This is a genomic window from Streptomyces sp. NPDC002754 (assembly GCF_053592315.1).
On the sequence record NZ_JBSFVM010000026.1, the window covers coordinates 1 to 97,797 of the forward strand.

Genomic DNA, 97,797 nt, shown 5'->3' on the forward strand with positions numbered 1-97,797 from the left:
TCCCCCTTCCCCACCCCCCCCCGGCGGCGGGGGGGGGGGGGGGCCGGCCCCCCCCCCCCCCCCGCGCCCCCGCCGGCCCCCCCCCCCCCCGGGGCGCCCCCGCCCCTTCTCGTGTGTCCCGTGTCCTACCGGCAGCCCGCGCCGGAGGCGCTCGGCTTCGGCTTCGGGTGGCTCAGCGCCGAGAGCGCCTTGTCCGCGGCCGGCTTCTTCGCGAGCTTCTTGAAGCCGGAGCCGATGATCAGGTCGACCTCGGTCGGCTTCGCGCGCTTGTCCGCCTTCAGCTCGGCGCCGGTCAGCTGCGTGCCGAGGACCGGGAGCGCCGCTTCCGTGGCCGCCGAGGCGCCGAGCAGGAGGCCGGGGCCCTTGACCTTCTTGTCGTACGCCTTCGTGGCGTTGCCGACGTCGCCGATCTTGAAGCCGCGCTTCTTCAGCTCGTCCGCGGTCTCCTTGGCCAGGCCGCCGCGGGCCGTGGCGTTCAGGACGTTCACGGTGATCTGGGAGGGGGCAGGCAGCTTCGCGTCCGCTTTGCCGGGGGAGGGCGACGCGCTCGGCTTCTTCTCGCAGGCGCCGGACTTCGCCCCCGCGGCGCTGGCCTTGTCGCCCCCCGTGAAGACGTCGACCAGCTGGAACGAGCCCCAGCCGATCAGCCCGATCGCGGCGACGGACGCGACGACCGCGAGCACGATCCTGTTGCGCGGGCGCCCGCGCCGCATGCGGGGGTATTTGTCCCCTGTGATGCGGTACTTGCCGCCCATGCCGGGTGGAGTGAGCATGCTCATGAGCGCAGCGTAATCCTGTGCGGCGACGATGCCTATTAAATGATCACGGTCAGTCGCTCAGTCCAACCCAAAAGGGCCAATGCGGCCCTGAGGTGCCGTCAGTCCCGAGGCGCGGTCAGCCGAGCTCGAGCACGCGTGCGTGCAGCACCTGGCGCTGCTGGAGCGCGGCGCGCACGGCGCGGTGCAGGCCGTCCTCCAGGTAGAGATCGCCCTGCCACTTCACGACGTGCGCGAAGAGGTCGCCGTAGAACGTCGAGTCCTCGGCGAGCAGGGTCTCCAGGTCGAGCTGGCCCTTGGTCGTCACCAACTGATCGAGGCGGACCGGGCGCGGCGCGACGTCCGCCCACTGCCGGGTGCTTTCCCGGCCGTGGTCGGGGTACGGCCGGCCGTTTCCGATGCGCTTGAAGATCACACGGAAAGCCTACCGGGCGAGGCTTGCCGGGCGCAGCCATGGGGACGGGGTGCACAGCCGGTAAAAACCGTCCTTAACCGGCTTCAACCGGGTCCAGTCGCGTCCCGCACCGGGGCCTGAAATGAGTGGCGCCGTGGGTGAGTTGATGAAAGCGGGCGTGTTCGTGGCCCTTCCGGGGTAACCACGCGCGCTTCGTTGACGGGCGCTACTTGCCGGCCTTCGCCGCCTTCTCCGCCTTGGCGGCCGCCTTCATCTCCTGCTTGTGCGCACGCACCTTCGTGAGGGACTCGGGCCCGGTGATGTCGGCGACCGAGCGGTACGCCTTCGGCTCGCCGTACGCGCCCGCCGCCTCGCGCCAGCCCGTCGGCCGCACGCCGAGCTGCTTGCCGAGCAGGGCCAGGAAGATCTGGGCCTTCTGCTTGCCGAAGCCGGGCAGCTCGTTCAGCCGCCGCAGCACCTCCTTGCCGGTGTCGGCGCCCTCCCACACGGCGGCCGCGTCCCCGTCGTAGTGGTCGACGAGGTACTGGCACAGCTGCTGCACGCGCTTGGCCATGGAGCCGGGATAGCGGTGCACGGCCGGCTTCTCGGAGAGCAGCGCGGCGAAGGCCTCGGGGTCCCGGGCGGCGATCTCGTAGGCGTCGAGGTCGTCGGCGCCCAGCCGGTCGGCGATGGTGCGCGGGCCCGCGAACGCCCACTCCATGGGCACCTGCTGGTCGAGCAGCATCCCGACGAGCGCGGCGAGCGGACTGCGCCCGAGGAGTTCGTCGGCGGCGGGCTCCTGGGCGAGGTGGAGGGTGACGTCCATACGGCTCATACGTCGATGATCGCGCCGCGCCGTCCGCGTCGCCACGCCGGGGTCCCGCCCCGGCGTGGCGAGGCACGGCCACGATCGGTCCCCATCGCGTCGCATGGCGGCGCCGTCCGGGGTAACCCTGACGTCATGACTTCCACGACGCCCGCCCCGTACGATCTCGCGGCCCTCGCCGACGACCATCTGACCGCGGCCCGCAAGGCCGAGCACGGCCGCAGCGCCGAACTCCTGATCAAGGAGGACCCGCTGCTGCGCCAGTCCGTGATCGCCCTGACCGAGGGGAGCAACCTGGAGGAGCACAACGCCCCGCCGGCCGCCACCCTCCAGGTGCTGCGCGGCCGCGTCCGCCTCACCGCGGTCTCCGGCGACGTCACGCTCACGCAGGGCCAGCTGCACGCCATCCCCCAGGAGAAGCACGGCCTCGTCGCGCTCACGGACGCGGCTGTGCTGTTGACGGCGGTCACCGCCTGACCTGATCGTGTTCCCGTCGCTACGGGAGCCTGGTTGCCGGGGTTCCGCGGGTTCGGGTTCTGCGCAAAGGAGTGCGGGCATGCCGTCGTACGAAGATATCTTCCGAGCGAGCACCGAGGACCCGGAGGGCTTCTGGCTCACGGCGGCCCGCGCGATCGACTGGGACACGCCCCCGACCAGGGCCCTGGACTCCTCGCGGGCCCCCTTCCACCGCTGGTTCCCGGACGGCGAGCTGAACGTCTGCCACAACGCGCTGGACCGCCATGTCGCGGCGGGCCGCGGAGCGCAGCCCGCACTCGTGTACGACTCCCCGGTGACGGACACCAAGCGCACGTACACCTACGCGGAGTTGACCGACCAGGTCGCCCGCTTCGCGGGAGTGCTGGCCGGCCTCGGAGTGACCCGCGGCGACCGGGTCGTCCTCTATATGCCGATGGTCCCGGAGGCCGTCGTCGCGATGCTCGCCTGCGCGCGGATCGGGGCCGTGCACTCGGTCGTCTTCGGCGGCTTCGCGGCGAACGAGCTGGCGGTGCGGATCGACGACGCGGCGCCGAAGGTCGTCGTGTCGGCGTCCTGCGGGGTCGAGGGGGCGCGGGTCGTCCCGTACAAGCCGCTCCTCGACCAGGCGGTGGACCTGTCGACGCACAAGCCGGACGCCTGCGTGATATTGCAACGCCCGCAGGGACCGGGTGAGTTGAGCCCGGGAAGGGATGTCGACTGGGCGGAGGCGATGAGCGGCGCACACCCCGCGCCCTGCGTCCCGATGGCGGCGACGGACCCGCTCTACATCCTCTACACGTCCGGAACGACCGGGAAACCCAAGGGAGTTGTGCGGGACTGCGGCGGGTACGCGGTGGCGCTGCGCTGGTCCATGGAGGCCGTGTACGACGTGGGTCCCGGCGAGACCATGTTCACCGCGTCCGACGTGGGCTGGGTCGTCGGCCACTCGTACATCGTGTACGCCCCGCTGCTCGCCGGCGCCACGACCGTCCTCTACGAAGGGAAGCCGGTCGGCACCCCGGACGCGGGCCAGTTCTGGCGGGTGGCGCAGGAGTACGGCGTGAAGACCCTGTTCACCGCGCCCACCGCTTTCCGGGCGATCAAGAAGGTGGACCCGGAAGGGGAGTTCACGCGCGCGTACGATCTCAGTGCGCTGAAGTACCTGTTCCTGGCCGGGGAGCGGCTCGACCCGGAGACGTACCACTGGGCGAGCGAGCTGCTCGGCATCCCGGTGATCGACCACTGGTGGCAGACCGAGACGGGCTGGCCGATCGTCGCGAACCCGGTGGGCATCGAGGCCGCGCCGGTCAAGGCGGGCTCCCCGACGTTCCCGCTGCCGGGCTGGGACGTGCGGGTCGTCGACGGGAACGGCAAGCCGATGGCTCCCGGCGAGGACGGCGCCATCGTCGTCCGCCTCCCGATGCCGCCGGGCTCCCTGCCCACCCTCTGGAACGACGACGAGCGCTTCGTCTCCTCGTACCTCTCGGCCTTCGACGGCTACTACCTGACCGGCGACGGCGGGCACGTGGACGAGGACGGCTACGTGTTCGTGATGGGGCGGACCGACGACGTCATCAACGTGGCCGGGCACCGCCTCTCCACGGGCGGCATGGAGGAGGTCCTCGCCGCGCACCCGGATGTGGCGGAGTGCGCGGTCATCGGGGTGGCGGACTCCCTCAAGGGCCAGGTCCCGCGCGGTTTCGTGGTCCTGAAGGCGGGCGTCTCGTCCGACCCCGCGGTGGTCGAGGCGGAACTCGTCCAGCTCGTACGGGACCGGATCGGCGCCGTCGCGTCCCTGAAGGCGGTCGCCGTGGTGGCGGCCCTGCCCAAGACCCGCTCCGGCAAGATCCTGCGCAGGACCATGCGCGGCATCGCCGACGGCCTGGACGAACCAGTGCCGTCGACGGTGGATGACGTGACGGTCCTGGACGCGCTGCGCCCGGTCCTCACGCGGGGGTCAGCGGGTCCGGCCGCCGAGCAGTGAGCGGATGGCGACGCGGTCGAGGTTCGTCAGGCCGCGCACCACCTTCGGCGTCAGGAACACGAACACGAACCCGATGGCCGAGACCGCGGCGATCTGGGCGGGCGACTCCACGTAGTACGCGTGGTGCACACCGGCGTCGGTCGTGAAGTCGAAGATCCGGTAGCCGGGCCAGTCCAGGTAGCGGTGGAAGACCCAGGAGTACGTGGGGAAGAGCGCGACCGCCCAGCCCGTGACCAGGAACGTCACGGAGACGACGAAGCTCATCACCCGCCACGGGAACATCACCGTGTGGAAGAGCAGCGCCTTCCACCCGGCGGCGTCGACGAGCCGCCCTCGCAGTCCGGGCGCGGCGGGCGCCGGGGCCGGAACGTCCAGGTCGAGGAACGCATGTGCCCTGCCCCGCTCGGCCGCCCCGAGACCACGCGCGCCGCCCAGCGCCGCCGCGAGGACCGGCAGGCCGATCCACACGACGAGCGTGCTCACCCCCAGGGCGAACATCGTCACGGCGAAGACGAACCCGGCGATCGCGACGGGGAGCGACGTGAGCGTGTGCCCGATCTCGCGGTAGGTGGCACCGGCGAACGGAGCGCGCCAGAACCCCGGACGGGCCGTGGACCGCGGTGCGGTGGGGTTCGTGCTCGCGTAGGACAGCGTGGTCGAGGTCATGCCACCCATCGTCGCGATTCGACGGCGCGGGGGACATGGAGCTGAGGGGTGTCTTGGAGGTGGGGTTATCCCCCGCTCAGGGCCGGTCGCGTGCATCACCCACGACGCGGGATTCAGCTGACCACGCGACTCGACGTGGGCAGCGCGGCCTCGATCCGGAAGCCGCCGTCGCCGGTGGCTCCTGACTCGATGGTGCCTCCGGCCAGGCGGACCCGCTCCGTCAGACCGATCAGCCCGTGTCCCCCGCTGGGCAGCAGCGGCTCACCGTCGGCGGTCGGTGCGGCGGGCTTCCCGGGCGGGCCGTTGACGACACGTACCCGCACGGTCCGTGGGTCGAAGGCGAGTTGAACCCGCGTCGTGGCGCCCGGGGCGTGCTTGTGCACGTTGGTCAGAGCCTCCTGCACGACCCGGTGCGCGGCCCGCTCGACCGGCTCGGCCAGCGGTTGCGGCGCACCTTCGACGTGCACGGTGACGGGCAGCCCGGCGGTCCGGGAGCCGTCGGCCAGCTCGGTGATTCTGTCGACGGCTCCCGGGCCGGGCAGGGGCCGCCGCTCGGCCGTCGCGGCTTCGGTGTCCGGGGCATCGGTGTCCGGGGCAGCTGCGGCGGGACCGGCCGGCGCGTCGGAGGGGCCGCTCGGGCTGCTCCTCAACACCCCCAGCATCTCGCGGAGTTCGGTGAGCGCGCGCCGTCCGGCTGTCCGGATGATCTGCGCGGTTTCGTCCGTCACCGCCGGGTCGTGGCTGACGGTGCTGAGCACGTTGGCGTGCACGACGATCAGGCTCACCTGGTGGGAGACCACGTCGTGCATCTCGCCGGCGATGCGCCGCCGCTCCTCTTCCCGGGCGGCCTCGGCGACGAGCCGCTGCTCCCGCTCGGCGCGCTCCGCCCGTTCGACGAGGCCCGCGACGACGGCGCGCCGTTGGCCGATGTAGAGCCCCAGCAGCAGCGGCACCAGGCAGGAGAAGACGAAGTTGACCGAGAACCAGAGCACCACGGTCCGGAAGCTGGACCAACCCTCCGCGTCCCAGGGCGCGACGACCACGAACCCGATCCCGGCCGAGACCCAGACGGCCCGCCGGCTGTGCGGCCCGCGATAGGCGCCTTCCGCGTAATAGGCGAGCGGCATCGCGAAGGCCGAGACCTGGAGGACCTTGGCGAGCAGCGCGACGCCGAGAACCAGCTCGGGAGCCCGACGCCGTACGAGCAGCGGCAGCCCGCTCACCACGGCGATCACCAGGTTCGCCCAGGGAGCGGCCGGCCCCTGGGCGGGATTCTGGAGGCTGTTCCACACCGCAAGTAGCAGCGCGACGGCCGCCAGCACCACGTCCGTGGCGCGCGCCGTGCCCCCGGCACCGGCATCGGCATCGGAGGGCAGGATCGTCCAACTGCGCAAGGTGTTCCCGACGTGACGGGTGCGGCCGGTGGTACTCACCCGACGAGGGTAGAAGGCGACCCGGGACCAGAACTGCGCAGGGCCCCACCGCCGAAGCGGTGGGGCCCTGCGTGTGCCTGTTCAGGCAGTGCGGAGGATACGAGATTCGAACTCGTGAGGGGTTGCCCCCAACACGCTTTCCAAGCGTGCGCCCTAGGCCACTAGGCGAATCCTCCGCCGCAAACAATACAAGACGCCGAGCGGTGCTCGCGACCACGTTGACGATCAAGATCGACGGCGGATCGGAGACGGATCGGGGGGCCGGACCTCCGGGTTCTTTCCACCGTGGGGGATCGGGTACTGTGGGCGTCAGCCCCTCACGTGGCGCTATCTGACTGAACTCCCCCAGGGCCGGAAGGCAGCAAGGGTAAGTCGGCTCTGGCGGGTGCGTGGGGGGCGTTTACGTTTCCGGGGGGTCGCGATACCCGTGGGCGGGTCCGGTTGTCAGTGGGCGCCTATAACCTCGTATGCGTGTCGTCTCTCGCGCTCTACCGCCGTTACCGCCCGGAGTCGTTCGCCGAGGTCATCGGGCAGGAACATGTAACCGACCCGCTGCAGCAGGCGCTGCGGAACAACCGGGTCAATCACGCGTACCTGTTCTCGGGCCCGCGCGGCTGCGGCAAGACGACCAGCGCGCGCATCCTGGCCCGCTGTCTCAACTGCGAGCAGGGTCCCACCCCGAATCCGTGCGGGGAGTGCCAGTCGTGCCAGGACCTCGCGCGGAACGGGCCGGGGTCGATCGACGTCATCGAGATCGACGCCGCTTCGCACGGTGGCGTGGACGACGCCCGTGACCTGCGGGAGAAGGCCTTCTTCGGCCCGGCGGGCAGCCGGTACAAGATCTACATCATCGACGAGGCCCACATGGTCACGTCGGCGGGTTTCAACGCGCTGCTGAAGGTGGTCGAGGAGCCGCCGGAGCACCTCAAGTTCATCTTCGCGACCACCGAGCCCGAGAAGGTCATCGGGACGATCCGGTCCAGGACGCACCACTATCCGTTCCGGCTCGTGCCGCCGGGGACGCTGCGCGACTACCTGGGCGAGGTGTGCGGCAAGGAGGCCATGGCGGTCGAGGAGGGCGTGCTGCCGCTCGTCGTCCGGGCCGGCGCGGGGTCCGTGCGTGACTCCATGTCCGTCATGGACCAGCTGCTCGCCGGCGCGGGCGAAGACGGTGTGACGTATGCCATGGCGACCGGGCTGCTCGGATATACGGACGGTTCGTTGCTCGACTCCGTCGTCGAAGCCTTCGCCACCGGTGACGGCGCCGCCGCTTTCGAGGTCGTGGACCGGGTCATCGAGGGGGGCAACGATCCGCGGCGCTTCGTGGCCGATCTGCTGGAGCGGCTGCGGGACCTCGTGATCCTGGCCGCCGTTCCCGACGCCGCGGAGAAGGGGCTCATCGACGCCCCGGCCGATGTGGTGGAGCGGATGCAGGCGCAGGCGAGCACGTTCGGCGCCGCCGAGCTCAGCCGGGCCGCCGATCTCGTCAACGAGGGACTGACCGAGTTGCGCGGCGCCAACGCTCCGCGGCTCCAGCTCGAGCTGATCTGCGCGCGCGTGCTGCTGCCCGCCGCGTACAACGACGAGCGTTCGCTCCTGGCCCGTCTCGACCGCATCGAGCGCGGCGGAGTCTTCACGCCTGGCGGGCAGGGTCCCGCGCCTTCCATGGCGTACGTTCCCGGGCCCGATGCCCATGCGCAGGCCGCTGCCCCGGCGCAGGCGCCTGTGCCGCCCGTCGAGCCGGGTGGTGGGCCCGCGGCGGCTCGGGCCGCGGTGCGAGGCGGCGGGCCGGGGGGCGGCCCCGGCGCGGCTCAGGCTCCGGCTCCGGCGGCGCCGGTGGCTCCGCAGGTTCAGGAACCCGCACCCGCACCCGCTCCGGCCCCCACCCCGGCTCCCGCCCCGCCCGCGGAGGTACCGCCCGCCCAGCCCGCCCCCGGTTCCTGGCCCACCGCCGCCCCGGCAGGCGGTGCCGGAGCCGGTGGAGGTCGCAGGCCCGGCGGGTGGCCCACGGCCGCGGCCGCGGGCTCCGGCCAGCCGCCCGCTCCGCCCGCTCCGCCCGCTCCGCCCGCTCCGGCAGCCCCGGCCGCACCGCAGGCGGCGGCCCCGACCCCGGCCCCGCAGCAATCGGCCCCGGCCCCGGCGGCCCCCGCACCGGTCCCGGCACCGGCCCCGGTCGGCGGACCGGACCCCCGTATGCTCTGGCCGAACATCCTGGAGGCGGTCAAGAACAAGCGCCGCTTCACGTGGATCCTGCTCAGTCAGAACGCGCAGGTCACAGGCTTCGACGGCACCACACTCCAGCTCGGCTTCGTGAACGCGGGCGCCCGTGACAACTTCGTGAGCAGCGGCAGCGAGGACGTACTGAAGGCGGCCCTGTCCGAGCAGTTCGGGGCGAACTGGAAGATCGACGCCGTCGTCGACACCTCGGGCGGAGGCGGCGCACCCCCGCCGCCCGGCCCCGGCGGCGGATACGGCGGTGGCGGTGGCTACGGCGGAGGCGGCTACGCCCCCGCTCCCGCTCCCGCCCCGGCACCGGCTCCCGCCCCGGCCCCCGCGCCCCCGGCCCCGTCCCAGCCGTCAGCCGACCGGCCCGCTCCGCCCAGTGCGGAGCCCGCCCCGGCCCCCGCTCCTCAGGAGCCGCCCCGCCGCTCGGTGTCGGTGGAGGACGACATCCCGGAGGACGACGACCCGGACCTGGACGAGAAGTCCCTGTCGGGCCACGACCTGATCGTCCGCGAACTGGGCGCGACGGTGGTCGAGGAGTTCACGAACGAGTAGCGCGTGGCGGGCCCGCCCCCGCCGCGGAGCCTGGAGGAAACCACAAACCCCTGCCCGGCCTGCCTTGGGCGGCCCGTACAAGACCACCCCGGTCGTACGGATAGGCTGACCGGCGTGAAGGTCCTCGTCATCGGCAGCGGCGCCCGCGAACACGCCCTGTGCCGCTCAATGTCCCTCGATCCCGACGTCACCGCCCTGCACTGTGCCCCCGGCAACGCAGGCATCGCCGAGGTCGCCGAGCTGCACGCGGTCGACGCCCTCGACGGCGCGGCGGTCACCGCCCTCGCCCAGGAGCTGGAGGCCGGCCTCGTCGTCGTCGGACCCGAGGCGCCCCTGGTCGCCGGTGTCGCCGACGCGGTCCGCGCCGCCGGCATCCCCGTCTTCGGCCCGTCCGGCGAGGCCGCCCAGCTGGAGGGCTCCAAGGCGTTCGCCAAGGACGTCATGGCCGGCGCGGGCGTCCCCACCGCACGCTCGTACGTGTGCACCAACGCGGCCGAGATCGACGAGGCGCTCGACGCGTTCGGCGCCCCGTACGTCGTGAAGGACGACGGTCTCGCCGCGGGCAAGGGCGTCGTCGTGACCGACGACATCGAGGAGGCCCGCGCCCACGCGAAGGCCTGCGAGCGCGTCGTCATCGAGGAGTTCCTCGACGGCCCCGAGGTCTCGCTCTTCGCGATCACCGACGGCACCACCGTCGTCCCGCTGCAGCCCGCCCAGGACTTCAAGCGCGCGCTCGACAACGACGAGGGCCCCAACACCGGTGGAATGGGCGCCTATTCGCCGCTTCCGTGGGCCGACCCGAAGCTGGTCGGGGAGGTCCTCGACACGGTGCTGCAGCCAACGGTCGACGAGATGGCGCGGCGCGGCACCCCGTTCTCGGGCCTGCTCTACGCCGGTCTCGCGATCACCGGCCGCGGCGTCCGCGTCATCGAGTTCAACGCCCGCTTCGGCGACCCCGAGACCCAGGTCGTGCTGGCCCGCCTCAGGACCCCGCTCGCCGGTGTCCTGCTGGCGTCGGCCAACGGCACGCTCGCGGACCTCGAGCCGCTGCGCTGGAGCGAGGACGCGGCCGTCACCGTCGTCCTCGCCTCGCACAACTACCCCGACACCCCGCGCACCGGCGACCCGATCACCGGGCTCGACGCGGTGGCCGCGCAGGACGCCCCGAACGCGTACGTGCTGCACGCCGGCACCAAGCGCGACGGCGGGAGCGGCGCGGTCGTCAGCGCGGGCGGCCGCGTGCTGTCCGTCACCGCGGTCGGCGGCGACCTGACGCAGGCCCGCGAGCGCGCGTACGCCGCCGTGGACCGCATCGGCCTCGACGGCTCGCAGCACCGCACGGACATCGCCGCGAAGGCGGCTTCCGGCCGCTGACAGCGACCGCTTCCGGGCGGGGTCCCGGGCGGGCCACACCCTCGCCTGCCCGGCCCCCGATGTCACCCACCTCTACCCAAAGCCATTCCATCGAGTGACCGCTGGCCCAACCGGCTGACGAGGCCGAAACCCCCAACTAGGGTGCGGCGCACGGAGTTACGGCACCCGTGCGAGCCGCTCAGAACCAGACGGACCACCGGCATTGCGATGTCAGTGGCGGGTGCCATTGTGGGGGAGTGAGCAACGCCACCAGAGCTCTGCTGTGGGCCTCGGCCCCTGGCTGGGCTACAGGCAAGGGCAGCAGGGGGTGACATCGGTCGTGTCCGGTACGGGTGTGGAGATGGGTGCGCAGAGTGCGCGCTCCCGAGCCCTCGCCGTGCTGCGCATCCGCAGCAGGGCGACGGCGATCGCGCTGCTTCCCGCAGCCGCTTCCGTGGTGCTGCTCGCGGGTGGCACCACGGGTCATCTGGAGGGCGGGGGCTGGGATGTCGCGCGCGTGGTCGTGAGCGCGGTCGCCGTCGTCGTCCTGCTCGCGGCCGCCGCCGTCGCGCTCGTCGTGGCGCGCGCCCGCCCGGCCGTCAGTCCGACGATTCCGATCGCCGAGAAGACCGCTCCCGACCTGTACCGGATGGTGCGTGATCTGGCCGACCGGCTCGACGTTCCGGCGCCCTCGGCGATAGCGCTCACCCCGGACTGCGACAGCTGGCTCGAGGACCGTACGCATCCGGCCCACGGGCCGCCCGCGCGCCAAGGTCAGAGCCAGGACGGGGGCGGGGACGGTGGTGACGGCGGTGACCCCAAGGCGCCCGCCGCGCCCGTTCTCGTCATCGGGTCCCCCTTCCTGTGGTGGATGCGGGTGGGCGAGCTGCGTGCGGTCCTGGCCCCGGTCGTCGCAGGTACGGGACCTTCGGCGCACCCCGACATAGCGGCGGCCCGGCGCTTCATCCGTGGCCTCGACGCCGCGGTGGCGGTCTCCGCCGACGGCGGCCGTGGGCCGGTGGCCCGTGCAGTGCTCGGCGGCGTCGGCCGGGTCGCGCGGCTGCTGCTGACCGGCTGCCGGGTGCACGCCGCCGAGATGGAGCGCGGCGTCGCCGCGGCCGCGGCCGAGCGCGCGCAGGCGGTGGACTACGGCCTGCGGATCGTCGCGCAGGAGCAGGTCGGGCTCGCGTACGCGGGCTGGGACCGGCTGCTCACGCGGGTCGCGCTGCCGGCCTGGCGGATGGGCCGCTGGCCCGCCCGGCTCGACGCGGGCGTGGTCGCGGCGCTGACCGAGCTGTCCCGGCGCGATCGCCTCGCGGCGCAGAACGGGACCTTTGCCTCGCGGCTCGGGGAGCGGCCCGCGTGCGACCTGCTCGATGAGCCGGGCACGGTCGACGAGGCGGCGTCGCTGCTTGCCGCCCGGCTCTTCCACGGTGGGCCCGCCGAGCGTGGGCCCGACTGGGCGCCGGTGGACTGGCAGGAGTATCCGGACGAGGTCGTGGACCGGAAGTGGCGGATGGATGCGGCGCGGCTCCACCGGGTGATGGACGGGCTGGGCGTCCGGGTTCCCTCCGGGGGTGCGGAGGGGCCGACGTTGGCCCGGGTCCTGGATCACCTTTCGGTGGTGCCGGGCGGATCGTCCGCGCACACGCCTCGGGGCTCCGCCCCGGACCCCGCTGCTCAATCGCCGCAGGGGCTTGACTTGGCCGCGCCCAGCGCCGACGGGCTTGATGTGCCCGCGCCCAGCGGCGAGCAGGACGTGACCCCCCTCGACGTCCTCTCCGCCACGCTCGCCGCCGAGGTCGCCCGGGAGGAGAGTGAGCGGCCGGTGTCGGTGGCTCCGCCGGTGGGGCAGGGGAGTCCGGACGGGGCGTTGTGGGACGAGGGGGCGCTGCCGCTGTTTCCCTTGCAACCGCCGCGCAGCGGACGGGAGTTGCTGGCCGACCACGTCACCGCGATGGTCTGCTGCGCCGCCGTGGACACGGCGGGCGCGGCGCCGGGCCTGGACTGGCTGGACGGCCCGTCGCTCCTGGTCGACGGGGAGCGTACGGCCGACCTGACGCCCCGCGTGCTGAGCCTGGTGGAGGACGGTGACGTGGAGCCGCTCAAGGACTGGCTGACCCGTCGGGGCATCCGCGCGGAGAAGCCGGTGCGCCTGGTGTGAGGCGCCGCCCCGAAACCCGGAGGGAACCGTTCCACTCTCGTCAATTCACGACGAACGGTGACGGAGTGCGTGCGTAATGTGATGTGCTGGGACCGGTCGCGGACACGCGGCAGCGGGTGTGGGCTCGGGGGAGCGAGGGAGGGGAGCGCGCATGGGGCCGGACAGGGAGGGGCACCCGAAGGACCTGGCGAGCGAGGACATGCCCCCGCCCCGCGCGCGTACCACCCGCTGGGAATCGGGCGCGCTGGCGCACGCGGTCACGGACCCGTTCGGACAGGGACCGCTCCCCTGGCTGCGCGGAAGTGAGCACTATTTCGACGACACCGGACATGTCGTCCCTTGGTACGCCGACCATGTGCCGCGTCCCGGCGCGCGTGACATCCCGGCGCCCCGCACCAGCGGCCCCCGCACCGCCGACGACGTGCACCGCCAGATCAAGGGCTTCGCCTCGACCGGCGCCGCGGCCCCCGGCGAGGCGATCGACTTCCACGTCACGGTGGACCCGCCCCAGCAGTTCACCGTGGACGTCTACCGCATCGGCCACTACGGCGGCGACGGCGCCCGCAAGATCACCACGAGCCCGCGGCTCTCCGGCATCGTCCAGCCGGCCCCGCTGACCGCGGACCGCACGGTCTCCTGCCACCACTGGTGGCTTTCGTGGCGGCTGCAGATCCCGTCGTACTGGAACGCGGGCGCGTACGTCGCCGTCCTCACGACGCTCGACGGGTACCGCTCGCACGTCCCCTTCACGGTCCGCGACTCCGAGCCCGCCGACCTGCTGCTCCTGCTCCCGGACATCACCTGGCAGGCGTACAACCTCTACCCGGAGGACGGGCGCACGGGCGCGAGTCTGTACCACGCGTGGGACGAGGAAGGGCGGCTGCTCGGCGAGAGCGAGGCCGCGATCACAGTCTCCTTCGACCGCCCGTACGCGGGCGCGGGCCTGCCCTTGCACGTGGGGCACGCCTACGACTTCATCCGCTGGGCCGAGCGGTACGGATACGACCTCGCGTACGCCGACGCCCGCGACCTGCACGCGGGCCGCATCGACCCGACCCGCTACCGGGGCCTGGTCTTCCCCGGGCATGACGAGTACTGGTCGGCGAACATGCGCCGCACGACCGAGCTGGCCCGGGAGAACGGGACATCGCTCGTCTTCCTCTCCGCCAACACCATGTACTGGCAGGTGGAGTTGGGCGCGGCCCCGTCCGGCGTACCGGACCGGCTGCTCACCTGCCGCAAGCGCAGAGGCCCCGGAAGGCCGACGCTGTGGCGGGAGATCGACAAGCCGGAGCAGCAGCTGATGGGCATCCAGTACGCGGGCCGGGTCCCCGACCCGCACCCCCTGATCGTGCGGAACGCGGACCACTGGCTGTGGGAGGCGACCGGGGCGCACGAGGGGGACGAGATAGCCGACCTGGTGGCCGGCGAGGCCGACCGCTACTTCCCGCGTACGTCCCTGCCCGAGCACCAGGACCGCATCCTGCTCGCGCACTCCCCGTACCGCGACAGCGACAAGGCCCGCAGGCACCAGGAGACATCGTTGTACCGGTCGCCGTCCGGAGCGCTGGTCTTCGCATCCGGGACGTTCGCCTGGTCCCCGGCCCTGGACCGCCCCGGCCACGTGGACCCGCGGATCCAGCGGGCGACGGCGAATCTCCTCGACCGCATCTGCAAACGAGACTGAGCACACGCCCCCGTACGAGGCCCGTGGCCAAAACCCGCCCCCGCATACGGGAGAATCGGGGTACTCGCCCGCCCGTCTCCCACCACCGCCCTACTCGAGCCCTGCGGGCGCCCTTTGTCTTCAACCTCGGGGAGGAACCATGTCCGGATTCGTCGAAAAGCCCGAACCAGTGCAGGTGCCGGGCCTGGTGCATCTCCACACCGGCAAGGTGCGGGACCTGTACCGGAACGAGGCGGGCGACCTCGTGATGGTCGCCACCGACCGCATGTCGGCCTACGACTGGGTGCTGCCCAGCCCGATCCCGGACAAGGGAAAGGTCCTCACGCAGCTGTCCCTGTGGTGGTTCGACCAGCTCCAGGACCTGATCCCGAACCACGTCATCTCGCAGGAGCTGCCCGAGGGCGCCCCCGCCGACTGGGTGGGCCGCACTCTCGTCTGCAAGAGCCTCGACATGGTTCCGGTCGAGGCCGTGGCCCGCGGCTACCTCACCGGCTCCGGCCTGGTCGAGTACAACGCGTCGCGTACGGTCTGCGGCCTCGCCCTCCCCGAGGGCCTGGAGGACGGCTCCGAGCTGCCCGCCCCGATCTTCACGCCCGCCACGAAGGCCGAGGTCGGCGAGCACGACGAGAACGTGAGCTACGAAGAGGTGGCCCGCCAGGTCGGCGCCGAGACGGCCGCTCAGCTCCGCCAGTCCACCCTCGCCGTCTACAGCCGGGCCCGGGACATCGCGCGCGAGCGTGGCATCATCCTGGCGGACACGAAGTTCGAGTTCGGCTTCGACAAGGACGGCGCGCTGATCCTCGCCGACGAGGTGCTGACCCCGGACTCCTCGCGCTTCTGGCCCGCCGACCAGTGGCAGCCGGGCCGCGCCCAGCCGTCCTACGACAAGCAGTTCGTGCGGGACTGGCTGACCTCGCCGGCCTCCGGCTGGGACCGCAAGAGCGAGCAGCCGCCGCCCGCGCTCCCGGACGAGGTTGTCACGGCGACCCGCGCCAAGTACATCGAGGCGTACGAGCTGCTGACGGGCACGCCCTGGAACGCGTAGCAAGACGCAGCAACGAGAAAGGCCCCCGGTCAGAGGACCGGGGGCCTTTCTCTATGTGGAGCGAACGACGAGGTTCGAACTCGCGACCTCAACCTTGGCAAGGTTGCGCTCTACCAACTGAGCTACGTTCGCAAGCGCCGCTTGCGCGGTGCCGCTGCGCCGAAGCGCGACGCCAACTATACCCAACCCCGTTCGCGCGCGAGACGCACCGCCGCGTGACGGTTCTCGGCGCCGAGCTTCGAGACGGCCGACGACAGATAGTTCCGGACGGTCCCCTGGGACAGCGCGGCCCGCTCGGCGATCTCCGCGACGGGTGCGCCGTCGGCCGCGAGTTCGAGCACCTCGGCCTCGCGGGCGGTCAGCGGCGAGTCCCCTGCGGAGATCGCGTCGGCCGCCAACTCCGGGTCCACGTAACGGTTTCCGGCGTGCACGGTCCGAATGATCTCGGCGAGCCGCTGGGCGCTCACGGTCTTCGGTACGAAGCCGCGCACACCAGCGGCGAGGGCCCGCTTCAGGTGCCCCGGCCGCCCGTGGCTGGTCACGATCATGGTGCGGCAGCCGGGCAGTTCGTCCCGGATCGATGTGGCCACGCTCACACCGTCCGCGCCCGGCATCTGCAGATCGAGCACGGCGACGTCCGGCTTGTGGGCCCGCGCCATGGCGAGCGCCTCGGGCCCGGTCGCGGCCTCGGCGACGACGACCAGATCCTCCTCGAGCGCGAGCAGCGCGGCGAGCGCGCCCCGGATCAGGTGCTCGTCGTCGGCGAGCAGAACGCGCAGCGTCATCGGCGGGCCTCCTGTTCCTGCTCCCGCTGTGCGTCGGGCACGGCGGAAGCGGCGGGTGCGGCCTCCGGTGCCGCATGTGGTGCGGCCTCCGGTGCCGCATGTGGTGCGGGGGGCGTCAGCGGCACGGTGGCCTTCACGCGGAACACCTCGCCGCGCAACGTCGTGTTCCGCACCACTCCCGCCTCCAGCTCCCCGCCCACCGCGGCCAGCCGCTCCCGCAGTCCCGCGAGCCCCGACCCGGTACCGGAAGTCGATGGCGCGCCGCCGACCCCGTCGTTCTCCACGCTCAACACCACACCACTCGCAGCCACCTCCAGCTCCACACGGCAGGCCTTCGCATCCCCGTGCCGCAGCACGTTCGTCGTCGCCTCCCGCACCACCCAGCCGAGCGCGGACTGCACCTCGCTCGGCAGTCCCGCGGCGGACCCGGTCACCGTGCAGTCGATCCCGGCCGCGTCCAACACGCCTTGCGCACCGGCGAGTTCGGCCCCGAGGTCGGCCTCGCGGTAGCCCCGTACGACATCGCGTACCTCCTTCTGCGACTCGCGCGCGATGCGCTGCACCTCGATCATCTGCGCCACCGCGTCCTCGGTCCGCCCGCGCCGTGCGAGCTGCACCGCGAGCTCGCTCTTCAGCGCGACGACGGACAGGTTGCGGCCCATGACGTCGTGCAGATCCCGCCCGAACCGCAGCCGCTCCTCGGCGACGGCGAGCAGGGCCTTGGTCTCGCGGGAGCGCTCGGAGTCCCACATCACGGAGAGGGACCAGGCGGAGCACCGGAAGGTCAACAGGGCGAGAGCGGCTGTCAGGATCATCAACAGGGCCACGACCACGAGGCCGCCGGGCGAGGTACCGATGACCGCCGCGCCCGCGACACAGACCACGACGGCGACGGCGGCCCGTCGCACAAAGGACCGCACCGGCACCGTCAGCGCGTAGGCGCAGGTGAACGGCATGGGGGCGAACACCAGCGGCATGGTGATCAAGCCGTCCCGCACGCTGTCCGTGACGGTCAGCGCGACGATGAACCCGAACGCGATGACGGCCAGCGCGGCGCTGACCCCCGTCAGGGCCCGGGGCACGCGGCCCCGCCCCAGATACTGGTCGAGGGCGGTCAGCGCGTGCCGGTCGCCGACCACGCACTGCACCAGGTTCACGACGGCGAGCGCGCCACCGAGGGCGTACGGGACGGTGTCGTGCACCAGGCTGCCCGCAAGGCCGGACATCGACCAGGCCGCGAAGAACAACCAGTTGACCGTGCGCAGCGTGATCCGCGTCTGCCACTCGACCCGCTCGATCTTGCTCCGGTCCCGCCACCGCACCCGCACGTCGGCCCCTCTCAATGCCGCGGTTCCCACCGGAACCACCGTCGTACAGCAAACACCGCGAAGACCAGCCAGGCCACCGCCGTGACCAGCGCCTGCACCGTGTCGCCGCCCGACATCTCGCCGCTCCAGCCGCCCCGGACCAGCGAGAGCACGGGCGTCAGCGGCAACAGCTCGCACACGGACGCCAGGGTGTCCGGCATGACCTCCAGCGGGACGATGGTGCCCGAACCGAGCATCGTGACGAGGAGCAGCGGCATCGCCGCGACCTGCGCGCTCTCCACGCTGCGGCTGAAGACGGTGGTGAGCGCGGCCAGCGCGACACACAGCGGAACGGCCAACAGCAGGCCGAGTACGGCCAGTTGGGGCGCCTCGGGTGCGCCCGCGTCGAGCAGCACCGTGCAGGCCACCACCAGGACGACGACCTGCGCCAGGCCAAGGACGACGGCGGGCATCGCGGCGCCCGCGAGGATCTCGGTGTCCCGGAGTTCCCCGGTGCGCAGCCGCTTGAGGACGAGTTCCTCGCGCCGGGAGGCGTACACGCTGACCAGCGAGCTGTAGACCGCGAACAGCAGGGAGAAGCCGATCGCGGAGGACAGCACCATGGTGCCGGGGTTCAGTCCGGTGCCCTTCAGCCGCTCATCGGTCGCGGACGCGCTGATGCTGAACGGCAGCACCAGCGGCACGAACATGGCGGTGAACAGCACCCCCTTGCTCCGCCCGATGAGCGTCAACTCGGCCCGTGCCAGGGAGCCGAGCCGCCCCACGGTCGTGGTGGTCATCGTCGCCGTACTCATACCGCCATCTCCTTCGCGCGCCGCGGGCCCGCACTCTTCGCGTCCTGCGCGATCCGCAGGAACGCCTCCTCCAGCGAGGCGCCCCGCACATCGAGCCGCCGCAGTTCGACGCCCGCGTCCCTGGCCCACACGAGGAGTCCCGTGGCGGCCCGCTGCAGGTCATCGGTGCGCAGCCGGATCAGCCGGCCCTCTAGGTCGTGTGTGTCGACGCCGAGCGACCCCAGCGGCGGCAGATCGCCCACGAAGTACCCGTCGGGCAGCTCGAAGGAGATGTGGGAGGGCTGCGCGGCGACGACCTCGTCGACGCGGCCCTCGGCGGCGATCCGCCCCTCGTGCAGGATCGCGAGCCGGTCGGCGAGCTCCTCGGCCTCTTCGAGGTAGTGCGTGGTCAGCAGCACGGTGGTGCCCTCGGCGCGCAGCCGGCGCACCAACTCCCAGGTGTCGCGGCGCCCTTCGGCGTCGAGGCCGGTGGTCGGTTCGTCGAGGAAGAGCACCTCGGGCCGCCCGAGCAGCGCGAGCGCGAGGTCGAGCCGCCGCTTCTCGCCGCCGGACAGCTGCTTGACCCGGACCGACCCGCGCTTGCCGAGTCCCACCGCCTCCAGCGCCTCGTCGATCGGCCGGGCCCCGCTCGTGCAGCCGGCCCACATCCGTACGGTCTCGGTGACGGTCAGCTCGCTGGGGAATCCGCCGTCCTGCAGCATCACCCCGATCCGCGGCCGCACCCGGTCCCGCTCGCCGTACGGGTCGTGCCCGAGCACCCGCACCCGGCCACCGGCCGGGGCCGCGAGTCCTTCGATGAGCTCGACGGTGGAGGTCTTTCCGGCGCCGTTCGTGCCGAGGAGTGCGAAGAGCTCGCCGCGGCCCACGGAGAAGCTGACTCCGCGCACCGCCTCGAAGGAACTCTTTGTGCCGTCCCCGTACACGCGGCGCAGATCAGTGACTTCGATCACGCGCTCGTTGGTGGTCATGTCTCAAGCCTGTCGCCCGGCGGGGGCGGTCGGCAGTGCGCGCTGTCATCGGCCCGCATGACAAATGTCAGAAGGCCGCCGGACACGACGAACCGACACGACGAAGGCCCGGTCCATGAGGACCGGGCCTTCGTTCTCTGAGCGAACGACCGGGTTCGAACCGGCGACCTCAACCTTGGCAAGGTTGCGCTCTACCAACTGAGCTACGTTCGCACTGCTTGCATCAGCCTACCGTACCCACCGAAGTGTTCGGTACGCGATGCAGAGCGGGTGACAGGAATTGCACACTGCGCCTTCCCCCTGGAAGGGGGATGTTCTACTACTGAACTACACCCGCACGACTCCTTGGGGTTCGGCCCTGCGGCCTCGCCCCTCGGCGTGCTCCAGACTTTAGCCGACCCTCGGGGGTGCAGCGCAAGTCCGGTCGCCGAGAGGTTCCGGTCGGCGGGTGCGCGCGCTCAGTTGGCCGCGGCGAAGGCCTCGTAGACCCGCTTCGGGATGCGGCCGCGCGGCGGCACGTCGAAGCGGTTCGAGCGGGCCCAGGCGCGGACGGCGGCCGGGTCCGGGCTCAGATCGGTGCGCTTGTACGCCTTGCCGGTCTTCCCCGACCGCTTGCGGCCCGCCTCCAGGTAGGGGGCGAGGGCCTCGCGGAGCTGATGGGCGTTGGCCTTATTGAGGTCGATCTCGTACGACGAGCCGTCGAGACCGAATGCGACCGTTTCCGCCGCTTCTCCGCCGTCGATGTCGTCAGAGAGGGTGACCACGACACGCTGCGCCACGAATATCGGTCCCTTCGTCCAGCACCCCGCTTTGACGTGCGGTGATGCAGACTGTCCAGCTGTTGTCAGGCAATGCCCGGGCAATGCGGTGCCCCGAGTTCAGGCCGAGTGCCTGTATCTGCCAATTCCTTTTTACCCTGTCCGGCAATGCAGTGGGAAGACCAGTTAAAAGTCTCGGTGTGTCTCGCGAGGCTGTTATCCGGAGTCTTTCCCTTAATTTTCCGTGGCGATCTCATGTCGTTGCCATAACGTGATCCGCATCTCGTAGCTTCCTACTGTCTACGCGAGTAGAAAATTTGGGCAGGTACGCTGAACGGACCAGCTCAACCCACACACCGGGAGTGCCAGTGGCACGCGTCGTAGTCGACGTCATGCTCAAGCCGGAGATCCTCGACCCCCAGGGCCAGGCGGTGCAGCGTGCGCTGCCGCGCCTCGGTTTCGACGGCATCTCCGACGTACGTCAGGGAAAGCGTTTCGAGCTCGAAGTGGACGGGCCGGTGGATGACGCCGCTCTCGCCCGTATCCATGAGCTGGCGGAAACCTTCCTCGCCAACACCGTGATCGAAAACTTCACCGTCAAGGTGGAAGAGCCCGCGGTGGGGGCCGAAAAGTGACCGCTCGTATTGGCGTCGTCACCTTTCCCGGTTCCCTCGATGATCGCGACACCCAGCGCGCGATCCGGCTCGCCGGTGCGGAGCCGGTCGCGCTCTGGCACAAGGACAAGGACCTGAAGCAGGTCGACGCGGTCGTCCTGCCCGGTGGTTTCTCCTACGGCGATTACCTGCGCGCGGGCGCCATTTCGCGTTTCTCGCCCGTCATGGAGACGCTGATCGAGCAGGCGAAGGCGGGCCTTCCGGTCCTCGGGATCTGCAACGGATTCCAGGTCCTCACCGAGGCCCACCTGCTCCCCGGCGCCATGCTCGGCAACGACCACCTGCACTTCATCTGCCGCGATCAGAAGCTGCGGGTGGAGAACGCGGACACCGCCTGGACCGCCGACTACGACGCCGGGCAGGAGATCCACATCCCGCTGAAGAACATGGACGGCCGCTACGTGGCCGACGAGCGCACGCTCGACATGTTGGAGGCGGAGGGGCGGGTGGCCTTCCGGTACCTCGACATGAACCCCAACGGTTCGCTCCGTGACATCGCCGGCATCACGAACGCGGCGGGCAACGTCGTCGGTCTGATGCCGCACCCGGAGCACGCCGTGGAGCCCCTCATCGGGAGCGGCCGCACCGACGGCCTCCCGTTCTTCACCTCGATCCTCAAGAAGCTGGTCGCCGCCTCATGAGCCTCGACACCACAGAGAACGCCGCGAAGACTCCCGACGTCGAGCTGCCCTGGGCCGAACTCGGCCTGAAGAAGGACGAGTACGAGCGGGTCGTGGAGATCCTCGGCCGCCGGCCCACCGGCGCCGAGCTCGCCATGTACTCGGTCATGTGGTCCGAGCACTGCTCGTACAAGTCCTCCAAGGTGCACCTGCGCCAGTTCGGCGAGAAGGCGCCGCAGTCCGACGCGCTGCTCGTCGGCATCGGCGAGAACGCCGGCGTCGTCGACGTGGGCAACGGGTACGCGGTCACCTTCAAGGTCGAGTCGCACAACCACCCGTCGTACGTCGAGCCCTACCAGGGCGCGGCCACCGGTGTCGGCGGCATCGTCCGCGACATCATCGCGATGGGCGCACGCCCGATCGCCGTGGTCGACCCGCTGCGGATGGGCGCCGCCGACCACCCCGACACGAAGCGTGTGCTGCCCGGCGTCGTCGCCGGTATCGGTGGCTACGGCAACTGCCTGGGCCTGCCGAACATCGGCGGTGAGCTCGTCTTCGACGCCTGCTACCAGGGCAACCCGCTGGTCAACGCCGGTGCCATCGGCGTCATGCGGCACGAGGACATCCACCTCGCGAAGGCGTCCGGCAGCGGCAACAAGGTCATCATGTACGGCGCCCGCACGGGCGGCGACGGCATCGGTGGCGCCTCGATCCTGGCGAGCGAGACCTTCGACGACGCGAAGCCGTCGAAGCGCCCGGCCGTCCAGGTCGGCGACCCCTTCCAGGAGAAGCTCCTCATCGAGTGCACCCTGGAGGCCTTCGCCGAGAAGCTCGTCGTCGGCATCCAGGACCTCGGCGCCGCCGGCATCTCCTGCGCCACCTCCGAGCTGGCGTCCAACGGCTCGGGCGGTATGCGCGTCGAGCTGGACGACGTACCGCTGCGCGACTCCACGCTCTCTCCTGAGGAGATCCTCATGAGCGAGTCGCAGGAGCGCATGTGCGCCGTGGTCGAGCCGGGCAAGGTCGACCGCTTCCTGGAGATCTGCGAGAAGTGGGACGTCATCGCCACCGTCATCGGTGAGGTGACCGACGGCGACCGCCTGGAGATCTTCTGGCACGGCGAGAAGATCGTCGACGTCGACCCGCGCACGGTCGCGCACGACGGCCCGGTCTACGAGCGCCCGCTCGCCCGCCCCGACTGGCAGGACGCGCTGCAGGCCGACGACGCGGGCAAGCTGCCGCGCCCGGCGAACGGCGCGGAGCTGAAGGACCAGGTCCTCAAGCTCGTCTCCTCGCCCAACCAGGCGTCCAAGAAGTGGGTCACCCAGCAGTACGACCACTTCGTGCAGGGCAACACCGTGCTCGCGCAGCCCGAGGACTCGGGCATGATCCGCATCGACGAGGAGACCGGCCTCGGCGTCGCCATCGCGACCGACGGCAACGGCCGCTTCGCGAAGCTCGACCCGTACACGGGTGCGCAGCTCGCGCTCGCGGAGGCGTACCGGAACGTCGCGACGACCGGCGCCAAGCCCCTCGCGGTCTCCGACTGCCTGAACTTCGGTTCGCCCGAGGACCCGGCCGTCATGTGGCAGTTCGCCGAGGCCATCCGCGGCCTCGCCGACGGCTGCCAGCAGCTCGGCACGCCGGTGACCGGCGGCAACGTCTCGCTCTACAACCAGACGGGCGAGGCGGCGATCCACCCGACGCCGGTCGTCGCCGTCCTGGGTGTCATCGACGATGTCGCCCGCCGCACCCCCGTCGCCTTCCAGGAAGAGGGCCAGCTCCTCTACCTGCTCGGCGACACCAAGGAGGAGTTCGGCGGTTCGGCCTGGGCGCAGGTCGTCCACGAGCACCTCGGCGGTCTGCCACCGCAGGTCGACCTGGAGCGCGAGCGCCTCCTCGGCGAGATCCTCATCTCGGCCTCCCGCGACGGCATGATCGACGCGGCGCACGACCTGTCCGACGGCGGCCTCGTCCAGGCCGTGGCCGAGTCGGCGCTGCTCGGGGGCAAGGGTGCGCGCCTGATCGTCCCCGAGGGCCTGGACGCGTTCACGTTCCTCTTCTCGGAGTCGGCGGGCCGCGCGGTCGTGTCGATCCCGCGCAGCGAAGAGCTTCGCTTCAACGACATGTGCGGGGCGCGGGGTCTGCCCGTCACCCGCATCGGTGTCGTGGACGGTGACTCCGTCGACGTCCAGGGCGAGTTCGTGCTCACCCTGGACGAGCTGCGCGAGGCGCACGAGGGCACGATTCCGGCGCTGCTGGCGTAGCGCTTCCGCGTGTGACCTGGGCCCTGCCTGCCGGTACCGGTGGGCAGGGCCCCCGCCACGGGGCGCTGCCCCGGACCCCGCGCCTCAAGCGCCGGCGGGGCTGGAAAGGCCGGGGCTCCGCCCCGCACCCCGCTGCTCAAACGCCGCAGGGGCTTGAAATGCCCACCGCCGCCGGGGGCCCGGCTTTCCGTGGGTGATGGCCGTCTCCCCGCCCATCTCCCCCCCGCCCCCTCCGGGGGCGTCGGCACCACGGTGCCGCGTGCCGGTTACGGTGGCCTGGGCCATGGCGCCGACCCCGGTCGTAAGCTCGGGCCATGCCAACGGCCAAGAGGAAGCCCCGCGTTTACAACGTCGACAAGACCCGCACCGCCGTTCTGGCCCAGTTCGGCAACGTACGGAAGGCGGTCGAGACGCTCACGCCCGAGCACCTCGACGGTCCGACGCGGCTCGGGGACTGGACCGTGCGGGAGCTCGCCGCGCACATCACGATGGCGACGAGCGCTGTCGCCCGCGGGCTCGCCGCGGCCGGGCCGGGCAAGGCCGAACTCCTGCCGCAGGACTGGCCGATGACCTCGGCACCGCACGCGCAGGACATCGCCGAGTACGTGACCGGGCTCGCGGCGGACCACGACCTCGCCACGCTCTACGCCAACGCCGAGCAGAGCCTCGAACAGGCCCTCGCGGAGCACGAAGGCGACGCACTCGTCGCCAACCGCACCGGCCACATGACGCTCTCCGACTACCTGGCCACCCGCACCGTCGAGCTGATCGTCCACACCGACGACCTGAACGACGCCGTGCCGGGCCTCGACGTCCCGTACGACCGGCAGGCCCTGGCCGCTTGCACCCGGATCCTCGCCGACGCCCTCGCCACCAAGGCCCCCGGCGCCTCCACCGAGGTCCGGATCCCGCCGTACGCCGTCGTCCAGTGCGTCGAGGGCCCCCGGCACACCCGCGGCACCCCGCCGAACGTCGTGGAGACCGACCCGCTCACCTGGATCCGGCTGGCCACGGGCCGTACGAGCTGGTCGGCGGCGGTCGAGGACGCGCTGGTGAGCGCGAGCGGCGAGCGGGCCGACCTGGCCGGACTGCTGCCGATCATGGCGTGATGCGCACGGGACGCGCGGTCGGCCGGAACCGGAACGCGGACCGCCACGTCCCATTGCCATGCTCACGCTACGTACATCCCGTACACGTGCCCTGATCACCACCGCCGCCCTGCCGCTCGCCGCGCTGGCCACCGTGACCGCGTGCGGCGACCAGCAGGCGCCCGGCGCCAAGACGGCCGGGGCGGCCCCGATAACCGGCGTCCACTGGAGCGTCCAGAGCGTGACGGTGGGCGGGAAGACGACGAAGGCCCCGGGCAGCGCGTACCTCGAATTCGTCTCGGACGAGCGGGTGCGCGGCAACTACGGCTGCAACCACTTCGACGCCGAGGCGCAGGTCACCGGGGACAGCGTCGACCTCGGCAAGGCGAAGCGGACCATGATGCTCTGCGAGGGCGACGACGTCCGCGCCTTCGAGAAGACCCTGGCCGGCGCCCTCGCCACCAAGAACACGATCAAGTCCGCCGGCGACAAGAACGACCGGCTGACCCTCACACGGGCCAACGGCGACACCGTCACCCTCGCCGAACAGCGCGACGCCCAGCTGGTCGGCACCAAGTGGAACGTCACCAGCCTCAGCGCCGACGACACCACCCGCTCCCTGCCGAAGGCCGCGCAGGGCAGGGCCCGGCTCGTCTTCGACAAGGACGGCCACGTCAGCGCCCGCCTCGGCTGCAACAGCGGCCGCGCCAAGGCCACCGTCACCAACGGACACGTCACCTTCGGACCGCTGGCCGGCACCCGTATGGGCTGCATCGGAGCGGCCGCCGAGGTCGAGAAGACGATGCTCGACGTCCTGAAGAACAAGGCGTCGTACGACATCCAGGGTGACGCCCTCACGCTGAAGAAGCCGAACGGCTCCGGCATCGGGCTCACCGCCGCCGGCGGGTGACCGGACCTCAACACATCAGGACGGATACGGGAGCAGCTCTCCGTCCGTCTTCTCCCACACCGCCTTCAACTCGGCCAGCAGCTTCGGCTCGTCGGCCGACCGGTCCGCCTGCTCGCGCCGGTCGGCCGCGAGGTTGAACAACTGGTCGGTGCCGCCGGTGCCCCGGTAGTACTTCCAGTCGCCGCGCCGCACGGCCCGCTCCCCGCGCACCCGCCAGAACAGGTCGCGTTCCGCCAACTCCGCGCCGCGCAACAGATATCCGGCAAGGCTGGTGCCGTCCAGGGGGTACGACCTGTCGGCGCGGGCCCCACCGATCTCCAGCAACGTCGCCGTCCAGTCGGGGGTGAACACCGGCTCGTGGCTGACCTGCCCGCCGTCGATACGGGCCGGCCAGCGCACGATCGTCGGCACGCGGATGCCGCCCTCCTGGAGGGACGACTTGTTGCCGGACAGCGGCCAGTTGTAGGAGAAGCGCTCACCGCCGTTGTCCGAGGCGAAGAAGACGAGCGTGTCCTGCTCCTGTCCGGACTCCTTCAGGGCCGCCAGGACCTGTCCGATCGAGCGGTCCAGGTCCTGCACCATCTCCGTGTACTTCTCGACCGATCCGCCGTCGTCGTGGAAGAGGGCCCGCTGGTCGCCCGCCTTGATCTTCCGTACGACCTCGGCGCTCGCCTCCTCGTCCCCGTCGGCTATCCACGGCCAGTGCGGGGTCGTGAAGTTGAGGTCGAGCAGCCACGGCTGGTCACCGTGGTCACGGCGGACGTACTCGCTCGCCCGCTCGGTCAGGATCCGTGTGTAGTACCGCAGGTCCTTGTACTCGGCGTCGCCCTCCTTCACCTCGCCCTCGTAGAGGTCGTACTCGCCGCCGAGGCCCAGCTTCGAGTAGTACTCAAGGGCCCCGCCGAAGTTCCCGAAGAACTCGTCCCAGCCGGACTTGGTCGGCGAGTGGTCCGGCAGGTAGCCGCAGTGCCACTTGCCGATCAGCGCGGTCGCGTAGCCGGCGCCGCGCAGCAGCGAGGCGAGCGTGGGGTGGTTCGGGTCGAGCCCCACGGACCGGTCGGCGATCGGCTCCGCGAGCCCGCCCTTCGTACGGCCCGGATAGCGGCCGGTGTAGAGGCTGAACCGGGTCGGCGAGCAGGTCGCGGAACCGCTGTACGCGTCGGTGAACCGGACGCCCTGGCGTGCCAGGCGGTCGAGGTTCGGAGTCTTGATGTGCGGGGCGCCGTACGAGGAGAGGTCCGCCCAGCCGAGGTCGTCGCCCAGGATGAACAGGATGTTGGGCCGCCGTGACGCGCGTCCGGCGGCGGCCCTGAAGGGCGCCTCACGGGGCTCGGCCGCCTGTGCGGTGCGGCTCGTGGATCCGACTCCGGCGGCGGCGACGGTGGCGACGGCCGCCCCGCCGAGGGCGCGACGGGACAGGCGAGAGGCATGCGAAGGCATGGGGTCTCCGGGGTGATGGGGCCGCCGGGGCGGCATGCGAAGTACGCGCCTCAGCAGGGCGCGGATGCATGGAGGAGCGGCCCCGGCGCAGGGTGCGGGAGCCGCGGCCGACGTCGGACGGACGTCAGCGGCGGAGGAGGATCACACGCAGAGACAGATCGCGCTCGCGACACGGACCAGGTCGACGTGGCGGCGCTCCACAAGGGTGACCGCACGGTCACGGAGTGGCTGCATGGGCCAGGACTCTGCCGAGACTGACGTACACCTGTCAACCACGCGTCCCGCAGTGCGGACGAGGCGATGAGTTGAGTCACATCCGCCCCGGTCAACCCGCGTAGCCCCAGTCCCCAATTCGGACCACCGGGGGATCACGACTACACTCAAAGACGTGCCACGTGGTGACGGTCGACTCAATCACGACCTGCTCCCCGGCGAGAAAGGCCCCCAGGACGCTTGTGGCGTCTTCGGTGTCTGGGCTCCGGGTGAAGAGGTCGCAAAGCTCACTTACTTCGGGCTCTACGCCCTCCAACACCGGGGTCAGGAATCCGCGGGAATCGCGGTCAGTAACGGCTCCCAGATCCTCGTCTTCAAGGACATGGGGCTCGTTTCCCAGGTCTTCGACGAGACCTCTCTAGGCTCGCTCCAAGGTCATATCGCGGTCGGTCACGCCCGCTACTCGACCACCGGGGCCTCCGTATGGGAGAACGCCCAGCCGACGTTCCGTGCCACCGCGCACGGTTCGATCGCCCTCGGGCACAACGGCAACCTGGTCAACACGGCGCAGCTCGCCGAGATGGTCGCCGAACTCCCCAAGGAGAAGGGCCGCGCGAGTCAGGTCGCGGCCACCAACGACACCGACCTGGTGACGGCCCTGCTCGCGGGGCAGGTCGACGAGGACGGCAAGCCGCTGACCGTGGAAGAGGCGGCCGACAAGGTGCTGCCTCAGGTCAAGGGCGCCTTCTCGCTCGTCTTCATGGACGAGAACACGCTGTACGCCGGCCGTGACCCGCAGGGCATCCGCCCGCTGGTCCTCGGCCGTCTGGAGCGCGGCTGGGTCGTCGCGTCGGAGAGCGCCGCTCTCGACATCTGCGGCGCCAGTTACGTCCGCGAGATCGAGCCGGGCGAGTTCGTCGCCATCGACGAGAACGGCCTGCGAACGTCCCGATTCGCCGAGGCAAAGCCCAAGGGCTGTGTCTTCGAGTACGTGTACCTGGCCCGTCCGGACACGGACATCGCGGGCCGGAACGTGTACCTCTCCCGGGTGGAGATGGGCCGCAAGCTCGCCAAGGAAGCCCCCGCCGACGCCGACCTCGTCATAGCCACACCGGAATCCGGGACTCCGGCCGCGGTCGGCTACGCCGAGGCCTCCGGCATCCCGTTCGGCAACGGTCTGGTGAAGAACGCCTATGTCGGGCGCACGTTCATCCAGCCCTCCCAGACGATCCGCCAGCTCGGCATCCGTCTGAAGCTGAACCCGCTCAAGGAAGTCATCAAGGGCAAGCGTCTTGTCGTCGTCGACGACTCGATCGTGCGCGGCAACACCCAGCGCGCCCTGGTCCGCATGCTCCGCGAGGCCGGCGCGGCCGAGATCCACGTGCGGATCTCCTCGCCGCCCATCAAGTGGCCCTGCTTCTTCGGCATCGACTTCGCGACCCGCGCGGAGCTGATCGCCAACGGCATGACGGTCGAGGAGATCGGCACCTCGCTCGGGGTCGACTCGCTTTCCTACATCTCCATCGACGGCATGATCGAGGCGACCACCATCGCCAAGCCGAACCTCTGCCGTGCCTGCTTCGACGGCGAGTACCCGATGGACCTCCCCGACCCGGAGCTCCTCGGCAAGCAGCTCCTGGAGACGGAACTGGCCGCGGGTCCCGCGTCCACGGCCGCGTCCGACGCGATCCGTCGCCCGTAGGCCTCCTCGTTCTCGTATTCACCAAGCGAAAGATCCCAGGCAATGTCTGAGACCCAGTCCTCCGGTGCCTCCTACGCGTCCGCGGGCGTCGACATCGAAGCCGGCGACCGCGCCGTGGAGCTCATGAAGGAGTGGGTGAAGAAGACGCAGCGCCCCGAGGTCCTCGGCGGCCTCGGCGGCTTCGCCGGCCTCTTCGACGCCTCCGCCCTCAAGAAGTACGAGCGACCGCTGCTGGCCTCGGCCACCGACGGCGTCGGCACGAAGGTCGACATCGCCCGACAGCTGGGCGTCTACGACACGATCGGCCATGACCTCGTCGCGATGGTCATGGACGACATCGTGGTGTGCGGCGCCGAGCCGCTCTTCATGACCGACTACATCTGCGTCGGCAAGGTCCACCCCGAGCGGGTCGCCGGCATCGTGAAGGGCATCGCCGAGGGCTGTGTCCTCGCGGGCTGCGCCCTCGTCGGCGGCGAGACCGCGGAGCACCCCGGGCTGCTCGGCGCGGACGACTTCGATGTCGCGGGCGCGGGCACGGGCGTGGTGGAGCGCGACAACCTGCTGGGCCCGGATCGCATCCGTACGGGTGACGCGGTGATCGCCATGGCGTCCTCCGGTCTTCACTCGAACGGGTACTCGCTGGTCCGCCACGTCCTCCTGGAGCGCGCGGGGATGGACCTGGGCGAGCACGTCGAGGAACTCGGCCGCACGCTCGGCGAGGAGCTCCTGGAGCCGACGAAGATCTACTCCCTGGACTGCCTCTCGCTCATCAGCACCGCCAGGGTGCACGCCTTCAGCCACATCACGGGCGGCGGCCTCGCGGCGAACCTGGCCCGCGTGATCCCGGACGGCCTGCACGCCACGGTCGACCGCTCCACGTGGACCCCGGACCCGATCTTCGACCTGGTCGGAAAGAAGGGTCAGGTCGAGCGCCTGGAGCTGGAGAAGACGCTGAACATGGGCGTCGGCATGATGGCGATCGTGCCGCAGGAGTCCGTTGAGGTCGCCCTGGCGACCCTGGCGGACCGCGGCGTGGACTCGTGGGTGGCCGGAGAGATCGTCGAGCGCGGCGAGCACACCACCGGCGCCGAGCTCACCGGGGACTACGCCAAGTAGTCCCCGCGGGGGCGCCCTCGCCCCTTGCACGGACAGCTGTACGGACAGCACAAAACCCGGTCCGGCGTGGTGACCACCCCGGACCGGGTGAAGTGCAGCGACTGCGACGCCGCTGACGCGTTACGAGGTCAAGCGCCGCGGCGCTGTGACGAAGGACCGGACTCGCCGTCCTCGTCCTCATTCTCGTCGTACGTATCCGCGTAGCGGGCGTACGGGTCGTCTTCCTCGTCGTCATCCTCGAAAGGCTCGCCGTTCGGCGGCTGATTCGATACTGGATCCGACGTGGATGCGCCTAGCTCGTTGGCCAGACGCGACAGGTCTGTCCCGCCGCTGTTGTACTTCAGCTGGCGGGCGACCTTCGTCTGCTTGGCCTTGGCCCGGCCGCGCCCCATGGCTCGACCCCCTCGGTGATGGGGCTTCATGGCCCCAGAGTCTTGACACGCGTACATGATCTGGAACGGACTCCCCGCAGGGAGACCGGTCCGTAGGGCTTCCACGGTACCTGAGCCCACGCCCATACGGTACGTCGCCCGCAGGACGCGCCTGCGCGCAGGACCAGCCAGGAGCCCTTTCCTCGCTGGTCAGCTGCGATTTTAACCTCTTCCTGACGAGCGACCCGCCGAGGGGCGTGATGCTCGTTACGCACCGGACCTCATCAGCCCCGCCCGCGTGCCTCGGCCATCCGCTGCTCGGCGATCCGGTCGGCCGCCGCGGCCGGCGGAATGCCGTCGGTCTTCGCGCGAGCAAAGATGGAAAGTGTCGTGTCGAAGATCTTCGCGGCCTTCGCCCTGCACCGGTCGAAGTCGAAGCCGTGCAGCTCGTCGGCGACCTGGATGACGCCGCCCGCGTTCACCACGTAGTCCGGCGCGTAGAGGATCCCGCGGTCCGAGAGGTCCTTCTCGACGCCCGGGTGCGCGAGCTGGTTGTTGGCCGCGCCGCACACCACCTTCGCGGTCAGTACCGGCACGGAGCCGTCGTTGAGCGCGCCGCCCAGGGCGCAGGGCGCGTAGATGTCGAGCCCCTCCACGCGGATCAGGGCCCCGGTGTCGGCGGCGACCGCGACCTCGGGGTGCCGGTCGGTGATCTGCCGCACGGACTCCGCGCGGACATCGGTCACCACGACCTCGGCGCCGTCCTCCAGGAGGTGCTCGACGAGGTGGTGCCCCACCTTGCCCACACCGGCGACGCCGACCCTGCGGCCGCGCAGCGTGGGGTCGCCCCACAGGTGCTGGGCGCTGGCCCGCATGCCCTGGAAGACGCCGAAGGCGGTGAGTACGGAGGAGTCGCCCGCGCCGCCGTTCTCGGGCGAGCGCCCGGTGGTCCAGCGGCACTCGCGCGCCACGACGTCCATGTCGGCCACGTACGTACCGACGTCGCACGCGGTCACGTACCGGCCGCCGAGCGAGGCGACGAAGCGGCCGTAGGCGAGCAGCAGCTGTTCGCTCTTCACCGTGTGCGGGTCGCCGATGATCACGGCCTTGCCGCCGCCGTGGTCGAGCCCGGCCATGGCGTTCTTGTAGGACATGCCGCGCGCGAGGTTCAGCGCGTCGGCGACCGCTTCCTGCTCGGAGGCGTACGGATAGAAGCGCGTGCCGCCGAGGGCCGGGCCCAGGGCGGTGCTGTGGAGGGCGATGACGGCCTTGAGGCCGCTCGCGCGGTCCTGGCAGAGCACGACCTGCTCGTGGCCGCCCTGTTCGGAGTGGAAGAGGGTGTGCAGGACATCGCCGGTCGGATCGGTCACTGTGGTGACTCCCAAGTACATAGCGGCGGTTGAGCGGATTCCCGTGCGGGTGGCGGGCGTCCGACATGGTGTGTGAGCAAGAGATTAGAGCGTGGCGGTGCCCGGCATCGGCGCAGTGCGGAGGATCACCCTCTCGCGCCGCGTCACCGCCCTGTGACCGAGTGGGACGATGGGCAGTGTTTTCCAGTCGGTGGGTGGGGGAGGGAGCAGCCGTGCCCAAGATGTCCTCGGTGTCCGTCCCGTACGCGGCGTATCTGCGCGTGTACGAGCCCCTCGCAGCGTTCCCGCAGCCCGAGCGCGGTCATTGGGAGCGCTACGCGAAACGCGAGAGCCTCCCCTCCTATCAGGATGAATTGCGCCGTTCTTTGGCTGATCTGTTGCCCACGCCGCCGGTGCCCGTGCCGGTGCACGAGAGCGACGACGCGTTCGTGATCGTGATCGACGGGGTGGTGTGCGTCTGCCCCTGGCGCACCCGGCTGCGCGGCTGGCAGGCCATGGACGAGCTGCCCGGCGAGCTGCCGGCCCCGGTCCTGGACGCGGCGATCCCCCTGGTGGTGCGCCGGCAGTCGGCCGCCGATTACGACCGCTGGCTGGAGCGGAACCCCGACGCCAGGCCCTGGATCCGTACGTCCACGTGGCAGGTGCCGATCAACTGGTTCGTGCTGGTGTCGGACGGCGAGCGCGAGTACGAGCAGAAGAGCGACGAGGACGAGGCGGAGGGCGTCGGCGTCCCGCGGCTGCGCTACCGCACGCCGATGGTGCAGGCGAGGCGCCGGGTCGCGCGGAGTCTGAAGGCGCTGAAGGACTCGATCGAGGAAGGGCCGCTGATCGACGGCCTGGTAGATGTGGGGCGCTGGCTCGAGGAGTTCCACCCCCGTTCGTACGTCGAGCTCGACTACGGCGGGCTCGTGCACGCCCTGTCGCGGGAATTCCTCGAGGAGGACCACTCGGCGGCGGATGTGGCCGAGGGCATCGCGGCGCTGCGCGTCGGTGACGAGGACGGTGCGGGAGAGGCGTACGCGAGGCTTGTGGAACGCTGGCGGTCGGCGCGGGACAGGGAGTTCGCGAACTGAACCCCCAAGTGAGGCCGCTCACACAGACCTTCGGGACCTACGTCCCGATCCGGGCTTTTGCCTCAAGCGTGATGGACAGCACTTACGGGGACCTTGCGCCCATCACCCCTCCTCGTGCCAAAATAGGACAAGGAGTCCGGGGAGGGCTCCTTCCGTCCAACTAAGTCCAACCATGGACGGATTACTCGGTATTGCACTGCCGTTGGGGGGTCTGATGGCTCCTGATCGCTCTGTGACTGATCGTCACTGTGGCGTGACTGTCCGCTATGGCATGGTCCATCGGCTTCCGTCGCTGATGAACACCTGGGAGGGCAATTCCATCGGTTTGGCCGACGTGGCTGGACGGATGGTGTAGTTGTAGTGCCGAGGACAAGCCGTTCGTCCTATAACCGACTCGACTCGCGTCCGCCATTTCGGGCAACGCGGGTCAAGGTGCAGAATTTAGAGGAATGAACCGAGAAGGTTCGGTTCTCCGAGGAGGCCGCTCATGACCGCTCGCACCCCTGATGCCGAGCCGCTGCTGACCCCGGCTGAGGTCGCCACTATGTTCCGCGTCGACCCCAAGACGGTCACGCGCTGGGCGAAGGCTGGCAAGCTCACGTCGATCCGCACGCTCGGCGGACATCGCCGCTACCGCGAGGCCGAGGTCCGCGCACTGCTTGCGGGTATCCCGCAGCAGCGCAGCGAGGCCTGAGGCGCCGCATAGCGCAGCAATACGGGCGTTTCCGGGTCCCCCAACCTGCCGACGCCCACCCATAGCTCCACCCGACGCGGGTCCTGCCCCAACAGGACTCCTTCTTATGAAGAGCGCCGAGGCGTCATCTCAACTGCCTCATGCAAGCGTCGTTCGATCGCGCTGGACTCCGCCGGGTCCAGCGCGATCTTTTTTGTGCGCGCGGGCCGGCCCCTGGTGGGGGTTCGTGTGTGCCCCTGTGGCTCCCTGTCGGGGATGGTGCAATTGCACATATTAAATTGAGCCGTTGTAGGGAGGGGGTAAGAAACGGTGTTTCCAAAACAAGTTCGGTGACACCCGTCACAGGCCCTGTCGCTTGTTGCAGGTGACGCCCTTGCGCTAATGGGCTCCGGCCCCGGTGTGCACTTCCGCCCGCGACGTCGACTCTCCCCAGGCTGCCACCAGTTGAGGGCCCACAGGGCCGCCTTTGGTCACCCCTTCGAAGGACTTTCGCCCCCACCACCCTCGCAGGCCCTCCTGTGGCGCTACAGGGGCCTTCCTGGGGGCTCCCTGTGCGTACTCAAGCCCCGCCGCACCCATCAAGCCCCGCCGGCGATTGACGCGCGGGGTCCGGGGCAGCGCCCCGCAACCGCAACGAAAGAGGCCCGCACCGTTACGGTGCGGGCCTCATCTACTGCGGTCCTGACGGGATTTGAACCCGCGGCCTCCACCTTGACAGGGTGGCGAGCACTCCAAACTGCTCCACAGGACCTCGTTTCGCTGCGCTGTTACTGCGTTGCGCTGCGAGACAGGACTCTACAGCAGCCCAGGCCGTGCGGTCGAACTCACCGTGTGCGGTCGGCCGGTTACGGCACCTGAGCGTCGATCGCCTTCACGATCCGCTTGTCCGAGACGGGGTACGCCGTGCCCAGCGCGTGGGCGAAATAGCTGACCCGCAGCTCCTCGATCATCCAGCGGATGTCGAGCACCTCCTGCGGCACGGGCCGCCCCTGCGGCATCTGCTCGAGCAGCCACAGGTACTCGTCCCGCATCTCGTGGACCTTCTCCATGCGGCTGGTGTCCCGCTGGACGTTGGTCGGCATCTGCTGGAGCCGCCGGTCGGCCGCGACGAGATAGCGCATCAGGTCGGACAGCCGCCGCAGTCCCGTGGCCGTGACGAAGCCCGGCTTCACCAGGGCGTCCAACTGGGCGCGCACGTCCTGGAGGTTGGGCAGCAGCACCACGCTCTTCGTGGACTTCAGGCGCCGCTCACAGGCCTGCCAGGCCGCCAGCACCTGCTGCACCTGGCCAACCGCCTTCACCGTGGTGTCGACGATCTCCGCGCGCACCTTGTCGTAGAGCTTGCGGTACGACTCCTCGTCCCAGGCGGGACCGCCGAAGTCGCCGATGAGCTTGTCCGCCGCCGCCATCGCGCAGTCGTCGAAGAGCGCCTGCACGGAGCCGTGCGGGTTCGCGGACAGGGCGAGCTTCTGCGCGTTGCTCAGCTTGTCCGAGGCGAACTTGCCCGGGTTCACCGGGATGTTGCGGAGGATGAGCCGGCGCGTGCCCTTCCACATCGCCCGCGCCTGCTCGGCCTCGCTGTCGAAGAGCCGTACGGACACGGTGTCGCCGTCATCGACCAGCGCCGGGAACGCCTTCACGGGCTGGCCCGCGCGCCGGGTCTCGAAGACCTTCGCCAGCGTGCCGACGCTCCAGTCGGTGAGACCCCCCTGCTCCACGGACGGGCCGCCGGAGCGCTCGGCGGTGGACTTGGCCGCCTGCGAGATCGCCTGCCGCGCCTTCGGCTTCAGCTTGAGCTTCAGCGCCTCCAGGTCCTTGTCCTCGGCGAGCTTGCGGCGCCGCTCGTCGACGATCCGGAACGTGATCTTCAGGTGGTCCGGTACGCGGGTCAGGTCGAAGTCGTCCGCAGAGACCGGGACGCCGACCATCCGCTGGAGTTCGCGGGCGAGCGTCGTCGGCAGCGGCTCCTGGAGGGGCACCGCCCGGTTCAGGAACTCCTTCGCGAAGTTCGGCGCCGGAACGTAGTTCCGGCGGATCGGCTTCGGCAGCGAGCGGATCAGCTCGACGACCACGTCCTGGCGCAGACCGGGGATCTGCCAGTCGAAGCCCTCGTCGGTGACCTGGTTGAGCACCTGGAGCGGAATGTGGACGGTCACGCCGTCCGCGTCCGCCCCCGGCTCGAACTGGTACGTCACCCGGAACTTGAGCCCGCCCTGGCGCCAGCTGTCCGGGTAGTCGTCCTTGGTGACCGCCTCCGCCGACTCGCGGATCAGCATCGAGCGCTCGAAGTCGAGGAGTTCGGGCTCCTCACGCTGCTTCTGCTTCCACCAGGAGTCGAAGTGGGCGCCCGATACGACGTGTTCCGGGACCCGCTGCTCGTAGAAGTCGAAGAGAGTGTCGTCGTCCACCACGATGTCGCGGCGGCGCGCCCGGTGCTCCAACTCCTCGACCTCGGTGAGGAGTCGGCGGTTGTCGGCGAAGAACTTGTGGTGCGTGCGCCAGTCGCCCTCGACCAGCGCGTTGCGGATGAACAGCTCGCGGCTGACCTCGGCGTCGATCCGCCCGTAGTTCACCTTGCGCTGGGCGACGAGCGGGACGCCGTACAGCGTGACCTTCTCGTATGCCATCACGGCCGCCTGGTCCTTCTCCCAGTGCGGCTCGCTGTAGGTGCGCTTGAGGAGGTGCTCGGCGAGCGGCTCGACCCACTCGGGTTCGATCCTCGCGTTGACCCGCGCCCAGAGCCGGCTGGTCTCGACGAGCTCCGCCGACATCACGAACCGCGGGGGCTTCTTGAAGAGGGCCGAACCGGGGAAGATCGCGAACTTCGCGTTGCGGGCGCCGATGTACTCGTTGCGCCCGCGGTCGCGGCCCGCCTGCTTGGGGTCCTTCTGCGCGGACTCCTTGGTCTCCTTCACATCTTTCATGCCGATGTGCGAGAGCAAACCGGACAGGAGGGAGAGGTGGATGGAGTCGTCCGCCGCGGGGGTGTCGGCGTCGCCCAGATGGATGCCCATCTGCTTCGCGACCGTACGCAGCTGTGTGTAGATGTCCTGCCACTCGCGGATGCGCAGGAAGTTCAGGTACTCGCGCTTGCACATCCGGCGGAAGGCGGAGGAGCCGAGCTCCTTCTGCTGTTCCCGTACGTGACGCCAGAGGTTGAGGAAGGCGAGGAAGTCGCTCGTCTCGTCCTTGAAGCGGGCGTGCTGCTGGTCGGCCTGCGCCTGCTTGTCGGAGGGGCGCTCGCGCGGGTCCTGGATGGAGAGCGCCGCGGCGATCACCATGACCTCGCGCACGCAGCCGTTCTTGTCGGCCTCCAGGACCATGCGGGCCAGGCGCGGGTCGACGGGGAGCTGGGCGAGCTTGCGGCCCTGGTCGGTGAGCCGCTTGCGTACGTCCTTCTCCGCCGCGTTCAACGCGCCCAGTTCCTGGAGGAGTTGGACGCCGTCGCGGATGTTGCGGTGGTCCGGCGGGTCGATGAACGGGAACTTCTCGATGTCGCCGAGCCCCGCCGCCGTCATCTGGAGGATGACCGAGGCCAGGTTCGTACGGAGGATCTCCGCATCCGTGAACTCGGGGCGGGAGAGGAAGTCGTCCTCGGAGTAGAGCCGGATGCAGATGCCGTCGGACGTACGGCCGCAGCGGCCCTTGCGCTGGTTGGCGCTGGCCTGGCTGACCGGCTCGATGGGCAGCCGCTGCACCTTCGTACGGTGCGAATAGCGCGAGATGCGGGCCGTGCCCGGGTCGATCACGTACTTGATGCCGGGGACCGTCAGCGAGGTCTCCGCGACGTTCGTGGCGAGGACGATGCGGCGGCCCGAATGGCGCTGGAAGACGCGGTTCTGCTCCGCGTGCGAGAGCCGCGCGTACAGCGGCAGCACCTCGGTGTTGTGGACGACGGCGCCTTTGGAGCGGGCGTACTTCTTCTCCAGGGCGTCCGCCGTGTCACGGATCTCGCGCTCTCCGGAGAGGAAGACCAGGACGTCGCCGGGGCCTTCCTTCTGCAGCTCGTCGACGGCGTCCGTGATCGCGGTGATCTGGTCGCGGTCGGAATCGTCGCCGGCCTCTTCGAGGAGCGGGCGGTACCGCACCTCCACCGGGTACGTACGGCCGCTGACCTCGACGATCGGGGCGTCCCCGAAGTGCCGCGAGAAGCGCTCGGGGTCGATGGTCGCGGACGTGATGACGACCTTGAGGTCCGGGCGCTTCGGCAGCAGCTGCGCCAGGTAACCAAGGAGGAAGTCGATGTTCAGGGACCGCTCGTGCGCCTCGTCGATGATGATCGTGTCGTACGCGCGCAGCTCGCGGTCCGTCTGGATCTCCGCGAGGAGGATGCCGTCCGTCATCAGCTTCACGAACGTCGCGTCCTGGTTCACCTGGTCGGTGAACCGGACCTTCCAGCCGACCGCCTCGCCCAGCGGCGTGTGCAGCTCGTCGGCGACGCGCTCGGCGACCGTGCGGGCGGCGATGCGGCGCGGCTGGGTGTGCCCGATCATGCCGCGCACACCGCGGCCGAGTTCGAGACAGATCTTCGGGATCTGGGTGGTCTTTCCCGATCCGGTCTCACCGGCGACGATCACGACCTGGTGGTCGCGGATCGCCTCGGCGATCTCGTCCTTCTTCTGGCTGACCGGGAGCTGCTCGGGATACGTGACGTCGAGGGCCGCGCGGCGCTCGCGGCGGGTGTCCGTGCGGACGGCGGCCTTCTCGGCCTCCGCGTCGATCTCCGCGACGACGGTGGCGCGGGCCTCCGGCTTACGGATCTTGCGGGCGCCTTCGAGCCTGCGCCCGAGACGGTGCGCATCGCGCAGGGACAGCTCGGAGATCCGCCGCGCTACGGCGGCGAACTGATCGGCGGCGGGGGCAGGCTGGTTAGACATACGACCCCAAGGATCTCACCTCGGGGAAATGCGCGGCGACCGGTTTTGCGGCCGGTGCGCCGGGGCTGCCGCGGGCCGCGTCCGGATGTAGAGCGCCGACGCGTGGCTTAACGTGCGGATATGTCGCACTTGCCCGAAGGGCCGGAACCGGAGAAGGTACACCCGCCGCACGGCGAGCACGGGCGACCGCTGAGCGGGTCCGAGCGCTGGACCGGGTTCAAGGGCTCGCCGTTCTTCCCGGCATGCGTACTCGTCCTCATCCTGTCCGCGGCGGCCGCCCTGTTCGCCGGCTCGTACACGTACTCCATGGCGAACCCGACCCCGCACAACATCCCGACCGGGGTCACCGGCGCGTACGACCAGGCCAAGGGCCAGCGCTTCCTCGGCGCGATGGAGAAGGCGCTCGACGCACAGCTGGACCTGAAGCCCTACGCCTCCCGGACAGCGGCCCGCGACGCACTCGACGCCCAGAAGATCTACGCGGTCCTCGACGTACGGGGCGGCGGCTCGCGCGTCCACCTCGACGTCTCCGGCGCCTCCGGGGTCACCGTCGCCCAGGTCTTCGCCGAGGCGGCGCCCCCGGTCGGCAAGGCGACCGGCATCCCGGTGACGGTGAAGGACGTGAACCCGTTGCAGGGCGGCGACCCGCGCGGCCTCACGATCTTCTACATCACGCTCGCCGCGGTGATCATCGGCTTCGTCGGCGCGATCCAGCTCAGCGTGCACGCGCGCGGACTCAACCCGGCCGAGCGGATCGCCTTCACGATCGCCTACGCGCTGCTCGGCGGGTTTGCGGTGGCGGCGGTCGCGGACTGGGGGCTCGGCGCCGTCGACCTGCCCTTCGCCGAGTCCTGGCTGATCCTCGCGCTGACGATGTTCACCTGCGGCATGGTCTTCACGATGTTCAACACGTTCTTCCACCGCTGGGCGATGATCCCGACCTGGGGCCTGCTGGTCCTGCTCGGCAACCCGGCGTCCGGCGGCGCGGTCGCGCCCCCGCTGCTCCCCACGGTCATCGGCCGCCTCGGCCAGTGGCTGCCACCGGGGGCCTCGTACAACGCCCAGCACACGGCGGTCTACTTCCAGGGCAACCAGCACGTCTTCCCGATCCTGGTGCTGGTCGGCTGGTCCCTGGTCTCCTGCGCCCTCTTCTGGTTCTGGCGCCATCGCCACCCGGGCGGCCGGGGGACGGGGCCGCTGCACGCGGCACCGGTCTGACCTGTGAGGACACGGGAAACGCAATAGGCCCCGTCCGAAGACGGGGCCTAGTTCCTGTGGCTGGGGCCGGGATCGAACCGGCGACCTATCGCTTTTCAGGCGATCGCTCGTACCAACTGAGCTACCCAGCCACGAAGTTCACGAGGAACTTCAGCGGTCCTGACGGGATTTGAACCCGCGGCCTCCACCTTGACAGGGTGGCGAGCACTCCAAACTGCTCCACAGGACCATGCTGTTGCGTGCAACAGTGTTGCACACGGACTTACGTGCCCCCAACGGGATTCGAACCCGTGCTACCGCCTTGAAAGGGCGGCGTCCTAGGCCGCTAGACGATGAGGGCTATCGGCCCGCCTGCGCGCTTTGCAGCGCGTCGGGGACGTGAGAAGCATATGGGATGCAGGGAGCTATCGCCAAAACGGTTTACGGGGAGCTCTCGCCGGGGCTCGGCGAGGGGGTCGCCCCGGGTTGGTTCTCCTGTGGCAGATGGCGGCTGACCTCGGCCTTCGTCAGGCCCAGACCGCCGAGCCTGATCTCGTCCCAGGCCTGTAGACGCTTGCTCGTGCGGTCCAGATAGAGGACGGACGCCTCCACCGGATCGGGGTGCCCGTTCTTGTTGTCGATCGCGCGCAGGCCGCTGCCGCCGGTCGAGCCCTCGACGCGCAGCCGGGTGCCGAGCGGGAGCAGCTCCATCTCCTGGTGATGGATGTGGCCCGCCAGGACGAGCGGCACCTCGCCGTCCACCTCACGGGCCGCCGCCGGCTCATGGGCGAGCGCGATGTCGACCGGGGTGCCCGCCGCCCGCTGGTCGCGCAGCGCTGACGCGAGCCGGATGCCCGACAGACGCTCGGCCGGATCGCCCTGCGCCTTCGTCGCACGGTCCGGGGTGTACTGCGGGTCGCCCATACCGGCGAAGCGCAGGCCCGCGACCGTCGCAGCCTTCCCGTCGTCGAGGACGCGGACGTTCTTGAAGCGCTTCCGGTCGGCGAGGTACTTCTGCGTCGCGTTCTTCGAGTCGTGGTTGCCGCGGATCCAGACGTAGGGCACCTTCAGGTCCTTGATCGGGTCCAGGAACGCGTTCTCCGCCTTCGAACCGTGGTCCATGGTGTCGCCGGTGTCGACGATCGCGGAGATCTTGTACTGCTCCACGAGCGAGGCGATGATCTTCCACGACGCCGGGTTGAGGTGGATGTCCGACACGTGCAGGACCCGGATCGTCGAGGGGTCCGGCTGGTACGTGGGGAGCGTGGACGTCGCGTCGTAGAGCTTGGTGACGTTCGTGACGAGAAGGGCCAACTCCTTTTGGTACGCGTCGAATTCGGTCACGATCGAGCGGGCGCTGCCGACCACGGAGGGCGCCGAGGAGAGCAGTCCCGAGAACTTCGGCTCCAGGACGGACTCCGGGTTCCACGTCGCGTACGCCGTGCCGCCCGAGGCCGCGAGCAGGGTGAGCGCCAAGCCGCCGGCGGCCAGGGCGCGGCGCGGGCGGCGGTAGACCACGAGGCCGAGCGTCGTGGCGCCCGCGACCACCGCCACACAGGAGCGCAGGGCCAGGTCGACCGTGCCGTGCTCGACGTCCCGCGCCACCTCGTCCTGGAGCCCGGAGAACCGCTCGGGGTGGTCGACGAGGGCCTGGGCGCGGGCCGGGTCGAGGCGGTCCACGTCGACGTCGAGGCGGATGGGGGCCGTGTGCGAGTGCAGTTCCAGGGCGCCGAGCGGCGACACGTTGATCTTCGTACCGCCCGCGAAGGAGGGGCGCAGCGTCATCTTCGTGTCCATCGGCCCCACCGGCGTGCGCACGCTGCCGACGATCAGGAGGCCGAGCCAGGCACCGAGCAGTACGACGGCGACGAGACCCAGCGCGCGTACGTACGGATGCGGCGGGTGGACCAGCTCGATGACCGGGTGCGGGTGCCGGCCGCGGTAGTGGCGCAGGAGGGCCGAGGGCGCTCCGCGAACGCCCCGCGTGCGGCGGCGGACTCCACGTATGGCGGCGGCTGGCGAGCGGGCCATTGCTCCCGTATGCCCAAGTGCACGGGTGGATATGCGGGTTGTACCGGACAATGGCCGTGTGCTGGAGATGACGCGCGAGACGTTCGAGGAACTGGTCGCCGAGGCGCTCGACCGGATCCCGCCCGAGCTGACCCGACTCATGGACAACGTGGCCGTGTTCGTGGAGGACGAGCCGCCCGCCGAGGACCCCGGGCTGCTCGGGCTCTACGAGGGGACCCCGCTGACCGAGCGGGGTGAGTGGTACGCGGGGGTGCTGCCGGACCGGATCACGATCTACCGGGGGCCGACGCTGCGGATGTGCGAATCGACGGAGGACGTGATCGCGGAGACCGAGGTGACCGTGGTGCACGAGATCGCGCACCACTTCGGGATCGACGACGCGCGGCTGCACGCGCTGGGATACGGGTGAGCCCAGGTTCTGGGTGACGGGTGAGGCCCCCGCGCTGATTGTGGGGGCTTTGTGCGGTGCTGGCGCGGCGCGTGTCCTCGTACGGGGGACAGGAGTTGGGAACGGTACCCCCCCCATGGTGATCCCGTTGGTGACCCCGTCTCGTGCACCGGAGGTGCCCGCCCGTGCGCCAGCTGTCCGTATCGCAACGCGCCCTGTCGCTCAGTGTGCTCCGCCTGGGCCGGTTGGCCGCCACCACGGTGGCCGTCGCCGCGGCCGCCGGCTGCATGAGTGTGGGCGCCGACGGCGGCGGCGCGCCCACCCACTCCCCGCCGCAGCGCGGCTCCGGCGCCGTGCCCGACGGTGGCGGAGCAGCGGTCCCGGACGGCGGGGCGGACGTGGGCGCGCGGGGCGAGAAGGCCGCGGAGGTGCCCTCGGGGCGACCGGCCTCGTCCAAGGGCAGGGGCAAGGGCCCGGCCACGCCCTCGTCCGCGGCACCGAAGCCCACGAGGACGTCCGTCCCGCCCTCCGCGCCCACCTCGCCGTCCCGCAGCGCGTCGCATCGGCCCACGCAGCGGCCGAGCCCGCCCAGCGCGACGAGCACTCCCTCGCCCACGAAGTCGTCGCCCGCGCCCTCGTCGTCACCGCCGACCGCGGAGCCCTCGTCGTCGGCGCACGAGGAGACCGCGTCGGAGCGGGCCAGTGAACCGCGTCCGCAGGCCGGGTCGCCTGCCTGACCCGGAACCCGGGCCCCGGTGGCGTGTGATCGGCGTCTCAGGGAGCGGGTTTGCCTCCGGGGGTGGGGGGTGCGTATGGTGGTAGATCGTTTGATCCCATTTGCCCGGCGCCGTTAAAGAGAGCGCCGCGTGGCGCGTACTCTCCCTTGCCGTGGCTGGACCGCATTGAGGCGGTCGATTTGCTGAACTGCGAATACACGGAGTTGCGGGCGCGTGCCGAGACTCCGGAAGGTTTCGCATTTCGCATGTCAATTTCCACTGAGAACACTGTCGACCAGGCCGTCGAGAACGACATCGACACCACCGTCGAGACGGACGTCGACACCATCGTCGAGACGGATGTCGACGCGGTCGACATCATCGAGAACGACGAGCCCACCCTCACCTTCGCCGACCTCGGTCTCCCCGAGCCGGTCGTCCGCAAGCTCGCGCAGAACGGTGTGACCACCCCGTTCCCGATCCAGGCCGCGACCATCCCGGACGCCCTGGCCGGCAAGGACATCCTCGGCCGAGGCCGCACCGGCTCCGGCAAGACCCTCTCCTTCGGTCTGCCGACGATGGCCCGCCTGGCCGGCGCCCGCAGCGAGAAGCACAAGCCGCGCGCCGTCATCCTCACCCCGACCCGTGAGCTCGCGATGCAGGTCGCGGACGCGCTGCAGCCGTACGGCGACCAGGTCGGCCTGAAGATGAAGGTCGTCTGCGGCGGTACGTCGATGGGCAACCAGATCTACGCCCTGGAGCGCGGCGTCGACATCCTCGTCGCCACCCCGGGCCGACTGCGCGACATCATCAACCGTGGCGCCTGCTCCCTGGCGAACGTCGAGGTCGCCGTCCTCGACGAGGCCGACCAGATGTCCGACCTGGGCTTCATGCCCGAGGTCACCGAGCTGCTCGACCAGGTCCCGGCCGGCGGCCAGCGGATGCTGTTCTCCGCCACCATGGAGAACGAGATCAAGACCCTGGTCAAGCGCTACCTGAGCGACCCGGTCTCGCACGAGGTCGACAGCGCCCAGGGCAACGTCACGACGATGTCGCACCACATCCTCGTCGTGAAGCCCAAGGACAAGGCGCCGGTCACCGCGGCCATCGCCTCCCGCAAGGGCCGCACGATCATCTTCGTCCGCACCCAGCTCGGCGCCGACCGCATCGCCGAGCAGCTCCGCGAAGCCGGTGTGAAGTCCGACGCGCTGCACGGCGGCATGACGCAGGGCTCCCGTACCCGCGTCCTCGAAGACTTCAAGAAGGGCTACGTCAACGCCCTCGTCGCCACCGACGTCGCCGCGCGCGGCATCCACGTCGACGACATCGACCTGGTCCTGAACGTGGACCCGGCCGGTGACCACAAGGACTACCTGCACCGCGCGGGCCGCACGGCGCGTGCCGGCCGCACCGGCACGGTCGTCTCCCTGTCGCTGCCGCACCAGCGCCGCCAGATCTTCCGCCTCATGGAGGACGCGGGCGTCGACGCCGGGCGTCACATCATCCAGGGCGGCGCCGCGTTCGACCCGGAGGTCGCCGAGATCACCGGCGCCCGGTCCATGACCGAGGTCGAGGCCGAGTCCGCGGGCAACGCCGCGCAGCAGGCCGAGCGCGAGGTCACCGACCTGACGAAGCAGCTGGAGCGCGCCACCCGTCGCGCCGCCGAGCTGCGTGAGCAGGCCGACCGCCTCACCGCCCGCGCCGCCCGTGACCGCGGCGAGGACGAGGAGGGCGTGGCCGCCGCGGTCACCGCCGCGCAGGAGGCTGCCGCCGAGCAGGTCGCCAAGGCGGCTGCCGCCGCCGAGGAGGCGCAGCGCGCCGAGCGTGAGCGTTCGTACTCGGACCAGCCGCGTCAGCGCCGCGACGACCGGGGCAACTTCGAGCGTCGTGACAACCGTGGCGGCGACAAGGGCGGCTTCCGTCGCGACGACCGTGGCGGCGACAAGGGCGGCTTCCGCCGTGACGACCGCGGCGGTGACAAGGGTGGCTTCCGCCGGGACAACGACCGCGGCGGCCGCTCCTTCGAGCGTCGCGACAACGACCGTGGTGGCCGTTCTTTCGAGCGTCGTGACGACAACCGTGGCGGTGGCTTCCGCCGCGACGACCGTCCGTCCGGTGGCGACAAGGGTGGCTTCCGCCGCGACGACCGTCGTGACGGAGACCGCGGTGGCGACCGTGGTGGCCGTTCTTTCGAGCGTCGTGACGACCGGGGCGGCGACCGCGGCGGAGACCGTGGCGGCTTCCGCCGTGACGACCGTGGCGGCGACAAGGGCGGCTTCAACCGCGACGACCGTGGCGGCCGTTCCTTCGAGCGCCGTGACGACAACCGTGGCGGTGGCTTCCGCCGCGACGACCGTCCCTCCGGTGGCCACCGGGGCAGCGACCGTCCGTTCAACCGCGACCGCCAGGGCGACCGTCCGGCCACCGGCGGCCACCGCCCCTACGGCCGCCGTGACGACCGCGCGGGTTCCGGCTCGGGCTCGTCCTTCGGCCGCCGCGACGACAAGCCGCGCTGGAAGCGCAACGGCTGACCGTTCTTGACGTGACAGGGCCGCGGCCCCACTCCCTTACGGGGGTGGGGCCGCGGCCTTTCGCTGTTCCGGGCACGGGAGTTGGGCCTTGATCACCCGCATGCGGCGCCTCCGGCGAGGGAATCGCTGGGGGCATGACAAGTGATGCCAGCAGAGTCACTGACGGAGAGCAGCCGGCCGTGGCCGCGGGCTCCGACGAGGAGCGCCTCGCCCAGCTCGGCTACACGCAGGTCCTCGCCCGCCGCATGTCGGGCTTCTCGAACTACGCCGTCTCCTTCACGATCATCTCGGTCCTCTCGGGCTGCCTGACGCTGTACCTGTTCGGCATGAACACGGGCGGCCCCGTGCTCATCACCTGGGGCTGGGTCGGCGTCGGCCTGATGACCCTCTTCGTCGGCCTGGCGATGGCCGAGATCTGCTCGGCGTATCCGACGTCGGCGGGGCTGTACTTCTGGGCGTACCGGCTCGCGCCGGAGCGCAGCGCGGCGGCGTGGGCGTGGTTCACGGGCTGGTTCAACGTGCTGGGGCAGGTGGCCGTGACCGCCGGCATCGACTTCGGTGCGGCGTCCTTCCTCGGCGCGTACCTGAACCTCCAGTTCGACTTCGAGGTGACACCGGGCCGCACGATCCTCCTCTTCGCGGGCATCCTGCTGCTGCACGGACTGCTGAACACCTTCGGCGTACGCATCGTCGCCTTCCTCAACAGCGTCAGCGTGTGGTGGCACGTGCTGGGCGTCGCGCTGATCGTCGGCGTGCTCGCCTTCGTGCCGGACAGCCACCAGTCGGCGTCCTTCGTCTTCGGCGAGTTCGTGAACAACACGGGCTGGGGCAGCAGCGTGTACGTCGTCCTGATCGGCCTGCTGATGGCGCAGTACACCTTCACCGGCTACGACGCGTCGGCGCACATGACGGAGGAGACGCACGACGCGTCGACGGCGGGCCCGAAGGGCATCGTCCGCTCGATCTGGACGTCCTGGATCGCCGGCTTCGTGCTCCTCCTCGGCTTCACCTTCGCGATCCAGTCGTACGAGGGCGCGCTCAACTCGCCCACGGGCGCACCACCGGCCCAGATCCTGCTCGACGCGTTGGGCGCGACGACCGGAAAGCTGCTGCTCCTGGTGGTCGTCGGCGCCCAGCTGTTCTGCGGGATGGCGTCGGTGACGGCCAACTCCCGCATGATCTACGCCTTCTCGCGCGACGGAGCGCTCCCCTTCTCCCGCGTGTGGCACACGGTGAGCCCGCGCACCCGCACCCCGGTCGCGGCGGTCTGGCTCGCGGCGGCGGGCGCCCTCGTCCTCGGCCTGCCCTACCTGATCAACGTCACCGCGTACGCGGCCGTGACCTCGATCGCCGTCATCGGCCTCTACATCGCGTACGTCATCCCGACGTTCCTGCGGCTGCGCAAGGGCGACGCGTTCGAGCGGGGGCCGTGGCACCTGGGCCGCTGGTCCGGGTTCGTGGGCGTGGTGGCGGTGACCTGGGTCGTCGTCATCACGATCCTCTTCATGCTGCCGCAGGTCTCCCCGGTCACCTGGGAGACCTTCAACTACGCCCCGATCGCCGTCCTCGCGGTCCTCGGATTCGCGGGCACGTGGTGGGGCATCTCGGCCCGCCACTGGTTCCTGCGCTGACGCGCGGCCCCGGGAACCCGATACCCGATCGGCCTCCCGGTCCGGGCGGGCTATGCTCGGGGGTGCGTCGGCTCAGGTCGGCGTGTGGACCCTTAGCTCAATTGGCAGAGCAGTGGACTTTTAATCCATTGGTTGTGGGTTCGAGTCCCACAGGGTCTACGTGTGCGGGGGAGGGGATGGCCCCTCCGTCCTGCTGGGCAGCGCCCGGGTCGGCTTCGGTCGGCGCGGGCGCTGTTTTGTTTGTGGCGCACGGTGTGGGAGGACGGGGCGGCTGGGGGCAGGGAGCCGTGCAGCCACGCTCTCCGGCCCGCGGGACGCCATGGCCCACAGGGCGCTGATGCGCTGCCCCGAGGCCCACATCCCGGTGGCGGAGAGCCGATCACACAGACCGCGGTGCGGGAGCTGTATGAGGAGACGGGCCTGGTCGTGAAGCCGGAGGCGCTGAAGGTCGCCCACGTCATCCACGGGGCGTGGGGAGTTGAGGCCCCGAACGGATTCCTCACCGTCGTGTTCGCGGCGCACGAGTGGTCCGGCGAACCGGAGAACCGGGAGCCGCGGAAGCACGCGCAGGTGCGGTGGGTCGATGCCGACGTCATCCCCGAGGAGTTCGTCGATACGACCGACAGTGCGCTGCACCGCTACCTCGAGGGCGGTTCGGAAGTTTCCCTCGAAGGCTGGCACCAGTGACGGTGAGCGAGAGGGCCGTGTCCTGGCGGGGAATAGGGGATCGCTCCAGGTACTGAATTCGGCGCCGAGACCTTGCTCGGCGTCGTCTCGATTGCCGGACGCTCCGGAGTGGACCGGTCCAAGCCCACACCGGCAAGGAGGCCGGCGACCGGGTTGAAGCCGGCGATCGCCGTGTATGCCATGCCCTCCGGGATCGAGAAGAGGCCCGTGCCCAGGCCGGAGCCGACGTCGGCGGGCGTCGGCTCCGGCCTGCCGAGGCTTGGCTTTCGCCTGCGCCATGAGCGGGGGAGGTTCACGAGGCGAGTCCGCTGATCGCGTCTCCCAAGTACTTGGCTCCGAGCACGGTGAGGACCACCGTCATGATCGCGCTGTTGTGCTCGCCCATCCACGTCTTCCAGCCGCCGAGCACCGCGGCCGACCGGCTGCCGCCGAAGACGTACACGAGCAGGGGCAGCAGGACGCAGGTCGAGCCGATCAGGACGAACAGGACGCCGGCGACGGCCTTGCCGCCGCTGTTCGCCGGGCTGCTCGCGATGGAGGCAGCGCCGCCGACCGCGAGGACGAGGTTCTTCGGGTTGGCACCGGACAGCAAGGCCGCGAGGCCGGCCGCCTTGCCCGGGGTGAAGCGGTCGATCGCCCGCATCCAGCCCGGCAGCGTGTGCTCCTGTCCCTCCCTGGGGCGGTCCTTCCACTGCTTGGCGCCCATGAGCAGGAAGAGCACGCCGAGGGCGAGCTTGAGCCAGTACGTCCAGTCGGCGGGTGTACCCGCGTCGTCGGCGCCGGCGCCCGAGCCGGCGAGAACGACCACGGCGGTGATCACTCCGAGCGTGACCATCCACCCCAGCGTGAACGCCGTGCCGTTGATCTTGCCGCGCGGAGTGGCCAGCATCAGCACCACCGCGATCAGCGGAAGGGGGCTGATGGCGATGCCCACCGCCGACGCCAGCATCTGTCCGACGGCGTCACCCATCGCTGCCTCCTCCGTACCGGCCCCGTTCCACCCCCGCCACGGAAGGCGGTGTGCCCGAGCCTTTCCGCCGGCTCAGGGGGCCGCAACGGAGGCGGGGCCGAACGGATGACACCCTCCCGGCCACCGCACGATCGCGAGGCGCGGTTGCGGACCCACCGGAACGCGATGACCGTTATAGGGCTTATGCCCTCCTCTTGGTGTACCGGATCGGAGCCCGCATGGACGCGCAGACGTTGAAGCAGCAGATCGCCGCAGCTCACGAGAAGGCACGGGCCGACGAGGGGTACTGGCTCGGCATGGCGGCCTTCCGCTACGGCTTCCCGCTCCTGGAGATGCACCGCAGCCTGTGGGAGTGGCACGTCGACACCACGGCTCCGACGCACCTCGGCGCGATCAACGAGATCCACCACACCCCGCGCCGCGCGGAGCCGAAGGACACCTACTTCGTCACGCCGATCGTCGACGCCCCGTACTCGCGCACCTTCGTGGACCTGACCGGCGGCGCGGTGATCCTCACCGTCCCGCCCGTCACCGACCGCTACTTCACCGTCCAGCTCCTGGACATGTACACCAACAGCTTCGGCTACGTCGGTACGCGCATGGGCGACACCACCGGCGGCGACTACCTGCTGGCCGGGCCCGGCTGGCGCGGCACCGTCCCCGACGGCATCACCCGGGTCATCGCCGCCCCCACCCCCCTGGTCTGCCTCCTGGCCCGCGTCACGATCCTCGACGACGACGTCCCCGCCGCCGTGGCCCTGCAGAAGCGGATCGCCCTGCGCCCCGCCGACCCGGCCGCCCCCAAGCCCGACCCCTCGGCCAACCCGCCCGCCCGCGACTGGCGGGGCGAGGGCGGCGACCCGCTGGACTTCTACCGGATGCTCGCCGACTGCCTGAGCGCGAGCCCGCCGCCGGCCGCCGACGCCGGCGTCCTCGGCCTGCTCGCCCGCATCGGCATCACCCCGCACCACACCTTCGATCCCTCCCGGCTGCACCCCGCGGCCGTCGACGGCCTGCGGCGAGCCATCGCGGACGGACTGCGCGACCTGTACGCGGACATGCCGTTCGCCGGTCCGTCCCGCAACAGCTGGGTGATGGTCGACGTCGACACCATCGGCGACTGGGGCACCGACTACTTCTCCCGCCTGGAGATCGCCCAGATCGGCCTGCTCGCCAACAGCGCGAAGGAGGCGTACTACATCGGCGCCATCCTCGACGGCGACGGCGACCCGCTCTCCGGCGAGCACCGCTACGAACTGCGCTTCGGACCCCAAGACTTCCCGCCCGTGGACGCCTTCTGGTCGGTGACCATGTACCTCAACCCGCAGGGCTTCCTCGTCGAGAACCCGATCGGCCGCTACCACCTCGGCAGCCTCACCAAGGACCTCGCCTACGGCCCCGACGGCTCCCTCACCCTGTACCTCCAGCGCGAGAACCCCGGCCCGGACAAGGAGTCCAACTGGCTCCCCACCACCGAGCCCGGCGTCCTGTTCCGCCTCATCCTGCGCCAGTACCTGCCCACCCCCGACATCCTCACCGGCCGCTACGCACCCCCGGCCGTCATCCGCGTCGACCGCTGACCCTCCACCGCCCTCCCCTCCCGTGGCCCGGGCCGAGGGAACCAGAGCACGCGCATGTGCGAGCCGCCGCCCGTCTACCGGCGCAAGCAGGCGAACTCTCGGACGCCGCTTCGAAACGCGCTCACCCGGCGCAAGTGCTCCGCTCGGCCAGGCCGGCTCGGGCCGGTGGGTCCGCCGCTGGACGACACGGATCGGCCGAAGACGTGCCTTGGAGCCGACATCGATGACGACTGGGCAGCCGGCGCATGCGCTGCAGCCGACTCAAAGATCTTTAGGGACAGCCCTTAGCAGCCATTCAGGGCTGCGCGGCAGCCCCTGCAGTACATGGGGGTGTACCGCCCGTACCGGTGCATGAGCTGGCCACATCCGGCACACGGTCCCAGCTCCCACGGCTGGCATCCCAGCGCGGCTGCGGCGGCGGCCCGTTCCACCGGTGTTATCCGCGTCGCACCACGGGCGCGCCGCACCGGCATGCGCGGGAGCGTGATGCCACCGGTCGGCTGGTCGAGATCGCGAAGTGGGCGAGCGTCGCTGACGAACCACCCGTCTTCCCCTGCGTGACAGCTGCGATCGATCTCCTGCTCGGCGAACGTGATCACGTCGTCGTCCTCTTGGACCGGAGCAGTGGGCAGCGGCTCCTTCTCGCCGACCAGTTCCTCCCACCGTGCACAGTCGCCCGCCGAGACCCACATGTGCCGTCCAGCGCGACCGTTTCCTCGGCTGGGTACGTAGACGGGGACGCTCTCCCCTGTGGCACTCTGCACAACCAGGTCCTCGATGTGGACGGGATTCCTCTCCGGTAGGCAGAGCGCGGGCACGAACCAGTCCGCATGAATCTCGCCACAGTGGCTTGCCCCATCGCTCACGAGGCAGTGCCGCTCACTGCTCGGAACGCACTTCCAGACCTCAAGGTGGCGGTATCCACCTCGAATCAGCATCTCCTTGCCGTCGGCTATGTCCTTCCACGGCATGTCGTCGACACGGGCCCAAGGTGCGCGGTCTATCAGAGCAGCTGTCCTGTCCTTCGCCACCCACAGAGGTGTGATGCCGTGATCGACGGCATTGGCGGAACGCCGGAACACGGTGCTGGGGCTGAGTTGGTGGTACTGGATTTCCCAGCCGATTTGTTTGCCGCCAGGCCCCGTGACGACGGCGTCCGAGATGGTGCGTCGATTGGCCACGGGAACCTCGGACTCGGCCCCCAGCCCGTATCGCGCGGCGGTCTCGACGACCCGTTCCTTCGTCGCCTTGTGCTGCGCGCCTTCTGTTGGTGTCGCCTTGTGCGTGATGGGCAGGTGCGAGGCCACCAGTGGCCGTCGACCCCCGACACGACCTCGGCGCACGAACATCCACGGGGACTTTCCGCCTGTCTCCGCGAGGCACTCCCGGCCGTCGTGGTGGGCCAGGCACTCGAGCAGCTGGGGGTCTCGTTCGGAAATGCTCGCCGTGATCTCCCGCAGGAGATCGGGACGGTTCGGGTAGCCGAGGTCGGGTAACGACAGGTTGATCTCTATGCCATATCCGGTGTGCCACACGCCGTTAGCCATTCCTCCACGATAGGAACGCCCACTGACATTCAACAGGGCGCATATCAAGGAGAGATGGGTCTGGACAGCATGAAGGCCCGGTGGCGGAGGTCCGCCGCCGGGCCGAGGTCATTCTCGAACTCCCAGGCCACCATGGTGGCGAGTGCGATTTCTGTGGGGAGCGTCTCGCCCAGCGTGTAGACGCACAACTCTCCCGCGGGAAAGACCACTTCGGCTTCCTCGTCGTGCGACCACGGCCCCTCGCCGGGCGGGTTTCCCTTCCACGGTTCCACGCGCACCCGGGCATCGATCACGTTCGATGGAACAGTGCGCGTGAACCAGCCCTTCGGCAGGGCGCAACCAGTGCCCGGCCGGCGCATCCGGACAGTGGATGTCGCTCTCTCGCGAGGTCGTGGGTCGTGGTCACCCGGACAGCCCGTTCCCGGTCGCTCGCCCGCCCTCCAGGGCTCACGCTCGGAATCTCTGCCTCGGCGGAGAACCTGAGCGAGTAGAGGAGGAGCGGTCATGGCGAACGCGTCCCACAGTGCAGGGCGTCCTACGCGGACCCGCGACGACAAAGCCGGTGCCTGGGCTTCTGGCGGCACGATGTTCGCCGGCGTCCTGATGCTGGTGGAAGGCATCTTCGGGGTGCTCGGTGGTATCGCCGCCCTCGCCGAGAACGACGTCTACGCGCGCGTCGGCGACTACGTCTACAAGTTCAACCTGACCACCTGGGGCTGGATCCACCTGATCCTCGGCATCGTCGTGGCGCTCACCGGCTGCGGTGTGCTCAAGGGCCTCGACTGGGCCCGCGGCATCGGCGTGGGGCTGGCCGCCCTGATGATCGTCGTCCAGTTCATGTGGCTGCCCTACCAGCCGGTCTGGGCGATCGTGTCCATCGCTCTCGCCGTCTTCGTCGTCTGGGCGCTGTGCACCGACCACGGCCGGACGTCCACGTCCTCGTCCACGTCCTCGTCGTCCTGACTCGAACTGGGCGTCGGAACATCGGCCTTGATGACTGACCCGCGCCCTCCGCCGCGTGTCACCCGTCCGGCGCTCCCACGTGGCCCGACCTTCGGCCGAAAGCTTGGCTGAGCGCAGGCCGAGGGAAGGGGGAGGGAGCACATGACCGGGTGGCAGCGCCCTTCCGTGCGAACGTGGCTGAGAGGGCTCGGTCGGCCGAGTGGCGCGGATGCCACCTCCGGTGCGGTGACCGGTCTTTTCTCCATTCCCGAGGGCATGGCGTACGCGGCGATCGCCGGGTTCAATCCGGTGGCCGGGCTCTACGCGGGGGTGGTGCCCGCGATCGTGGGCTCGCTGACCTCCCGTACGGTCCTGATGGTCACCACCCTCACCAGCGCCATCGCGCTGACCTCGCAGAGCGTGCTGTCGGACGCCGGGCTCGATCCGAAGGACGCGGGCAACGTCGCCATGCTGACCGTGATGGTCGGCGTGGTCATGCTGCTCATGGGGGTGCTGCGGCTCGGCGCCGTCATGAGTTTCGTGTCGAACGCCGTGATGACCGGCTTCGCCACCGGCATCGCCCTGCAGATCGTCATCGGCGTACTGAAGGACGCCACCGGCTACAAGCCGCAGGGTCACAACAAGCTGTACCAACTGGGCGACTGGCTCGCGCACATCGGCGACTGGAAGGGCGCGGCGACCGTCGTCGCCGTCGTCACCATCGCCGTGTGGGCGGCGGCCCGCACCGTCAAGCGGCTCGAGGCCGTCGCTCTGTTGATCGCCATGGTCGTGGTGAGCGTCGGGGTGGCCGTCTTCTCCGTGGATGTGGAGTTGGTGCGCTCGATCGCCGGGATCCCGGGTGCGCTGCCCTCGTTCAGCGCGCCCGACTGGTCCGCGGTCCCGCAGCTGATCGCGGGCGCGTTCTCGGTGGCGCTCGTCGCGCTCGCGCAGGCGGCGGGCATCGCGCCGTCGATGCCGAACCCGGACGGCTCGCGCTCCGACGTCAACGGTGACTTCCGCTCCCAGGGCTACGCCAACCTGCTCGGCGGCCTCTTCCAGGCGCTGCCCTCCGGCGGCTCGCTGTCGCGCACCGGGGTCGCGGTGAGCGCGGGCGCGCGCACCCGCTGGGCCGGGATCATCTCGGGCGTCTTCCTCGCGCTGGTGGTGCTGGTGTGCGGCTCGCTCGCCGAGCGCATCCCCATGCCGGTGATCGGCGGTCTGATCCTGGTGGTGGGCGGCGAGCTGATCTGGGGCAAGCGCCGCGACATCCGGCTCGTCCTGCGGACGTCCCCGCTCTCCTCGGTGGCGATGATCCTCACCTTCCTCGCCACCACCCAGCTCCCGTTGCAGCAGGCCATCGTCATCGGCGCCGTCCTGTCCCTGCTGCTGTACTGCGCCCAGGCCGCCCGGCAGGCCAAGCTCGTCGCGCTGCGGCGGCAGGCGGACGGGCACTGGGCCACCGCCGAGCCGCCGCAGCGGCTCCCGGCCGGTGAGGTCACCGTCCTCGACTACGCGGGCACCTCGTTCTTCGCCGAACTCCCGCGTATCGAGAGCCAGTTGCCGGATATGACGGGGGCTCGCGGCGCCGTGCTGATCCTCGTCGTACGCACCCTGCCCGACGTGCCGTCGTCCGCCGTCATCAAACTCCTGGACCGGTACGCGACCAAGCTCGCCGACGCGGGAGGGCGTCTTGTCCTCGCCGGGGTCCAGCCCTCCCTGCTGCGGATCCTTCAGGCGTCCGGGCTGTACGAACGGCTCGGCGAGCGGGGTGTCGTCCCGGCGGGGCCGGAGCTGTTCGGGCCGCTGGAGACGGCCGTGGAGGACAGCCGCGCATGGATCGCCGACCGGTCGGCGACCGGCCCACCACCCACGGAGGAGTCATGAGCGAGCAGCACGTATCCGGCGAGCCGGCGGGTTTCTGGCCGCGTCAGGCCCGCGCCCTGTTCCCGCTCGTCCTGCCCGCGCTGCTCATCGGCATCGGCTCCAGCCTGGTCCTGCTGGCCATCAGCTGGGCCGCCGAGCGGCTCCAGGACTGGTTGTGGGACGCGCTGCCCGACGGGCTCGGCATCTCCGCCACCTCGGCCGGCTGGACCCTCGCCGTACTGACCGCGGCCGGTGTCGCCGTGGGCCTGATCGTGTGGAAGTTCCCCGGCCGCACCGGCCCCGACCCCGCCACCCGCGGCCTGGTCGATCCGCCGCTGCCCGCGTGGATCCTGCCCGGTGTCGTCCTGGCCGTCGTGATCGGCCTCGCGGGCGGGGTGAGCCTCGGCCCGGAGAACCCGATCACCACGGTCAACATCGCCCTCGCGTACGCCCTCGGCATGAAGGCGATGCCCCGTACGCCGGGCGCCGTCTGGGTCTCGCTTGCCGCCGCCGGGACCATCGGCGCCCTGTTCGGCACGCCGGTCGCCGCCGCCCTGATCCTCTCCGAGACCTCTGGCACACCCGACCCGCGCCCGCTGTGGGACCGGCTGTTCGCGCCGCTGGTCGCCGCGGGTGCCGGAGCCCTGACGACCGTACTGGCCGCGGACCCGGTCCTGTCCGTGGACGTCGCCCCCTACCCGGGCGCGCGGCTGATCGACGCCGTGTCCGCCATGGTCATCTCGGCGGCCGCGGCGATCGTGGGCCTGGTCGCCGTCTACGCCTTCCCGTACGTCCACCGTGTCTTCCACCTCCTCAAGCACCCTCTCGTCATGCTCACCGCGGGTGGTCTCGTGCTCGGCGCGCTGGGTGTGCTCGGCGGCCAACTGACCCTGTTCAAGGGGCTGGACGAGATGAAGGAGCTGACCTCGCATCCGGAGGCGCACGGCGCGGCGAACCTGCTGCTGATCGCGGCGGTGAAGCTGGTGGCGCTCGTCGTCGCGGCCTCCTGCGGCTTCCAGGGCGGCCGGATCTTCCCCGCGGTCTTCGTCGGCGTCGCGCTCGGCATGCTCGCGCACGCGCTCGTCGACGCCGTGCCCATCGCGCTCGCGGTCACCACCGCGACCCTCGGCGTGCTGCTCGCCACCACCCGGCAGGGCTGGCTGAGCCTGTTCATGGCCGCGACGCTCGTCACCGACATCCGGCTGCTGCCGCTGTTGTGCGTGGCGGCGCTGCCCGCGTGGCTGATCGTCACCGGACGGCCCGAGATGCTGATTCACACCCCAGCCGAAAAATCACCCCAAAGTGCACATGGCACCGCCTGATGCCGAGATGCATCCGACCGGCCGGCGAGCGGAGCAGGATATGGGCGCGAACCTCCCCTTCGAGGACACCACCGACTTCGACAACGCCGACCGGGGCTTCCTCGGCGCGCTGTCCCCGGGCGCGGTCCACGCACCCGACGGCCGTGTCGTCTACGACGCCGACGCCTACGCCTTCCTCAAGGGCGAGTGCCCCGACACCGCCAACCCGAGCCTGTGGCGCCAGGCCCAACTCGCCTCAATGCAGGGCCTGTACGAGGTCACTGAGGGCATCTACCAGGTCCGCGGCCTCGACCTGTCCAACATGACGCTGGTGGAGGGCGAGCGCGGCGTCATGGTCATCGACCCGCTGATCTCCGCCGAGTGCGCCGAGGCCGCCCGGTCCTGCGTGACCGGGCCTCAGGGCGTCGGGGGCCGGCTCGTCGTCGTGTCCTCCAGGCGGAGGTGGTCCAGGTGCACCACGCCGGTGAGGGCGCACCCGGTCAGGTCCACGTCCGTGAGGGTCAGGTGGGCGGCGTCGACGCCGTCGAGGGACTTCAGCCGCACCGTCGCGTCGCGGCCCGTGAGCGCCGCCTCGGACAGGGTGTCGCCCAGCGGGTCGGTGAAGGGCACCGGGTAGGTCACCACGGTGACCGGCTGTTCCAGGACTGCCCCCGCGAGGTGCACCGCGGCGCGGCGGATGCGCAGCGCCGCCGCGGACTCCCACCGCGTACGCCGGAACGACGCCTCGGCGGCCGCGATCTCCACGGTCACCGGCGCACCGAACACCGCGTTGTCGAGACGTACGGTGCCGCCGCACGCCAGCGGCCCGAGTCGCCGCACCGTGTGCAGCCGGGACCGTTCGAAACCGGCGTCGCCGACGAAAGTGGCCCCGCCGAAGTGGACGTCGCCGTCGAAGACCACATCGACGAACTCGGCGTCGCCGCCGAAACGCACCCCGCCGAACCGGGCGTCGCGGGCGAACGACGCCTCCCCGAACGACGCTTCGCCGGTGAACGCCGCCCCGCCGAACCACGCGTGGCCCGCGAAGACCGCCGAGCTGAACTCGACGCCGCCGCTGAAGGTCGCCCCGTCGAACCGGGCGTCACCGGTGAAGGTCACGCCTAGGTGTGTTTCGCCGTTGAAGGTGGCCCCGCCGAAGTCGGCGACGTGGGCGAACGAGGCGTCGCAGAAGTCGGCGCCGGCGTTGAACGTCGTCCCGTGAAGGTCGGCGCGACCCGTGAACGTCACATCGTTGAAGTCGACGTCCCCGTCGAAGGCCGCGCAGTGGAAGTCGACATCACCGACGAACGAGGCCTCTCTGAACACGGCGCCACCTACGTACGGGCCCTGCTGAGCCGGGTAGTGGAGGGCGGCGAGCAACTGGTCCAGCAGGTCACGGGTGAAGGGTGTGCCTCGGTGGTCGAGGTCGTCGCCGGGAGACACCGTGGCCAGATACGCGGCGCGCTCGGCGTCGTCCAGGTGGGCAAGACACACGGAGTGCCCGGCGACCTGTCTGCCCCGGCAGCCGACGGTCTCCTGGGCGATGGCACCCCGGCCGCAGTGCGGCCAGTCGGGCCGGGCGAGGGGCGATGTTTCCGGAACTGCGTCTGCCATGTTCTTCAGGACGGCGTGTGGGGCGGGAGGGTTGCCTCTGGGAGTGGGGGCCGGGGTTGCCCCGCCGGTACCGGGCCCCGGCACGGGAGGGGCTTCAGGCCAGGTCGTGGATGCTGTGCACGGTCAGGTCGGACGTGTCCAGCTAACAGATCACTGGCCGAGCTTCTCCGTCTGGTGCAGGCGCTCGGCATCCTCAACGGCACCCCACGCGCGTGCCCGTTCGAAGTGACGGCCTATACGCGCCGCACGTTCCTGCTGCTCGGCGTAGAAGCGCAGGGCAAGGTTGACCGCTTCCTTCTTGGTCCTGACCTTGGACAGGGCCATCGCCCGTTCCAGCGCATCATCGTCGATGTCGATCTGGATCACTGACACAACGCACCTCCCTGGCATCTTGGTGATGTGCTCCGACATGGCACGCGGCTTGAGAAGTGCGCACCTGAAACTGGGTGTTGCGGCGATCGCTGGAACTCAAGTCGCCGGGTGGGGCGCTGCTTCGTCCTCGGCCGATCAGGCCGCCTCGTGTGCCGAGAGCGTCAGGCTCGCGTGCTCTTCGTCTATGGCGATGTTGAGCGAGGCGTCGAGCCCCTTGGCCAGCTTGGCGAGGAGCGGCAGTGTGGGAACGGTGTCGGAGCCCTCGATACGGGAGACCTTCCCCTGGGTCAGGCCGCAGCGCCGGGCGAGTTCCTCCTGGGAGAGCCCCAGGGCCTTGCGCCGGTCGTGGACGACTTGGGCGAGAGCCATGGACAGGCTGATCTCCCGGTCGAGTTCCTTGAGCTCTTCGGACCGGTGATCGGGTTCCGCGAGCCGCTTTTCCCGAGCGAGCTTCCAGCGGCTGTGGCTCATTCCCACTCCTCCTTGTCGATGTCACGCTCGAAGACCTCGTGGGCGGGCCCGTGCTCGGACGCACAGGTCTTCTTGACCTGCTTGGCCCGATCCACCTCCGCATCCTCCCGCATCCTGGTCTTGCGGAACATCGTGAGCAGGACGACGCTCCGGCGGGGACTCAGCCAGTACGTGATGCGGTATGCCGTGCCGTCGATGGTTGGCCGTAGCTCCCGTACCCCCTCGCCCAGGTGACGGGCGTGGGGTTCGCCGAGCTCGGTCGGGTTGGCCGCCAGGAGTATCACCAGGCGCTCGACCTTCCTGTAGTGCCGGGCAGGCAGAGCCTCCAGCCAGGCGCGCACCTCGGGCTCGATCTCGACGTCGAACAGGTCGGTCATGTCGTTCACAGTATATGTTGTTGAAGGTATAAGTCGCGTGAGTGGCGTTCCTCGGCGAGGTGGAGAGGGGTTTCGGCTCGGTCACGGAGCCTGCGACCCGACGCTCAGCCGGTGGGGGTGGAGGCTGCGGTGAGGCCGGTGACCAGGGCCCGGAGGCCGGGCAGGTAGGTGTCCTGGGCGGTCAAGTCCGCCCAGCGGTCGGCGACTTCGGCCAGGCGGGGGACCTCACCCGGGTCGAGGTCGGCGAAGACCGTCTCCCGGTAGGTGGGGCGGTCGTCGGCCGAGCGGCGGCGCGTCGATGCCGCGCGGATCATGATTTCGCCGGCCGTGTAGTGCCAGATCGCGCGGTAGCCGTGCACGGCCTGATCGAGGGGCAGCCCGCAGGCGACGAGCCCGTCCACGATCTGCTCGACGAACCACAGCGCGCTTCGGGACAGCAGGTCGTCGGCGGTCAGGACGTCCACGATCCAGGGGCAGGCCGCCAGCACCGTATGGATCGCCTCCGCCGCCAGGACGATCCGCTCGCGCGGGTCATCGGGCAGGTCGGGGCGGACCAGGGTGCGCGTCGCGTGGTCGTCCAGAAGCAGCAGGAGCAACTCGTCCTTGTTGCGGACATGGTGGTAGAGGGCCATGGGCGTACTGCCGAGCTCCGTGGCCAGCCGCCGCATCGTCAGCCGCTCCACTCCCTCCTCGTCGAGGATCCGAAGAGCGTTCTCGACGATCGCGACGCGGGAGATCCGAGGCGGCCGGCCGGGGGTGCCGGGCTTCTTGCGGGGGGCGGAGGGGGGCGGCATGGGTCCCATCCTCTCCCCGGTATCGACAGCAGGGGGCACGCGGGTCTAGTTTTTATACATGTATAGAAACCGGCGAGGGCGTCCGGGGGCCGTACTGGCGGCCGCCGCTGTCGCTCAGTTCGTCTTCGCCCTGGACATGTCCGTGGTCAACATCGCGCTGCCCGCGGTCCGGATCGCGCTGGGATTCGCGCAGCTCGATCTGTCCTGGGTCGTGCACGTGTACGCGCTGACGTTCGGCGGGCTCCTGCTGCTCGGCGGCCGGGCCTGCGATCTGTACGGGCGACGGCGGCTCTTCGTGCTCGGCCTGGCGCTCTTCGGGGCGTGTTCGCTTGCCGGTGGTCTGGCTCAGGCGCCCTGGCAGCTGATCGCGGCGCGGGCGGGCCAGGGGGTGGGCGCCGCGGCGGCGGCACCGGCCGCGTTGGCCCTGCTGACCACCACGTTCCCGGAAGGCCCTCGGCGTACCCGCGCGCTCGCGGTGTGGAGCGCGGTGAACGCCGCAGGCGGGGCGCTGGGGGTGCTGGCGGGCGGGCTGCTCACCCAGTACGTGGGGTGGCGGTGGGTCATGCTGATCAACCTGCCCATCGTTCTGCTGGCCCTCCTGCTGGTCCCCGGGGGTGTGCCGGCAGGGGCGCCGTCCGGCGTGCGTGCGAGGCTGGACGGGCTCGGCGCGCTCCTGGCGACCGGCGGTGTCGGGGCGCTGGTGTTCGGCGTGGTCCGTACGGACTCGCACGGCTGGGCCTCCACGGACACGGTGCTTCCGCTCGCTGCCGCGGTCGTGCTGCTGGCCGCCTTCGTGGCGGTCGAGTCCAGGGCCGAGGCGCCTCTGCTGCGCCTGGGGTTGCTACGCAGCCGTTGGATCGTCGGCGCCAACGTGCTGGTTTTCCTTGCCGCTGCCGGGCAGTTCGCCGCTTTCTACTTCGTCTCCCTGTACATGCAGCAGGTGCTTGGCATGACGGCGGCCGCGACCGGCGCCGCTTTCCTGCCCTTCTCCTTCGGACTTGTCCTGGGGACCCTCGCCGCGACGCGCATCACCTCTTCACGTACGCCGCGTGCGGCGCTGGTGCCCGGCGCCCTGCTGGCGGCGGCAGGGCTTGCCTGGTTCGCCGCGATCCGACCCGACGGCTCCTTCGTCGTCGACGTTCTCGGCCCGTCCGTCCTGACCAGCATTGGCACCGGCCTCGTACTGGCCCCGGTCGCCGCCGCCGCGACCACCGGTATCGCCAGGGAGGAGGCGGGGATGGCTTCGGGCTTCTTCAACAGTTCCCGCCAACTCGGTGGCTGCGTCGGTCTGGCCGTCCTCGCCACGGTGGCGGCTCATCACACCGGATCCGCCACCGGCGCTGCCGCAGTGAACAGCAGTTACGCCGTGGGTCTCGCGATAGCCGCAGCGCTCTTCCTGCTCGCGGCGGTTGTGGCGACGTTTGTACTGCCAGGTCGACGGGGCGGGCCGCTGCAAGCCCACGCGTACGAGCAGCTCGAGCAGCCCGAGCAATCCGCACTAGCCGAGCAAGAGAAGCGATTGAAGGGAACTCTGTGATGACGATGAGTAGTACGCCTGCCCTGGACCTGTTTGCCTCCGCTCTGCTCTTCCATCCCGACGGAGACGTCCGTGCCGCCGAGCGTCAGATGGCCGGGAGCGACTCCGACGCGTGGCAGATCGCGACCTTCCACGTGGAGACGGACGCTGAAGTGCACGCCGACCACTGGGAGATGCACCCGGAGGCGGAGGAGGCGGTGTGCTGTCTGGCGGGCGGCGTGCGCCTCTACTTCCGCGCGCCCGCCGGGTCCGGTGAGCCGGAGGAGATGGTCCAACTGCCCTCCGGTAACGCCGCGATCGTGCCCCGGGGGCGCTGGCACCGGTTGGAGCTGGACGGCCTGAGCGACCTCATGTCGATCACGCTCAGGCGCGGCACGCGGCTTGAGAAGCGCGCCGATGCCGGTTGAGGGGAGTGTGGGTCAGGGGCCGGTGCGCTGCTCACCGCGCCGCCACCCCCGCCCGGTCCTCGGCGCAGCTCGGGCAGCGGCCCGCCTCCGGCCCCCGGTACGCCCGGTCGTAGGTGTCGCAGTTTTGGAGGGGGTGGATCACCGGTGGCGTGGTGTGTGGTGGGCGGAAGGGTGGCAGGGGTGGGAGCTGGGTCACCAGGCGGTGGGCCAGGAAGGCCGCCGGGTGGTGGATCGGGTCCGGTGGGAGGTCGCGGGTCAGGGCGTGGCGGGCCGCGTCGGCGGGGGCTTCACGTTCGAGCCAGGCCGCGACGCCCGGGGCCAGGTGGGCGGTGTCCTTCGCCGAGAGGAGGAGGCGGGGGTCGGCGCGGTGGAGGGTGGTGAGGAGGGCCGTGGCGCGGTCGATGAGGGCGGGGGCCGACGTCGACGGGTGCGGTACGTGGAGGGGTTTCGGCGGGCGCTTCGGGCGGCTGGGGGCCGGGGCCGCAGCGGGAGTCGGGCGGGCGCCCGGGTGGTTGCAGGAGATCGTGCGGGTCGTGACCCGGCCCTCGGGGGTGCGGCGGCGTTCGCGGCGCAGGTAGCCGTGGGCCTCAAGTTCCCGCAGGGCGGCGGAGATTCGCGTCGTTCCCTCGGGGAAGAGGGCCGCGAGGGTACGGATGTCGACGCGGGCGCCCGTCGGCAGTGACTGGATGTGGACCGAGAGGCCGATCGCCGTGAGCGAGAGTTTGCGGTGCTGGGCGAGGTGGTTGCCGATGACCGTGAAGCGGGCGGCGATCCGGGTGTTGTCGTGAAGGACCCCGGCAACGGGAGACTGCGCGCATGCGGGCGCGTTAGGGTGCTGCGTATCCATCGGGAAGGTTCTCTCTTCCTTGGTGGTCAGGCCCTCGCAGTGGGATGCCAGTCCCGGCGGGGGCCGTCTCATGTCTTCGGTTGTGTTGGGCGTGAGCGTATGGGGCGCAACCCGGCTTTGCGCAAGCTGAGTTGGGTTCGTTCACCCGACCGGGTGGCGGGAGGAAAGGTGGGGATTGGGTTGGGTCCTTTTCCCCCCGTCGTTCTTTGTTGGTTGATCGGCCGCGACACCGTGGTGCGGGTTATTGGTCGCCGGTCGCGGCTCATCCGCGTAGCCGAATCTCCGCCCAGACCGTCTTGCGCGGCGCCGGGCCCGTTGCCACTCCCCACCTGTCCGACAGCGCCTGTACGAGGAGCAGGCCTCGGCCCGAATCGCTGACCGCTGGCAGGAGGTCGGCGCGGGTGTCCGTGATCTCCGTGCGCAACGTGAACTCCGTTACGTAGAGCGCCACGCGGAAGTCGCGGCCGGGTACGCGACCGTGTGTTGTGGCGTTCGTCGCCAACTCCGCCACGATGTGCGCTGCCGCGTCCAGGTCCAACGGGAGGTCCCACGAGCGGAGTTGTTCCGTCACCAGGAGGCGCGCGAGACGGGCTCCGCGTGGTGTGGGGGACAGTTGGACGTTGAAGTGGTGGGTGATGCGCGGAAGTTCGGCCGCTTCTTGGGTCATGTCACTCAGCGTGGTCGCTTCCGCTTACAGTTCGGAGTGACTTGGCGGTTGCGTACGGTGACTGTCCAGGGGTTGTCCAGGGCTGTACGGGCTGTCCAAGGGGCGTGGGGCGATGAGCGGGATCACCGGGAGTGAGTGCGGGTCCGAGTCGGAGGACCCGGGGTGGGACGTCGACCCGGACGATGCCGAGGGGGTGGCCCTTGTCGCCACGGCCGGGCGGCAGTTGCGCAAGTGGCGGGAGGCCGCCGGGCTGCGGGTCGGCGAGTTCGCCGAGGCGATCGGGTACGGCGAGGGGATCGTCTACAAGGTTGAGGCGGGCAAGCGGATTCCTCGGCCCGAGTATTTGGACAAGGCGGACGAGGCGCTTGGGGCGCGCGGCATTGTGGCTGGGCTGAAGGACGACCTGCGGGAGGTCCGGTACCCGAAGAAGGTGCGGGACATCGCGGGGATGGAGGCGAAGGCCGTCGAGCTGTCGGTGTACGAGAACCACAACCTGAACGGTCTGCTGCAGACCCCGGAGTACGCGCGTGCGCTGTTCGAGATGCGGCTGCCCGCCTACGAGCCCGATGCCGTCGAACGGGCAGTGGCCGCCCGCCTCGCCAGGAAGTCCGTCTTCGAGAGATGCCCTGCACCAGCGCTCAGCTTCGTCCAGGAAGAGGTGACGCTCCGGCGGCCCCTCGGGGGCAGAATGGTCATGCGCCAGCAGCTCGAACACCTCATGGAGCTGGGGCGGTTGCGCACCGTTTCGATCCAGGTGATGCCGACGAATCGCGAGGAACACGCCGGAATGCAGGGCGAGTTGCAGGTGCTGAAGTTCAGTGACGGCACGGCCGTGGGGCGCTCGGAAGGGGCGTTCAGCGGGCGGCCGGTCAGGGAGCCGAAACAGCTCCGCATCCTCGAACTGAGGTATGGCATGATCCGGGCCCAGGCTCTCACGCCAGGGGAGTCGCTGGCCTTCGTCGAGAAAGTGCTGGGAGAGACATGACTCGCAAGATCTCCGCCGGGACCTCGTCCGAACTGGCCTGGTTCAAGAGCAGCTACAGCAGTAGCAGCAGCGAGGCTGATTGCGTCGAGGTCGCCCACGCCCCCGGCGCCGTCCACGTGCGCGATTCCAAGAACGCCGGGAACTCCTACCTCACCGTCGGCGGAGCCGCCTGGGTGGACTTCCTGCAAACGCTGGCCGAGTCGTGAACCTGGCCTGGTTCAAGAGCAGCTACAGCAGCGGAAGCGACGACCCCAACTGCGTCGAGGTCGCCCACGCCCCCGGCGTGACCCACATCCGCGACTCCAAGCACCCCCGGTCCCCCCACTGCACCGTCAGCGGCGCAGCCTGGACCGCGTTCCTCAGGGGCCGCGCCGAGGGCTGACCCTCCGTACCCCCCACACCGCCAAGCCCGCCGCGGCGACCGGCGCCAGTCTCCGCGTGACGAAACCCGTGCCGTCCTTGCCCAGGCCGTGGCCGGGCAACAGGCCTACGCGCATGGTGAGTTCGCGGTTGGAGATGTCGCGGAGGAGGGCGCGGAGCTGGTCGACCGTCGAGTTGCCGGCGACGATCAGTTCCAGGGCGCGGCGGGCCGTCTGCTCGCGGGAGAGGACGTCGCGGGCGAGTTCGACCATGACGTCGGTGAGGGCGTCCTGGAAGACGTCGAGGGCGGAGAGCTCGGGGGCGATCCGGCGGACCGAGCCCTCGATGTTCGTAATGGACTTGCCGAGCATGCCGATCATGGGGCTGGTGCGGATGCCCCGCTGGGCCGCGCAGCGCAGGACGTCGGTGAGGGCGATGCCGAAGTCGAGGTCTTCGAGGGCCGCGGAGGTGATCAGGGGGACCAGGCGTGTCATGTCCTCCTGGAAGCCGAGGAGGTCGGCGAAGGGGGTCGCCCGGCCCATCTCCGTCCAGGCCGACGCGAGGCCGCGGGCGTCGTTCTGGGCGAGGCTCGTGAGGACCATGATGCCGAGGGAGCTGAGGTTGCGGTCGATGCGGCCGACCATGCCCCAGTCGATGAGCGTGGCCCCGTGCTCGGGGTGGACGAAGACGTTGCCGGGGTGCGGGTCGGCATGGAACATCCGGTCGACGAAGTAGCCGCGGTACATGAAGGCCAGCAGGTCGCGGCCGATTCGGAGGCGTTGGGTGGACGAGAAGGTGGAGAGGTCCGCATTGTTGAGTGAGGCGCCCGGGGCCATGCTCTGCAAGAGGACCCGGGGTGTCGCCAGATGGACGTCGGGGACGTGGATGCGCTTGAAGTCGCGGGCCATGCGCCGCGCCTGCACCATGTGCTTCGCCTCGGCCGTGAAGTCCAGCTCCGGCCGCATGCAGTCGAAGATCGCCTGAAGGGTCGCCTCGACGTCGAGGACCGTGTCGATACGGGGGACGGCGCGGCCCGCGATCCTGGCCGCCCGCCGCAGATGGGTCATGTCGGCGTACACGCGGTCCCGGGTGCCGGGCCGCTGCACCTTGAGCACGGCGGTCCGGCCGTCGGCGAGGACCACCCGATAGACCTGCGCGAGGGAGGCGGAGCCGAGCGGGGTGTCCGTGTCGATCTCGCGGAAGCGGTCCCGCCACCGCCGGCCGAGCTCCTGGCACAGGACCGGCTCGAAGACGTGGAACGGTTCGCTGTGCACGGAGTCCTGGAGGCCCCCGAGTTCGGTGAGCACCGCGTCGGAGACGACGTCGGAGCGGGTGGCCAGGATCTGGCCGACCTTCACCCAGAACGGGCCCAGCTTCTCGATCGACTCCCGGATCCGCCGGGCCCGGCGGCGCTGCCCGGCCAGTTCCGTCCGCTCCACGTCGATACGTTCACGGGAGGTGAGGACGTCCGTCACGAGCAGGGCCATCAGACGGGCCATCGCACGGTTGCGGCCCGCGCTCACCGCAGCAGACCCTTTGGCAGGGCCTCACGCGGCAGGCACGCCGCCAGCAGGTCGAAGATCGTGTCCAGCGTGCAGTCCGTGTCGGTCGTCTCGTGCCGCACCCGCAGCCGTTCACCGGCCTGCAAACGCGCGCGCAGCTCCGGAAAGGACACCGTGGTGCCGTCGGCGGCGTCCGTCAGTACACCTTCCGCCGTTCGGATCAACTCCCGTACGGGGGACGGGGGTTGCTCGTCCGCCGTCACGGGTTGTACCTGCCGAACAGCTGCGCCCCCGCCTCGACCTCGTCCCGAACGGTGAAGTACAGGGCCAGCGCGTCGAGGAACTCCGCCCTGGTGATCCGGCCGTCGCCGTCCACGTCGATCTGCTTGAAGCCCCGGTTGAGGTCGGCCGGGTGCAGCTTGGGCCCGAAGACCGTGCGGTACTCGGTCATGTCCAGGTGGCCGCTGTGGTCGCTGTCCACCGCGTCGAAGACGGCGCCCATCGCGTCGAGCAGCCCGCTCCACAGGCCGAGCGCCGTTCCGTCGGCCCCGGCGAGCGGCGCCGCAAGGAACTCGGCCCGGGAGACGCGGCCGTCGCCGTCCGTGTCCAGTTCCGCCGCCAACTGTTCCCACCAGGCGTAGAAGGCGTCGTAGACCACCTGTTCCGATGCCTCGGTGAGTTCCAGGGGCCAGCAGACGCCGCGTGCCATCGCCCCGAGGTCCTCACGGGTGAGGTGGCCGTCCCCGGTCTGGTCGAGGACGTCGTCGAAGAAGCGGCCCACGCGCACCGGGCGCGGTTCCCCGGCGCCCCGGCGCCGCCCGGCCGGTGCGCTGCGCCGGGTCTGGCCCGGGATCAGCGGGCCGCCCCGCATCGCGGCCGTCGCGAGCGGCAGGTATTTGCGGTCCGCCCGCTGTGTGCCGAGCACCCTGCGGGCGGTGCCGTGCAGCAGCCGGGACAGGGCGCGGTCGCGGCGGCGGGCGGTCACACCGAGGGTGCGGCGGTACGGCTCCGGCAGGTCCGCGCGCAGGACGCAGCCCATCACGGCGCCCGCGAAGACCCGGACGACGTGCCACAGCGGCGCCGGGCAGCGGGCGAGGAAGGACGGCGGGGGCACGGTCGCGTACAGGGCGCCCATGAGGTGGCGCGCCTCCGTGTTGTCCTCCAGGACGCTGCTGAGCATGGCGTCGACGTGGCCGCGGCAGGCCACGAGGTCGCGCGGGACGGCGCTCTCGTCGATGCCGAACGCGAGGATCACCGGCCGCCACTCGTCGTACAACCGGGCCTCGTCCGCGGGGGACAGCGGGTGGCCGGCGAGCCGTTCCATCGCGACCATGGCGTCGAACAGCGTGAGCATGATCCAGGTGCGGCTGGGGTCGTGGAGACCGTCGTAGCGGCGGCCCTGGTCGTCGGTGCCGTTGATGTGCCGGTGTACGCGCCCGATGCGGGCCACCTCGCATTCGCGGGTGTTGGCGTCGCCGTAGACGAGGCGCATCAGGCTGTCCAGCGTGAGTTCGAGCCGGTGCAGTGGGCGGGTCCGGTACGTGGAGTGCTGGGCGAGGGCGGCGCCGCCGGCGGGGAGCGCGGCTTCGAGGATCAGGGCCCGGCCGGTGACGAGCAGCATTCTGCGCTGGCCGAACAGCTGCCAGCACAGTGAACCGGGGCCGGGGAGCTGGCGGTTGGTCACGTGGAACCTCCTGCGGTGCGGCCTGCGGCGCCTGGTGGCACCGCCGACACACTCCCTGCGGAGAGCCTTCTGTAAACACCGGCCTTTTGCCTTCGCTTACGTTCCCGAGCGCGTCGGAGGTCGTCGGAAGCCGCCGCTCCGGCATGGGGCAAAAGGTGTGTGAACTCTTAAACCACCAATATTTAACGGGAGTTCGGGAGGCGATGACTACTCGTTCGAGGGACGCTGTGCGGTGCGGATTTTCATCTGCACATAGCTGAGAGGCCGTGGGGGTAGGACGGCTCTGCCCATCGAGTGCAGCCGATACAGCGAGTACAGCGAGGCGGATGTGCATGATCGACACGCAAGTCATCGAAACCCTGAAGACCACGAGCAGGACGTTCTTCCTGCCCATCATGCGGCTGGACGGAGACCTGCGGGACACCGTCGCCGCCTACTACCTCGCCAACCGGGCCCTCGACGAGATCGAGGACCATCCCGCGCTGACCCCCGACGCCAAGATCGAACTGCTCGGCGGCATCAGCCGACTGCTTCAGCGCGAGAGCCTCTCGGCCGCGGATGCCGACGCGCTGATGCGACCGTATGAGGACCAACTCCCACCCGTTACACGGCAGTTCCACGACTGGGCGGTCCGCCTCCCGGCGCCCGAGGTCGCGCCGCGCCTGTGGGACTCCCTCGCCACGCTCGCCGACCGCATGGCCGACTGGGTGCGGGCCGACTTCCGGGTCCGGAACGTCGCGGACCTCGACCGGTACACCTTCGCCGTGGCGAGTTCCATCGGCATCACGCTGTCCGACCTGTGGGCCCGGTACGCCGGGATCGTCACGTCGCAGTCCGGCGCGGTGGCCTTCGGCCGCGCCGTGCAGGCCGCCAACATCACCTGGAACCACGCGGACGACCTGGAACGCGGTGTCGACTTCTTCCCGGTCGGCTGGACACGGTCCGACATGTGCGCGTACGCACACCGCCACCTGTCCGCGGCGGACGCGTACACGGACTCCGTGCCCCCGGGCCCCGTCAAGGACTTCTGCTCTCTGACACTGGACATCTGCCGCACCACCCTGGACGCGATCCAGCAGGGCACCACCGTGGACAGAACCACGATCTCCGCCCTCGCCGACCGGTACACGATCCCCACCCAGTACCTGCCCCACCCGACGGAAAGCCCGTGAACCCCGACGAGGGGCTTGGCAAGCCTGGTCGCGATTCACGTATCTGAACGTCGAGCAGGTGCGCCCAACCGACACCCGCCTCGTGAGTGGGCTCGACGCCGGCTCCGTCTGATCGTCGATCTGAGCGCGGTGACCTTCGCGGACGGCAGCATCCTTGAACCGCTGTGCGAGGCACGGGCCGACAGCCGGGCGCGGCACGGTTGGACCCGGGTCGTCCACACCAGCTCGGCGCCGCGGGGAGGAAACCGCTCACGGATCGAGGAGCAGGACACTCCGCGGCGGCCACAGCGGGTTCCCGTACGAGCCCTGCGGGGCGTCCCGCCACCCCCAGGACCGCAGTGCCGCATGGGTCCGTACGTCGTCCCGGTCGACCAGCGTGATGCCCCTGGAGTGACCGTGGTCGACGAGGAGCCGGCGCTGCAGACGCCGGGCCAGATTCCAGCCCTGATGCGGGGACTGCACCCGCGTCCGACGCGGGACCACGATTTCGCGGACTTCGAAAAGCCCCGTGCGCAGCGGGAAGCCGTAGGCGCACGCCGTCATGCTCGGGTTCTCCGCGACCAGGAGGCCGAAGCCGGGACGCCGGATGTCGATCACCAGGCGACGTAGGAAGGCGCGCGTCGGCCGGTCACATTGGCCCGCCTCCGCACAGTAGTTGGCCGCGTACAACGCGCCCAGTTCCTGGAGCCGATCGGCGATCTGTCCCCGGGGCAACGGATGAATCCGCTCCGCCTCCAAGGGAGAGGGGTCCTGCTCCCTGTGCCGCGGGGGCGCCGGGTCGGCGGACGGCCGCACCGCACGCCTGCTCATGAGACCAACTCGCGCCCTGCGTACGGCAGCGGCCGCGGAAAAGCCCCTGACGGAAATCCGCAGAACATCGTCAGGGGCCACTCCGGCGAGAGAACGCGCTCCCCCCTCGGCGTCTCCTCGCTTGCCTCGTCCCCTGCGACTCCTGAACGCGGGAGTGCACCGGTGGTGGCTGTCCGGAGGGGCGCGGCGCCGAAGCCGCGCGTGTGGAGATCGCGGGTCCGGCCGTTTTCGGGACCGCACCCGGGGGCGCGGGGCACGTAAAGGGTGAACCTACCCGTCATCAGGCTCGACTTGCGGCTGCTGTTCTTCTGGATCGAGTTGTTGGGGGCGAGTTGGGACCCGGCCCGGCGCGGGGGCCCGCACGGCCCCGTCGATGGTTCGGTGCGAGGGGGCATGGATGCGGCTCCTGCCGACTGCCGTGCGTGGACCTGGCCCGACGGTACGGAGAGAGTCACCCACCGTACTCCTGCCCGACCGGAAGCGGACGGGACGTACGCTGGCGCCACCGGGTGCTCCTCGTACGCCGACCCCGTCGGTGTCGCTTCCGGCGCGCCACGACACCGGGCTCGCCGTCACGTCGGCCCGTAGAAGGGTGTGCGTCATGAACGCACCCGCCGCCCACCGCAGTTCGACAACCTCCGGTCGGCCCGACGCGTACCCGCCCGCCCGACTGGCCCTGCGCCCGCCGACCTTCCCGCCGGGGCCGGTGTGCGGAGCCTGGTGGCCCCGCACCGACGACCTGGCCACCGAACTGGCCGCCCTCACCGATGTGTTCGACGCGTCACGTGGACTCGTGACCCGGATCGCGTCCAGCCGGGGAAGCTGGCGGAAGGAGCCGCGCATCCTGCCCGTGACGGGCCACACGGTCACGGCCACCTGGTGGTGCGCGTCCGGCTTCGACCCGTACACGATCCGGCTCTTCTCCCACGGTGCCGGTCGCTGGGACCTGCTCGTCGTGCCACCGCACACCGGGGCCGACGCGGCCGCCCGGCTGATGCTCGCGGCGGCCGACCCGGCGCTGCGTCTCACGGGGACCGCGTTGCTGGCGGCCGAGGGCGCCTCCACCGGTTGACGGACCGCCGTGGACAGGCGCGGCCGTACTCCGCACCGGCCCCGGCCGCAGGAGTACTGTTGACGTACCAAGGGCATTTCGTACTCCGGCACCCACGCAGGTCTCGTCCTCGGTGAGCAGTGACCTCGGGGACGCTTGCCGCGTCGCTCCGAAGACGGGTTCGCATGATGACCGCGACCACCACGTCCATTCACACCGCCCTTCCGCCTCCGAGTTCCGCCGCGCGTGTGGCGCTCAAGTCCCCGACAGGCCGAGGCCTGCTCGACGGCGCGTGGTGGCCTCGTTCACGCGACCTGGCCGCCGAACTGCCCGGCCTGGCGGATGCACTCGATCCGCTGTGGGGCCGGATCACACGCGTCGCCGTCAACCCGATGCTCTGGCCCGTCGTCCCGCGCAAGGTGACCGTCCACAACCGCGTCATGAGGATCGGTTGGTTCACGCCCGAACTCGACCCGCACAAGCTGCTGTTGCTCTCCAACGGGGCCGGACGCTTCGACGTTCTGGTGATCCCGCCCGAGACGGATGCCGCGAGCGCCGCCCGGCTCATGCGCGCCGCCTGCGCCACGGACGGCCCCCCGCTCACCGCCACCGATCTCATGGCCGCCGAAATCGCGCACCTCCGTGACGCCGCCGTACTCGACCGGCCGCAGAGCGCGCAGGAGTCGTGGGAGTACGAGGGCGGTGCGACATCCACCCACGCCCTCCCCACGGCCGCGGGGCGGTGAGGACCATGGACGCCGCACTCATCGCAGCCGCACTCCTGCTGCTGATCACCATCGGTGCCTACCTGATCCACCGGCTCAACGCGCAGCAGGGGGGAACGACCACCCGGGCGCGCCGCCACCGCGACCGCACCACGCACAAGCCGGCCCACTGAGTCGGGCCGGGGCGGAGGGACCGCGAGGGGAGTCCGGATGGACGAGGTGTATCTGCGCAGGCTCACCCGATGGCAGGCCGAACAGCAGCGGGAGGGGATCGCCGATGTGTACGTCACGGCGTACCGCGGTGCGGCCGGGGCCGAGTACCGGGACCGGGCGAGCTTCCTGGGCCGCTTCGAGCAGCATGTTCGGCACGACGGGTTCGACATGACGGTCGCCGACGCGCCCGGACTCGTCGGCTGCGCCTACGGGTACCGCCTGGAGCGCGACGGGGCATGGTGGGCGGACCTCCCCGTCGAGGTGACACGGCAGACGGAGGAACTCGCCGCGTCCGGACGGGTGTTCGCGCTGGCCGAGCTGATGGTGTTGTCCGGGCACCGCCGCCACGGTGTAGCGACCCGCCTCGGCGACCTGCTGCTCTCCCGCCACACCCAGGACCTTGTGGTGGCCGGTGTGGGCGGGAACAGGCGCGCGGCCGGCGTCGGGCAGCTGCTCCGGGCATGGGGCTGGAAGGAACTGCCCGCCTCGGGGCCGGGCGCCGGGGAGTCGGGCCGGGAGGTGTGGGCGCGCGGGCCCCTGCGGTGAGCGGCCACGCTGCGCGAGCGGCCGCGACCAGCCCGCCCCCTGACCGGCGCAACAGAAACTGCGCCACCGCTGAGGACACGTCAGGCTGCCATTGATCCGACCGGAGGTGTTGCATGGCAGCGGGCGCACGGGTGCGACGCGTTCTTCTGGGGGGCCTCGTCCCCCTGCTGGTGGTGGCCGCGACGGCGTGCGGCGGGGCCACGCGGACCGACTCCGACGTGGGTGCGCACCCCGAACACCGGCCCTCCGGCGGGCCGTTCGCGCACCCGGGCGTCCTGGTCGGCAAGGGACAACTGGCCGCCGTCCGTGACCACGTGGCCCGGAAGCAGGAGCCGTGGATCTCCGCGTACAAGGAGATGAGCGACAGCAAGTACGCCGACCTCGACTACAAGGCCAAGCCGTACGCGACCGTGGAGTGCCCCTTCGACGCCGAGACCGGGCAGGGCTGCGTCGAGGAGCGGGAGGATGCCATCGCGGCGTACACGCAGGCGCTGCTGTGGAACGTCACCCGCGACAAGGCGCACGCCGCCAAGGCCGTCGAGATCATGGACGCCTGGTCGGACAAGGTCACCGGGCACACCGCGGACAACGCGGGGTTGCAGGCCGCCTGGGCCGGCACGTCCTGGGCGAAGGCCGCCGAGCTGATGCAGTACACGTACAAGGACTGGCCGGACGGGCAGGAGCTGAAGTTCCAGCGGATGCTGCGCGAGGCCTATCTGCCCGAAGTGCGGGGCGGATCCGCCGACTTCAACGGCAACTGGGACCTGGTGATGGCCGACGCGACGATGAGCATGGCCGTCTACCTGAACGACCAGTCGGCCTTCGACCAGGCCGTCGGGCACTTCCGCGCCCGCGTCCCCGCGTACTTCTATCTCTCCAGCGACGGGCCGCTGCCGGTGAAGCCGAAGGGCAGCGACATCGACACCCCGAAGGAACTGCGGACGTACTGGTTCGGGCAGAAGACCTTCAAGGACGGGCTCGCCCAGGAGACCTGCCGCAACTTCAAGCACGCCAGCTACTCCCTCGCCGCCACCTCCCACATGGCGGAGACCGCCTGGCACCAGGGCGTCGACCTGTACGGAGAGGTGAAGGAACGGCTCGCCGCCGCGCTCGAACTGCACTCCAAGTACCAGCTGGGCACCAAGGCCCCGTCCTGGCTGTGCGGCGGCAAGGTGCAGCGGGACATGGGGCCCGACACGGAGGTGGGCCTCCAGCACCTTCAGGGGCGGCTGAAGATGGACCTCCCGCAGACCGAGAAGCTCACCCACAAGCAGCGGCCGGAGGGTACGGACGACCTGTTCGTGGCGTGGGAGACCCTCACGCACGCCGCCGCGTGAACGGTCACGGGAAGCGATTCGCGTTCACTCCCCCTGATGGCGTAGAGTTGTGAACACAACGGCGCGGGGTGGAGCAGCTCGGTAGCTCGCTGGGCTCATAACCCAGAGGTCGCAGGTTCAAATCCTGTCCCCGCTACTGAAGACCAGAGGCCGGAATCTCACTGAGATTCCGGCCTCTGGTCATTTGTGTTCCGTTTCCGCCCCCGCCCGCGCGGTCACCCGTGTTGCGCACGTCACGTTCCCCACCCGTACGGCCCACCCCTGCTCGCCCGCACGCCCCCGTGCGGGAACTCTTGGTGAGACGCCGGAAGCTGGCAGGGAACGGCAGGAGACGAGTGGTGGGGCAGCGAACAGGAGGCACCAGCGGGAGACGGAGGCGGCACGGCTCCGACACCGTGAGCACCCGCCTCTTCCTGCGGCTGCTGCCCCTGCTGCTCATCATCGGCGGTGCGATCTACGAGTACGTCACCCCCAAGGGCTTTCCCGGCGCCCCTTTGTTCAGCGCGGCGCCACTGGTCGCCGCCCCGTTCTTCTCGCTCGGCGCGACGATCCTGACGGGCGTCGTGTCGATCGTTGCGATCACCGCCGTGCACCTGCGCTTCACGGAGAACCTCGACTCCGTGTTCGTCACCGAGGTCGTGACCGTGGCCACCGTCTGCGTCCTGGCCTGTGTGATCAACCGGATCGTGTACCGCGGTTACGAGCAGCTGGCCTCCGCCCGCGAGATCGCCCAGGCCGCGCAGCTCGCGGTGCTGCCCCGGCCGCCCCAGCGGCTCGGCGGCTTCGTGATCGCGGCGCGCTACGAGGCGGCGCAGGCCGGCGCGTTCATCGGCGGTGACCTGTACGCGGTCCAGGACACTCCGCACGGCATCCGGATCATCGTCGGCGACGTACGCGGCAAGGGCATGGGCGCGGTCGCCGCGGTCGCCGTCGTCATCGGCGCGTTCCGGGAGGCCGCCGAGCAGGAGGGCTCCCTGGAGGCCGTCGCCCAGCGCCTGGAGCGGGCGCTGGCCCGCGAGGGCACCCGGCGCAGCGGCATCGACGACTTCGAGGGCTTCACCACGGCCGTGCTCGTCGAGATCCCGCACGGCGTCGAACTCGTCCGCGTCCTCAACCGCGGTCACCCCAGCCCGCTGCTGCTGCTCGGCGACGGCACCGTACGCGCACTCGACCCGTGCCAGGCGGCGCTGCCGCTCGGCATGAGCGAACTCGGCAGCTGGCCCGACCGGGCCGTCGAGGCGGCGTTCCCGTCCGCGGCCACGCTGTTGCTCTACACCGACGGGCTCTCCGAGGCGCGCGACCCGAGCGGCCGCTTCTACGATCCGGCGGCCCGGCTCTCCGGACGCGTCTTCCCCGGACCCGATGAACTCCTCGCGGCCCTCGCCGTGGAGGTGCGCGCGCATACCGGCGGCGGGACGAAGGACGACATGGCGCTGCTCGCCGTGCGGCGGGGCTGAGGGGCGGGGCTGTTGGGCGGGCCCGAGTTTCTTGATCGTTGTTACCTGTGGTAGCCGACCGTAGTCGAACGGCGCCGCTCCGCATAACAATTGACGCACCATCACTTGCGCGGACGTTTGCGAGGCTCTGCCAACTCGCCCCGATCCGCCCGCTCGTGTCCCGATAAGTCCTGGCCAGAGTCGTGAACGATCAGTGGGAAGCGCTTGGAATTATTGTCTGCTGTCTATTAACGTTCGATAACGCAGCGCGGTCGTCCCAGCCGTCACAAGAGACAGCTCCGTGCGCACACGCTTAATCCCGCAAGGGAACCGGGGAACCATCAACTTGGGGTGAATCGGACATCGTTGAAGCTCGCGATGTCGGTAGGAGACCTTCCTGCTCCGAACCCGTCAGCTAACCCGGTAGGCGAGAAGGAAGGAAAGGAGAGCGCCCCCGTGGCGTCGAACCGGCCTGCCCCAGACTTCTTCTACGGACCCGAAGACGACTTCGGCGTCGAGCAGGAGACCTGGGAGGAGTGGAATCCCACCGAGGAGTCCGTCTCCCCCGTCCGCGGCAGGCATCGCACAGCCCGCCGCCGTGGTGGATTCGCTCGTAGCTCCACTGTTCTCGGCGTCGGCGTGGTCGCCGCCGTCGGTGCGGGCGGCATCGCCACCGCACAGGGCGGCAAGCCCGCGGTCCACATATCCATGCCCGACCTGTCGGCGGTCAAGGACTCGCTGCCCGCGGCCAAGTCGCTGCCGGGCGTGGGCTCGTTGATGTCCGACGGCTCGGACTCCGATTCCGACTCCGGCGCCACGGCCTCCCCGCTGAGCGGCGCCGGTATCACCCAGGCCGAGGCCGCCGACGGGCAGACCGGCGCGGGCGAGGCGCTGCGGGCCCGCATCATGCAGCAGGCCGAGACGCAGCAGGACGCGGCCGACGCCACCGCGAAGCAGGCCGCGGAGGAGGCCGCCGCGAAGCAGGCGGCCGTCGAGGCCGCGGCCAAGCAGGACGCGGCCAAGGCCAAGGAGCTCGCCGAGAAGAAGAAGGCCGAGGCGGAGGCCCGCCGCAAGGCCGAGGCCGAGCGCCTCGCCAAGCTGGCCAAGAGCTTCAAGCTCCCGGTCGCCTCGTACACGCTCTCCGGCACCTTCGGCCAGCCCGGCTCCATGTGGTCCTCCGGGTACCACACGGGCCTCGACTTCGCCGCCTCCACCGGTACGCCGATCCGCGCCATCCACTCCGGCACGGTCACGGAGGCCGGCTGGGCGGGCGCGTACGGATACCGCACGGTGCTCACCCTCGACGACGGCACCGAGCTGTGGTTCTGCCACCAGTCCTCGCTCAATGTCAGCGCGGGCCAGAAGGTCAGCACCGGCGATGTCATCGGCCGCGTGGGCGCCACGGGCAATGTCACCGGGCCGCACCTCCACCTGGAGGTCCACCCCGGCGGGCAGTCCACCGGCGTCGACCCGGCGTCGTGGCTGCGCGAAAAGGGCCTCACGCCCTGAACACGTGAACTCCGGCGGTCCTGGCGCTCACCCCCCGACGTCAGGGCTGCCGGTTTGCCCATTCCTGGGTCTCTTGAGGCGATTTTCGGCGCGGTCGCGGAATACCGTATTCCGTACGGGTGTTGAGTCGGGGCATGACTTCCTCTCCTTCTCTGCGCAAGCTCGGCACCTCCGACCTCGAGGTCTTCCCGCTGTCCCTGGGTGGCAACGTGTTCGGCTGGACCGCCGACGAGGCCACGTCCTTCGAGGTGCTCGACGCGTACGTCGCCGCGGGCGGCAACTTCATCGACACCGCCGATGTGTACTCGGCGTGGGTGGACGGCAACCGGGGCGGTGAGTCGGAGACCGTCATCGGCAAGTGGCTGGCCTCGCGCGGCCGCCGCGACGACGTCGTCATCGCCACCAAGGGCGGCCACCACCCGGAGTTCCAGGGCCTGTCCGCGGCCAACATCAAGGCCGCGGCCGACGCCTCCCTGAAGCGCCTCGGCACCGACCACATCGACCTGTACTACACGCACTACGACGACCCCGAGGTGCCGGTCGAGGAGATCATCGGCGCCCTTGACGAACTGGTGAAGGCGGGCAAGGTACGCCACATCGCCGCGTCGAACATCTCCGCGCAGCGCCTCCAGGACTCCCTCGACCTCTCCGACCGCGAGGGCCTCGCCCGTTACGTCGCGCTCCAGCCGCACTACAACCTAGTCTCGCGCGACACGTACGAGGGTGAGCTGCAGGACGTCGCCGCGCGCGCGGGCCTCGGGGCCGTGCCGTACTACGCACTCGCGGCCGGCTTCCTGACCGGCAAGTACCGGGCGGGCGTCAAGGTCGACAGCGCGCGGGCCGCCGGTGCGGGCAAGCACCTGGAGACCGAGCGCGGGCAGAAGGTGCTCGCCGCCCTCGACGAGGTCGCGCAGGCGCACGACGCCGAGATCGCCACGGTCGCCCTCGCCTGGCTCGCCGCGCAGCCCACGGTGACGGCGCCGATCGCGTCCGCGCGGAAGGTCGAGCAGCTTCCGGGGCTGCTCGCGGTGGCGGACGTGGAGCTGACACAGGCGGAGCTCGACCGGCTCACGGCGGCGTCTCAGTAGCGGTACGGGTTGTCGTAGGTGTACGCGGTATATGTGGTGTAGGCGGGGTGCTGCGCCGGGGGGCCCGCGTACGCCGGGGGCAGCCACATCGGCGTCGCGATCTGGGAGCCGTACGCGAGCGCCGGGCGCGCGGAGTGGCGCCGCGCCCACAGTGCCTCCAACAGCTCCCGTTCCCGTACGACGTAGTCCGCGCCGGCCCTGCCTCTGCGGCCGCGGTGGCGAAGCAGCGCGAGGGATGTCGCGAGGTCCTCGTACTCGGCGACGGCCGTCGCGGCCGGCCGGCCGCCGTAGTGCGTGGCGAACTCGCGGGCCAGGCGCCGCGCCTTGAGCGAGCCGAGCGCGAGCGGGTCCGGCGGGGCGAGCCAACCCGCGGCGACGTAGGCGGGCAACTCCTGGCGGATGGTGCGCAGCTCACGCTGGCGTACGTACACCGCGAGCCAGGTGAGCACGCCGAACACCGGCACCATGAACGCGGCGTACACCGCGAAGAAGCCGTACTCGCCGAACGAGGACGAGCCGTTCCAGAACGCGTGCATGCCCATCGCGGCGAGCAGTCCCGCGAGCGGGAGCAGCATCCGGCGCAGTCGGCCGCGGCCCGGCGCCATGGCGGCGGCGATGCCGAAGCCGATGCCGGTGAGGACCGTGAACAGCGGGTGCGCGAACGGGGACATCACGACGCGCACGAAAAAGGTGGCGGCGGTGACCGAGGTCAGGCCAGGACCTGTGCCGGCGAGCTGGTCGGTGCCGAAGGCGTTGCCGAGATAGAGGATGTTCTCGGTGAACGCGAAGCCGGTGGCGGTGACCCCGGCGATGACGACGCCGTCGACGATTCCGGTGAAGTCCCGTCTGCGGAACAGGAAGACGAGCAGCACGGCCGCCGCCTTCGCGGACTCCTCGACGACCGGGGCGATGACGGTGGCACCGAGGGTGTCGGCGCTCGACGGGTCGGCGGTCGCGGTCTCGATCCAGCGGGTCGCGAAGCTGTTGGCGACGATCGCTATCAGCGCCGCCGCGCAGGCGCCCCAGGCGAAGGAGAAGATCAGGTTCCGCCAGGGTCCCGGCTGTACGCGGTCCAGCCAGCGGAACGCGGATATGAGGAGGGGGACGGGTAGCACGGCGAGCCCGAGCCCCACCAGGAACCCCTCGGTGCCGGTCTGCTCGCGGACCAGGGCGAGGATCACGGCCCCGGAGACCGCGAGCAGCGTCGCAAGCGCGGTGGCCCGCACGCCCTTCCGCTCCCACCAGCGCCGATGCGGAACCGCGCCGCTCGGGTGTGCGCCGAGGACGTGGTCCTGCGGATGCGGATAGACGGGATACGAGGCCACCAATTGACCCTAACGAGGGATACGCCGCGCCGCGACGGGGCGTATCGAGCACTTCGAGATTCAAGCCCCTGCGGCGTTTGAGCAGCGTGGTCCGGGGCGGAGCCCCGCGGCCGCAACGCCGGTTCCCGCTCAGGGCCGGAGGCCTCGGCGGAACAGCAGGTCGTGCACCACGTGGCTCTTGTCGAGGCCCTTGCCCTCGAAGCGGGTGAGCGGACGGAACTCGGGCCGAGGCGCGTACCCGCCGCCCTCAACCGTGTTCTCGTAGTCGGGATGGGCGGTCAGCACCTCGAGCATCTGCTCGGCGTAGTCCTCCCAGTCGGTGGCGCAGTGCACGATCGCGCCGGGCTTGAGCGGGCCGGCCACCAGCGAGAGGAACTCGGCCTGGATCAGCCGCCGCTTGTTGTGGCGCTTCTTGGGCCAGGGGTCGGGGAAGTAGACGCGCAACCCGTCGAGACTGTCGTCCGGGAGCATGTCGCGCAGCAGCACGATCGCGTCACCGTTCGCCACCCGTACGTTGTCGACTCCCGCGCGGGCCGCCAGGTTCAGCAGATTGCCCTGGCCGGGCGTGTGCACGTCGACCGCGAGGATGCCGGTCGTCGGATCGTCCTGCGCCATCTGCGCCGTGGCCTCGCCCATGCCGAAGCCGATCTCCAGGACGACGCGCTCGACACCGGGGAACATCTCCGCGAGGTCGAGCGTGCGCCGCCCGTCGATGTCCAGGCCCCACCTGGGCCACAGCCGCTGCAGGGCGTCCGCCTGCGCGTCGGTGACCCGGCCACGGCGTGGCTGGAAGCTCCGGATGCGGTGCTCGTGGTGCGACTCGGCAGGGTCGGGCCGCGGCCCCTCGGGAAACCGGGGCTCATTGGGGCGGGCGGCGGACACGGAAGTTTCAGACGACTCAGACACAGTGCGACGATTTTACGGGCACCCGGACGTGGGTCGGTCTTTCACTTTCAAGCCCCTGCGGCCATTCAAGCCCCGCCGGCGCTTGAGGCGCGTCTTTTAAGCCCCTGCGGCGATTGAGGCGATCAAGCCCCTGCGGCGATTGAGCAGCGGGGTCCGGGGCAGAGCCCCGCGACCGCAACCCCGGCGCTGCCTCACAGCAACGCGAGGACCCGCCCCGCGATCTCCCGCCCAATCGGCAAAGCCGCCGTCGCCGCAGGCGAAGGCGCATTCAACACATGAACCGCCCGCACACCTTCACGTATCAAAAAGTCATCCACAAGCGTCCCGTCCCGCAACACCGCCTGCGCCCGCACCCCCGCCGCCACCGGCACCATGTCCTCCGCGACGACCCCGGGCACAAGCCTCCGCACCGCCTTGGTGAACGCCGACTTCGACAACGACCGGTGGATCTCCCCGGCCCCGTAACGCCAGTGACTGCGCGCCATCCGCCACGACCCCGGCCAGGCCAACGTCCCGCCCACCTCGCGGGGCCGCACGACCCCCCACCCGTAGCCCTCACGCGCGAGCGCCGGCACCGCGTTGGGCCCCACGTGCACGCCGCCGTCGATCCCCCGCGTCAGGTGGACCCCGAGGAACGGGAACGCCGGATCCGGCACGGGGTAGACGAGCCCGCGCACCAGGTCGGGACGGCCGAGCTCGAAGTACTCGCCGCGGAACGGCACGATGCGCATCTCCGGGTCGTCCCCGGTCAACCGCGCCACCTCGTCGCACCGCAGCCCCGCGCAGTTGACGAGCACCCGCCCGCGCACCACGTCCCCCGCTCGCGTCCGCACGGCGATGCCCCGGTCCGCGCGCCGGTCGACCTGCACGACGTCCGCCCCGTACCGGATCTCGGCCCCGGACGCCTCGGCGAACCGCTCGGCGACCGCGCTGTAGTCGACGATCCCCGTCGTCCCCACGTGGATCGCGGCGAGGCCGCGGACCTCCGGCTCGTACTCCTGGATCTGCGAGGCGCCGAGCTCGCGCACCGGAATCCCGTTCTCCCGGCCGCGCTGTACGAGGGCGTGCAGGCGGGGCAGTTCCTCGCGCTCCGTGGCGACGATCAGCTTCCCGGTTACCTCGTGCGGGATCCCGTACTCCGCGCAGAACTTGACCATCTCGGCGGCGCCGCGCACCGCGAAACGGGCCTTGAGCGAGCCGGGCCGGTAGTAGATCCCGCTGTGTATGACCCCGCTGTTCCGCCCCGTCTGGTGCCGGGCCGGGCCTTCTTCCTTCTCGAGGACGACGACCCGGGTACCCGGCGCCGCCCGCGACACGGCATACGCGGTGGAGAGGCCGACGATTCCCCCGCCGACCACCAGTACGTCCCCGTCATACGCAGCCGCCCCCACGGGCCTCACCTCCACTCCCGACACACTCAGCATCTTGCCCGACCCCACTGACAATCGGCGCCGCACGGCCGGGATTCACGTTGCGGTCGTTGTCCTCCTACGTCACGGGGCTCTGCCCCGGACCCCGCTGGCTCTCGTTCGAACGGCGGGGCTTGAATCAGCTACGCCGGAGCCATCAGCAGCGGGCGGGCCCGCTCGCGGAGCTCCACCACGCGTGGCTCGTCGCCGTACGGTTCCAGGCGGTGCAGGAGGTCCTTCACGTACTCCGTGGTGCGCGCGGACGAGATCCGTCCGGCGACCTCGAGCGCCCGGGTCCCCTGCTCGCACGCGGCGTCCAGGTTCCCCGACTCCAGCTCGGCCACCGCCGACACCACGAGACGTAAGCCGTGCGAGCGCACGAACTCCTCCGTGGGCTTCGACAGCGCCTGCTCGGTGAAGCGCCGCACCTGACGGGGCGCCTTCAGATCGCGGTAGCACTCCGCCGCGTCCGCGGCGAACCGGTCGTACGAGTAGAAGCCGAGCCACGAAGGGTCTGTGTCGCCGTCACGGGCCCGCTCCAGCCACCCTTCGGCGGCCCGCAGCGCGGCCCCGGCCGCGTGCCCGTCGCCGGTGCGCGCGTGCGCGCGTGCCTCGATGAGCCGGAAGAAGCTCATGGTCCGGGCCGTCGCAAGGCCGCGGTTGCGCTCGATGGCGGCCTGCGCCAGGTCGACGCCCTCGTCGCCGAACCCCCGGTAGGTCGCCTGTAGCGACATGGAGGCGAGTACGTACCCGCCCAGCGGCACGTCCGCGGCGGCACGCGCGAGCCGGAGCGCCTGGATGTAGTAGCGCTGCGCGGCCTCCTGCTGCCCGGTGTCGAACGCCATCCACCCGGCCAGGCGCGTCAGTTCGGCCGCCGCCCCGAACAGCGAGCGCCCCACTTCGTCCGAGTACGAGGCGAGCAGCAGCGGCGCCGCCTCCACCCGCAGGCACTCCGGCACCATCGACGAACGCCAGTCACCGCCCCCGTACTTGGAGTCCCAGCGCCGCGCGTCCTCGGCGGCCTCGCGCAGCTTCTGTACGTCGCTGTGGCCGACCTTCTGCGGCGAACCCTCCTCTACGTGGTGCGCTTCTCGCGCCACGGAGGAGTCGGCCGGGGTTATCAGCCAGCGGGACGCGGGCGTCGCGTACGCGCTCACGGCGAACGAGCCGGCGAGCGACTGCCAGATCCCGCCGCCCGCCCGCCGCCCGGCGAGGTCGAGGCGGTACAGCTCCGTCACGGACTTCACCGCCGCCCGTACGTCACGCGGGAAGGCCAGGCCCACCTCGGGCGCGGGATCCGCGTCGGCCAGGCCGATCTCGTGCAGCGGCACGGGCCGGCCGAGCTTCTGCCCTATCGCGGCGGCGATGAGGTGCGGGGCGGCGCCCTGCGGCACCATGCCCTTCGACACCCAGCGCGCCACCGACGTCTTGTCGTAGCGGAGCGTCAACCCCCGTTGCGAACCAAGGTCGTTGACACGGCGGGCGAGGCCTGCGTTGCTGATTCCCGCGAGGGCGAGGACGGCGCCGAGCTTTTCGTTCGGCCCGCGTTGCTCCCTGGACATGAGCCACCCCTCGACACAGACGGCTGCCGCGCCCGGCACCACACCGTCTGTTTCGGCCTGGCATAACCACGCGGCATTCGTACACACAGCGTAGTTCGCCGCATCCCAAGCGTTAAGGGTCGGCATTCCGGATGGCGGGATTGTTGTCCGTACGGAAGTACGGCGCAGGCCACGCCGTGTGACCGTGTGCTCCGGGCATGGTGCCGTGCGCCTGTGCGTGCGCTCTTACCCGGACGGCAGGGCGGCGGTTGCATGGGACCTGCGTGGGTCGGCCCGCTGTACTGGATCCGGTGGGCTGGGGGACACCGCCGCCTACATCCCCGCGGGCGGCGGACCGGTCCGGGAGGCGAACTCCGCCTCCCGGACCGTGCGTTGCGCGCTGTGGCCGAAGCGGGGTGTTCAGCTCCGGCCACCAACAGCCGATTTGGCCGAATCTCGCCCCTGGAATCCGAACTCGCCCGGGTAGTACCACGGTTCAACCACGGCTCAAAAGGGGCGCATTAGGGGGAGCGTACGCCTGTTCCCGCTCGGTCCTTCCCTTCGCCGTGTCCCCTCCTTGGGGCCGCCTTCGTGGCAGCATGGGTTCCCCTGTGTTGTCCACAGCCTGTGGAGGCGACGATGCGCTGGTTGGTGGGGTGGAGCAGTGCCACCTCCGGGCCCGTTGCCCTCGGTTCCGCGGGTGCCACGGGAGCGGAGGGCGAAACCGTACACCCGGTGGGCTCCCAACTCCTGTGGGGCGACCCGGATCCGCTGTGGGCGGTCGGTGACTGGCGCCCCGACGAAGTACGCATCGTGAAGGCCGACGACCGGACGCGGGTCGCGGTCCTCGGCGTGTGCGGCGCCTCCGACGAGCAGCTGAGGGTGGGCCTGTTCGCGGCGCGCGGCGGCGCCCTGCGCCACCTCACGGCCTGGCCCGGCAGCTACACGGCCGTGGTCCAGGTCGGCCGCCGCATCACGGTGGTGGGCGACCTCGCGGGCGCGCGCCCGGTGTTCCACACCCCCTGGGCGGGCGGCACCGCGTACGCGACGGCCGCGCTCCCGCTCGCCGACCTCATCGAAGCCGACCTGGACGTAGGGCACTTGGCCGCGCTCCTCGCGGCGCCCGATGTCCCGGAGGCGCTGCACGACTCGACGCCCTACCAGGGCGTGCACCGCATCCCGCCGGGCCACGCGCTGATCCTGCGCGCCGGGGCCCGCGAGATCGCCGGCTACGAGCCCGTGGCGTCCCTCGCGGTGGGCGCGGGCGCCGTCGACCCGGAGAGCGCCGTGGACGACGTCAGGGACGCCCTCGTGGAGGCCGTGCGGACCCGCCTCGCGGCGCCCCGGCACGTGCCCGGCACGGACCTGGACCCCGGGCCCGTGCCCGGCATGGGCCCCGCCGAGCGCCGGGCCGCCCGCGGCATGCCCGTGCCCGGCATCGGCGCCGACGTCTCCGGTGGTCCTGCGTCCGGCACCCTCGCCCTCCTCGCGGCGGGCCTGCCCGGCATGCCCGGCACGGTCCTCGGGCACGGCACGGGCGCGGGCGAGCGGCTCCTGGCGGTCACCTTCAACGACCGCTCGTCGCGGGCGGACCAGCACGAGGCGGAGCTCGAGAGAGCCGGGGCGCTCGCCGCGAACCCACGCCTCCACCACGTAGTGGTGGCGGCAGGCGAAGAGGCGCTCCCGTACGCCGAGTTGGATGGACCGCTCACCGACGAGCCGAGCCCGTCCCTCGTCACGGCCGCACGCCACCGTGCACGCCTCGTCTCCGGCAGCGCCGACCACTTCACCGGCTACGGGGCCCGCCAGGTCCTGGACGCCCACCCGGCGCGCCTGGCCGACCTGCTGATGGACCGGCAGCGGCGCCACATGATGCGCCCCATGGCGGCGCTCACCAAGGCTGACGGCTCCCTCACGGTGCCGGCGCGCGTCTACGGAGCGGCAAGAAAACTCGCCCGTACGCCCTACAAGGCGGGCCTCGAAGGGCTCTCCAGCCGACTCCTCCAGCGCAGTTTCGAGGAACCGGGCGGTGCCGTCGGCGCCTCGCTCGCCGCCCTCGCCTGGGCCAGACCGGGGCCCGCCGCGCGCTGGCTGACCGGAGAGGCACTCGCTGAAGTATCGGTTCGCCTCCACGACGGCAAGACCCGTCCGGGGCCGGGTCCCGGCCAGCGCCCCGGAGAGTTCCGCGCCCGCGCGGTCCTCGCCCGGCACGCCGCGGACCTGCGCATCCTCGAACAGGCCGCAGAGGTCCGCTTCCAGCGCCTGCACGCCCCCTTCCTCGACAACCAGGTCGTCCGCGCCTGCCGCGCCCTGCCCGAGGCGCTGCGCGTCCAGCCGGGGGCCCGCGCCGACATCCTGCGCCGGGTCCTCGAAGGCGCGGGCGTCAGCGAACTGCCACCCGGCTGGGGCGCCCCCTCCCACGCCTCGTCGTCCGCCGCGACCCGCGCCGGGCTCCGCCTCGCGGCGGAGCAGCTGATCGGCCTCTTCGACACGCCACTGCTCGCACAGACGGGTCTGATCGAGGCCCGCGTGGTCCGCAAGGCCCTGCGCGCCGCGGCCGACGGCGAACCGCTGCCGCTCGACGGCCTGGCCGACCTGGTCGCCCTCGAACTGTGGCTGCGCCGCCTCCTCTCCCGCCGCGGCACCTGCTGGACCGGCACCCCGGCACGCGCGCGTGCGGTGCCGACGGGGAGCGTCGTCCCCGAGCGCGCACTGGGAGCGGGGCCGCGGTAACCCCGCCCCGGGCAAAAACTGGGCCGTCCCGCCGCCGAGCGGCGACAATGCCTCAGTGCAGTACAAAATCCTGGGCACCACACAGGCATACGACGACGAGGGCACACCCGTGCCCGTGGGCGGCCCGCGGCTGCGCGCCCTGCTCACGGCCCTGGCCCTGCACGCCCCGAACACCGCCCCCACCGAAGCGCTCATCGACGACGTCTGGGCCGGAGACCCGCCCGCCGACGCCCCGGCCGCCCTGCAGGCGCTGGTCGGCAGGCTCCGCCGCGCACTCGGCAAGGAGGCGGTCACCTCCGAGGCCGGCGGCTACCGCCTCGCCGCGGGCCGCGGGAACATCGACCTGTACGTCTTCGAAGGCCTGGCCCGCGAGGGCGTCGCGGCCCTTGCGGCGGACGCCCCGGAGGCCGCCGCCCGGGTGCTGCGGGACGCGCTCGCCCTATGGCGCGGCCCGGCCCTCGTCGACCTCCCCGACCACACGGCTGCCACCCGCTACGAGGCCCGCCGCCAGGACGCCGTCCGCGCGCGCGTGGAGGCGGACCTGCGCCTGGGGCGCGCCCTCGACCTCGTACCGGAGCTGCGGGAGCTCACCGCCGCGCATCCGTACGACGAGCCGCTGCGGGGCCTTCTGATTCGGGCGCTGCGGGACTCCGGTCGGAGGGCGGATGCGTTGGCCGCGTTTGAGGATGCGAGGGGTGTGTTGGCGGAAGGGTTGGGGGCGGATCCCGGGCCCGAACTGGCCGCGCTGCATGCTGAGTTGCTGGCGCCTGCCGATTCTGCCGCCCACCCGGGGTTGCGGCCTCGGGGCTCTGCCCCGGACCCCGCTGGCTCTCGTCCACAGGCGGGGCTTGAAAAGCGAGGGCTTGACGTGCCGCAGGGGCTTGAGCGGCCCCCGGCTCGAACCGGGAATCTTCGGCCGCGGCTGAATTCGTTCGTTGGGCGGGAACCTGAACTCGCCGCCATCCGTTCCCAATTGCGAGGAGCACGTCTGGTCACCCTCACGGGGCCGGGCGGTTCCGGCAAGACCCGGCTGGCGGAGGAGGCAGCGGCACCGCTGTCCCAGGCCTGGCTGGTCGAGCTGGCGCCGCTCGACGATCCGCTGGCGGTGCCGGGCGCGGTGGTCAGCGCACTGGACCTGCGTGAGACGGTCCTGATGACGAACGAGTTGTCGGGCCCGCAGACCGATCCGACCAGCCTCCTCGTAGAGCACTGCGCCCACCGCAGCCTGCTCCTGATCCTTGACAACTGCGAACATGTCATCGGCGCAGCGGCCCAGCTCGCCGAGACCCTCCTCACGCGCTGCCCCGGCCTCACGATCCTCGCCACCAGCCGCGAACCCCTCGGCGTTCCGGGGGAGTCCGTGCGCCCCGTCGAGCCGCTGCCCCCGGACCCCGCCCACCGCCTGTTCGCCGAACGGGCCGCCGCGGTCCGCCCCGGCTTCGACCCCAGCCAGGATCAGGCCGCCGTCGCCGAGATCTGCCGCCGCCTCGACGGGCTGCCGCTGGCCATCGAGCTGGCCGCTGCCCGCCTCAGACTGCTCACGCCCCGCCAGATCGCGGACCGGCTCGACGACCGCTTCCGCCTGCTGACCGGCGGCAGCCGCACCGTGCTGCCCCGCCAGCAGACCCTCCGCGCGGTCGTCGACTGGTCGTGGGACCTGCTCGACAAGGGGGAGCGCAGCACCCTGTGCGAGCTCTCGGTCTTCGCCGGCGGCTGGGACATGGAGGCGGCGGAGGCCGTGTGTTCCACGGACGAGGTCGCCGACGTCATCGGCTCCCTCCTGGACAAGTCCCTGCTCGTCGCCGCACCCCACCAGGAGCAGCGCGGCGCGGGCATGCGCTACCGGATGCTGGAGACCATCCACGAGTACGCGACGGAGCGTGCCGCGCAGGCCCCCGAGCTCCTGGCAGGGGCCGAGCGGCGGCACATCGCCCACCTGCGCGCGCTGGTCGAGGCGGCCGACCCCAAGCTGCGAACCGCCGAGCAACTCCCGTGGATCCAGCGCCTGGAGGCGGAGCTGGACAACATCCGCGCGGCGCTGACCCGCGTCACGTCCGGGCCGGGGCCCGTCGACCTGGAGTCGGCGATCGCCCTTGCCCTGCACATGGGTTGGTTCTGGTGGCTGCGCAACTACCGCCACGAGGGCTCGAACTGGGTCGAGCGCATCATGAAGATGCTGCCGGACGGCGAGCTACCGGAAGACACCGAGGACCCGATGTACTGGCCGCAGATGAACCTGCGGCTGCTCTCCCTGTTCCTGCTCTCCGAGATCTACCCGCAGAGCGCGGTCGCCGATGGGGAGCAGCGTGCATACGCGCTGCGCGTGCAGGCCGTCTTCGCGCCGCCCAACCCGGAAGGCGCCCGCTTCCCCGGCATCATCTGGCCGTTCACGCTGTTCCTGCTCGACGGCCGCGACGTGCGCACCGACCTGGACGCCGCGGTCGCCAACTGCCGCCGTTTCGGGGGCGACTGGGAGCTCGGCGTCACCCTGATGTTCCGCGCGCACATGGCCGTCGACATGCCGGGCAACATGAGCGGCGTCGACGACGACCTCGCCGAACTGCGGGGTCTGAGCCGCCGGGTGGGCGACCGCTGGATGCGGGCCCAGGTGTGCAGCGCGGCGGGCGAGGCCGCCATGGGGCGCGGCCGGTTCGAGGAGGCTAGGGGCGAGTACGAGGAGGCGCTGATGCTCGCCTACGAAGTGGGGGCGCACGCCGAGTCGCCGTTCCTCATGGCGCGCCTCGCGGAGATCTCCTTCCGCGCGGGCGACCGGGCCACCGCGCAGAAGACGCTCGACATGGCGACCGACGAGGCGGAGCGGTACGGGGTGGTGGACACCGCCGCCTTCGCCCGGCTGCTGCGGGCGTATCTCGCTCTGGCAGACGGTGACGTGGCCGGCGCGCGTGAGCACTTCGACGCCTCGTGCGCGGTGGCCGAGGGCGGCACCCCGCCGCCGCAGTTCGTCGCGGCCCTCGGTGTGGTCGACGCGCGCGTCACGGCGGCGGAGTCGGGGCCCGGCGCCGGCCTGCGGAAGGTGGTCCGCCTGCTGCGCGCCGAAGTCCTGGGGCAGACGGCCGAGTTGGTGACCGCGGGCCTTGTCGACGTCGGAGCCGCACTGCACGCGCGCGTGGGCGACATGGCACGTGCGGTGCGCCTCTTCGCGGCAGCCGACGTGATGCGCGCCGGTCTGCCGAGGGCGATGCCGGAGCGCGAGGAGTACGAGGCCGTGGAGTCCCGCGCGCGGGCCGAGCTGGGCGCCGTACGGTACGAGGCCGAGCGTGCGGCGGGCGGCGCCCTCACGCACGAGCAGCTCCTCGCGGAGCTGGACACCGGCGCCGATACGGGTGGCTGACGCCGGGTGATCAGCTACAGGTGAAGCGGGACTCCGCCCAGTCGGCGACCGCCACCGAGTCGGCCGGGCTGTTCGGTTCGGTCACGAGCCGGATCGACTTCGCCCCGGCCACGTTCACATGAACCGGCACAGCGGGGTCACGGCCCTTGACCACGGACGAGCTCCAGGCCCGCGCCCCGTCGACGTAGACGGAGAACCGGACGGCGCCGAGACCGAGCGTCATGTCGTCGACACCGGCATGGGCGTCGTACGCCGTGCAGCTTCGGTTGAGGTCGATGGTGACGGATGACCGGGAGTGCACCGACACCCCGTTCGCGTACTGCTTGTCGGCGATCGACATGCCGTAGCGCTGCCACACCCAGCTGCTCTCGCCGAGGCGGATCTCCGGCTTCGAGCCGTCCCCGACAAGGTCGTGCTGCAGCTTGTTCACCTGGTAGACGGCCGGGGCGGGTGGAGGCGTCGGCGTCGGTGTCGGCTTCGTCGGCGTCGGTGTCGGCTCGGGAGCCGGCGGCTTCGGCTTCGGAGGTGTCGGCTTGGGCGTGGGCTTCGGGGTCGGCTTGGGGGAGGGCTTCGGCGGCGTCGGCTTGGCCACCGGGGGCTTCGGCTCCGGCGTCGGCTTCTTCGGTTCGGGCTTGGGCTTCTTCGGCTCGATCGGCTGCGAGGCGGGCGGCGGCGCCTGCTCGTGGGCCTCCGGTTTCGGCTTCGGGTCTCCACCGGTGAGCGCCATGGCCAGCGCGACGGCGGTGCCGGCAGCCACCACACCGGCCGCGATCCCCGCCTTCGCGGGGGCGCCGAGCCCCTCGGACGCCGCGCCTCCGGCGGCGCCGCCGCTCGAGGAGCCGCCCGTCGCCGCGGCCGCACCCGCTCCGGCCGCGCCCGCCGCACTCGCGGCGCCACCGCCGATGAACGCCGCGGCCTTCGCGTACCCGGCCGCGCCGAACCAGCCGATGACCGCGATCGGTACGACACCGGGGATGCCGCCGGCGACTTCCTTGATCTGGCCGGCCGCGAGCCGGCACTTGGCGCACTCCTCCATGTGCTTGCGCAGGCCCCGCTCCGCCCGCGTGCGCAGGCTGCCGCGCGCGTAGGCGCCGAGCCGGTCCGCGTAGCGTGCGCACTCCTCGGACTGGGTGAGCGTGGTCGAGACATGGGCCTGGAGGTAGGCCTCCTTCAGGCCCTCGCGGGCCCGCTTGGCGAGCACGCGCGTGCCATTGGCGTCGAGCCCGAAGAGCGTGGCGACCTCGCTGGGCGACTCCTCCTCGACCTCCGTGTGCCACAGCACGGCCTGCCAGCGCTCGGGCAGCGAGCGGAAGGCCTGCATGGCCATCGACTGCTCGGCCTCGTGCATCGCGAGGACGTCGGCGCCCAGGTCGAGCGTGTCGTCGTCCATGGCCTCGGACGAGCGGGCGGCCTGCGTGGCGAACACGGCGAAGTCGTCGACGAGGTGCTCGCGCTTGGCCGACTTCGTCCAGCCCGCGGCCACGCGGCGCACCGTGGTCAGCAGATAGGCGCGCATCGCGTGCTCGGGACCGCTGCCGCTGCGCACCGCCTGCAGGGTGCGGGCGAAGACCTCGGCCGTGAGGTCGTCGGCGGTGTGCCCGTCGCGGCAGCAGGTGCGGGCGTAGCGGCGCACGGCGGCGGAGTGGCGGCGGTACAGCTCTTCGTAGGCGCCGTCGTCGCCCGCGCGCATGCTGGCGATCAGGTCGGCATCGGAGGACGGTGCCTCGCCGTCGACCACGCCGGGTGAGCCGCTCTCGCGCTGAGGCGGCACGGATGTCTTGATGTCCGGTGTCTGGATGTCCGCCGTCTGGATGTCCGGCTGCTCGGGGGGCGTGCGCCCCGGACCGCCCTGGCTCGGTACCTGCCGCGAGGGCGGGCTCTCGGCGCTCGTCCCGCCGCCCTCGGGCCGCTGCTCGTCCCGCCCGTCAACGCTCATTGCGGAATGCCCCCGACCGCCCACTCTGACCCGATCACCGGGAAAGAGTGTCACACGCACGGGCCCCCGAAGTAGCTGCTGCACCGCAACCACTCATCCGTGGAGATTTCGCGTGCTCGACCCCTAAGGATCACCCGTTCGGGGAAGCATCAACCACCGTGCCGTTCAACGGGAGTTGACCGCGAGTGACGGTGTGGTCGACTCGCGGTCACTCCCTCGGTTCGGTGAGGATCCGGCCCGTTGTTCCGACCGGTCACGCCGGCCGGGACCGCAGCCCTTCGAGCAGGATGTCGAGCAGCCGGGCGGAGGCCGCCTCCTGCTGTACGGCGTCCGGAAGCGACGGGGCCGCCGTCGCGATGACCAGCAGTACGTCCGACACGGTCACATCGGCGCGCAGCTCACCGGCCTCCCGGGCGCGGTCCACGAGCCGCCCCACGACCTCGAGGAGCGCCGCGGCCCCCGAGTCGTCCGATGGCAGGCTCTCGCCGCCGACCGCCGGCTGTCGCTCGACGAGCCGCAGCTCCGGTGTCGCGGCACGCTGCTCGGGAACGCGCGGCTCGTCGAGCACGCCGTCCTCGGAGTCGGCTACCCCCACCCGCAGTACCTGCGGAGGCAGCAGCCGCCCCGCACCCGAGGCGACCGAGGTCCGCAGGAAGCGCGAGAGCGCCGACCACGGCTCTTCCTCCTGGCCGAGCGCCGTGCGCGCCTGGTCGGTCAGCCGCGCGGTCTCCTCCTCGGCTATCCGCCGCACCAGTACGTCCTTGCTGGGAAAGCGCCGGTAGACCGTGCCCACCCCGACGCGAGCGCGACGCGCCACGTCCTCCATGGGCGCCCCGTACCCCAGCTCGCCGAAGACCTCCCTGGCGGCGCGCAGCACATGCTCAAGGTTGCGCTGTGCGTCCACACGAAGCGGCGTGGAGCGCGAACTGTCGCCCGCCCCCCGCCCGTTGGCCCCCGCGACCGTGCCAGAGGGCGCGACGGTAGAGGTCGAGGTCCAATGAGAGTCCTGAATGTGCATATGTGTTCCCCCGGTAATGACGTCTCCCCCCGGAGACACTCCCCGCCATTGTCTGTCGGAGCCGGAGGAACAGACAGCGATTTCCGGGACCGCGTCCCCATCGCCCGCGTATCCCCCCAGACACCCCGACAAGAGACGAACATAGTTGAGCCGGGGGCAATTCAGAAGGGGCAGGTTCCGCACCGGGTGCCCCTCGAAAGAAGTACGTGCGGGATTTCGCCATGACGGCCTTGCCGCTCTCCACCCCGGCCCAGGGCCCCGCTTCGGACGCTGACCTGGGCACCTCCCGCGCGCGCGGGTCGACAGCCGGGCCAGGAGGGGTACTTCTGGTCGTCATACAAATGGTCGAGGCTGTGGACAAACGCAGGGGGCCGATGCGTCATGGGAGGGTGAGGACTGCAATCTTCCGGGGGACGACCCCCGTACCCCCGAGGTGTACGCGCATTGTTGTAGTCGGCGGCGGTTACGTCGGGATGTACACGGCTCTGCGACTCCAGAAGAAGCTCGGACCGGAGCTCAAGAGCGGTGCCGTGGAGATCGTCGTGATCACCCCCGACCCGTACATGACCTATCAGCCCTTCCTGCCGGAGGCGGCCGCCGGATCGATCTCGCCGCGCCATGTCGTCGTCCCGCTGCGCCGCGCGCTCGACCTGTGCCAGGTGATCGTCGGCGAGGCGCACTCCATCGACCACGCCAAGCGCACGGCCACGTACACCACGCTGGCCAGCGACGAGGAGGGGACGGGCGCGGCCACCCTCACCTACGACGAACTGGTCCTGGCGCCGGGCTCCGTCTCCCGCACGCTCCCGGTCCCCGGGCTCGCCGAATTCGGCATCGGGTTCAAGACCGTCGAGGAGGCCATCGGCCTGCGCAACCACGTCATCGAACAGCTCGACATCGCGTCCTCCACGCGCGACCCGGCGATCCGTGACGCGGCGCTCACCTTCGTCTTCGTAGGAGGCGGCTACGCGGGCGTGGAGGCGCTCGGAGAGCTGGAGGACATGGCCCGGTACGCGGCGAAGTACTACCACAACGTCAAGGCCGAGGACCTGAAATGGATCCTCGTGGAGGCGAGCGATCGGGTCCTGCCCGAAGTGGGCCCGGAAATGGGCCAGTACACGATCCGCGAACTGCGCGGCCGCAACATCGACGTACGCCTGGAGACCCGGCTCGAATCCTGCGAGCACCGCGTAGCGGTGCTCAGCGACGGCTCCTGCTTTCCCACACGTACGGTCGTGTGGACGGCCGGCGTCAAGCCGAGTCCGCTGCTCGCCGCCACGGACCTGCCGCTGAACGAACGCGGCCGCCTCAAGTGCACCGCCACGCTCGCCGTCGACGGCGCCCCGCACGCGTGGGGAGCGGGCGACGCCGCGGCGGTCCCGGACATCACCGCGGACGAGCCCGGCAAGGAGTGCGCGCCCAACGCCCAGCACGCGGTGCGCCAGGCCCGCACCCTCGGCGACAACATCGCGGCATCCGTGCGCGGCGAACCCCTCACCGACTACGAGCACGCGTACGCGGGTTCGGTGGCCTCACTCGGACTGCACAAGGGCGTCGCGCACGTCTACGGTCGCAAACTGAAGGGCTACCCTGCCTGGTTCATGCACCGCGTCTACCACCTCAGCAGGGTGCCCACCGTGAACCGCAAGGCCCGCGTTCTGACCGAATGGACGCTCTCCGGTCTGTTCAAGCGAGAGATCGTCTCGCTGGGCTCGCTGGAACAGCCCCGCGCCGAGTTCGAACTCGCGGCCGGAGCGGTCCCTCCTACGGACCCATCTGGCGGACCCTCCCGCGACACCCCACAAGGGCCCCCGGAAAACCCGAAGGGGTCGCCCTGAGCGTCCTGTTGACGCCCCCGACGGAGCACTGCTGACCGGAGCGCGGAACCCCCGCTCGCGGACCGGCGTCTGACGTTTGTCAGTACGGTCCGCCAGACTGGTCCACGACCCTGGGCGGGCCCCTCGCCCACCCTCGACCCCACGAGGCTTTTCCCCTGTGAACTTCACGCGCTGGAGCGCCCGGCTCCCCGGAACGCAGCGCCGCGCGGTCCCCGCTGCCCGCGCCGAGCACCTGTCCGAAGAGGCGCCCGGCGAGGAGGGCGGCGTCGACGAGCTGCCCGTACGCGAGGTCCTCGACCGCATCCCCGCCCTCGTCGCCCTGGTGCACGGCCCCGAGCACCGCATCGCGTACGTCAACGACGCCTACGTAGCGGCCTTCGGCGAGCGCACCGCGGGCGAGCCCGCCCACGAGGCGCTGCCCGAGCTCGACGAGCTCAGCCTGCTCCCGTTCCTCGACCAGGTGCTGCGCAGCGGCAAGCCCCGCACGGTCAAGTCCCGCAAGACGTCCGGCGGTCGCTCGTACACCGTCACCTGCACCCCGCTGGAGACCGCGGAGGGCCCCGGGGTGCTGATCTTCGCGGCCGATGTCACGGACCACGCGGAGGCGGCGGAGCGCCTGCGCACCAGCGAGAGCGAACAGCGCGAGACGGCGGTCACGCTCCAACGCTCCCTCCTGCCACAGGAGTTGGAGGAGCCGGACGACCTGCGGATCGCGGCCACGTACCAGCCCGGCGGCACCGAGGCCGCGGTCGGCGGCGACTGGTACGACGTGATCACCCTCGGCGGCGGCCGCACGGCCCTGGTGATCGGCGACGTCATGGGCCGCGGCGTCCGGGCGGCCGCGGTCATGGGCCAGCTCCGCACGGCGGTCCGCGCCTACGCGCGCCTGGACCTGCCCCCGCACGAGGTACTCCAACTACTGGACGGCCTCGCTACGGAGATCGACCCGCACCAGATCGCCACCTGCGTCTACGCCGTCCACGACCCGAACGAGGGCAGCCTCGTCTACGCCTCCGCGGGCCATCTGCCGATCCTCGTACGCGACGAGAACGGCACGATCCACCGCGGCGACGAGCCCACGGGGCCGCCGCTCGGCACCGGCGGCTGGCTGCACGCCTCGGGCTCGGTGCCGCTCGGCTCCGGGTCCACGGCGGTCATGTACACCGACGGCCTGGTGGAGCGCCGCGACGAGGACATCGACGAGGGGGTGGCCGCGCTCGAGAACGCCCTGGCGGGCGCGACCGGCACGCCCCAGGTGGTCTGCGACCGCCTGATCCGCGCGGCCGGTGTCACGGCCGATCACGACGACGACGTCGCGGTCCTGGTCGTTCAGCACCCGGCCCGCAAGGGCACCGACGGCGAGCGCTTCCGCAACGCGGCGCTCGAACTGCTCGGCGGCGTGGAGGCGGCTCCACGCGCGCGTGCCTTCGCGTCCGGCGTCCTCACCAGCTGGCGCTTCGCCGACGAACTCCACGACGTGGGCGTCCTCGCGGCCAGCGAACTCGTCGCCAACTCCCTCCAGCACGGCACCCCGCCCATGCGCCTGCGCCTGCGCCGCACGGACCGCCGCCTGATCATCGAGGTGACCGACGGCGACGACCACCTGCCGCGCCGCCGCCGCGCGGAACCGGCGGACGAGGCGGGGCGTGGCATCGCGATCGTCGCCACGATCGCCTCGAACTGGGGCTCGCGGCGCACGCCGGGCGGCGGCAAGGCGGTGTGGTGCGAGTTCGTGCTCCCACCGGGCAAGGCCGGGGGAGCGCTTCCGGCGTGACGTCTCAGCCGGACGTGGCGGCTGCGGGCTCAGGCGAGCTCTGCATCACCACACGGCTGCCGGCCAGCGACGGCTGGTCCTGCACCGGCGTGAGCCGCTTGCCGAGCCGCAGCGCGAGCACGGTGACGGCCAGCGAGAACAGCACGAACGTCACGATGTACGGCCCGTGCAGCGCGGCGCCCATCGGCCCGCCCACGGCAGGCCCGACCGCCAGCGCGAGCTGCTTCACCAGCGCGAAGGCCGAGTTGTACGACCCGACCATGCCGGCCGGAGCGAGATCGGCGACGAGCGGCGCCACGGTCGGCGACAGCATCGCCTCACCGAGACCGAACAGCGCGTACGTGGAGATGAACGCGGCGGTCGCCATCGCCTGGCTCCCGTGGCCGATCCCCGCGTACCCGGCCGCCAGCCACGCCACAGTCCAGATGAGCCCCACGGCCGCAATCACCCGCGACCGCTTCCGGCGCTCGACCAGCTTGAGGACGGCGAACTGGGCGACCACGATCATCGCCGTGTTGGCGGCGAGCGCGATCCCGAGCGTGGACGCCGAGATACCGGCCGCCTCGACACCGTAGGCACTCAGCCCCGACTCGAACTGCCCGTAGCAGGCGAAGAACAGCACGAACCCGAGCACGCACAGCTGCATCATCGCCCGGTGCCCGAGCAGCGCCCGCATGCCGCCCTGGCCCTCGCCCTTCGGCACGGCCTCGCCGAGCGCCGGCGAATGCGGCATCCGTACGGTCAGCACGATCCCGGCGAGCACCAGGAACATCACGGCCTCGATGGAGAAGAGCAGCAGGAAGCTGTCCGGCCTGGACTCGTCCACGATCTGTCCGCCGATGAGCCCGCCGATGCCGAGGCCCAGGTTCTGCAGGAAGAACTGTGTCGCGAACGAACGGGTGCGCGTCTCCGGCGCCGAGCACCACACGATCATCGTCGCGAGCGCCGGCTGCAGCACCGCGGTCCCGGCCCCCAGCACCGCGGCGGCCACGATGGCAGCCGACTCGTACGTGGCGAACCCGAGACCGACCGCTCCCACGGACGCCACGACCGAGGCCGCGACGAGCACGGGCAGCGGCCCGCGCCGGTCGATGGCGCGGCCGGTGAAGGGGAGGACGACCAGGGCGGCCATGGCGAAGGCGGCCAGCACGATCCCCGCCGCACCGGCCCCGAGCTCTCGGACCTCCGCCACGTACACGTAGAGGAACGGAACCGTGAAGCCGATGCCGAACGCGCTCAGCGCGCTGCCCACCTGAATTCGGCGCATCGCGGCGCCCATCGCCCTGGTCACTTTCACCTGGCCTTTCGCTGGTCGGGGCCTTACCCCTGAAGACTTCGAAGCTAAAGTTAGAAGCTAAAGAGTACACACCCAAGGACTTCAACGCCAACGACAGCCGTGCCATACTGCGCGGCATGGCGGACACCCCAGGCGTACGGGCGACCGAGCCGACGCTCGAAGAGCAGATCGCCGCGTACCAGCGCGAGTTCCAGGCCCTCGACCCCCAGGTCGAGCAGATCGTCTCGGCGCTCGGCAGGCTCAACCGTCGGATGAACGTGGCGTACGGACGCCAGACCGCGGAGATAGGGATCAGCAACACCGATTGGGAGGTCCTCAAGGCCCTCGTCCTCTCCGGTGCCCCCTACCGGATGGGCCCCGGCGACATCGCCAAGCGCCTCGGCCTGACCCCCGCCGCGATGACCCACCGCATCGACCGCATGGTCCAGGAGGGCCTGGTCACCCGCGACCGCGACGAGAACAACCGCGTCCGCGTCATCGTGGAGCTGACCTCGGAGGGCCGCGAGAAGTGGCTGGAGGCGATGCGCCTCGCGTCCGTCTTCGAGGAGGACCTCCTCCAGGACCTCACGCCGGCGGAGCGCAGCGCCCTCGGCGAGGTCCTCACCCGTCTTCTACGTCGCGTGGAAGACGCCCAGCCGGACGCCGGCGGCCGCCTCAACGACCTCGACTGAAGCCGGACCGGGGGAGGGTTGACACGGCCTTCCCCGATCCGTAAGGTACTTCGGGTTGCCACGGAGCCGTAACGGTTCTTCGGTAGCCATCCGCCGCTCAAGCGGCATCCAATCTCAGCACGATCACCCCACCGGGATTCTGTTCGGCATGCCCGAATTCAATTCCGAACCCCCGATTAGCTCGGGGGCCGGGAATCCGCTAAAGTTTGGAACGTCGGAACGGCCCAACAGCCGGGAAGACAAGCCCCTCTGACTGGAAATCAGGCCCGAAAGGATCTGATAGAGTCGGACTCGCCGGAAAGCCGAAAGGCCGGAAAGCGAAGCGGGACCGAGGGAAATCGGCCGGTGAAACGGTCTGATAGAGTCGGAAACGCAACAACAGCAAGACCGAAGGGAAGCGCCCGGAGGAAAGCCCGCGAGGGTGAGTACAAAGGAAGCGTCCGTTCCTTGAGAACTCAACAGCGTGCCAAAAATCAAC

The 97,797-nt window shown here is 70.8% G+C and carries 81 protein-coding genes, 10 tRNA genes, 1 other RNA gene, 2 pseudogenes and 1 riboswitch; of the genes and pseudogenes, 49 read left to right on the forward strand and 45 right to left on the reverse strand.

What is annotated here, in order from left to right; translation table 11 throughout:
* Positions 1–125: 125 nt before the first annotated feature.
* From ACWD2L_RS32420 to ACWD2L_RS32430, 3 genes are all read right to left on the reverse strand, one after another.
* Positions 126–779 (reverse strand): LytR C-terminal domain-containing protein, encoded by a 654-nt coding sequence (locus ACWD2L_RS32420; protein WP_351342740.1) that lies wholly within the window; start codon positions 777–779, stop codon positions 126–128.
* Between the two features lie 115 nt (positions 780–894).
* Positions 895–1,191: a type II toxin-antitoxin system VapB family antitoxin gene (locus ACWD2L_RS32425; RefSeq protein ID WP_003955420.1), complete on the reverse strand. Its 297-nt coding sequence runs from the start codon at positions 1,189–1,191 to the stop codon at positions 895–897.
* A gap of 205 nt (positions 1,192–1,396) precedes the next feature.
* Positions 1,397–1,996, reverse strand: a complete 600-nt coding sequence (locus tag ACWD2L_RS32430) for an HhH-GPD-type base excision DNA repair protein (protein ID WP_351342745.1) — start codon at positions 1,994–1,996, stop codon at positions 1,397–1,399.
* A gap of 135 nt (positions 1,997–2,131) precedes the next feature.
* Between ACWD2L_RS32430 and ACWD2L_RS32435 the strand changes: the two genes are divergently transcribed.
* The gene (locus tag ACWD2L_RS32435) at positions 2,132–2,473 is read left to right on the forward strand and encodes a cupin domain-containing protein (RefSeq protein WP_351342738.1); all 342 of its coding nucleotides are present in this window, start codon (positions 2,132–2,134) and stop codon (positions 2,471–2,473) included.
* A gap of 7 nt (positions 2,474–2,480) precedes the next feature.
* Positions 2,481–4,457 carry a propionyl-CoA synthetase gene (locus ACWD2L_RS32440; protein ID WP_351342736.1) on the forward strand — a complete coding sequence of 659 codons (1,977 nt, stop codon included), beginning with the start codon at positions 2,481–2,483 and terminating at the stop codon, positions 4,455–4,457.
* Here ACWD2L_RS32440 and ACWD2L_RS32445 read toward each other — a convergent pair.
* The 3 genes from ACWD2L_RS32445 to ACWD2L_RS32455 all read right to left on the reverse strand — a co-directional run bounded on the left by ACWD2L_RS32445 (position 4,431) and on the right by ACWD2L_RS32455 (position 6,732).
* Positions 4,431–5,123, reverse strand: coding sequence for a sensor domain-containing protein (locus ACWD2L_RS32445; RefSeq protein ID WP_351342734.1), 693 nt, complete (start codon positions 5,121–5,123; stop codon positions 4,431–4,433). The two genes, ACWD2L_RS32440 and ACWD2L_RS32445, sit on opposite strands and share 27 nt — an antisense overlap.
* Positions 5,124–5,236: 113 nt before the next feature.
* Entirely contained in the window at positions 5,237–6,556 is a 1,320-nt protein-coding gene (locus ACWD2L_RS32450) for a sensor histidine kinase (RefSeq protein WP_351342733.1), read from the reverse strand.
* Positions 6,557–6,647: 91 nt separating this feature from the next.
* Positions 6,648–6,732 (reverse strand) — tRNA-Ser (locus tag ACWD2L_RS32455).
* Positions 6,733–6,865: 133 nt separating this feature from the next.
* Here ACWD2L_RS32455 and ffs point away from each other — a divergent pair.
* The 6 genes from ffs (at position 6,866) to ACWD2L_RS32485 (ending at position 15,583) form a co-directional block, all read left to right on the forward strand.
* Positions 6,866–6,960, forward strand: an RNA gene (gene ffs / locus ACWD2L_RS32460) — signal recognition particle sRNA small type.
* 67 nt (positions 6,961–7,027) lie between these two features.
* On the forward strand, positions 7,028–9,334 hold the full coding sequence (locus tag ACWD2L_RS32465; RefSeq protein ID WP_351342731.1) for a DNA polymerase III subunit gamma and tau: 2,307 nt from the start codon (positions 7,028–7,030) through the stop codon (positions 9,332–9,334).
* Between the two features lie 114 nt (positions 9,335–9,448).
* Entirely contained in the window at positions 9,449–10,708 is a 1,260-nt protein-coding gene (gene purD / locus ACWD2L_RS32470; protein ID WP_351342729.1) for a phosphoribosylamine--glycine ligase, read from the forward strand.
* A gap of 340 nt (positions 10,709–11,048) precedes the next feature.
* The gene (locus ACWD2L_RS32475; protein WP_351342743.1) at positions 11,049–12,851 is read left to right on the forward strand and encodes a hypothetical protein; all 1,803 of its coding nucleotides are present in this window, start codon (positions 11,049–11,051) and stop codon (positions 12,849–12,851) included.
* Between the two features lie 199 nt (positions 12,852–13,050).
* Positions 13,051–14,538 (forward strand): N,N-dimethylformamidase beta subunit family domain-containing protein, encoded by a 1,488-nt coding sequence (locus tag ACWD2L_RS32480; protein ID WP_351342742.1) that lies wholly within the window; start codon positions 13,051–13,053, stop codon positions 14,536–14,538.
* A 139-nt stretch (positions 14,539–14,677) separates the two neighbouring features.
* Positions 14,678–15,583 (forward strand): phosphoribosylaminoimidazolesuccinocarboxamide synthase, encoded by a 906-nt coding sequence (locus tag ACWD2L_RS32485; protein WP_351342728.1) that lies wholly within the window; start codon positions 14,678–14,680, stop codon positions 15,581–15,583.
* Between the two features lie 56 nt (positions 15,584–15,639).
* Here the strand turns inward: ACWD2L_RS32485 and ACWD2L_RS32490 are convergent.
* From ACWD2L_RS32490 to ACWD2L_RS32525, 8 genes are all read right to left on the reverse strand, one after another.
* Positions 15,640–15,715: transfer RNA gene (locus ACWD2L_RS32490), tRNA-Gly, on the reverse strand.
* Between the two features lie 44 nt (positions 15,716–15,759).
* Positions 15,760–16,368, reverse strand: coding sequence for a response regulator transcription factor (locus ACWD2L_RS32495; protein WP_351342727.1), 609 nt, complete (start codon positions 16,366–16,368; stop codon positions 15,760–15,762).
* Positions 16,365–17,726: a sensor histidine kinase gene (locus ACWD2L_RS32500; RefSeq protein ID WP_351342725.1), complete on the reverse strand. Its 1,362-nt coding sequence runs from the start codon at positions 17,724–17,726 to the stop codon at positions 16,365–16,367. The genes ACWD2L_RS32495 and ACWD2L_RS32500 overlap by 4 nt, the downstream gene beginning before the upstream one ends.
* On the reverse strand, positions 17,708–18,490 hold the full coding sequence (locus ACWD2L_RS32505) for an ABC transporter permease (protein ID WP_351342723.1): 783 nt from the start codon (positions 18,488–18,490) through the stop codon (positions 17,708–17,710). Before ACWD2L_RS32505 ends, ACWD2L_RS32500 begins: the two co-directional genes overlap by 19 nt.
* Entirely contained in the window at positions 18,487–19,458 is a 972-nt protein-coding gene (locus ACWD2L_RS32510) for an ABC transporter ATP-binding protein (RefSeq protein WP_351342721.1), read from the reverse strand. Before ACWD2L_RS32510 ends, ACWD2L_RS32505 begins: the two co-directional genes overlap by 4 nt.
* 140 nt (positions 19,459–19,598) lie before the next feature.
* Positions 19,599–19,671, reverse strand: a tRNA-Gly gene (locus ACWD2L_RS32515).
* A gap of 52 nt (positions 19,672–19,723) precedes the next feature.
* Positions 19,724–19,795: transfer RNA gene (locus ACWD2L_RS32520), tRNA-Gly, on the reverse strand.
* A gap of 121 nt (positions 19,796–19,916) precedes the next feature.
* Entirely contained in the window at positions 19,917–20,237 is a 321-nt protein-coding gene (locus ACWD2L_RS32525; RefSeq protein WP_351342720.1) for a histone-like nucleoid-structuring protein Lsr2, read from the reverse strand.
* A gap of 341 nt (positions 20,238–20,578) precedes the next feature.
* Here ACWD2L_RS32525 and purS point away from each other — a divergent pair, with 341 nt between their 5' ends.
* From purS to ACWD2L_RS32550, 5 genes are all read left to right on the forward strand, one after another.
* A complete protein-coding gene (gene purS / locus ACWD2L_RS32530) occupies positions 20,579–20,851 on the forward strand; it encodes a phosphoribosylformylglycinamidine synthase subunit PurS (RefSeq protein ID WP_266712288.1) in 273 nt (90 codons plus the stop codon).
* Positions 20,848–21,531, forward strand: coding sequence for a phosphoribosylformylglycinamidine synthase subunit PurQ (gene purQ / locus ACWD2L_RS32535; RefSeq protein WP_351342718.1), 684 nt, complete (start codon positions 20,848–20,850; stop codon positions 21,529–21,531). Before purS ends, purQ begins: the two co-directional genes overlap by 4 nt.
* Positions 21,528–23,777 (forward strand): phosphoribosylformylglycinamidine synthase subunit PurL, encoded by a 2,250-nt coding sequence (purL, locus tag ACWD2L_RS32540; protein ID WP_351342716.1) that lies wholly within the window; start codon positions 21,528–21,530, stop codon positions 23,775–23,777. Before purQ ends, purL begins: the two co-directional genes overlap by 4 nt.
* A 314-nt stretch (positions 23,778–24,091) precedes the next feature.
* Positions 24,092–24,886 carry a maleylpyruvate isomerase family mycothiol-dependent enzyme gene (locus ACWD2L_RS32545; protein WP_351336872.1) on the forward strand — a complete coding sequence of 265 codons (795 nt, stop codon included), beginning with the start codon at positions 24,092–24,094 and terminating at the stop codon, positions 24,884–24,886.
* Between the two features lie 58 nt (positions 24,887–24,944).
* Complete coding sequence (locus ACWD2L_RS32550) at positions 24,945–25,775, forward strand: META domain-containing protein (protein ID WP_351336870.1); 831 nt, start codon at positions 24,945–24,947, stop codon at positions 25,773–25,775.
* A 15-nt stretch (positions 25,776–25,790) separates the two neighbouring features.
* Here ACWD2L_RS32550 and ACWD2L_RS32555 read toward each other — a convergent pair whose 3' ends face one another.
* Both ACWD2L_RS32555 and ACWD2L_RS32560 read right to left on the reverse strand, forming a co-directional pair.
* Complete coding sequence (locus ACWD2L_RS32555; RefSeq protein ID WP_351336867.1) at positions 25,791–27,215, reverse strand: sulfatase family protein; 1,425 nt, start codon at positions 27,213–27,215, stop codon at positions 25,791–25,793.
* 141 nt (positions 27,216–27,356) lie between these two features.
* Positions 27,357–27,449: a putative leader peptide gene (locus tag ACWD2L_RS32560; RefSeq protein ID WP_351336865.1), complete on the reverse strand. Its 93-nt coding sequence runs from the start codon at positions 27,447–27,449 to the stop codon at positions 27,357–27,359.
* A gap of 154 nt (positions 27,450–27,603) precedes the next feature.
* Here ACWD2L_RS32560 and purF point away from each other — a divergent pair, with 154 nt between their 5' ends.
* Together purF and purM are read left to right on the forward strand one after the other, a co-directional pair.
* Positions 27,604–29,130 carry an amidophosphoribosyltransferase gene (gene purF / locus ACWD2L_RS32565; RefSeq protein WP_351336862.1) on the forward strand — a complete coding sequence of 509 codons (1,527 nt, stop codon included), beginning with the start codon at positions 27,604–27,606 and terminating at the stop codon, positions 29,128–29,130.
* A 42-nt stretch (positions 29,131–29,172) separates the two neighbouring features.
* Positions 29,173–30,246, forward strand: a complete 1,074-nt coding sequence (gene purM / locus ACWD2L_RS32570; protein ID WP_351336860.1) for a phosphoribosylformylglycinamidine cyclo-ligase — start codon at positions 29,173–29,175, stop codon at positions 30,244–30,246.
* Positions 30,247–30,374: 128 nt separating this feature from the next.
* Here the strand turns inward: purM and ACWD2L_RS32575 are convergent, their stop codons facing one another.
* Positions 30,375–30,638: a DUF3073 domain-containing protein gene (locus ACWD2L_RS32575; protein ID WP_351336882.1), complete on the reverse strand. Its 264-nt coding sequence runs from the start codon at positions 30,636–30,638 to the stop codon at positions 30,375–30,377.
* Between the two features lie 263 nt (positions 30,639–30,901).
* Positions 30,902–31,987: a Leu/Phe/Val dehydrogenase gene (locus ACWD2L_RS32580; protein WP_351336858.1), complete on the reverse strand. Its 1,086-nt coding sequence runs from the start codon at positions 31,985–31,987 to the stop codon at positions 30,902–30,904.
* A 212-nt stretch (positions 31,988–32,199) separates the two neighbouring features.
* On the opposite strand from ACWD2L_RS32580, the gene ACWD2L_RS32585 reads away from it, so the two are divergent.
* On the forward strand, positions 32,200–33,060 hold the full coding sequence (locus tag ACWD2L_RS32585) for a hypothetical protein (protein ID WP_351336855.1): 861 nt from the start codon (positions 32,200–32,202) through the stop codon (positions 33,058–33,060).
* Positions 33,061–33,547: 487 nt separating this feature from the next.
* A complete protein-coding gene (gene bldC / locus ACWD2L_RS32590) occupies positions 33,548–33,754 on the forward strand; it encodes a developmental transcriptional regulator BldC (protein WP_003949541.1) in 207 nt (68 codons plus the stop codon).
* A 676-nt stretch (positions 33,755–34,430) separates the two neighbouring features.
* On the opposite strand, the gene ACWD2L_RS32595 is transcribed toward bldC, so the two are convergent.
* Positions 34,431–34,505 (reverse strand) — tRNA-Asp (locus ACWD2L_RS32595).
* Positions 34,506–34,599: 94 nt separating this feature from the next.
* Entirely contained in the window at positions 34,600–38,631 is a 4,032-nt protein-coding gene (gene hrpA, locus ACWD2L_RS32600) for an ATP-dependent RNA helicase HrpA (RefSeq protein WP_351336852.1), read from the reverse strand.
* A gap of 120 nt (positions 38,632–38,751) precedes the next feature.
* Between hrpA and ACWD2L_RS32605 the strand changes: the two genes are divergently transcribed.
* A complete protein-coding gene (locus ACWD2L_RS32605; RefSeq protein WP_351336849.1) occupies positions 38,752–39,849 on the forward strand; it encodes an ABC transporter permease in 1,098 nt (365 codons plus the stop codon).
* A 57-nt stretch (positions 39,850–39,906) separates the two neighbouring features.
* Here ACWD2L_RS32605 and ACWD2L_RS32610 read toward each other — a convergent pair.
* The 4 genes from ACWD2L_RS32610 to ACWD2L_RS32625 form a co-directional block, all read right to left on the reverse strand.
* Positions 39,907–39,980 (reverse strand) — tRNA-Phe (locus tag ACWD2L_RS32610).
* 23 nt (positions 39,981–40,003) lie between these two features.
* A tRNA-Asp gene (locus ACWD2L_RS32615) sits at positions 40,004–40,078 on the reverse strand.
* Positions 40,079–40,116: 38 nt separating this feature from the next.
* A tRNA-Glu gene (locus ACWD2L_RS32620) sits at positions 40,117–40,189 on the reverse strand.
* An 80-nt stretch (positions 40,190–40,269) separates the two neighbouring features.
* Entirely contained in the window at positions 40,270–41,859 is a 1,590-nt protein-coding gene (locus ACWD2L_RS32625) for a metallophosphoesterase family protein (RefSeq protein ID WP_351336846.1), read from the reverse strand.
* A gap of 58 nt (positions 41,860–41,917) precedes the next feature.
* Between ACWD2L_RS32625 and ACWD2L_RS32630 the strand changes: the two genes are divergently transcribed.
* The 6 genes and pseudogenes from ACWD2L_RS32630 to ACWD2L_RS32655 form a co-directional block, all read left to right on the forward strand.
* Positions 41,918–42,268 (forward strand): metallopeptidase family protein, encoded by a 351-nt coding sequence (locus ACWD2L_RS32630; protein WP_351336843.1) that lies wholly within the window; start codon positions 41,918–41,920, stop codon positions 42,266–42,268.
* A 164-nt stretch (positions 42,269–42,432) separates the two neighbouring features.
* Positions 42,433–42,984 (forward strand): hypothetical protein, encoded by a 552-nt coding sequence (locus ACWD2L_RS32635; protein WP_351336840.1) that lies wholly within the window; start codon positions 42,433–42,435, stop codon positions 42,982–42,984.
* 245 nt (positions 42,985–43,229) lie between these two features.
* Positions 43,230–45,494, forward strand: a complete 2,265-nt coding sequence (locus ACWD2L_RS32640) for a DEAD/DEAH box helicase (RefSeq protein WP_351336837.1) — start codon at positions 43,230–43,232, stop codon at positions 45,492–45,494.
* Positions 45,495–45,628: 134 nt separating this feature from the next.
* Positions 45,629–47,125, forward strand: coding sequence for an amino acid permease (locus tag ACWD2L_RS32645; protein WP_351336835.1), 1,497 nt, complete (start codon positions 45,629–45,631; stop codon positions 47,123–47,125).
* Between the two features lie 86 nt (positions 47,126–47,211).
* A tRNA-Lys gene (locus tag ACWD2L_RS32650) sits at positions 47,212–47,284 on the forward strand.
* 168 nt (positions 47,285–47,452) lie between these two features.
* Positions 47,453–47,812, forward strand: a pseudogene (locus tag ACWD2L_RS32655) (NUDIX domain-containing protein); the annotation flags it as partial.
* A 292-nt stretch (positions 47,813–48,104) separates the two neighbouring features.
* On the opposite strand, the gene ACWD2L_RS32660 reads toward ACWD2L_RS32655, so the two are convergent.
* Positions 48,105–48,782 (reverse strand): GAP family protein, encoded by a 678-nt coding sequence (locus ACWD2L_RS32660; RefSeq protein WP_351336833.1) that lies wholly within the window; start codon positions 48,780–48,782, stop codon positions 48,105–48,107.
* Between the two features lie 218 nt (positions 48,783–49,000).
* On the opposite strand from ACWD2L_RS32660, the gene ACWD2L_RS32665 reads away from it, so the two are divergent.
* Positions 49,001–50,362, forward strand: a complete 1,362-nt coding sequence (locus tag ACWD2L_RS32665; RefSeq protein WP_351336830.1) for a DUF1254 domain-containing protein — start codon at positions 49,001–49,003, stop codon at positions 50,360–50,362.
* Positions 50,363–50,646: 284 nt separating this feature from the next.
* Here the strand turns inward: ACWD2L_RS32665 and ACWD2L_RS32670 are convergent, their stop codons facing one another.
* Together ACWD2L_RS32670 and ACWD2L_RS32675 are read right to left on the reverse strand one after the other, a co-directional pair.
* Positions 50,647–51,909 (reverse strand): competence protein CoiA family protein, encoded by a 1,263-nt coding sequence (locus ACWD2L_RS32670; RefSeq protein WP_351336827.1) that lies wholly within the window; start codon positions 51,907–51,909, stop codon positions 50,647–50,649.
* A 44-nt stretch (positions 51,910–51,953) separates the two neighbouring features.
* Positions 51,954–52,268, reverse strand: coding sequence for a hypothetical protein (locus ACWD2L_RS32675; protein ID WP_351336825.1), 315 nt, complete (start codon positions 52,266–52,268; stop codon positions 51,954–51,956).
* 145 nt (positions 52,269–52,413) lie between these two features.
* Between ACWD2L_RS32675 and ACWD2L_RS32680 the strand changes: the two genes are divergently transcribed.
* The 4 genes and pseudogenes from ACWD2L_RS32680 to ACWD2L_RS32695 all read left to right on the forward strand — a co-directional run.
* A complete protein-coding gene (locus ACWD2L_RS32680) occupies positions 52,414–52,872 on the forward strand; it encodes a DUF7144 family membrane protein (RefSeq protein WP_451192771.1) in 459 nt (152 codons plus the stop codon).
* 141 nt (positions 52,873–53,013) lie between these two features.
* Positions 53,014–54,735 (forward strand): SulP family inorganic anion transporter, encoded by a 1,722-nt coding sequence (locus ACWD2L_RS32685; RefSeq protein WP_351336823.1) that lies wholly within the window; start codon positions 53,014–53,016, stop codon positions 54,733–54,735.
* Positions 54,732–56,036, forward strand: coding sequence for an ion channel protein (locus tag ACWD2L_RS32690; RefSeq protein ID WP_351336821.1), 1,305 nt, complete (start codon positions 54,732–54,734; stop codon positions 56,034–56,036). Before ACWD2L_RS32685 ends, ACWD2L_RS32690 begins: the two co-directional genes overlap by 4 nt.
* A gap of 40 nt (positions 56,037–56,076) precedes the next feature.
* Positions 56,077–56,412: pseudogene (locus ACWD2L_RS32695) on the forward strand (alkyl/aryl-sulfatase); the annotation flags it as partial.
* 20 nt (positions 56,413–56,432) lie between these two features.
* On the opposite strand, the gene ACWD2L_RS32700 reads toward ACWD2L_RS32695, so the two are convergent.
* The 5 genes from ACWD2L_RS32700 to ACWD2L_RS32720 all read right to left on the reverse strand — a co-directional run bounded on the left by ACWD2L_RS32700 (position 56,433) and on the right by ACWD2L_RS32720 (position 59,643).
* Positions 56,433–57,629 carry a pentapeptide repeat-containing protein gene (locus tag ACWD2L_RS32700; RefSeq protein ID WP_351336818.1) on the reverse strand — a complete coding sequence of 399 codons (1,197 nt, stop codon included), beginning with the start codon at positions 57,627–57,629 and terminating at the stop codon, positions 56,433–56,435.
* A 150-nt stretch (positions 57,630–57,779) separates the two neighbouring features.
* Entirely contained in the window at positions 57,780–58,001 is a 222-nt protein-coding gene (locus ACWD2L_RS32705; protein ID WP_351336815.1) for a type II toxin-antitoxin system VapB family antitoxin, read from the reverse strand.
* A 135-nt stretch (positions 58,002–58,136) separates the two neighbouring features.
* Positions 58,137–58,472 carry a helix-turn-helix domain-containing protein gene (locus tag ACWD2L_RS32710; protein ID WP_351336813.1) on the reverse strand — a complete coding sequence of 112 codons (336 nt, stop codon included), beginning with the start codon at positions 58,470–58,472 and terminating at the stop codon, positions 58,137–58,139.
* Positions 58,469–58,849 carry a type II toxin-antitoxin system RelE/ParE family toxin gene (locus ACWD2L_RS32715; RefSeq protein WP_351336810.1) on the reverse strand — a complete coding sequence of 127 codons (381 nt, stop codon included), beginning with the start codon at positions 58,847–58,849 and terminating at the stop codon, positions 58,469–58,471. Before ACWD2L_RS32715 ends, ACWD2L_RS32710 begins: the two co-directional genes overlap by 4 nt.
* A 104-nt stretch (positions 58,850–58,953) precedes the next feature.
* Positions 58,954–59,643, reverse strand: a complete 690-nt coding sequence (locus ACWD2L_RS32720; protein WP_351336807.1) for a TetR/AcrR family transcriptional regulator — start codon at positions 59,641–59,643, stop codon at positions 58,954–58,956.
* Positions 59,644–59,701: 58 nt separating this feature from the next.
* Between ACWD2L_RS32720 and ACWD2L_RS32725 the strand changes: the two genes are divergently transcribed.
* Both ACWD2L_RS32725 and ACWD2L_RS32730 read left to right on the forward strand, forming a co-directional pair.
* On the forward strand, positions 59,702–61,180 hold the full coding sequence (locus ACWD2L_RS32725; RefSeq protein WP_351336805.1) for an MFS transporter: 1,479 nt from the start codon (positions 59,702–59,704) through the stop codon (positions 61,178–61,180).
* 5 nt (positions 61,181–61,185) lie between these two features.
* A complete protein-coding gene (locus tag ACWD2L_RS32730) occupies positions 61,186–61,587 on the forward strand; it encodes a cupin (protein WP_351336877.1) in 402 nt (133 codons plus the stop codon).
* Between the two features lie 31 nt (positions 61,588–61,618).
* On the opposite strand, the gene ACWD2L_RS32735 is transcribed toward ACWD2L_RS32730, so the two are convergent.
* Both ACWD2L_RS32735 and ACWD2L_RS32740 read right to left on the reverse strand, forming a co-directional pair.
* On the reverse strand, positions 61,619–62,434 hold the full coding sequence (locus ACWD2L_RS32735; RefSeq protein WP_351336802.1) for a helix-turn-helix domain-containing protein: 816 nt from the start codon (positions 62,432–62,434) through the stop codon (positions 61,619–61,621).
* A gap of 262 nt (positions 62,435–62,696) precedes the next feature.
* Positions 62,697–63,101: an ATP-binding protein gene (locus ACWD2L_RS32740; protein WP_351336799.1), complete on the reverse strand. Its 405-nt coding sequence runs from the start codon at positions 63,099–63,101 to the stop codon at positions 62,697–62,699.
* 112 nt (positions 63,102–63,213) lie between these two features.
* Between ACWD2L_RS32740 and ACWD2L_RS32745 the strand changes: the two genes are divergently transcribed.
* The 3 genes from ACWD2L_RS32745 to ACWD2L_RS32755 are packed head-to-tail and all read left to right on the forward strand — an operon-like array spanning position 63,214 to position 64,468.
* Positions 63,214–64,086 (forward strand): helix-turn-helix domain-containing protein, encoded by an 873-nt coding sequence (locus ACWD2L_RS32745; protein ID WP_351336796.1) that lies wholly within the window; start codon positions 63,214–63,216, stop codon positions 64,084–64,086.
* The gene (locus ACWD2L_RS32750) at positions 64,083–64,292 is read left to right on the forward strand and encodes a DUF397 domain-containing protein (RefSeq protein WP_351336794.1); all 210 of its coding nucleotides are present in this window, start codon (positions 64,083–64,085) and stop codon (positions 64,290–64,292) included. Before ACWD2L_RS32745 ends, ACWD2L_RS32750 begins: the two co-directional genes overlap by 4 nt.
* Complete coding sequence (locus tag ACWD2L_RS32755) at positions 64,289–64,468, forward strand: DUF397 domain-containing protein (protein ID WP_351336791.1); 180 nt, start codon at positions 64,289–64,291, stop codon at positions 64,466–64,468. Before ACWD2L_RS32750 ends, ACWD2L_RS32755 begins: the two co-directional genes overlap by 4 nt.
* Here ACWD2L_RS32755 and ACWD2L_RS32760 read toward each other — a convergent pair.
* The 3 genes from ACWD2L_RS32760 to ACWD2L_RS32770 are packed head-to-tail and all read right to left on the reverse strand — an operon-like array spanning position 64,446 to position 67,632.
* Positions 64,446–65,969, reverse strand: a complete 1,524-nt coding sequence (locus ACWD2L_RS32760; protein WP_351336788.1) for an ABC1 kinase family protein — start codon at positions 65,967–65,969, stop codon at positions 64,446–64,448. The two genes, ACWD2L_RS32755 and ACWD2L_RS32760, sit on opposite strands and share 23 nt — an antisense overlap.
* Positions 65,966–66,211, reverse strand: coding sequence for a hypothetical protein (locus tag ACWD2L_RS32765; protein WP_351336786.1), 246 nt, complete (start codon positions 66,209–66,211; stop codon positions 65,966–65,968). Before ACWD2L_RS32765 ends, ACWD2L_RS32760 begins: the two co-directional genes overlap by 4 nt.
* Positions 66,208–67,632, reverse strand: coding sequence for an EF-hand domain-containing protein (locus ACWD2L_RS32770; RefSeq protein WP_351336783.1), 1,425 nt, complete (start codon positions 67,630–67,632; stop codon positions 66,208–66,210). The genes ACWD2L_RS32765 and ACWD2L_RS32770 overlap by 4 nt, the downstream gene beginning before the upstream one ends.
* 332 nt (positions 67,633–67,964) lie before the next feature.
* Between ACWD2L_RS32770 and ACWD2L_RS32775 the strand changes: the two genes are divergently transcribed.
* Positions 67,965–68,804 (forward strand): squalene/phytoene synthase family protein, encoded by an 840-nt coding sequence (locus ACWD2L_RS32775; protein WP_351336781.1) that lies wholly within the window; start codon positions 67,965–67,967, stop codon positions 68,802–68,804.
* 249 nt (positions 68,805–69,053) lie between these two features.
* Here ACWD2L_RS32775 and ACWD2L_RS32780 read toward each other — a convergent pair whose 3' ends face one another.
* Positions 69,054–69,518: a hypothetical protein gene (locus tag ACWD2L_RS32780; RefSeq protein ID WP_351336779.1), complete on the reverse strand. Its 465-nt coding sequence runs from the start codon at positions 69,516–69,518 to the stop codon at positions 69,054–69,056.
* Between the two features lie 697 nt (positions 69,519–70,215).
* Between ACWD2L_RS32780 and ACWD2L_RS32785 the strand changes: the two genes are divergently transcribed.
* From ACWD2L_RS32785 to ACWD2L_RS32825, 9 genes are all read left to right on the forward strand, one after another.
* The gene (locus tag ACWD2L_RS32785) at positions 70,216–70,686 is read left to right on the forward strand and encodes a DUF5994 family protein (protein ID WP_351336776.1); all 471 of its coding nucleotides are present in this window, start codon (positions 70,216–70,218) and stop codon (positions 70,684–70,686) included.
* Between the two features lie 164 nt (positions 70,687–70,850).
* Positions 70,851–71,411, forward strand: coding sequence for a DUF5994 family protein (locus ACWD2L_RS32790; protein WP_351336774.1), 561 nt, complete (start codon positions 70,851–70,853; stop codon positions 71,409–71,411).
* A 5-nt stretch (positions 71,412–71,416) separates the two neighbouring features.
* Entirely contained in the window at positions 71,417–71,563 is a 147-nt protein-coding gene (locus tag ACWD2L_RS32795) for a hypothetical protein (RefSeq protein ID WP_351336771.1), read from the forward strand.
* Positions 71,564–71,600: 37 nt separating this feature from the next.
* Positions 71,601–72,149: a hypothetical protein gene (locus tag ACWD2L_RS32800; RefSeq protein WP_351336768.1), complete on the forward strand. Its 549-nt coding sequence runs from the start codon at positions 71,601–71,603 to the stop codon at positions 72,147–72,149.
* Between the two features lie 113 nt (positions 72,150–72,262).
* Positions 72,263–73,486: an alginate lyase family protein gene (locus ACWD2L_RS32805; RefSeq protein ID WP_351336765.1), complete on the forward strand. Its 1,224-nt coding sequence runs from the start codon at positions 72,263–72,265 to the stop codon at positions 73,484–73,486.
* A 62-nt stretch (positions 73,487–73,548) separates the two neighbouring features.
* Positions 73,549–73,622 (forward strand) — tRNA-Met (locus ACWD2L_RS32810).
* A 199-nt stretch (positions 73,623–73,821) separates the two neighbouring features.
* Complete coding sequence (locus ACWD2L_RS32815) at positions 73,822–74,943, forward strand: PP2C family protein-serine/threonine phosphatase (RefSeq protein WP_451192780.1); 1,122 nt, start codon at positions 73,822–73,824, stop codon at positions 74,941–74,943.
* 279 nt (positions 74,944–75,222) lie between these two features.
* Positions 75,223–75,367: riboswitch (cyclic di-AMP (ydaO/yuaA leader) on the forward strand.
* 11 nt (positions 75,368–75,378) lie between these two features.
* Complete coding sequence (locus ACWD2L_RS32820) at positions 75,379–76,431, forward strand: M23 family metallopeptidase (protein WP_351336759.1); 1,053 nt, start codon at positions 75,379–75,381, stop codon at positions 76,429–76,431.
* Positions 76,432–76,565: 134 nt separating this feature from the next.
* On the forward strand, positions 76,566–77,519 hold the full coding sequence (locus ACWD2L_RS32825) for an aldo/keto reductase (protein WP_351336756.1): 954 nt from the start codon (positions 76,566–76,568) through the stop codon (positions 77,517–77,519).
* Here the strand turns inward: ACWD2L_RS32825 and ACWD2L_RS32830 are convergent.
* The 4 genes from ACWD2L_RS32830 to ACWD2L_RS32845 all read right to left on the reverse strand — a co-directional run bounded on the left by ACWD2L_RS32830 (position 77,513) and on the right by ACWD2L_RS32845 (position 82,721).
* Positions 77,513–78,844, reverse strand: a complete 1,332-nt coding sequence (locus ACWD2L_RS32830; protein ID WP_351336753.1) for a PrsW family intramembrane metalloprotease — start codon at positions 78,842–78,844, stop codon at positions 77,513–77,515. The genes ACWD2L_RS32825 and ACWD2L_RS32830 overlap by 7 nt on opposite strands.
* Positions 78,845–78,973: 129 nt before the next feature.
* Positions 78,974–79,750: a tRNA (guanosine(46)-N7)-methyltransferase TrmB gene (gene trmB, locus ACWD2L_RS32835; RefSeq protein ID WP_351336750.1), complete on the reverse strand. Its 777-nt coding sequence runs from the start codon at positions 79,748–79,750 to the stop codon at positions 78,974–78,976.
* A 191-nt stretch (positions 79,751–79,941) separates the two neighbouring features.
* A complete protein-coding gene (gene lhgO, locus ACWD2L_RS32840) occupies positions 79,942–81,174 on the reverse strand; it encodes an L-2-hydroxyglutarate oxidase (RefSeq protein ID WP_351336748.1) in 1,233 nt (410 codons plus the stop codon).
* Positions 81,175–81,302: 128 nt separating this feature from the next.
* Complete coding sequence (locus ACWD2L_RS32845; protein ID WP_351336745.1) at positions 81,303–82,721, reverse strand: MFS transporter; 1,419 nt, start codon at positions 82,719–82,721, stop codon at positions 81,303–81,305.
* A 618-nt stretch (positions 82,722–83,339) separates the two neighbouring features.
* Between ACWD2L_RS32845 and ACWD2L_RS32850 the strand changes: the two genes are divergently transcribed.
* Entirely contained in the window at positions 83,340–85,433 is a 2,094-nt protein-coding gene (locus ACWD2L_RS32850; protein WP_351336743.1) for an asparagine synthase-related protein, read from the forward strand.
* A gap of 55 nt (positions 85,434–85,488) precedes the next feature.
* Entirely contained in the window at positions 85,489–88,785 is a 3,297-nt protein-coding gene (locus ACWD2L_RS32855; RefSeq protein WP_351336740.1) for an AfsR/SARP family transcriptional regulator, read from the forward strand.
* Between the two features lie 10 nt (positions 88,786–88,795).
* Here ACWD2L_RS32855 and ACWD2L_RS32860 read toward each other — a convergent pair whose 3' ends face one another.
* Together ACWD2L_RS32860 and ACWD2L_RS32865 are read right to left on the reverse strand one after the other, a co-directional pair.
* Complete coding sequence (locus ACWD2L_RS32860) at positions 88,796–90,721, reverse strand: sigma-70 family RNA polymerase sigma factor (protein WP_351336738.1); 1,926 nt, start codon at positions 90,719–90,721, stop codon at positions 88,796–88,798.
* A 253-nt stretch (positions 90,722–90,974) separates the two neighbouring features.
* On the reverse strand, positions 90,975–91,739 hold the full coding sequence (locus ACWD2L_RS32865) for a TetR/AcrR family transcriptional regulator (RefSeq protein ID WP_351336735.1): 765 nt from the start codon (positions 91,737–91,739) through the stop codon (positions 90,975–90,977).
* A 374-nt stretch (positions 91,740–92,113) separates the two neighbouring features.
* Here ACWD2L_RS32865 and ACWD2L_RS32870 point away from each other — a divergent pair, with 374 nt between their 5' ends.
* Complete coding sequence (locus ACWD2L_RS32870) at positions 92,114–93,577, forward strand: NAD(P)/FAD-dependent oxidoreductase (RefSeq protein ID WP_451192784.1); 1,464 nt, start codon at positions 92,114–92,116, stop codon at positions 93,575–93,577.
* Positions 93,578–93,734: 157 nt separating this feature from the next.
* A complete protein-coding gene (locus ACWD2L_RS32875; RefSeq protein ID WP_351336731.1) occupies positions 93,735–95,351 on the forward strand; it encodes an ATP-binding SpoIIE family protein phosphatase in 1,617 nt (538 codons plus the stop codon).
* 4 nt (positions 95,352–95,355) lie between these two features.
* Here ACWD2L_RS32875 and ACWD2L_RS32880 read toward each other — a convergent pair whose 3' ends face one another.
* Positions 95,356–96,630, reverse strand: coding sequence for an MFS transporter (locus tag ACWD2L_RS32880; protein ID WP_351336875.1), 1,275 nt, complete (start codon positions 96,628–96,630; stop codon positions 95,356–95,358).
* A 134-nt stretch (positions 96,631–96,764) separates the two neighbouring features.
* On the opposite strand from ACWD2L_RS32880, the gene ACWD2L_RS32885 reads away from it, so the two are divergent.
* Positions 96,765–97,319: a MarR family winged helix-turn-helix transcriptional regulator gene (locus ACWD2L_RS32885; protein ID WP_351336728.1), complete on the forward strand. Its 555-nt coding sequence runs from the start codon at positions 96,765–96,767 to the stop codon at positions 97,317–97,319.
* Positions 97,320–97,797: the final 478 nt, after the last annotated feature.

What these genes read in the sequence shown, in the direction of transcription:
- ACWD2L_RS32420 (WP_351342740.1), bottom strand. Translation starts at nt 779, where the DNA reads ATGAGCATGCTCACTCCACCCGGCATGGGCGGCAAGTACCGCATCACA.
- ACWD2L_RS32430 (WP_351342745.1), bottom strand. Translation starts at nt 1,996, where the DNA reads ATGGACGTCACCCTCCACCTCGCCCAGGAGCCCGCCGCCGACGAACTC.
- ACWD2L_RS32435 (WP_351342738.1), top strand. Translation starts at nt 2,132, where the DNA reads ATGACTTCCACGACGCCCGCCCCGTACGATCTCGCGGCCCTCGCCGAC.
- ACWD2L_RS32445 (WP_351342734.1), bottom strand. Translation starts at nt 5,123, where the DNA reads ATGACCTCGACCACGCTGTCCTACGCGAGCACGAACCCCACCGCACCG.
- ACWD2L_RS32475 (WP_351342743.1), top strand. Translation starts at nt 11,049, where the DNA reads ATGGGTGCGCAGAGTGCGCGCTCCCGAGCCCTCGCCGTGCTGCGCATC.
- ACWD2L_RS32480 (WP_351342742.1), top strand. Translation starts at nt 13,051, where the DNA reads ATGCCCCCGCCCCGCGCGCGTACCACCCGCTGGGAATCGGGCGCGCTG.
- ACWD2L_RS32485 (WP_351342728.1), top strand. Translation starts at nt 14,678, where the DNA reads ATGTCCGGATTCGTCGAAAAGCCCGAACCAGTGCAGGTGCCGGGCCTG.
- ACWD2L_RS32495 (WP_351342727.1), bottom strand. Translation starts at nt 16,368, where the DNA reads ATGACGCTGCGCGTTCTGCTCGCCGACGACGAGCACCTGATCCGGGGC.
- ACWD2L_RS32505 (WP_351342723.1), bottom strand. Translation starts at nt 18,490, where the DNA reads ATGAGTACGGCGACGATGACCACCACGACCGTGGGGCGGCTCGGCTCC.
- ACWD2L_RS32510 (WP_351342721.1), bottom strand. Translation starts at nt 19,458, where the DNA reads ATGACCACCAACGAGCGCGTGATCGAAGTCACTGATCTGCGCCGCGTG.
- purL (WP_351342716.1), top strand. Translation starts at nt 21,528, where the DNA reads ATGAGCCTCGACACCACAGAGAACGCCGCGAAGACTCCCGACGTCGAG.
- ACWD2L_RS32545 (WP_351336872.1), top strand. Translation starts at nt 24,092, where the DNA reads ATGCCAACGGCCAAGAGGAAGCCCCGCGTTTACAACGTCGACAAGACC.
- ACWD2L_RS32550 (WP_351336870.1), top strand. Translation starts at nt 24,945, where the DNA reads ATGCTCACGCTACGTACATCCCGTACACGTGCCCTGATCACCACCGCC.
- ACWD2L_RS32555 (WP_351336867.1), bottom strand. Translation starts at nt 27,215, where the DNA reads ATGCCTTCGCATGCCTCTCGCCTGTCCCGTCGCGCCCTCGGCGGGGCG.
- ACWD2L_RS32560 (WP_351336865.1), bottom strand. Translation starts at nt 27,449, where the DNA reads ATGCAGCCACTCCGTGACCGTGCGGTCACCCTTGTGGAGCGCCGCCAC.
- purM (WP_351336860.1), top strand. Translation starts at nt 29,173, where the DNA reads ATGTCTGAGACCCAGTCCTCCGGTGCCTCCTACGCGTCCGCGGGCGTC.
- ACWD2L_RS32575 (WP_351336882.1), bottom strand. Translation starts at nt 30,638, where the DNA reads ATGGGGCGCGGCCGGGCCAAGGCCAAGCAGACGAAGGTCGCCCGCCAG.
- bldC (WP_003949541.1), top strand. Translation starts at nt 33,548, where the DNA reads ATGACCGCTCGCACCCCTGATGCCGAGCCGCTGCTGACCCCGGCTGAG.
- hrpA (WP_351336852.1), bottom strand. Translation starts at nt 38,631, where the DNA reads ATGTCTAACCAGCCTGCCCCCGCCGCCGATCAGTTCGCCGCCGTAGCG.
- ACWD2L_RS32605 (WP_351336849.1), top strand. Translation starts at nt 38,752, where the DNA reads ATGTCGCACTTGCCCGAAGGGCCGGAACCGGAGAAGGTACACCCGCCG.
- ACWD2L_RS32625 (WP_351336846.1), bottom strand. Translation starts at nt 41,859, where the DNA reads ATGGCCCGCTCGCCAGCCGCCGCCATACGTGGAGTCCGCCGCCGCACG.
- ACWD2L_RS32640 (WP_351336837.1), top strand. Translation starts at nt 43,230, where the DNA reads ATGTCAATTTCCACTGAGAACACTGTCGACCAGGCCGTCGAGAACGAC.
- ACWD2L_RS32645 (WP_351336835.1), top strand. Translation starts at nt 45,629, where the DNA reads ATGACAAGTGATGCCAGCAGAGTCACTGACGGAGAGCAGCCGGCCGTG.
- ACWD2L_RS32660 (WP_351336833.1), bottom strand. Translation starts at nt 48,782, where the DNA reads ATGGGTGACGCCGTCGGACAGATGCTGGCGTCGGCGGTGGGCATCGCC.
- ACWD2L_RS32665 (WP_351336830.1), top strand. Translation starts at nt 49,001, where the DNA reads ATGGACGCGCAGACGTTGAAGCAGCAGATCGCCGCAGCTCACGAGAAG.
- ACWD2L_RS32670 (WP_351336827.1), bottom strand. Translation starts at nt 51,909, where the DNA reads ATGGCTAACGGCGTGTGGCACACCGGATATGGCATAGAGATCAACCTG.
- ACWD2L_RS32675 (WP_351336825.1), bottom strand. Translation starts at nt 52,268, where the DNA reads ATGCGCCGGCCGGGCACTGGTTGCGCCCTGCCGAAGGGCTGGTTCACG.
- ACWD2L_RS32680 (WP_451192771.1), top strand. Translation starts at nt 52,414, where the DNA reads ATGGCGAACGCGTCCCACAGTGCAGGGCGTCCTACGCGGACCCGCGAC.
- ACWD2L_RS32685 (WP_351336823.1), top strand. Translation starts at nt 53,014, where the DNA reads ATGACCGGGTGGCAGCGCCCTTCCGTGCGAACGTGGCTGAGAGGGCTC.
- ACWD2L_RS32690 (WP_351336821.1), top strand. Translation starts at nt 54,732, where the DNA reads ATGAGCGAGCAGCACGTATCCGGCGAGCCGGCGGGTTTCTGGCCGCGT.
- ACWD2L_RS32700 (WP_351336818.1), bottom strand. Translation starts at nt 57,629, where the DNA reads ATGGCAGACGCAGTTCCGGAAACATCGCCCCTCGCCCGGCCCGACTGG.
- ACWD2L_RS32710 (WP_351336813.1), bottom strand. Translation starts at nt 58,472, where the DNA reads ATGAGCCACAGCCGCTGGAAGCTCGCTCGGGAAAAGCGGCTCGCGGAA.
- ACWD2L_RS32715 (WP_351336810.1), bottom strand. Translation starts at nt 58,849, where the DNA reads ATGACCGACCTGTTCGACGTCGAGATCGAGCCCGAGGTGCGCGCCTGG.
- ACWD2L_RS32720 (WP_351336807.1), bottom strand. Translation starts at nt 59,643, where the DNA reads ATGCCGCCCCCCTCCGCCCCCCGCAAGAAGCCCGGCACCCCCGGCCGG.
- ACWD2L_RS32725 (WP_351336805.1), top strand. Translation starts at nt 59,702, where the DNA reads ATGTATAGAAACCGGCGAGGGCGTCCGGGGGCCGTACTGGCGGCCGCC.
- ACWD2L_RS32730 (WP_351336877.1), top strand. Translation starts at nt 61,186, where the DNA reads ATGAGTAGTACGCCTGCCCTGGACCTGTTTGCCTCCGCTCTGCTCTTC.
- ACWD2L_RS32735 (WP_351336802.1), bottom strand. Translation starts at nt 62,434, where the DNA reads ATGGATACGCAGCACCCTAACGCGCCCGCATGCGCGCAGTCTCCCGTT.
- ACWD2L_RS32740 (WP_351336799.1), bottom strand. Translation starts at nt 63,101, where the DNA reads ATGACCCAAGAAGCGGCCGAACTTCCGCGCATCACCCACCACTTCAAC.
- ACWD2L_RS32745 (WP_351336796.1), top strand. Translation starts at nt 63,214, where the DNA reads ATGAGCGGGATCACCGGGAGTGAGTGCGGGTCCGAGTCGGAGGACCCG.
- ACWD2L_RS32750 (WP_351336794.1), top strand. Translation starts at nt 64,083, where the DNA reads ATGACTCGCAAGATCTCCGCCGGGACCTCGTCCGAACTGGCCTGGTTC.
- ACWD2L_RS32775 (WP_351336781.1), top strand. Translation starts at nt 67,965, where the DNA reads ATGATCGACACGCAAGTCATCGAAACCCTGAAGACCACGAGCAGGACG.
- ACWD2L_RS32785 (WP_351336776.1), top strand. Translation starts at nt 70,216, where the DNA reads ATGAACGCACCCGCCGCCCACCGCAGTTCGACAACCTCCGGTCGGCCC.
- ACWD2L_RS32790 (WP_351336774.1), top strand. Translation starts at nt 70,851, where the DNA reads ATGATGACCGCGACCACCACGTCCATTCACACCGCCCTTCCGCCTCCG.
- ACWD2L_RS32795 (WP_351336771.1), top strand. Translation starts at nt 71,417, where the DNA reads ATGGACGCCGCACTCATCGCAGCCGCACTCCTGCTGCTGATCACCATC.
- ACWD2L_RS32800 (WP_351336768.1), top strand. Translation starts at nt 71,601, where the DNA reads ATGGACGAGGTGTATCTGCGCAGGCTCACCCGATGGCAGGCCGAACAG.
- ACWD2L_RS32805 (WP_351336765.1), top strand. Translation starts at nt 72,263, where the DNA reads ATGGCAGCGGGCGCACGGGTGCGACGCGTTCTTCTGGGGGGCCTCGTC.
- ACWD2L_RS32825 (WP_351336756.1), top strand. Translation starts at nt 76,566, where the DNA reads ATGACTTCCTCTCCTTCTCTGCGCAAGCTCGGCACCTCCGACCTCGAG.
- lhgO (WP_351336748.1), bottom strand. Translation starts at nt 81,174, where the DNA reads ATGCTGAGTGTGTCGGGAGTGGAGGTGAGGCCCGTGGGGGCGGCTGCG.
- ACWD2L_RS32845 (WP_351336745.1), bottom strand. Translation starts at nt 82,721, where the DNA reads ATGTCCAGGGAGCAACGCGGGCCGAACGAAAAGCTCGGCGCCGTCCTC.
- ACWD2L_RS32850 (WP_351336743.1), top strand. Translation starts at nt 83,340, where the DNA reads ATGCGCTGGTTGGTGGGGTGGAGCAGTGCCACCTCCGGGCCCGTTGCC.
- ACWD2L_RS32860 (WP_351336738.1), bottom strand. Translation starts at nt 90,721, where the DNA reads ATGAGCGTTGACGGGCGGGACGAGCAGCGGCCCGAGGGCGGCGGGACG.
- ACWD2L_RS32865 (WP_351336735.1), bottom strand. Translation starts at nt 91,739, where the DNA reads ATGCACATTCAGGACTCTCATTGGACCTCGACCTCTACCGTCGCGCCC.
- ACWD2L_RS32870 (WP_451192784.1), top strand. Translation starts at nt 92,114, where the DNA reads ATGCGTCATGGGAGGGTGAGGACTGCAATCTTCCGGGGGACGACCCCC.
- ACWD2L_RS32880 (WP_351336875.1), bottom strand. Translation starts at nt 96,630, where the DNA reads ATGGGCGCCGCGATGCGCCGAATTCAGGTGGGCAGCGCGCTGAGCGCG.
- ACWD2L_RS32885 (WP_351336728.1), top strand. Translation starts at nt 96,765, where the DNA reads ATGGCGGACACCCCAGGCGTACGGGCGACCGAGCCGACGCTCGAAGAG.